This window comes from Mucilaginibacter gossypii, assembly GCF_900100945.1.
Taxonomy (GTDB): domain Bacteria; phylum Bacteroidota; class Bacteroidia; order Sphingobacteriales; family Sphingobacteriaceae; genus Mucilaginibacter; species Mucilaginibacter gossypii.
Genome location: NZ_FNCG01000003.1, coordinates 1 through 115,343 on the forward strand (window position 1 = coordinate 1; position 115,343 = coordinate 115,343).

Annotated in this window: 95 protein-coding genes; 65 read left to right on the plus strand and 30 right to left on the minus strand. The window is 42.7% G+C overall.

Annotated elements, in window-relative coordinates:
• From BLS28_RS06235 to BLS28_RS06280, 10 genes are all read left to right on the plus strand, one after another.
• Positions 1–284, plus strand: a 284-nt coding sequence (locus tag BLS28_RS06235) for an IS1595 family transposase (protein ID WP_143020703.1), incomplete at its 5' end; no start/stop codon positions are given.
• Positions 285–480: 196 nt separating this feature from the next.
• Complete coding sequence (locus tag BLS28_RS06240; RefSeq protein ID WP_091163566.1) at positions 481–1,890, plus strand: glycoside hydrolase family 28 protein; 1,410 nt, start codon at positions 481–483, stop codon at positions 1,888–1,890.
• A complete protein-coding gene (locus BLS28_RS06245; RefSeq protein ID WP_256337359.1) occupies positions 1,868–4,804 on the plus strand; it encodes an exo-beta-1,4-galactosidase in 2,937 nt (978 codons plus the stop codon). Before BLS28_RS06240 ends, BLS28_RS06245 begins: the two co-directional genes overlap by 23 nt.
• A 1-nt stretch (position 4,805) precedes the next feature.
• Positions 4,806–5,573: a rhamnogalacturonan acetylesterase gene (locus BLS28_RS06250; protein ID WP_091163571.1), complete on the plus strand. Its 768-nt coding sequence runs from the start codon at positions 4,806–4,808 to the stop codon at positions 5,571–5,573.
• Positions 5,574–5,587: 14 nt separating this feature from the next.
• Entirely contained in the window at positions 5,588–6,394 is an 807-nt protein-coding gene (locus tag BLS28_RS06255) for a rhamnogalacturonan acetylesterase (RefSeq protein ID WP_091163574.1), read from the plus strand.
• Between the two features lie 26 nt (positions 6,395–6,420).
• Entirely contained in the window at positions 6,421–7,494 is a 1,074-nt protein-coding gene (locus BLS28_RS06260; protein WP_256337360.1) for a glycoside hydrolase family protein, read from the plus strand.
• A 10-nt stretch (positions 7,495–7,504) separates the two neighbouring features.
• Positions 7,505–9,646, plus strand: coding sequence for a hypothetical protein (locus BLS28_RS06265; RefSeq protein ID WP_091163579.1), 2,142 nt, complete (start codon positions 7,505–7,507; stop codon positions 9,644–9,646).
• Between the two features lie 43 nt (positions 9,647–9,689).
• Positions 9,690–10,835 (plus strand): glycoside hydrolase family 88/105 protein, encoded by a 1,146-nt coding sequence (locus BLS28_RS06270; protein WP_091163582.1) that lies wholly within the window; start codon positions 9,690–9,692, stop codon positions 10,833–10,835.
• Complete coding sequence (locus BLS28_RS06275; protein ID WP_091163584.1) at positions 10,835–13,303, plus strand: glycoside hydrolase family 31 protein; 2,469 nt, start codon at positions 10,835–10,837, stop codon at positions 13,301–13,303. Before BLS28_RS06270 ends, BLS28_RS06275 begins: the two co-directional genes overlap by 1 nt.
• Positions 13,304–13,322: 19 nt before the next feature.
• Positions 13,323–14,930: an arylsulfatase gene (locus BLS28_RS06280; RefSeq protein WP_091163587.1), complete on the plus strand. Its 1,608-nt coding sequence runs from the start codon at positions 13,323–13,325 to the stop codon at positions 14,928–14,930.
• Between the two features lie 349 nt (positions 14,931–15,279).
• Here BLS28_RS06280 and BLS28_RS06285 read toward each other — a convergent pair whose 3' ends face one another.
• From BLS28_RS06285 to BLS28_RS06305, 5 genes are all read right to left on the minus strand, one after another.
• On the minus strand, positions 15,280–16,134 hold the full coding sequence (locus BLS28_RS06285) for an SDR family oxidoreductase (protein ID WP_091163589.1): 855 nt from the start codon (positions 16,132–16,134) through the stop codon (positions 15,280–15,282).
• Between the two features lie 209 nt (positions 16,135–16,343).
• Entirely contained in the window at positions 16,344–17,294 is a 951-nt protein-coding gene (locus BLS28_RS06290) for a manganese catalase family protein (protein ID WP_091163592.1), read from the minus strand.
• A 121-nt stretch (positions 17,295–17,415) separates the two neighbouring features.
• Positions 17,416–19,101 (minus strand): glycoside hydrolase family 26 protein, encoded by a 1,686-nt coding sequence (locus BLS28_RS06295; protein ID WP_091163594.1) that lies wholly within the window; start codon positions 19,099–19,101, stop codon positions 17,416–17,418.
• Between the two features lie 6 nt (positions 19,102–19,107).
• Positions 19,108–21,801 (minus strand): glycosyltransferase family 2 protein, encoded by a 2,694-nt coding sequence (locus BLS28_RS06300; RefSeq protein WP_218134366.1) that lies wholly within the window; start codon positions 21,799–21,801, stop codon positions 19,108–19,110.
• A gap of 287 nt (positions 21,802–22,088) precedes the next feature.
• Positions 22,089–23,102: a glycoside hydrolase family 2 TIM barrel-domain containing protein gene (locus BLS28_RS06305; RefSeq protein ID WP_091163599.1), complete on the minus strand. Its 1,014-nt coding sequence runs from the start codon at positions 23,100–23,102 to the stop codon at positions 22,089–22,091.
• A gap of 699 nt (positions 23,103–23,801) precedes the next feature.
• On the opposite strand from BLS28_RS06305, the gene BLS28_RS06310 reads away from it, so the two are divergent.
• Entirely contained in the window at positions 23,802–25,247 is a 1,446-nt protein-coding gene (locus BLS28_RS06310; protein ID WP_091163602.1) for a phytoene desaturase family protein, read from the plus strand.
• Positions 25,248–25,334: 87 nt separating this feature from the next.
• On the opposite strand, the gene BLS28_RS06315 is transcribed toward BLS28_RS06310, so the two are convergent.
• The gene (locus BLS28_RS06315) at positions 25,335–25,919 is read right to left on the minus strand and encodes an RNA polymerase sigma factor (RefSeq protein ID WP_091163605.1); all 585 of its coding nucleotides are present in this window, start codon (positions 25,917–25,919) and stop codon (positions 25,335–25,337) included.
• A gap of 140 nt (positions 25,920–26,059) precedes the next feature.
• Here BLS28_RS06315 and BLS28_RS06320 point away from each other — a divergent pair, with 140 nt between their 5' ends.
• The 3 genes from BLS28_RS06320 (at position 26,060) to BLS28_RS06330 (ending at position 32,321) form a co-directional block, all read left to right on the plus strand.
• Positions 26,060–27,229 carry a FecR family protein gene (locus BLS28_RS06320; RefSeq protein ID WP_091163608.1) on the plus strand — a complete coding sequence of 390 codons (1,170 nt, stop codon included), beginning with the start codon at positions 26,060–26,062 and terminating at the stop codon, positions 27,227–27,229.
• Positions 27,230–27,368: 139 nt separating this feature from the next.
• Complete coding sequence (locus tag BLS28_RS06325; RefSeq protein WP_143020705.1) at positions 27,369–30,791, plus strand: TonB-dependent receptor; 3,423 nt, start codon at positions 27,369–27,371, stop codon at positions 30,789–30,791.
• Between the two features lie 9 nt (positions 30,792–30,800).
• Positions 30,801–32,321 (plus strand): RagB/SusD family nutrient uptake outer membrane protein, encoded by a 1,521-nt coding sequence (locus tag BLS28_RS06330; RefSeq protein ID WP_091163611.1) that lies wholly within the window; start codon positions 30,801–30,803, stop codon positions 32,319–32,321.
• 237 nt (positions 32,322–32,558) lie between these two features.
• Here the strand turns inward: BLS28_RS06330 and BLS28_RS06335 are convergent, their stop codons facing one another.
• The gene (locus tag BLS28_RS06335; protein WP_090525181.1) at positions 32,559–33,011 is read right to left on the minus strand and encodes a pyridoxamine 5'-phosphate oxidase family protein; all 453 of its coding nucleotides are present in this window, start codon (positions 33,009–33,011) and stop codon (positions 32,559–32,561) included.
• 395 nt (positions 33,012–33,406) lie between these two features.
• Between BLS28_RS06335 and hemA the strand changes: the two genes are divergently transcribed.
• Complete coding sequence (gene hemA / locus BLS28_RS06340; RefSeq protein WP_218134367.1) at positions 33,407–34,678, plus strand: glutamyl-tRNA reductase; 1,272 nt, start codon at positions 33,407–33,409, stop codon at positions 34,676–34,678.
• Positions 34,679–34,911: 233 nt separating this feature from the next.
• On the plus strand, positions 34,912–35,604 hold the full coding sequence (locus BLS28_RS06345; protein ID WP_091163614.1) for a hemerythrin domain-containing protein: 693 nt from the start codon (positions 34,912–34,914) through the stop codon (positions 35,602–35,604).
• A 14-nt stretch (positions 35,605–35,618) separates the two neighbouring features.
• Here the strand turns inward: BLS28_RS06345 and BLS28_RS06350 are convergent, their stop codons facing one another.
• From BLS28_RS06350 to BLS28_RS06365, 4 genes are all read right to left on the minus strand, one after another.
• On the minus strand, positions 35,619–37,682 hold the full coding sequence (locus BLS28_RS06350) for a copper-translocating P-type ATPase (protein WP_091163617.1): 2,064 nt from the start codon (positions 37,680–37,682) through the stop codon (positions 35,619–35,621).
• Positions 37,683–37,720: 38 nt separating this feature from the next.
• Entirely contained in the window at positions 37,721–39,913 is a 2,193-nt protein-coding gene (locus BLS28_RS06355) for a multicopper oxidase domain-containing protein (protein ID WP_091163620.1), read from the minus strand.
• A gap of 43 nt (positions 39,914–39,956) precedes the next feature.
• Positions 39,957–40,460 carry a DUF3347 domain-containing protein gene (locus BLS28_RS06360; protein WP_091163622.1) on the minus strand — a complete coding sequence of 168 codons (504 nt, stop codon included), beginning with the start codon at positions 40,458–40,460 and terminating at the stop codon, positions 39,957–39,959.
• Positions 40,461–40,588: 128 nt separating this feature from the next.
• Positions 40,589–40,978 carry an HYC_CC_PP family protein gene (locus BLS28_RS06365; protein ID WP_091163624.1) on the minus strand — a complete coding sequence of 130 codons (390 nt, stop codon included), beginning with the start codon at positions 40,976–40,978 and terminating at the stop codon, positions 40,589–40,591.
• Between the two features lie 539 nt (positions 40,979–41,517).
• Between BLS28_RS06365 and BLS28_RS06370 the strand changes: the two genes are divergently transcribed.
• From BLS28_RS06370 to BLS28_RS06380, 3 genes are read left to right on the plus strand one after another with little or no spacing between them, the layout of a single operon-like run.
• Positions 41,518–41,892: a hypothetical protein gene (locus tag BLS28_RS06370; RefSeq protein ID WP_091163628.1), complete on the plus strand. Its 375-nt coding sequence runs from the start codon at positions 41,518–41,520 to the stop codon at positions 41,890–41,892.
• 30 nt (positions 41,893–41,922) lie between these two features.
• Complete coding sequence (gene pta / locus BLS28_RS06375; RefSeq protein WP_091163631.1) at positions 41,923–44,028, plus strand: phosphate acetyltransferase; 2,106 nt, start codon at positions 41,923–41,925, stop codon at positions 44,026–44,028.
• A gap of 8 nt (positions 44,029–44,036) precedes the next feature.
• Positions 44,037–45,248 carry an acetate/propionate family kinase gene (locus tag BLS28_RS06380; RefSeq protein ID WP_091163634.1) on the plus strand — a complete coding sequence of 404 codons (1,212 nt, stop codon included), beginning with the start codon at positions 44,037–44,039 and terminating at the stop codon, positions 45,246–45,248.
• 49 nt (positions 45,249–45,297) lie between these two features.
• Here the strand turns inward: BLS28_RS06380 and BLS28_RS06385 are convergent, their stop codons facing one another.
• Positions 45,298–46,113: a universal stress protein gene (locus tag BLS28_RS06385; RefSeq protein WP_091163636.1), complete on the minus strand. Its 816-nt coding sequence runs from the start codon at positions 46,111–46,113 to the stop codon at positions 45,298–45,300.
• A gap of 492 nt (positions 46,114–46,605) precedes the next feature.
• Between BLS28_RS06385 and BLS28_RS06390 the strand changes: the two genes are divergently transcribed.
• The 17 genes from BLS28_RS06390 (at position 46,606) to BLS28_RS06470 (ending at position 63,466) form a co-directional block, all read left to right on the plus strand.
• Entirely contained in the window at positions 46,606–47,421 is an 816-nt protein-coding gene (locus BLS28_RS06390) for a DUF2249 domain-containing protein (RefSeq protein WP_091163638.1), read from the plus strand.
• A 2-nt stretch (positions 47,422–47,423) separates the two neighbouring features.
• A complete protein-coding gene (locus BLS28_RS06395; RefSeq protein ID WP_143020707.1) occupies positions 47,424–48,710 on the plus strand; it encodes a hypothetical protein in 1,287 nt (428 codons plus the stop codon).
• Entirely contained in the window at positions 48,703–49,035 is a 333-nt protein-coding gene (locus BLS28_RS06400; protein ID WP_218134368.1) for a metal-sulfur cluster assembly factor, read from the plus strand. Before BLS28_RS06395 ends, BLS28_RS06400 begins: the two co-directional genes overlap by 8 nt.
• On the plus strand, positions 49,035–50,246 hold the full coding sequence (locus BLS28_RS06405; RefSeq protein WP_091163646.1) for a hypothetical protein: 1,212 nt from the start codon (positions 49,035–49,037) through the stop codon (positions 50,244–50,246). The genes BLS28_RS06400 and BLS28_RS06405 overlap by 1 nt, the downstream gene beginning before the upstream one ends.
• A gap of 41 nt (positions 50,247–50,287) precedes the next feature.
• The gene (locus tag BLS28_RS06410; RefSeq protein WP_091163648.1) at positions 50,288–50,563 is read left to right on the plus strand and encodes a response regulator transcription factor; all 276 of its coding nucleotides are present in this window, start codon (positions 50,288–50,290) and stop codon (positions 50,561–50,563) included.
• Between the two features lie 325 nt (positions 50,564–50,888).
• Complete coding sequence (gene ric / locus BLS28_RS06415; protein WP_091163653.1) at positions 50,889–51,851, plus strand: iron-sulfur cluster repair di-iron protein; 963 nt, start codon at positions 50,889–50,891, stop codon at positions 51,849–51,851.
• A 22-nt stretch (positions 51,852–51,873) separates the two neighbouring features.
• Positions 51,874–52,302, plus strand: a complete 429-nt coding sequence (locus tag BLS28_RS06420) for an RrF2 family transcriptional regulator (RefSeq protein ID WP_091163655.1) — start codon at positions 51,874–51,876, stop codon at positions 52,300–52,302.
• A gap of 211 nt (positions 52,303–52,513) precedes the next feature.
• The gene (locus BLS28_RS06425) at positions 52,514–53,029 is read left to right on the plus strand and encodes a c-type cytochrome (RefSeq protein ID WP_218134369.1); all 516 of its coding nucleotides are present in this window, start codon (positions 52,514–52,516) and stop codon (positions 53,027–53,029) included.
• 20 nt (positions 53,030–53,049) lie between these two features.
• On the plus strand, positions 53,050–55,026 hold the full coding sequence (gene nosZ / locus BLS28_RS06430; RefSeq protein WP_091163658.1) for a Sec-dependent nitrous-oxide reductase: 1,977 nt from the start codon (positions 53,050–53,052) through the stop codon (positions 55,024–55,026).
• Positions 55,027–55,079: 53 nt separating this feature from the next.
• Positions 55,080–55,709, plus strand: a complete 630-nt coding sequence (locus BLS28_RS06435) for a hypothetical protein (RefSeq protein WP_176844386.1) — start codon at positions 55,080–55,082, stop codon at positions 55,707–55,709.
• Positions 55,645–56,070: a nitrous oxide reductase accessory protein NosL gene (locus BLS28_RS06440; protein WP_176844387.1), complete on the plus strand. Its 426-nt coding sequence runs from the start codon at positions 55,645–55,647 to the stop codon at positions 56,068–56,070. The genes BLS28_RS06435 and BLS28_RS06440 overlap by 65 nt, the downstream gene beginning before the upstream one ends.
• An 8-nt stretch (positions 56,071–56,078) precedes the next feature.
• A complete protein-coding gene (locus tag BLS28_RS06445) occupies positions 56,079–57,314 on the plus strand; it encodes a nitrous oxide reductase family maturation protein NosD (RefSeq protein WP_091163664.1) in 1,236 nt (411 codons plus the stop codon).
• Positions 57,302–58,021 (plus strand): ABC transporter ATP-binding protein, encoded by a 720-nt coding sequence (locus BLS28_RS06450; RefSeq protein WP_091163667.1) that lies wholly within the window; start codon positions 57,302–57,304, stop codon positions 58,019–58,021. The genes BLS28_RS06445 and BLS28_RS06450 overlap by 13 nt, the downstream gene beginning before the upstream one ends.
• The gene (locus tag BLS28_RS06455) at positions 58,014–58,781 is read left to right on the plus strand and encodes an ABC transporter permease subunit (RefSeq protein WP_090525226.1); all 768 of its coding nucleotides are present in this window, start codon (positions 58,014–58,016) and stop codon (positions 58,779–58,781) included. Before BLS28_RS06450 ends, BLS28_RS06455 begins: the two co-directional genes overlap by 8 nt.
• Position 58,782: 1 nt before the next feature.
• On the plus strand, positions 58,783–59,178 hold the full coding sequence (locus BLS28_RS06460) for a hypothetical protein (RefSeq protein WP_091163670.1): 396 nt from the start codon (positions 58,783–58,785) through the stop codon (positions 59,176–59,178).
• A gap of 38 nt (positions 59,179–59,216) precedes the next feature.
• Complete coding sequence (locus tag BLS28_RS06465) at positions 59,217–61,532, plus strand: TonB-dependent receptor domain-containing protein (RefSeq protein WP_091163673.1); 2,316 nt, start codon at positions 59,217–59,219, stop codon at positions 61,530–61,532.
• 194 nt (positions 61,533–61,726) lie between these two features.
• Positions 61,727–63,466, plus strand: a complete 1,740-nt coding sequence (locus BLS28_RS06470) for a thiamine pyrophosphate-dependent enzyme (protein WP_091163676.1) — start codon at positions 61,727–61,729, stop codon at positions 63,464–63,466.
• Positions 63,467–64,283: 817 nt separating this feature from the next.
• Here BLS28_RS06470 and BLS28_RS06480 read toward each other — a convergent pair.
• Positions 64,284–64,541 (minus strand): hypothetical protein, encoded by a 258-nt coding sequence (locus BLS28_RS06480; protein ID WP_091163681.1) that lies wholly within the window; start codon positions 64,539–64,541, stop codon positions 64,284–64,286.
• Positions 64,542–64,594: 53 nt separating this feature from the next.
• On the opposite strand from BLS28_RS06480, the gene BLS28_RS06485 reads away from it, so the two are divergent.
• The 8 genes from BLS28_RS06485 to BLS28_RS06520 all read left to right on the plus strand — a co-directional run bounded on the left by BLS28_RS06485 (position 64,595) and on the right by BLS28_RS06520 (position 71,037).
• The gene (locus BLS28_RS06485) at positions 64,595–65,125 is read left to right on the plus strand and encodes a hypothetical protein (RefSeq protein ID WP_091163683.1); all 531 of its coding nucleotides are present in this window, start codon (positions 64,595–64,597) and stop codon (positions 65,123–65,125) included.
• Between the two features lie 70 nt (positions 65,126–65,195).
• A complete protein-coding gene (locus BLS28_RS06490; RefSeq protein WP_091163685.1) occupies positions 65,196–66,524 on the plus strand; it encodes an MFS transporter in 1,329 nt (442 codons plus the stop codon).
• Positions 66,525–66,571: 47 nt separating this feature from the next.
• On the plus strand, positions 66,572–66,916 hold the full coding sequence (locus tag BLS28_RS06495) for a hypothetical protein (RefSeq protein WP_091163688.1): 345 nt from the start codon (positions 66,572–66,574) through the stop codon (positions 66,914–66,916).
• 86 nt (positions 66,917–67,002) lie between these two features.
• Entirely contained in the window at positions 67,003–67,527 is a 525-nt protein-coding gene (locus BLS28_RS06500) for a DinB family protein (protein ID WP_091163691.1), read from the plus strand.
• 119 nt (positions 67,528–67,646) lie between these two features.
• A complete protein-coding gene (locus BLS28_RS06505) occupies positions 67,647–67,979 on the plus strand; it encodes a YnfA family protein (protein WP_176844389.1) in 333 nt (110 codons plus the stop codon).
• A gap of 222 nt (positions 67,980–68,201) precedes the next feature.
• Positions 68,202–68,912, plus strand: a complete 711-nt coding sequence (locus BLS28_RS06510) for a tetratricopeptide repeat protein (protein WP_091163695.1) — start codon at positions 68,202–68,204, stop codon at positions 68,910–68,912.
• Positions 68,913–68,972: 60 nt separating this feature from the next.
• Complete coding sequence (locus tag BLS28_RS06515; RefSeq protein WP_091163697.1) at positions 68,973–70,295, plus strand: MFS transporter; 1,323 nt, start codon at positions 68,973–68,975, stop codon at positions 70,293–70,295.
• Between the two features lie 13 nt (positions 70,296–70,308).
• A complete protein-coding gene (locus tag BLS28_RS06520) occupies positions 70,309–71,037 on the plus strand; it encodes a (Fe-S)-binding protein (RefSeq protein WP_091163699.1) in 729 nt (242 codons plus the stop codon).
• A 237-nt stretch (positions 71,038–71,274) separates the two neighbouring features.
• Here the strand turns inward: BLS28_RS06520 and BLS28_RS06525 are convergent, their stop codons facing one another.
• Positions 71,275–71,883, minus strand: a complete 609-nt coding sequence (locus BLS28_RS06525; protein ID WP_091163701.1) for a hypothetical protein — start codon at positions 71,881–71,883, stop codon at positions 71,275–71,277.
• Between the two features lie 503 nt (positions 71,884–72,386).
• On the opposite strand from BLS28_RS06525, the gene mtaB reads away from it, so the two are divergent.
• The 4 genes from mtaB to BLS28_RS06545 are packed head-to-tail and all read left to right on the plus strand — an operon-like array spanning position 72,387 to position 76,142.
• Positions 72,387–73,706 carry a tRNA (N(6)-L-threonylcarbamoyladenosine(37)-C(2))-methylthiotransferase MtaB gene (gene mtaB, locus BLS28_RS06530; RefSeq protein WP_091163703.1) on the plus strand — a complete coding sequence of 440 codons (1,320 nt, stop codon included), beginning with the start codon at positions 72,387–72,389 and terminating at the stop codon, positions 73,704–73,706.
• 28 nt (positions 73,707–73,734) lie between these two features.
• A complete protein-coding gene (locus BLS28_RS06535; RefSeq protein ID WP_091163706.1) occupies positions 73,735–74,904 on the plus strand; it encodes a prolipoprotein diacylglyceryl transferase in 1,170 nt (389 codons plus the stop codon).
• Complete coding sequence (locus BLS28_RS06540) at positions 74,897–75,385, plus strand: GtrA family protein (RefSeq protein WP_091163709.1); 489 nt, start codon at positions 74,897–74,899, stop codon at positions 75,383–75,385. Before BLS28_RS06535 ends, BLS28_RS06540 begins: the two co-directional genes overlap by 8 nt.
• Entirely contained in the window at positions 75,351–76,142 is a 792-nt protein-coding gene (locus tag BLS28_RS06545) for an inositol monophosphatase family protein (protein WP_091163711.1), read from the plus strand. The genes BLS28_RS06540 and BLS28_RS06545 overlap by 35 nt, the downstream gene beginning before the upstream one ends.
• 13 nt (positions 76,143–76,155) lie before the next feature.
• On the opposite strand, the gene BLS28_RS06550 is transcribed toward BLS28_RS06545, so the two are convergent.
• The 3 genes from BLS28_RS06550 to purB form a co-directional block, all read right to left on the minus strand.
• Positions 76,156–77,085: a TFIIB-type zinc ribbon-containing protein gene (locus BLS28_RS06550; RefSeq protein ID WP_091163714.1), complete on the minus strand. Its 930-nt coding sequence runs from the start codon at positions 77,083–77,085 to the stop codon at positions 76,156–76,158.
• A gap of 240 nt (positions 77,086–77,325) precedes the next feature.
• Positions 77,326–77,877, minus strand: a complete 552-nt coding sequence (locus tag BLS28_RS06555) for a NifU family protein (RefSeq protein WP_090525267.1) — start codon at positions 77,875–77,877, stop codon at positions 77,326–77,328.
• Positions 77,878–77,991: 114 nt separating this feature from the next.
• On the minus strand, positions 77,992–79,335 hold the full coding sequence (gene purB / locus BLS28_RS06560; protein ID WP_091163717.1) for an adenylosuccinate lyase: 1,344 nt from the start codon (positions 79,333–79,335) through the stop codon (positions 77,992–77,994).
• Positions 79,336–79,546: 211 nt separating this feature from the next.
• Here purB and BLS28_RS06565 point away from each other — a divergent pair, with 211 nt between their 5' ends.
• From BLS28_RS06565 to BLS28_RS06585, 5 genes are all read left to right on the plus strand, one after another.
• The gene (locus BLS28_RS06565; RefSeq protein WP_091163720.1) at positions 79,547–80,158 is read left to right on the plus strand and encodes a TetR/AcrR family transcriptional regulator; all 612 of its coding nucleotides are present in this window, start codon (positions 79,547–79,549) and stop codon (positions 80,156–80,158) included.
• An 83-nt stretch (positions 80,159–80,241) separates the two neighbouring features.
• Positions 80,242–81,594: a TolC family protein gene (locus tag BLS28_RS06570; RefSeq protein WP_091163723.1), complete on the plus strand. Its 1,353-nt coding sequence runs from the start codon at positions 80,242–80,244 to the stop codon at positions 81,592–81,594.
• A gap of 33 nt (positions 81,595–81,627) precedes the next feature.
• Complete coding sequence (locus BLS28_RS06575; protein WP_091164911.1) at positions 81,628–82,731, plus strand: efflux RND transporter periplasmic adaptor subunit; 1,104 nt, start codon at positions 81,628–81,630, stop codon at positions 82,729–82,731.
• Positions 82,732–82,756: 25 nt separating this feature from the next.
• Entirely contained in the window at positions 82,757–86,179 is a 3,423-nt protein-coding gene (locus tag BLS28_RS06580; RefSeq protein WP_091163726.1) for an efflux RND transporter permease subunit, read from the plus strand.
• Between the two features lie 126 nt (positions 86,180–86,305).
• A complete protein-coding gene (locus BLS28_RS06585; RefSeq protein WP_176844390.1) occupies positions 86,306–86,809 on the plus strand; it encodes a DUF4126 family protein in 504 nt (167 codons plus the stop codon).
• Here the strand turns inward: BLS28_RS06585 and BLS28_RS06590 are convergent.
• Complete coding sequence (locus BLS28_RS06590; protein ID WP_091163731.1) at positions 86,788–87,915, minus strand: mechanosensitive ion channel family protein; 1,128 nt, start codon at positions 87,913–87,915, stop codon at positions 86,788–86,790. The two genes, BLS28_RS06585 and BLS28_RS06590, sit on opposite strands and share 22 nt — an antisense overlap.
• A gap of 178 nt (positions 87,916–88,093) precedes the next feature.
• Between BLS28_RS06590 and BLS28_RS06595 the strand changes: the two genes are divergently transcribed.
• A complete protein-coding gene (locus BLS28_RS06595; protein ID WP_091163733.1) occupies positions 88,094–88,711 on the plus strand; it encodes a TetR/AcrR family transcriptional regulator in 618 nt (205 codons plus the stop codon).
• Between the two features lie 221 nt (positions 88,712–88,932).
• Here BLS28_RS06595 and BLS28_RS06600 read toward each other — a convergent pair whose 3' ends face one another.
• The 3 genes from BLS28_RS06600 to BLS28_RS06610 all read right to left on the minus strand — a co-directional run bounded on the left by BLS28_RS06600 (position 88,933) and on the right by BLS28_RS06610 (position 91,208).
• The gene (locus tag BLS28_RS06600) at positions 88,933–89,346 is read right to left on the minus strand and encodes an OsmC family protein (RefSeq protein WP_091163735.1); all 414 of its coding nucleotides are present in this window, start codon (positions 89,344–89,346) and stop codon (positions 88,933–88,935) included.
• A 125-nt stretch (positions 89,347–89,471) separates the two neighbouring features.
• Positions 89,472–89,891, minus strand: coding sequence for a hypothetical protein (locus BLS28_RS06605; protein ID WP_091163738.1), 420 nt, complete (start codon positions 89,889–89,891; stop codon positions 89,472–89,474).
• Positions 89,892–89,960: 69 nt separating this feature from the next.
• Positions 89,961–91,208: a nucleoside recognition domain-containing protein gene (locus BLS28_RS06610; RefSeq protein ID WP_091163740.1), complete on the minus strand. Its 1,248-nt coding sequence runs from the start codon at positions 91,206–91,208 to the stop codon at positions 89,961–89,963.
• Positions 91,209–91,291: 83 nt separating this feature from the next.
• On the opposite strand from BLS28_RS06610, the gene BLS28_RS06615 reads away from it, so the two are divergent.
• The 6 genes from BLS28_RS06615 (at position 91,292) to BLS28_RS06640 (ending at position 96,496) form a co-directional block, all read left to right on the plus strand.
• Positions 91,292–91,726, plus strand: a complete 435-nt coding sequence (locus tag BLS28_RS06615) for a DinB family protein (protein ID WP_091163743.1) — start codon at positions 91,292–91,294, stop codon at positions 91,724–91,726.
• A gap of 57 nt (positions 91,727–91,783) precedes the next feature.
• Entirely contained in the window at positions 91,784–92,143 is a 360-nt protein-coding gene (locus BLS28_RS06620) for a DUF3052 family protein (protein ID WP_218134370.1), read from the plus strand.
• Between the two features lie 91 nt (positions 92,144–92,234).
• Positions 92,235–92,663, plus strand: a complete 429-nt coding sequence (locus BLS28_RS06625; RefSeq protein WP_091163745.1) for an OsmC family protein — start codon at positions 92,235–92,237, stop codon at positions 92,661–92,663.
• 76 nt (positions 92,664–92,739) lie between these two features.
• Positions 92,740–93,531: a maleylpyruvate isomerase N-terminal domain-containing protein gene (locus BLS28_RS06630; protein ID WP_256337361.1), complete on the plus strand. Its 792-nt coding sequence runs from the start codon at positions 92,740–92,742 to the stop codon at positions 93,529–93,531.
• Between the two features lie 310 nt (positions 93,532–93,841).
• Positions 93,842–95,218: an OmpA family protein gene (locus BLS28_RS06635; protein WP_091163750.1), complete on the plus strand. Its 1,377-nt coding sequence runs from the start codon at positions 93,842–93,844 to the stop codon at positions 95,216–95,218.
• 510 nt (positions 95,219–95,728) lie between these two features.
• On the plus strand, positions 95,729–96,496 hold the full coding sequence (locus tag BLS28_RS06640; RefSeq protein ID WP_091163752.1) for a hypothetical protein: 768 nt from the start codon (positions 95,729–95,731) through the stop codon (positions 96,494–96,496).
• 65 nt (positions 96,497–96,561) lie between these two features.
• Here the strand turns inward: BLS28_RS06640 and BLS28_RS06645 are convergent, their stop codons facing one another.
• The 5 genes from BLS28_RS06645 to BLS28_RS06665 all read right to left on the minus strand — a co-directional run bounded on the left by BLS28_RS06645 (position 96,562) and on the right by BLS28_RS06665 (position 101,655).
• Positions 96,562–97,425 carry an alpha/beta hydrolase gene (locus BLS28_RS06645; RefSeq protein WP_091163754.1) on the minus strand — a complete coding sequence of 288 codons (864 nt, stop codon included), beginning with the start codon at positions 97,423–97,425 and terminating at the stop codon, positions 96,562–96,564.
• Positions 97,426–97,429: 4 nt separating this feature from the next.
• Entirely contained in the window at positions 97,430–99,046 is a 1,617-nt protein-coding gene (locus BLS28_RS06650; protein ID WP_091163757.1) for a carboxylesterase/lipase family protein, read from the minus strand.
• 201 nt (positions 99,047–99,247) lie between these two features.
• A complete protein-coding gene (locus tag BLS28_RS06655; RefSeq protein WP_091163759.1) occupies positions 99,248–100,060 on the minus strand; it encodes an MBL fold metallo-hydrolase in 813 nt (270 codons plus the stop codon).
• A gap of 32 nt (positions 100,061–100,092) precedes the next feature.
• Positions 100,093–101,136, minus strand: a complete 1,044-nt coding sequence (locus BLS28_RS06660) for an EamA family transporter (protein WP_091163761.1) — start codon at positions 101,134–101,136, stop codon at positions 100,093–100,095.
• Between the two features lie 33 nt (positions 101,137–101,169).
• The gene (locus BLS28_RS06665; protein WP_091163764.1) at positions 101,170–101,655 is read right to left on the minus strand and encodes a TQO small subunit DoxD; all 486 of its coding nucleotides are present in this window, start codon (positions 101,653–101,655) and stop codon (positions 101,170–101,172) included.
• A gap of 82 nt (positions 101,656–101,737) precedes the next feature.
• On the opposite strand from BLS28_RS06665, the gene pdxR reads away from it, so the two are divergent.
• The 5 genes from pdxR (at position 101,738) to BLS28_RS06700 (ending at position 110,120) form a co-directional block, all read left to right on the plus strand.
• A complete protein-coding gene (gene pdxR, locus BLS28_RS06670; RefSeq protein WP_091163767.1) occupies positions 101,738–103,231 on the plus strand; it encodes a MocR-like pyridoxine biosynthesis transcription factor PdxR in 1,494 nt (497 codons plus the stop codon).
• A 1,097-nt stretch (positions 103,232–104,328) separates the two neighbouring features.
• Entirely contained in the window at positions 104,329–105,588 is a 1,260-nt protein-coding gene (locus tag BLS28_RS06685; protein ID WP_091163774.1) for a DUF5009 domain-containing protein, read from the plus strand.
• Between the two features lie 752 nt (positions 105,589–106,340).
• Positions 106,341–108,185 carry a glycoside hydrolase family 9 protein gene (locus tag BLS28_RS06690; protein ID WP_091164914.1) on the plus strand — a complete coding sequence of 615 codons (1,845 nt, stop codon included), beginning with the start codon at positions 106,341–106,343 and terminating at the stop codon, positions 108,183–108,185.
• Between the two features lie 18 nt (positions 108,186–108,203).
• The gene (locus tag BLS28_RS06695) at positions 108,204–109,337 is read left to right on the plus strand and encodes a redoxin family protein (protein ID WP_091163777.1); all 1,134 of its coding nucleotides are present in this window, start codon (positions 108,204–108,206) and stop codon (positions 109,335–109,337) included.
• A 24-nt stretch (positions 109,338–109,361) separates the two neighbouring features.
• Positions 109,362–110,120 carry a ThuA domain-containing protein gene (locus tag BLS28_RS06700; protein WP_091163780.1) on the plus strand — a complete coding sequence of 253 codons (759 nt, stop codon included), beginning with the start codon at positions 109,362–109,364 and terminating at the stop codon, positions 110,118–110,120.
• 112 nt (positions 110,121–110,232) lie between these two features.
• Here BLS28_RS06700 and BLS28_RS06705 read toward each other — a convergent pair whose 3' ends face one another.
• The 4 genes from BLS28_RS06705 to BLS28_RS31125 form a co-directional block, all read right to left on the minus strand.
• Complete coding sequence (locus BLS28_RS06705; RefSeq protein ID WP_176844391.1) at positions 110,233–113,154, minus strand: triple tyrosine motif-containing protein; 2,922 nt, start codon at positions 113,152–113,154, stop codon at positions 110,233–110,235.
• Positions 113,155–113,308: 154 nt separating this feature from the next.
• Positions 113,309–113,611: a hypothetical protein gene (locus BLS28_RS06710; protein WP_143020708.1), complete on the minus strand. Its 303-nt coding sequence runs from the start codon at positions 113,609–113,611 to the stop codon at positions 113,309–113,311.
• 240 nt (positions 113,612–113,851) lie between these two features.
• Positions 113,852–114,709, minus strand: coding sequence for an oxidoreductase (locus BLS28_RS06715; RefSeq protein ID WP_091163789.1), 858 nt, complete (start codon positions 114,707–114,709; stop codon positions 113,852–113,854).
• Positions 114,710–114,821: 112 nt separating this feature from the next.
• Complete coding sequence (locus BLS28_RS31125; protein ID WP_218134371.1) at positions 114,822–115,328, minus strand: helix-turn-helix domain-containing protein; 507 nt, start codon at positions 115,326–115,328, stop codon at positions 114,822–114,824.
• Positions 115,329–115,343: the final 15 nt, after the last annotated feature.

Here is a 115,343-nt window from a genome sequence, read left to right on the forward strand (position 1 = left end):
CTATTGTAACGGACGGCTTTGGTGGATATGCCGGTTTAAATAAAATATTCCGTGAACATCAGGTATTAAACAAGGAAAAAGAAGAGTATGCCCGGGGAGAGTATCACACCAATACGATTGAGGGCTTTTGGACATTGTTAAAACGGGGGATATATGGTCAATACCATAAAGTATCGCTCAGACATTTGCAATCATACCTGAATGAGTTCACATTTAAATATAACAATAGAGGCAATAACCAGGTGTTTAACTTTTTAATTAACAAAATGGCTACTGCCTCTTGATGGGCTATTACTCTTGAGAGGGGGCGCGGAGGGAGAGTGGTAGCAGGGGTGTGTTTCTGCAGTAGGTTTATCAAAGCAGAGACACACCCCTCAGCTCCTCTCAAGAGGGGAATCGCACGTTCCCCCGCTTTTTATACCTTAGGTTGACGGCTATGCCTGCTTGGGGGGATAAACCATTTAAAGAATAAGCTTACCTATGAAATTATTACGTTATTCTGTTTTCCTGATAGTTATTGCCGCGAATGCAGTAAACGGGCAAACTAACCTGGACTGGGCAAAAAAGGTTGGGGCCAGGCATGCGCCGCAAAAAACAGTAGTGTGGTATGTTAATGACAATGGTGCGGCTAACGATGGCAACACCGTAAATACAGTAGCGATACAAAAAACTATTGACCAATGCTCGGCAAAAGGAGGTGGTATAGTCTCATTTAAACCCGGTAAATATTTGACAGGTTCCATTTTTTTAAAGAATAATGTTTGCCTCAATATTGATGAGGGAGTAACGTTGTTGGGTAGCCAGGACCTGAAAGATTACCCCGAAATTGATACCCGCGTTGCCGGTATTGAAATGAAATGGCCTGCCGCTTTGATCAACATAGCCGGGCAAGCCAATGTGGCAATTACCGGGAAAGGACTGGTAAACGCACAGGGTAAACCATTTTGGGACCTCTACCGGAAAATGCGGGCCGAATATGACCCTAAAGGTTTACGCTGGATAGTTGACTACGACGCCAAGCGTCCGCGTACGTTGCTGGTTTCCAACTCGGCAGATGTTACCATTAAAAATGTTACGTTGCAACAGGCGGGGTTCTGGACGGTGCAGTTGCTTTACTCAGATCATGTAACTGTTGATGGCATCACCATCCGCAATAACGTTGATGGGCATGGGCCATCGACAGATGGCATAGATATAGATTCGTCCAGCTGGATCCTTGTGCAAAACTGCGATATTGATTGTAACGACGATGATTTTTGCCTTAAAGCCGGCAGGGATTGGGATGGGTTGCGGGTAAATAAACCGACCGAATATGTGGTGATCCGCAAATGTGTATCAAGGGCGGGGGCAGGATTGCTTACCTGCGGCAGCGAAACTTCGGGCGGGATCAGGCATGTGCTTGCCACCGACCTTACAGGTAACGGAACCAGTAATGGGTTAAACATTAAATCTGCAATTACGCGCGGCGGCACGGTTGAGGATATCCACTTTACAAACATAACCATGAATGGCGTAGGCACGGCTTTTCAAATCACTATGAACTGGAACCCAAGCTACAGCTATTCTAAATTACCCGATGGTTACAATGAAGCAACGCTGCCCGATCATTGGAAAAAGATCCTGCATAAAGTGGATCCCGCGGAAAAAGGGATCCCGCACTTTAAGGATGTTTATATTTCAAATATTAAAGTTACCGGCGCTAAAAAGGCCATTAATGCTATTGGGCTTAAAGAATCAACTATGCAAAATTTTCATTTTGATAGAGTTAATATTGAGGCGGGTACTGCAGGTGATGTGCAGTTTGCACAGGCATGGGAGTGGAAAAACTCACAGATCAATACTCAGGATAACACAAAACTTAATTTAAATGATGCCGGCGCAGGTCAATAATAAATACAAGTTTTTAAAGAGAATTCTTGTTTGCGTGGGAGCAGGTTTGGCATTGCTTTTTAGTGCCTGGTCAGTTCCTTCGGCACAAAAGAGAGGTAGTGTTATTTCGCTGGCAGGCCGGTGGCAGTTTCAGATGGATTCGGCCGATAAGGGGATTGAAGAGAAATGGTTCTTGAGACCGCTTACGGATACTATCCATTTGCCAGGCTCCATGATCCAAAACTTAAAAGGAGATGACATCAGCCTTAAAACAAAATGGACAGGAAGTATTTATGACAGTTCATGGTTTTATAACCCGCGTTTAGCTAAGTACCGGGTGCCTGGCAACCTCAAAATACCTTTCTGGCTTACACCGCCGAAACACTATACAGGAGCTGCATGGTATAAAAAAGAAGTAATTATCCCTGCAGATTGGAAAAACAAACACCTTGTGCTTTTTCTCGAACGGGCTCATACCGAAACCAGGTTATGGGTTGATGATACCGAAATTGGGATGCAAAACAGCCTGGTAGCCCCGCATCAATTTGATCTGGGAAACAAACTATCGCCCGGAAAACATCAAATTACACTTTGTATTGATAACCGCGTTAAAGCGATCAACGTAGGACCCGATTCACATAGTATTACTGATCATACACAGGGCAACTGGAATGGCGTGATCGGCAAAATGGAGCTGAGAGCCGGAGACCAGACCTGGCTGGATGAGATCCAGGTATACCCTGATCTGAAACAAAAAACAGCCCATATCAAAATACTGATTAAAACCGAAAGGGGAACTGCTAACGGTAAAATCACAGTTTCGGCCAAAGCATTTAATAGCCCGGTTTTACAGCTAATACCAGTTGTAAGTAAGCCTGTTGATATCAAGGATAGTGTAGCAGAGTTAACGATTGACTTGCCGATGGGCGTAAAAATGCAGACATGGGATGAATTTAATCCGGTTTTATACCGGCTTACAGCAACGCTGCACACTGCGGATGGATCAACAGATACAAGGCAGGTGGATTTTGGCATGCATGAGTTTAAGGCCGATGGAAAAACATTTACCATAAATGGCAAACCCGTTTTTCTGCGTGGTACGGTGAATAACTGTGAGTTCCCGCTTACCGGTTATCCGCCTACTACCGAAGCAGAATGGGACCGGATCTTTAAGATTTGCAGGGAACACGGGCTTAACCACATGCGGTTTCACTCCTGGTGCCCGCCTGAGGCTGCTTTCGATGCAGCTGATAAAGCCGGCTTCTACTTGCATGTGGAAGGGCCGTCATGGGCAAATCATGGCAGTGGTTTGGGTGTGGGGCGGCCTATCGACCAATATATTTATGACGAAACAAACCGCATGGTTAAGTGGTACGGTAATCATCCTTCGTTTTGTATGATGGCTTATGGTAATGAGCCAAGCGGTAAACAGGTAGAATACCTTACTAAATTTGTTGATTACTGGAAAGCTAAAGATCCGCGCAGGCTTTACACAGGAGCGGCGGTAGGCGGTAGTTGGCCGGTAATCCTCAATAACGAATATATGGCCCGTGCGGGTGCGCGTGGTTTGGCCTGGAACCAGCGGCCCGAAAGTTACTCTGATTACAGCAAACAGATAGCTCAGTTTAATGTGCCCTTTGTGGCCCATGAGATGGGGCAATATTGTGCTTTCCCCGATTTTAAGGAAATCAGGAAATATACGGGGATATATAAAGCCAAAAACTTTGAACTTTTTCAGGAAGACCTCCAAGATCATGGAATGGCCGATGAGGCCGAAAAATTCCTGATGGCTTCGGGAAAATTACAGGCTTTATGTTATAAGCACGAAATTGAAAAAGCCATGCGTACACCCGGCTATTCGGGCTTTCAGTTGCTTTCGTTAAATGACTATCCGGGACAGGGTACTGCCCTGGTTGGTGTACTCAATGCCTTTTGGGATAGTAAGGGCTATATTACAGCAAGGCAGTTTGCCCGGTTTTGCAATGCAACAGTGCCGCTTATCCGTACCGAAAAGTTTGTATATCAAAACAACGAAACGCTAAAAGCGCAGGTTGAGCTGTTTAACTATAGCAAGCCTATGACAACCGCGATGAACTGGAAATTAACCGATGCGCAACATAAAGTGATTAGCGAAGGTGTGCTTGATAAAAAAAGCTATGTAATGGGTAACTGCCAGCAGGCAGGAGTGATTAGTGTGGCTTTATCAAAAATAAAATCGCCGGTAAAACTGAACCTTGAAGTAGCCGTGCCTAACACTCAATATGTAAACGACTGGGATTTTTGGGTGTATCCCGCAAACTTGCCTGCTGTGAAAACCGATGTGTATTATACTACTTCGCTGGATGATAAGGCCAAAGAGGTACTCAATAATGGCGGCAAAGTATTTCTGAATGCCTCGGGTAAGGTAATAAAGGGCAAGGAAATTATACAATCATTTACTCCTGTTTTCTGGAATACCTCCTGGTTTAAAATGCGCCCTCCGCATACGCTTGGTTTTGTGTGCGATCCTAAGCATCCTGCGTTTAATGATTTCCCGACATCATCCTATAGTGAAATACAATGGTGGGATATCCTCTCGAATGTGCAGGTAATGCACCTGGAAGATTTTCCGGCAACATTCCGCCCGGTTATTCAGCCTATTGATACCTGGTTCATGAACCGCCGTTTGGCATTGCTCTTTGAAGTCAGGGTGGGTAAGGGGAGCCTGATGGTGAGCAGTGCCGATCTTTCGCCAACAACCGGCGAAGACAGGCCGGCGGCAAAGCAATTATATTACAGCATTTTAAAATATATGTCGTCACCGCAGTTTAAACCTGCTGACAGCATTTCGATGGAAACTGTTGATGATCTTTTCAAAACTGCTTCAAAAGAGGTGTTTGTGTCCTATACCAACGGCGCACCTGACGAACTGAAGCCTAAAAACATAAAAAAGTAATATGAAAGTATTGAAACCAGTTTTAGCTTTATTAATAATGGCCTTTGCCGGCCTGTCTTTTATCAATCAGCAAAAGCCAACCATTTATTTAATTGGCGATTCTACCACGCATAACAACGATAAAGAAACATGGGGCTGGGGAAGCATTATCCCATACTATTTCGATCTGGCAAAGATCAATATTGAAAACCATGCCATGGCTGGTCGCAGCACGCGCACTTTTATAAAGGAAGGCCGCTGGAACAAGGTTGATTCATTATTAAAACCGGGCGATTATGTGATGATGGTATTTGGTCATAATGAAGGCAGTAAGCCCGATACCACAAAAGCCGGTTATCGGGGTGTATTAAAGGGTACAGGTAATGAAACGGTAGAGCTTACCTGGCCTAATGGTACCAAAGAAACAGTACATACCTATGGCTGGTATTTTCACAAATTTATAAGGGATACCAAAGCTAAAGGTGCAACACCTATAGTACTGTCCATGATCCCTCGTAATGAATTTCGTGATGGCAAAGTTATTCGTGCCGATAATGATTATGGTAAATGGGCACAAGAAGTGGCACAGCAGGAAGGTGCCATCTTTATTGATATGAACCATATCACTGCCGATAAATATGATCAATGGGGAGCTGATTCGGTTAAGAAATTTTTCCCCGGAGATCATACCCATACTAACAAGATGGGCGCTACTATAAATGCAGAATCAGTAGTTGATGGCATCCGGGCCAATCCCGTAAACTCTCTGAATAAATACCTTAAAAACTAAAATTTCGGGCTGCTATGAAAAATATGATCCGTACAAATGCCGGCTTAGGCTTATTGCTTGTCCTGGTTATGCTGTTATCTTCTTTTATGTTGATGAAACCTGCCGATAAGCCAACCTTTTACCTGATAGGCGATTCGACTGTAAAAAATGGTAAAGGCAAAGGCGATGGTGGTTTATGGGGATGGGGGAATTACATAGCCCCTTATTTTGATACAACAAAAATAACGGTCGAAAATGACGCGCTTGGGGGCACCAGCAGCCGCACCTTCCAAACTATGGGTTTGTGGGACAAGGTATTGGTTAAAATCAAACCCGGCGACTTTGTGATCATGCAGTTTGGCCATAATGATAGCGGCGCGCTTGATGACACAGCCCGGGCCCGCGGAACTATCAAAGGTATTGGCGGCGAACAGCAGGAAATATACAACCCGATACGGAAAGTAAAAGAGGTGGTACATACCTACGGCTGGTATATGCGCAAATTTATTGCGGATATTAAAGCGAAGGGCGCAACGCCTATTATTTGTTCGCCTATACCCCGTAATGTGTGGAAAGATGGCAAATCTGCAGGCCGCAATAATGAAAACAGCTATGGGCAATGGGCACGTGAGTTGGGCGAACAAACCGGGGCGTTTTTCATCGACCTAAACAAACTGATTGCCGATGATTATGACCAGGAGGGCGAAGCAAAAGTTAAATCAACTTACTTCGGTACTGATGCCACGCATACACTTGAGCCGGGTGCGCAGCTAAATGCCAGCATGGTTATTCAGGGCATCCGATCGTTCAATCAGTTGGCGCTCAATAAATATCTGAAGTAACAGGTTCTGTAATTGATTGTGTCCGGATGATGAAAAGAAGAGATTTTATTGAACAGTTAAGTATGGCTTCGGCAATGGCGTTATTGCCGGGTTTGGCTTTTGGTAATCCAAATGATCATGTTTCGGCATTCGCTAAAAAACTGAAGCCTGTTGGCCGTAAGCTGGAAATGGAGGGTTATTACGTTTGGTGCAATAGCCCGATAGAGGGACCTGATGGCAGGATCCACGTATTTTTTTCAAGATGGATTGCTTCAAAAAAAATGGGCGGATGGATCAACGGATCTGAAATATGCCATGCTGTGGCAGATACGCCGGAAAGCGAGTATAAGTTTTTAGAAACAATCCTCGCCCCGCGTGGTCCGGGTTATTGGGATGCTACTACCTGTCATAACCCGTCGATAAAAGTAGTTGATGGTAAATATTGCCTGTTTTTTATGGGCAACTCCAACGGTAAAACCAATACAAAACGAATAGGCCTGGCTACAGCCGATTCGCTTGACGGCCCCTGGACCCGTCCGGATGAACCACTGTTGCTGCCCGGTCCCGAAGGTGCATGGGACGATCATTGTACTACAAACCCCGCGTTTGTTAAACATCCCAACGGGCAATATTGGCTGTTTTATAAATCATGGAACACCAAAGAATATGAAACATCAACCGACCCATTGGTAAAGGGGAACCGTAAATATGGTTTAGCTATTGCCGATAAGCTGGAAGGCCCTTATATCAAGTATGATGGCAACCCGGTTATAGATTTTTCGGGACGAGGCAATAATGCCCAGTTGGAGGATGCTTTTGTTTGGCTTGACAGGGGACGCTTTAGAATGCTTGCCCGGGACATGGGGGTATTTAATCACCAGTATGGTTTATACATGGAATCAAAAACCGGTAAAAAATGGGGCGAACCGGAGATTGGCTATTTTAACGCCGATTATTACCATATCAATCAACCACCGCCACCGAAATATTTGAATAAATACGGCAGGTTTGAAAGGCCTCAGCTTTTATTTCAAAATGGTAAACCCACTTACATGTTTACTACATCGCAGGGCGGTAAATACATGACAGCATCGCCATTCATATTTAAAATAGAATCATAGCATCCTCAACATGAAGAAAATACTGCCCGTATATTTTGCATTATTTGTTGTTGTTTGGCCGGTTTTATTGAGGGCGCAAAATAAAATTGACCGTAAGGCTTTGGTGCAAAGGCACAATGTCATAAATAGTGGCACGGATACGCTTTCTCCTCTCTCGGTTGGTAATGGTCGATTTGCTTTTACGGTTGATGCTACCGGCTTGCAAACTTTTCCTGAACATTACGATAAGGGCATTCCCTTAGGAACACAATCAGAGTGGGGCTGGCACAGCTTTAAAGATACAGCAGGCTACAAGTTTGATGAAACTTTAAAAACCTATACGCTCAATGGCCGTAACGTAAGTTATTCGATACAATGGAACCAGCCCGGCCGTAACAGGAATGCTGCCAATTGGTTCAGGGAAAATGTACATCGCCTGCAATTGGGTAACCTTGGTTTCCTGTTATTGCATAAGGATGTGAGCGAGGCACAGATAACCGATATTCAAAATATCCGGCAGGAACTTAATTTGTGGACAGGGTGCATCAGCAGCTCATTTACTTTTGACGGCGAACAGGTAAAAGTTGAAACCTATGCGCACCAGGGGCAGGATCTGATAGCTGTGAAAGTACAATCGCCATTGTTAGCGCAGGGGAGACTTAAGGTAAGGCTATGTTTCCCTTTCCCCACCAATCAGTTTGCCGACTATGGCGATAACTGGAAAAATCCGCAAAAACACTATTCGGCAATTGTTGGTTCCGGTGCCAGCGAGGCTACCATCATTCATCGTTTGGATACCAGCCAATATTTTGTTCGCCTCGCCTGGAACGGTGTAGCTTCGGTTAAGCATACTGCTGCCCATCAGTTTGTGTTAACGCCTCTGGATAAAGCCGCTGAACTGACGTTTACCTGTTCGTTTAATCCAAAGAAATCCACTGCGGCTTTACCTGGTTTTGCCCAAACGCAAGCCAACAGCATACAGCAATGGAAAGCCTTTTGGCAAAGCGGAGGTGCGGTCGATTTCAGTGGCAGTACCGATCCCCGCGCAAAGGAACTGGAACGCAGGGTGGTGCTGTCTCAATATCTTACCAAAATACAATGTTCTGGTCATCAGCCCCCGCAGGAAACCGGCTTAACGTATAACAGCTGGTATGGTAAACCGCACCTCGAGATGCACTGGTGGCACGGGATCCATTTTGCACTATGGGGCAGAGAGAAATTGCTCGAAAACAGTTTGGACTGGTACCATCACGTAAAAGCCAATGCCAGGGCTATCGCCAAAAGACAAGGATATGATGGCATCCGCTGGCAAAAAATGACCGATCCCGATGGCAATGAAAGCCCATCATCGGTAGGGGCATTCCTGATCTGGCAGCAACCGCATTTTATTTATTTTGCTGAGCTGGACTACCGCGCGCACCCAAATAAGGAAACCCTCGACAAATATAAAGACCTTGTACTGGCCGATGCAGATTTTATGGCCTCGTTTCCCACTTATGATAAGGAGCATGACCGGTATAATTTAGGCAAAGGAATTATCCTGGCGCAGGAACGTTACAAGCCCGAAGAAACATATAATCCAACCTATGAGTTGCAATACTGGCGCTGGGCTTTAAATACCGCCCAGCAATGGCTCAAACGCCTGGGCTTGCAGCCGGATAAAAAGTATGCCCAAATCCTGGATAAATTGGCCCGGTTACCCCAAAAGGATGGCGTTTACCTCGCTGCTGAAAGCTCGCCCGATGCCTATACTAATCCTAAATTAAAAACAGACCACCCGGCAGTATTGGCTGCTTATGGTATGCTGCCCTATAATGATAAACTGGATACCGTGGTAATGAAGGAAACCTTTAACCTGGTTTGGGATGTATGGGATTGGAAGGATACCTGGGGCTGGGATTTCCCAATGACTGCCATGACAGCAGCCCGTTTAAATATGCCTGATAAAGCTGTCGATGCTTTGTTTATGCCCATAAAAACCAATACTTACTTAGCCAACGGCCACAATTACCAGGACGGGCGATTACGCATGTACCTGCCTGGCAACGGTGGTTTACTGGCCGCTGTAGCCATGATGTGTGCCGGCTGGGATGGCTCAACCACTGTAAATCCCGGTTTCCCAAAAGATGGGAAGTGGAAAGTAAGGTGGGAAGGGCTCAGGAAAATGCCTTAATGTTTAACGTGTCTTTTTAGAATGGATATATAAAATCTACGATATGAATAAATTATTGCTTACAATAAAAACGGTATTAAGCGCATGCGCTGTTATGGGTATGATAGGTAGTGCATTTGCCCAACTGCCTGCAAAAACAGAGGTGTTGGCCGGTATGGCCCTGGCCAATAATTATTTTATGCAGAAATGGCCGGATCCGGGAACGTCTGTTACCGTAAAAAATGTCACCCGTACCAGCAATTTGTGGACGAGGGCTGTTTATTACGAAGGGCTGATGGCGATGTATAAAATCGATCCTCAAAAAAGGTACTATGATTATGCAGTTGATTGGGGCGAAAAACATCAGTGGAGCCCTCGTGGCGCTGTTGATACCCGTAATGCCGACAATCAATGCTGCGGGCAAACCTATATCGATCTTTACCTGGTAGATAAAAAGCCAGAACGCATTGAAAAAATAAAGCAAAGCATCGACCTGATGGTGAACAGCGAAAAAAAGGATGACTGGAACTGGATAGATGCGCTGCAAATGGCTATGCCGGTATATGCCAGGCTCGGTGCGGTGTATAACGACAATAAGTATTATGAAAAGATGTTCGACATCTACAATTACTCAAAAACCGTTCACGGTGGCAAAGGATTGTATAACACGGTCGATCATCTTTGGTGGCGTGATAAAGACTTTGTACCCCCATATAAAGAGCCTAACGGAGCGGATTGCTACTGGTCGCGCGGGAACGGTTGGGTAGTGGCTGCCATGCTGCGCGTGTTAGAAGTTATGTCTAAAAATGCACCTCATCGCAATGAATACTTATCGGTTTATAAAGAAATGATTGAGGCTTTGGTGCCTCTGCAACGTGCTGATGGCTATTGGAATGTGAGCCTGAAGGACTCGACCAATTTTGGCGGTAAGGAACTATCGGGCACGGCTTTGTTTACTTACGGTATGGCCTGGGGGATCAATCATGGGATCCTTAAAAAGAAAACCTATCTGCCAATAGTTTTCAAAGCATGGAATGCCATTGCAAAAGAGTGCCTGCATCCGGATGGCATGCTGGGTTTTGTACAGGGAACAGGCAAAGAGCCAAAAGACGGACAGCCGGTAGGGTACAATAATGTGCCCGATTTTGAAGATTATGGTTTGGGGTGTTTCCTGTTGGCCGGCAGCGAAGTTTATAAACTGAGCAAATAATGAAAAAGGTATCCTTGTTTTTAGCTTTTGTTTTAATCGGGGTGACTGCCTTTGCGCAAACGGGTATTGGCAGCAATAAATCCGGATACAAAAAAGATGGCAACACCTTGTTATTCAGTAACGCCAACGGAGATGTTAAAATTGAGTTGTGCTCAGCATCCATGTTTCGGGTAAGGGCCAGTTGGAGCCGCAAATTTGCACCGGATGAGCACTTAATGCAGGAAAATTATACGTGGCCCGCTGTTGATTATAAAATAACTGATGCTAAATCGGCATACATAATCCAAACGTCGGCCTTGATTATCACGGTAATTAAATCACCGTTTATAATTAATGTCGCAGACAGCAAGGGCGTGATGTTATCATCAGAGTACGTGCCTGATAGTAAACAAAATGGAGGTTTGCATCACATAGGTGATATGGTTATGTGTACTAAAGACTTGCTTCCCGATGAGCATTTCTTTGGCTTTGGTGAGCGCATGGATTTTACCGAACAGCGTAACAAACTGGTAAAGCTGAACGTGGGCCGGGGAAAAAGCAAAAATAATTTGCTTGGCGCTTATAATATCAACGAAGCTAACTACTGCCCGGTGCCATTTTTTATGAGCACTAAGGGCTATGGCATCTATCTGCATAATTCATCAGCTACCGAATGGGATATGGGTAGCAAAACTGATGATGAATACAGCTTTAAAGCGAATGATGGCGAATTGGATTACTACTTTATTTACGGTCCAACGTTCCCGGTTATTTTAAGCAGTTATTTAAGCATCACAGGTAAATCGCCATTGTTGCCGAGGTTTGCCTTCGGTTTGCATATGGGCACTTATAGCGGCGGCACCTGGGGACATGAGGAACTTACTTCGGACAGATATGTAATAGAACTGGCCCGCAAAATGCGCGAGATGGGGATCCCGGTTGATATCCTTTTCCTCGATTCAACCTGGCGCTTGTTTGGTAAAAATGGGGGCAAAGGAGCTACCTCCTTTGAATGGCGCGAAACATTTAAGGATCCCAAAGCCATGTTTGATAGCCTGTATGCCATGAACTTTAAAATGGTGGGCCTGCATATCCGCCCAAGGTTTGATAACGCCAAAAATCTGAACCTGCTTGATGAGGCACAGGCCAAAGGTTTTACCTATCCCGAAAATGGCAAACCAGGCGAGTTTGTGAACTTTTTTGATCAGCGGGCTGCAAACTGGTGGTGGTATAACGGCGTGATGAAAGTAGCCTCAATTGGTGCTAAATTCCTGAAAACAGATGAAGGCAGTGCCTTTGGTTCATTAGCCAATGAAAGTGAAAAAGTTGGGCCTACTGGTAGAGAAGTGGCACAACTTCATAATGTATTTCCCATCGCTTATGCTAAAGCTCCGTATTTAAAATTTCAGGAATATAATGGCATTCGCGGATTAAATCAAACCCGGGAAGGTTATTCAGGGATCCAACGTTATCCCTTCATTTTTGCCGGTGATTGGCCAAGCGAATGGCAATACTTTGCTCCGGTTATAAAAGCCGGGTTAAATATTGGCCTGTCGGGCGTTGGATATTGGGCACATTGCATGGGCGGTTTTGAACACGCGGCCGATCCGGAATTATACATGCGTTGGGTACAGTTTGGTATGTTTAGTCCGGTAGCTATGGTTTTTGGTATGGACCATCCGGGCTATAAAGAACCCTGGAATTATGGGGCTGAGGCTTTGGCTAACTTTAAAAAGTACGACGATCTGCGTTACAGGATGATTCCCTATATCTATAGCAATGCGTACACGCAATATCAAACCGGTATGCCGCTTATGCGCGCTTTGGTGCTGGAATACCAGGACGATCCCAATACCTACAATATAGCCGATCAATACCTGTTTGGTGACAACATGATGGTTTGCCCGGTAACTGTAAAGGGCGCACAAACGCGTACTGTTTATTTACCAAAAGGAATTTGGTTTGACTATTGGACGGGCATAAAATATACCGGAAAGCAATATATCCATATCCTGACCCCTCCAGATCATCTACCCATTTTTGTAAAAGCAGGAGGCATTATCCCAATGCAACTGGCCATGAAATACATGGATGAAAAACCGGTAGATGTGATAACGCTGGACGTGTTTTTGGGCCAGGCATCTGAGTTTAAGTTGTATGAAGATGATGGCATCAGTTTAAAATATAAACAGGGCGACAAGGCGATCACCCAAATTGCTGTGACCAATACTGCCGATGGCTGGCAACTGCAAATTAAAAAGCCCACAGGTAACTTTACCCCGGCGCAGCATACTTATTTGACAAAAATACATTGGGCTTATGATAATGCTCCATCTTCAATAATAGAAAATAATGAAACATTGAAAGCGGCTGATCATGTTGAAGCATTAGACAAAACAGCTGGCTGGTATTATGATAAAATCAATCATTTGCTTTGGATAAAAACATCCAATAGTAACAGGGATGATATTACCCTTAATTTTAAATAGATTGCGATAATCGTCTCCTATGAAAAAGTTCCTTCAAACCATCTTTCTTTTTGCAGTAGCAAGCAATCCAATATTTGCCCAGGATAAGCAACCAGCTAAGCGGCCAAACATCATTATTATTTTGGCCGATGATATGGGCTACTCGGATATAGGCTGTTTCGGCTCCGACACGCAAACGCCCAATCTTGATGCGATGGCGAAAGGTGGTTTGCGCATGACCCAGTTTTACAACGCATCGCGCTGCTGCCCAACCCGCGCGTCGTTACTTACTGGGCTTTATCAGCATCAGGCCGGGGTAGGCGATATGGTAAACCACCGCGATGTACCGGCTTACCAGGGCTACCTGAACCAAAACTGCGTAACCATAGCCGAAGCGCTTAAAGAAGGTGGCTATAATACGCTGATGGCAGGCAAATGGCATGTGGGTACAGACCCCTCGCGCTGGCCGGTTAAACGCGGTTTTGATCATTACTTTGGTTTGATAGACGGTGCAAGCAGCTATTTTACTCCAACCATGCCGTACCGCCCTAATCAAAAGCTTACCATTGCTTTAGATGATAAGGAATATACACCGGGACCAAACTGGTATTCAACCAATGCTTATGCCGATTATGCCCTTAAATTTATTGAGGGTAATAAAGGTACAGGCAAGCCATTCTTTTTGTACATGGCTTTTACCAGTCCGCACTGGCCAATTCAGGCGCTGCCTGAGGATATTGCCAAATACAAAGGCAAGTACCTGAAAGGTTGGGATAAACTCAGGCAGGAACGGCTTGAACGTCAAAAGCAATTAGGTATCATTCGCAAAGATGAAAAGCTTTCGCCAAGGGATAAGAGCGTACCGGAATGGGATAGCCTTACTCCTGAAGAAAAAGAGCAGTTTGATACTAAAATGGCCGTATACGCTGCGATGGTTGACCGGATGGATCAGAATATAGGCCGCATCAGGAAAAAACTTAAAGAGCTGGGCGAGGATAAAAATACGGTGATCATGTTCCTGTCAGACAATGGGGCCAGTAATGAAACTATTGCCGGACCGGGTTTTACCTCCGAGGTACTGGCTGCAAACAGTAAGCCTGCAAGTGATCCAACATCTTTTACATCGTACGGGTCATTAGGTGCCAATGTGAGCGATACGCCTTTTCGCTTGTTTAAGCACTGGGAATATGAGGGCGGCACAGCTACCCCTTTTATAGCTTATTTCCCCGATGTGATTAAGCCGGGGGCAATAGTCAATAAACCTGCCCACATTATCGATCTGATGGCTACCTGCCTTGATCTGGCCGGAGCAACTTATCCCAAAGTTTATCATGGCAATAGCATTACACCCACGGAGGGTATAAGTCTTGTCCCGGTATTTAAAGGCCAGAAGTGGCAAGGACATAACGGGCTGTTTTTTGAACACGAGGGCAATCGTGCTGTAAGGAAGGGCGACTGGAAACTGGTATCGCAACGCCCCGAAAATAAATGGGAACTCTATAATATCAGCACGGACCGCTCCGAGCTAAATGACCTGAGTGTCCAATACCCTCAAAAAGTAGCTGAACTTGAAGCAATGTATAGCGACTGGGCCGCCCGTGCTGGTGTTGTGGAGTTTGATAAGTTAGCAAAAGCGAAACGTGAATAATTAAAAAGTATAGACTGGCTTTAAGTTTGTGTATTCCCGCTTTTACCAATGCCAATGTTTTAGCTCAGTTCCACATAGTACCGTTAATGCCCATCCACAAACCAATGAAATAACGATGGCCCGCCGCCCCTGTTTACACTGCTGCTATCGGTGAGCCGTCTATTTTTTTATTTCGATAAGCAGGATTACAGCCGGTGGTGAGGTAGAGGAACTGCAATTATCAATTTGTTGTTTTCATGGTGATGTTATTATCACAAAAAAAGGTGATTTTCTTTTACTGCGAAGCCGGGCTCTGCCCGGAGGAAGATAACTGACGTTGTGCTTGGGTTTACTTTTAACAGGTGTCGTCTTATCCGTTTACTACTTCGCCGCCGTTTACATGGATTACCTGACCTGTAATAAAGGAAGAGTCGTCTGAAGCCAGGAAAACATAGGCGGGACCAAGCTCAGAAGGCTGTCCGGCACGTTTCATAGCCGTTTCACAGCCAAACTTTTTGATCTTTTCTTCGTCGAAGGTGGATACAATAAGTGGGGTCCAGACCGGTCCGGGCGCTACGGCGTTAACCCGGATCCCTTTTTCTGTCAGGTTGGTAGCCAGTGATCGCGTAAAGGTAGTGATAGCGCCTTTGGTTGATGAGTAATCAATAAGCGAAGGCGAAGAACGATAGGCGGTTACCGAAGTGGTATTGATAATGCAATCGCCTGCATGCATGTGATCTAATGCAGCTTCTGCAAAATAAAAATAGGCAAATATATTGGTGCGGAAGGTAACATCCAGTTGTCCGGGATCAATTGCCCTGACGTCTTTTTGCGGGAATTGCATACCTGCATTGTTCACCAGGATATTGAGTTTACCAAATTCTTGTATGGTTTGTTGTACCGCGTGTTTGCAAAAGGCCGGGTCTTTTACGTCCCCTTTAATAAGCAAGCATTGCTGGCCTGTTAATTCAACCAGGTCCTTTGTGATTTCGGCATCTTCGTCCTCCTCCAGGTAAACGATGGCCACATTAGCACCTTCCTGCGCAAAATGTACGCTTACCGCGCGGCCAATTCCACTATCGCCCCCGGTAATGAGGGCTATTTTTCCTTGCAACTTTCCGGCAGCTTTATAGTTGTCTTTAATGTATTCCGGAGCCGGATGCATCTTTGCTTCAATACCTGGCTGCCTATCCTGCTTTTGCGGTGTTTCTTCTTTGGTTATCATAGATTCTTTTAAAAAAGTGTTGTTGTTGAGTTGACTAACGAAAGCCGGAACACAGACGCTTATTGAAAGTTGTTTAAACTTTCTTAAAAAATCGTTAGCTCTAAAGCTTTCGAAAAGGGGGGGAGTTAGCGGCATTAAAAATGCCTGGGCAACTGTTTAATAAAAGCCGTCATCAGCAGGATGACGGCCGGTAGTTTTTTTTAAGTATTTCAGGCCGTTTTATTATTATCAGGATAAATACTCCATTGCGCCACGCCTTCGGGCTCAGAGTCCTTTACTTCGGTGCTTTTTTCCTGGCTCATTTGCTTATTCAGCTTTTCGGCCTGTTTAAGTTCCCTCGCCTTATCGTCTTCCAGTTGGGTGAGGCCCTGTGTTTCCCTGACGTGCTTTACCGGGTCAGCTATGTAAATAAATTCTTTTTCCAAATCGGGCATTTCGCCTTCGTTCCACGGGCCGTGAACGTCGGCACCATTAGACATATTGAAATACTGCTGGGTAAAGCGTGGATCGGCTGCCAGTACCCCTGGTGGAAAGTTCGGCTGGATATCGTTTAAAGCCGCTTCAAACATCTTGTAATGCGCCACTTCACGGGTCATCAGGAAAGACAGTGTTTCGTGAATGTAAGGATCATTGGTGAATTTCATCAGGTGTTCATAAACCAGCTTGGCGCGTGACTCTGAGGCAAGGTTACTGCGAAGATCGACGGTCAGGTCGCCATTTGAATGGATATAACTTGCACACCATGGTATGCCCTGGCTGTTGCGGGGCGTAACACCGCCGCCTGTAATAACGCCAAACTGTGGATTGGCGAATACTGCCTGGTGAATAATATCTTCTTTGGCAGCTTTACCATTCAAAACCTGCATGATCTCGGAACTGTCGGCAGCATTCTTAAGTTCGCCATTAACGCCTTTGAGGAGCATTTGAATAGTGGCGCCCACGATTTCAAGGTGACTGAATTCCTCTGTGGCGATATCCATCAGCATATCATATTTGTCGGGGTACGGCACCTTGGCACCAAAGGCCTGCGTGAAGTATTGCATGGCTGCGGCCAGTTCGCCGTTCTCTCCGCCAAACTGTTCCAGCAATAAATTGGCAAACCGGGGATCGGGGCGCGATACGCGCGCGTTAAATTGTAGTTCTTTTACATGGTGAAACATAACATTTGATTTTGGTAGATAGTGTTATGATACAACCAAGGGTAGTGTTTTATGTTTTATAATTTAATAAATTTTTTTAATATGAAATAAAAGTGATCTATTTTACCAATCATTAATATGATTACTGTTTCAATAAACTGCAAAATTTGAGCATCGACTGCGGAGTAATGCTCCAGTTAGGTGCTTTAATATCACCCCAGGCTTTGGGGTTGTCATATAAATTAAAGTAGCAAACGCCAAAAACATGAGGGTTCGCATTTATTGTTTCAGCGGCATCGGCAAGCCATTTGTCCTGGAAGCTTTCTGATCCCTTTACACCGAATTCGGTTATGAACAAAGGCTTATCAAGAAATCTCATCCGAAAATATTTTCGGTTAAATATGGTGCTGAAGGCTTCCTGCTTATCCTGATCGGTAATGTTTTTATCCGGCAAACCGTAAATGGCTATACTGATATAATCTACTACATCGCTTCCGGGCCAAAAATCCGCCGAGCCCCGGTCGCCGGCAGGTCCCCAAACCTTTCTGACATTTTTGCCCGGTCCTCCGTCAAACTGCATAAAATATCTGAAGGCATTGATATAAGTAACAGGGTCCTGGCTTTGCCACTTGTACCGGTGGATAGGGATCTCCATTTCATGCATCCATCTGAGATAAACGATGTTTTGTGTGGCAGAAATTATATTAAATAATTTTTTAATCTGTTTGTTATAACGGCCGTTTAATATACTTTCCATAACAGCAGTATCCGGTATTCCGCTGGTGTCACGCCATGGCTCCATAGTTACAATAACTTCATGGTGACGGTTAATGACCTCCGAAAATTTTTTTTCAAAATCGCCTCTTTCAACTTCGCCCCAATCTGTAAAAAGATGTTCTACACTAATTCTTGGTTGATTGAGCAGTTTTTTATTTGGGTCAAATACCCCAATCTTGAGCGAGGCCCTTACCGGCTTTTTAGCGGCACTATCCGCGTAGTTGTCGGCACTGTATACGGTATTCCGGTATTTTATAAAATAGTCTTTTTGTTCGTTTAGCCAACTGTATTTAAAAGGTGTTTTTCCGGTATTATTGTCTATGATCAATACCGGTTTGTCTATAAACCTTAAGCGATGAAGCTTATGTTTTAACATATCAGAAACCGTACTGTCTTTTGGATAAAAGTGGGTGGTATTTTCTGATTGGCTTCCAAGTGTTATACTTACATAATCAACGGTCTTATTTCCGGGCCAGTATTCGGTATCGCCGGGATAACCAGACGGACCCCATATGATTTGTGCCTTTGGGGCAATCATTTTAAATTTTTTTGAAAAATAATTAAATGAAGTAATATAGTCTTTAGGCGATTTATATTGCCATGGAAATACGCTGGCCGGTACTTCCATGTCAGGATTCCAGCGGATAAAAACCTGATGGTGACTTTTTGCCGCCAAAACAGCCAGTTCATGAATCTGCTTATCAAAACTACCATTGAGCACTTCAGTTAAAACGTTGTTTTTATAATCTACACCTTTAAGCCAGGTTTCCACGGTGATTAGTACATCATTGTTAGCCAAAGCTGTATCCACATTGCCCCGGCTTGACCTTATAGCCGTATTTTTAAACACTGCCGTGTAACAAATAATAGGTTTGGCCGGTAAGGTATCACTTAAATTCCTGCGGTTAAATATGCCAACCACTTGTTCGTTGCTGCGGTAGTAGTTGTTTGTAAAATAATCACTGCGGAAAATTTTAATGCCCCAAAAGGATATAACGAGGATTATACCTAAACTGATCGCTAAATAAATCTTTACGGACTTTTTTTTCATTGACGATTAATTTTGAAAAGGGGTATTTAATGTTGCGTAGTCAACAGTTACATTATCGCCATCGGTTGCAACAAGGTACAGCCTGTATCTGTCGTCATTTTTGGGGATTGTAACGTATACATCCGGACTGCTTCCTACCTTTTTCATGCCGGTTGCATTGCCCCAATTATCTGTTTTGACAAGATACCATTCAAATTTCAATCCGGTTTTTAAATAGGCAGCGATGTTCCAGTGGCCGTAGGAAAATACCAGGGCGTTATAGCGCAGGGATGCCCCCGGAGTAGTTGTTAATGCAGGTTTCAGTATTTTAATATCGGGCAAATTATAGATAGGTGTATTGCCATTCCAGTTCTTGCTTATTTTATAAAGGTAACGTTTATTTCTGCCCCATACGTCTTTTAAACCGTCAAACGTGACAGCAGTGCCGCTTTGTTGATCCTGCCAGTTAGCGTAAAAAATTCCGCCGGAATGCTGTACACCTTCGAGTGCGCCGGGATCAGTGCAACTGAAAAAATAAGGTATTTTAAAATCAAGGCTAACATATTTCAATGACTGTTTATTATCAACAATTACTCCGAAAGCATCAATTGCCGGTATTTGCTCCTTTAATATTTGCATAGCAGGGTTGAGTGTGGGTGAGGATAAAAGGTCGATGGTTAATGGCCTTGTTGGGTCTTCATGTTTAATTTCATTTACCAAACGTTTTAACAAATTGATATAATGCTGTTGGGCCTGGTACAACTGTGGCCCATGATAAAATTGGGATAGTTGCTGGTAGGTACTATTGCCTAAGTTCCAGGCACTGATGTTAGGGTTTGATTTATTTTTATTTATGGTGTTAAGGATGATATTGAATTGCTCGTGCAGGTAGGTGGTGTCATTAATGAAGCTTGATGGGGCAGGCACCCAGAAGCTATAATTAATTTTTAAGCCCTTTTGTGCGGCTGCTTCAAAAATTGAGTGGTCGTAAATATTAGGTCCATATATTTTTATTGTATTTATCCCCGCTTTTCGAATGTCTTCAAAATCATTAACTATCATTTTTTTGGTTAGCGGAGCTATGTTCTTGTACCAGTAGTTTCCTTTAGAGTAGATTACGCCTTTTACTGAAGAAAAGAATGGAGGGTTTACTGATAAACGTTTTTGACCGGTGACTGGATCTTGTTCAATAATATTTATCGAAGTATCTGAAGACGCTCGCGAAGTGCTATTGTAAAGTCGCGATTGCCTGATCAATTGCGATAACCCGGTGGTGTCTGATGAAGAGATGAACTCTGCAAAAGACTTTTTGCTATTATCATTGTTAGCATCGAAACCACGCGCAACATTAAAGTTTGCATCTTCATCCGATTCCTGAGAAGCATATATGCAGATGCCAACCACTAATATGCTAAGTATCAGGCTAACTTTCCTTACACCGAAATATATCTTTCTTCTTAACAGCCAAAAAAATATTTTAACATGCTGTATTTTTGAAACGACCGTAAATAATGTGGCATGTTTATCCAGGTAGGCCTGAAACTTGAGTTCTGAACTTGCGATAAGCATAAATATCATGAACATACAATTCAGGCCAACGATGCCGGACATAAAAAGTGTATAGGGATTCCAGTCGTTGTAAAGGCCGTAAATAATAGCTGCGATGGATACAGCCAACACTACAATATTGGGTAAGTTGTTTTTTAAATTTTTTTCATCTTTGATATCCTTGGGGGTTGCTATGTAAGGAACGTTCTTCCTGATAATAGTATAGACAAAACCTAATATAAAAACCCACCATGTACCTATGAGCAGTAATCCTCCCACCACATGAAACCCCCGCTCATTATCCTCCATTACCCATTGCTGAACAAAATGCCTGATCAGAACTACTGAAGTTATAAAAGGAACACTGATAACTAAAAACTCAGAAAAGTCCATCCTTAACGGAAAAGCATCTGTGAACAGGGATATAACCGGAATTGAGAAATTAATAAGAAATACAAAACCAGATAAGTAAAATAGAGGTAAAAGACCGTAATGAAGTTTCTGCCGCCAGTTGAATTTTCTGAAAAGTTTAACGTAGGAAGTCACAAGAAGCTCAAAAACACCCCGCGACCATTTCAATTGTTGCTTATAATAAGCTGACAAAGTAGCCGGAACCAGGCCCCGGGTCAGTACAGCGGGTACATAAACGGATTTCCAATTGCGTGCATGGAGCTGCATTGCCGTATGCATATCTTCAGCCAGCCCGGCCGCATGTCCGCCAATGGATTCCAAAGCTGTTCGCCTGAAAGTACAATTGGCGCCTATAGCCTGCACAGTGCCATAACTGTTCATGCACATCATCATCGGGCCGTAAAACTGATAGGTTTGTTGTGCCGCGCCTTTAGCTATCCATCCAATGTCATGATTGTAATAGGCCTGCACAATTTGCACATAACCAATTTCCGGGTTATCAAAATGAGCTATTATCGGATCCAGAAATTCGGGTACGGGTATATGGTCGGGATCAAGAATTACACATAGTTCGCCTGATGACTGGGCTAATGCGTTATTAATATTGCCAGCTTTGGCGTTGATTTTTTTAGTTCTTGTTATGTGATGAACGCCCAGTTCTTTACAAACTGATTTCAGGTAAGGGTCATCGGCCTCGTCACACAAAAAGGTTTCATGAGGATAATGTATAGCCTGAATTGCAGTAAGTGTTTCAACAATCATTTCATATGGTTCACCGGCGCAAAACGTGGTAAATATGTCTACCGTATATTGTTTCGTTATGGGTAAAGCAGGCGGAACGCTTATTGACCAATAATGATACCACTCATATATTACCTTAAAAAAGGTATAAACAAAGGTTGATATTAATAGCCAATATAGTGGCCGATAACCAATAACTGATTGTCTGAGCAGGCTATGTATAAAAAAAAACATACAAAGCAAACCGATGATAATCATCAGCCTTAAATAAAATAATTGCCGTTTGGAAGGTGGTTTTATAGTATTGTTCATGGATTCTTTAATACATAAAAGGGAGTGTTTGAGGTAGCAAAAGAGCCCTTTTGATCATATACATAAACCAATAAGCGGTAAGGGCCTTCTGTGGCGGGTACTTTAAACTTCAAGTCCGGCCCGCTTTGCCCGATTATTAAATTTTTAATCTCTTTTGGTTTCTTTTGGTTAAAAGCGCCATTGGGTTTGAACCAATCCTCCGCAAATATTTCCCATTTAAATGTTAAGCCGGTGGTGTCCGGATCTTCGATATACACTTTGCTGTTTATTGTTATGCCAGGCTTAAATAAGATATTGTCCCTGGCTCCTTTTCCATCTACCAACATGTATTTCAAGACAGGGGCCTTCTTAGGCGCTTTTTGCCCCGTCCAGATATAATGCATCACCTGAACGGCCTCGGTTTCAGCGCCATTTTCATCAAACATACTGAACCAGGTTGGGGTTAGTTCCTGTTTTTGCCCCCAATAAAATACCATCGACCCCAGAAACCTGGAATTATTAACCGGCATATACTTTTCATAGGTTGAAAGATATTGCTCTGCCTTTTTTGTACTGGTATTTTCAATATAAGCCCCCCATGCATTTTGACTGTCGGCGGTCCAGGGACCTTCAATTCCCCATTCTGTTATTAAGAACGGGCCATCCCAAAACCAATTGAATTTCTGAAGATCTTCATTTAAAGTTTGGATCGAACCAAAAATATTGAACGAGATGAAGTCAATCTTGGTCCGTAGCTTAATATTGACAATGTTTTTCTTTTGAAAGGACATAATGGTTGTAGTAACCGGGTGCTGCGGATCGTCCTGGTGGATCATGTTGACTACAGCATTAAATATGGTATAAAACTGATTGTATTTCGGCTTGTAAGGGAATGCAAGCTCATTGCCCACACACCAGCTCAGAAGCGCGGGGTGATGCTTAAATCTATTAACAATCCCGGCAATCTTGCTCACATGGGCACTGGCCTTCGAGGTTTTATAAAAGTCATCTATACTTTCGCTTGGAGGCATTGGCAACCCTGCTATTACAGCTAAATGATGTGCCTGCGCCGAATCCAAAATACTTCCTAAATTTAAGGTATCCCAAACCCTTATCGTATTGCCTCCTGCCTCGTTTAATCGTTTTAAATTGGTAAAACCGGAAGCTCCTTTTATGAAAAAAGGCTCACCATTACGGTACAGTGAATATTTGCCATTCTCATTTTTGATGTAAACTCCATCTTTATTGACATTACGAGGCTGTGATCGATTACAAGATAAAGAGAAGAGACAAAGTATCAGACAGCTAATAATTAATCGTAAAAGAGGACATCTCATAAATAGTAATTCGGTTCATTTAAAAAAGCAAACGATATTTTTGTAGTTATATATAAAACTCTTAGTTTTTGAATAAAAAGAAATTCCGACTGCAGGTTTTGGTTCATGTTGCGAATATTCAAAAAATCATGTAAATATTGACTGTATACGGAAAGTATAATTAATTGTTTATATGTAGACCAGGAATTAACAGGAGGAGGCCATGGGTTAGCAGATACACCTTACCGCCGGCATGATTGGGGGCCATTTGCAGGATAAATTACCCGAATTTATCGAACGTAAAGGTAAGACGGCAAGAAATGATGTGTATATTGTGCCTGATAGCTTAAATCGTCAGTGCGCGTTTTACCAACGGCAAATTAGGCGCGGGCAAATACAAAAATACAGATACCTGTGAAACCGGAAAAACATGATTATGATGCAATAATAGTAGGCTCGGGGCCAAATGGCCTTGCTGCGGCGATATTGTTGCAACAAAACGGACTTTCGGTATTACTGCTTGAAGGAAAAAGTACTATTGGCGGCGGTTTACGTACTGAAGAACTAACCCTGCCTGGTTATAAGCATGATGTTTGCTCAGCTATTCATCCGCTGGCAGTTGGTTCGCCATTTTTTGAAACACTGCCACTGCATGAGCATGGCCTTGAATATATTTATCCCACAATATCTGCAGCGCATCCCTTTGATAATGGAACGGCTGCGGTACTTAAAAAATCCGTTGTTGAAACTGCCAATCTGTTAAGTGCCGACAAGGATACCTACATTAAACTGATGGCGCCCCTGGTAACTTCGTGGCCCGGTTTGGCGCCTGATGTTTTAGGTCCGCTTACTTTTCCCAAACATCCTGTCGACCTGGCTGCTTTTGGGCTGGCTGCTTTAACTTCAGTAAACTATTTGGCCAAGCGCTTCAAAACTGAGGAAGCCAAAGGGCTTTTAGCCGGGATGGCTGCTCATGGCATTCTACCATTAACAAATCTTACCACATCGGCAATTGCTTTAGTGTTGATGGTTAACGGGCATCTAAAAGGCTGGCCGGTGCCTAAAGGTGGCTCGGTAAAAATAGCGGAGGCATTGGCGTCATACTTTACATCTATAGGGGGCAGGATAGAAACCAATACCTACATCAATAATTTTGATCAGCTGCCATCGGCAAAGACAATTTTGTTTGATGTTACGCCAAAACAACTGTTGCAAATTGCCGGACATAAATTTTCATCATTGTATAAATGGCAACTGGAACGTTATCGTTACGGAATGGGTGTTTTTAAAGTTGACTGGGCTCTTGATGATGTTATTCCGTTTAAAGCAGGAGAGGCCCGACAAGCAGGAACGGTACATATTGGGGGTACGCTGAAGGAAATTGCTGCGTGTGAACAGCAAATCTGGGACGGTTTGCACCCCGAAAAACCATTTGTACTGCTGGCCCAGCAAAGCCTTTTTGACAATACCCGTGCACCCCAGGGCAAGCATACCGCCTGGGCATATTGCCACGTTCCCAACGGATCAAACAAAAACATGACCGATTTTATCGAAAAACAAGTGGAGCGTTTTGCCCCTGGTTTCCGCGAACGCATCATAGGCAGGCATACTTTTAACACAGAGCAACTGGAAAACTATAATCCCAATTATATCGGAGGTGATATTAACGGCGGGGTAATTGACATTGGCCAGTTGTTTACCCGGCCGGTATTGCGCCGCTCACCATACCGCACATCGGCAAAGGGGATTTATATCTGTTCTTCATCCACACCGCCGGGAGGAGGGGTACATGGTATGTGCGGCTACCATTCCGCCAAACGCGCTTTAAAAGATGTATTTAACATCAGCATTCAATCATAATTATTAATCAAAGCTGAGGAGTCGCAGCAGCTCTTCATACCTAAAATGATGTTAGGCTTCGCAAAGCCGTGCGCCACCTCCCCGGTATTATTTAAACAACAAATAATACAGGCAAAGCATCGTTGAAACTTGCTTGAAACAGCCCCTTAGGTGTTTCAACGCCACGGTTATCTGGTTTTCAACCGTTCGTTTGGATATTCCTAAGCGGGCGGCAATTTCCTGGTTACTTAGGTTTTCCATGCGGCTCATATAAAATATTTCCTGGCAGCGTCTGGGCAACTTCTCCAGGTAATAACTCAGTTCCTGTAACAACTCCTGATTTTTGATCCGGAAATCACCCTGGTTGTAGTCGGGGAAAAGGCCTGCTTCCAGATTATCTAACTCCACAATTACCGGGCGTTTTACCGCGCGCATGCGATTATAAACCTGGTAGCGGATGGCCGAGAGCAGAAAATTGGGAACAGATTCTATGTCCAGTTGACGCCGGCGATCCCAGATATTCAGGAAAACATCATGTACTGCTTCTTCACTATTTTGACGGTCTTTCAGGTACCGGAAGGCAGTCTTATATAATCTTACCCAATAACGGTCAAAAAGTACGGCGAACGCGTGCTCATCGTTATTACGTACGGCAAGCCACAGGTCCTGATCACTAATATGAGAATTGTACATACAATTGGTTGGATAAAATTAGGAAAAGCCGATCAAAATTATTTAACCTTTAAGCCTGGGCGTGAAAAAAAAATAAAAATGTATGTGTGTGCCGGTATAAAATTTACACTAACACCATATAAACCTGCAATTGCAACCTGATGATAACTAAGAACGAGTTCCTTGCGCTGTATGAAAAATACATGAGCGGCCAATGCACCGATGCTGAAAAACAGCTATTGGATGCATATTGCGATGAAATGCAGTTAGCCGACGAGGTTTGGGATGATGAAGAGGTAAGTGAAGCAGATGTACATGCGCGGATTTGGAAAAAATTAACTGAAAGCAGACAAAAGGCTATTGTCATAAAACCTCTTAAACAAACGAGCTACAAATGGCTATGGGCGGCTGCTTCATTAGTTGCTATAGCTGTATTGGCTGGCTTGCTGTTTATGCCTGTTAAAAAGGATAATATCACAGGTACAATAGTTAAGAATACTATAACAACCATACTCCCTGGGAGCAACAAAGCATATCTCACTTTGGCCAATGGCAATAAAATATTACTTGATGACGCCAAAAATGGGCAGCTGGCGGCAGGGGCTGGTGTAAAAGTAAGCAAAGCAGCCAACGGTTTAGTGGTTTATAAATTTGACAGAAAGCCAAACGAACAAGGGCAGGCAGGCATCCCACAAATCAATACCATCACCACGCCGCGTGGCGGCCAATACCAGGTAGTATTGGAAGACGGCACCAAGGTGCAGCTTAATGCAGCATCGTCAATCAAATTCCCGGAGTATTTTACCGGGGCCAACCGGGAAATTGAATTAAACGGTGAAGCCTATTTTGAGGTAGCAAGGGATAAAGCTCATCCATTTATAGTTAAGGCCAACGGTACGCAGGTGCAGGTATTTGGTACCCATTTTAATATTAATGCTTATAGCGATAATCAGGATATAACAACTACTCTGCTTGAAGGCTCGGTTAAGATGAGCAAAGGCTCGGCAGCAGTAATGCTTTTGCCTGGCCAACAGGGAACTGTAAACCAAAATGGTTCATCAATAAAAGTACAAAAGGCCGATGTTGAAGCTAATATGGCCTGGATTAACGGCTTTTTTATATTTCATGATCAAAGCATTATAAATATCATGAAGCAGATAAGCCGCTGGTATGATGTAGATGTTGAATATCAGGATGCCCAGGTTCAGGAAAATGAATTTGGCGGTACCATCTCAAAATATAAAGACATTAAAGAATTGCTTGATAATATCAAGCTTACCGGTAGTATTCACTATAAAATTGAAGGAAGGAGGGTTATCATTATGAAGTAACCTAATACTTCCATAATGCTATCCCAAAAAGAAAGTAACCAGGAGCGTTCGCACCGCCCCTGGCTCAATGCTACGGATAGCAATCAGGTCAGTTAACGATCATTTTTTCTCACAACCAGTTATTTAACCTAACATTCAAATGTACAAAAATTCTACTGCATTAAAGCGCGGGCAGATACCCCGTGCCGTATCCAAATTATTTCTGATCATGAAATTGTCGTTCTTCTTGTGTCTGGTTTCGATACTTCAGGTAAGTGCCTCAACCACGTTTGCGCAAAGGATAAGTCTTAGTAAAAATAACGCTTCGCTTGTTGAAACGCTTAAAGACATCCACAGGCAAAGCGGATATAGTGTGCTCTACAATTCCAAAATGCTAAAAAAAGCACTTCCTGTAAACGTCGACCTTAAAGATGCGGGATTGGAAGAAGCTTTGCAGCAATGTTTCCGTGATCAGCCTTTTAGTTATGTAATTAACAATACCACCATTGTAGTTACCCCCAAACCCGCCGAAAAGAAACCGGTACAGGTTATAACGATTACCGGTACGGTAAAAGATCAGAAAGGCGTGTCTTTACCGGGTGTTACATTAAAGGTTAAAGGTACCAACACGGGTGTACAAACCAATATTGATGGCAATTATACTGTTACTGTGAATGACAATAGCGCAGTGTTGGTATTCAGCTTTGTGGGTTTTGTTACCCAGGAGGTATCTGTAGGCAATCAAACCAAAATTGATGTAACGCTTAAAGAGCAAACATCGGCACTAAACGAAATTGTAGTGGTTGGTTACGGTACACAAAAGAAAGCAAACCTTACAGGTGCTGTATCATCGGTATCCGGCGAGACATTGAATAAACGTCCTGTTGTTAACACTGCGTCTATGCTTGAAGGTCTTGCACCAGGCGTGCAGATTAACACAGGCTCAGGCGAGCCTGGAAATGAGGCTGTATCTATCCGGATCCGCGGTAACAGCACATTCAGTGGCGCCGGTTCTGATCCGTTGGTATTGATTGATGGTGTTCCCGGTAACTTTAGCGATCTTAACCCAACCGATGTCGACAATGTATCTGTTTTGAAAGACGCTGCATCTGCGTCAATATACGGTTCAAGGGCCGCCAACGGCGTGGTGCTTGTAACCACCAAGCAAGGTAAGGCCGGACAAATGTCTGTTAATTACGATGGTAACTTAGGATACAACAGTCCTACCAAAATGTTTAAACTGGTGACCAATTCTGCCCAATATATGGAGATGTTTAACCAGGCACGCATCAACAGCGGCACAACAGATCCTAACTCACTTTATCCGCAGGACCAGATCGATCTGTATCGTAACGCTACAGATAGGGCACGCTATCCTAATACCGATTGGCTGAGCCTGATATTCAGGACTGCTGTAACACAAAACCATAACCTGACATTTAACGGTGGCAGTGAAAAAACTACTTATAACGTGTCATTGGGATATGTTAACCAGGACGGTATTGAAAGGGGCTTTGATTATAAGCGATATAGCGCACGGATCAATCTGACTTCAAAGATCAATGATCATATAAAATTCGGCACTAATGTATTGTTAAAATCAGGCACCAGGGGTGCTGTAGCCGGTAACCCTTCATCACCAAGTCAGTGGGATGGTTCATCTATGGACCTTTTCCTTTCGGCCATGTCGCAGGCACCTACTTATGGTCCATATTTAGCTGATGGTAGCGGGCGGTACACCTACAAAGCTTATGACTTTGAGTATAACAATAAAAACCCGATAGCTGTACTTGATCAAAACTTCAGAAGGATCACCAATGATTACGCTGTAAACGCTCAGGGCTGGTTTGAGGTGCAGTTTACTAAAGATATTTCCTGGTATACTAAAGGTGCTGTGAACTTTAACATGGATAAGTACAAGGACTTTAAAGCCACGTTGGATGAGTATAATTTCCGCACTAATCAACTGGCAACATCTCTTGACCTGGGTAAAGGTTTAACAGATCAGGACGAGCAAACCGTATATACCAACCTGTTCAGTTACCTGAACTATGCACACAATTTTCATGGGCATAATATTAAAGCACAATTTGGTTATAGTATTGAGCAAAGTAAATATCAGTACTTATCAGGTTACCGTAAAAACTTTGCCGATCTGGACCTGCAGGAGTTAAACGCAGGTGGTTCTGATATTCAAAACGCAAATGGAACCAGTAACCAATGGGCCTTAATGTCTTATTTCGGTCGTGTAAATTACGACTATAAAGGGCGTTACCTTTTAGAGGGCAATATTCGTGATGACGGAAGTTCAAAATTCGCCGGTAAAAACAAATGGGGGGTATTCCCATCGTTTTCAGCCGGCTGGAGGGTTACTGAAGAGCCTTTTGTAAAAGCCATGAATTTAACCTGGCTGGATAATTTCAAATTAAGAGGTTCATGGGGACAACTGGGTAATCAAAATATAGTAATGAACGGCTATGGTGCCAACTATCCATATCAGGCTTTATTAAACTTTACCGGCAATTATTCTTTTGATAATTCGACACTGTTAACTGGCGTAGCTCAGCAAAACCTCAACAATCCGGCCATTAAATGGGAAACCACTACTATGACCGATATTGGTTTGGATGTTACCATTTTCAAAAACTTTAATTTAACCGCCGATTGGTATAATAAAACAACATCTGATATTTTGAGGCAGGCACAGGTTACCGCAGCTGTGGGCTTAAGTGCACCTACCATTAATGACGGATCGGTAAATAACAGGGGTATTGAGCTTGGTATATCGTACAATAATGTAATAACTGATGGCGCTTTAAAGGGCTTAGCCTTTAATGTAGGCGCAAACGTTGATCATAACCGTAACAAACTGGTGAAATTTGGTCAAACGGAAATTGGAGATTATACCATCAACCAAAACGGGCAGCCGTGGAACTCATTCTACATGCTGCAGGTTATCGGGATCTTCCAGTCGGCAACAGAGGTAGCTAATTCCCCCAAACAGTTTTCTGATTCTACCTTACCGGGCGACTTAAAATATAAAGACGTAAACGGCGATGGTAAAATTGATCAAAATGACCGTACAATAATCGGTGGTGTTTATCCAAAATTAAACTACTCATTTAACTTATCGGCCAGCTTTAAAGGCTTTGACTTATCAGCCATGATGCAAGGCGTTTACGGTGTTAAATCTTATGTATCAGGTTGGGGCACAATACCATTTGTACAGGGATCTTCACCAACTACCGATTGGTTGAACGCCTGGACTCCTGAACATCCTTCAGCCACTATGCCGCGTCTTTATTTCGGGCAAAGTGCACCGGATAAAATAGGCCGCAGGTCATCATATTTCCTGCAGGATGCATCGTATTTGAGGCTTAAAAACCTGGTGTTTGGTTATACCCTGCCGTCACAGCTTACTAAAAAAGTAGGTATCAATAGGTTAAGGGTTTATTTCGCGGGCGATAACCTGTTAACCATAACCAATTTTAAAGGCCTTGATCCTGAGCGTTATGGCAGCGGAGACCAGGTGCAGTACCCGCAAAATAAAATCTACTCTTTTGGTTTGAACGTTTCCTTTTAATTAGCCCACATGAAAAATCGAATTATAATAACCATCATATTAATTACATCGCTGTTTTTAGGCGCATGTAAAAAGGCTCTTGATCTAAACCCCAATGATCAGATAGCCACTTCAACTTTCTATAAAACGAAAGCAGACTTTGACGCGGCTTTGGCAGCGGTTTACGCTTCCCTTCAGCCAGAAGAATTTTCCTATGGCATGGGCTTCAGGGATGGCTTTACTGATAACGGCTACAATCAGTTTAATTCGGGTGCTGCCAAGGATTTTGTGCAAGGCAACTTTAACCCCACTACAGGTGGTTATGAAACTGCCATTTATAACGATAGTTATATAGGTATTACAAGGGTAAACCTGTTTTTGCAAAATTTAGGTACTTATAAAGGTTCAGATATATCTGATAGCCAGCGTAAGGTGTATGAAGGCGAAGTAAGGTTTATCCGGGCTTTTCTATACTTCCAGTTATATAGCATATATGGTGATGTACCATTGGTTGTGGAACCGCTTAACCTCAGCAATCAAAAGCAACCTAAAGTACCTGCGGCGCAGGTGCTTGCCCAGATCATTGCCGACCTGGATTATGGTATTGCCAATTTGAACGCTGCAGCTTATTATGCTAACGGCGGCCACGCTGCAGCTTCATCTGCAAAGGCATTAAAGGCAAGGGTTTTGTTATTTGCAGCATTTGGCAGCACTGGTACGCCTGATGCCGCCATGCTTACACAGGTTAAAAACCTATGTCTTGATTTGATGGCACAATATAAACTGAGTACCAACTTTGAGGATGTTTTCAGGGATGCAACTCAGAAAAATAATACCGAGATCATGTTTTCGGTTAACTTCCTTGCGCCAAACAACACAGCTCCGTGGGACATGTATTACGGCGACTGGGATGCCTGTGCGCCTATGCAAAATATGGTAGATGCCTACGAGTGTACTGATGGACAACCATATGGCACTTCGCCATTGACCGATACCAAAAATCAATTCAAAAACCGCGATCCGAGGCTGGCCGAAACAGTATACGCCGATTCGGTTTATTTTGGCCCTGGCAAAGTTCACCATCCTTCAAACCTGAGGCCTACAGGCTACGGAATTATCAAATTCCTTGAACCCAATAATATCCCTTACGGCTTTTCAACCCTTAGCCAGCAGGATGCGGTTATACTGCGTTTAGGTGAGGTGATGCTGATGTATGCAGAAGCTCAAAATGAAATTGCCGGCCCTGATGCAACAGTTTATAAAGCTATGGCCGATTTGCGCGCAAGGGTAAATATGCCGGCTTACCCGGCCGGGTATACCAAAGATCAGATGCGTGAACGCATCAGGCACGAACGCCGTGTTGAGCTTGCTTTCGAAGGCTTGCGTCACTATGATCTGTTAAGATGGCATATTGCCAGCCCGGTACTTAACGCGGTAAAAACCAGCCTTATCAATTATCATTTTGAGGATAAGTTTTACCATTGGCCGCTGCCTCAAACAGAAATTGACAAGAGCGGAGGCGTACTTATACAAAATCCGGATTACAAATAACAACCGGATCTTAAAAACCAGAGGCGGCCTGTCAATGAAGCGCATGCCAAAATCTGGACAACAGTCTTAATTAATCATGTGATGAGCCCAGTATTTATCGGGCTCATTCCTTTAGTTTGAGTTTGACCCATTCCAAAAGCTTTTAACTGTATAATTCCGTACTTTATATAAAAGCTAAAAACAGAATGCACAAGGCCCAAAGTTTAATGTGTTGATTATTAATATTATTTATGCAGCTCAATGATGTTCAAACCTGCCGGTGACCTTGTCTATCCTGATCTTATAGACGATCAGGTCGATCTTGTCGCCAATATCATACTCATTTGCGGTTATACCATGGGAGGGATGGTCTGTAGCATGTTCCACCAGTGGCATAACCCGGTGGATCAGTAACTGCATTGTCTGCTCTTGTTCCGCTATGTCTGTAATTTCTTCAAATGTACCCCAGGCTATGACACTTTTCCAGCTAAAGATGTTTTTTATATCATCAACTTCAAAACAAACTTTAGGGTTTTTTCGCATCATTTCAATTTTCTTTCCCGGACCGGAATGCGCATAGATTACGCCGTTCTTGTATACATAGTTAACGGGTACGATATACGTGGTGCCCTGGGCATGACACCCTAAACGGCCGATTACCTGCCGGCTAAGCAACGCTTCAATTTCCGGTTGTTCCAATTTTCCTAACATAACGGCGAATATTAATTGACCAAAGCTAAGCTCATCACTGTTTAAACAAAATGCTGCCGGTCAGTTAAGGGCATGATCGCCGTCACATTTGTGTCAGTATCCCTCGAGCTGTTGATGTTGTGATACATGCTATGCATCCCGATCTGCCGGCTGTTGTACATCATCGCAATCACAGGTAAATATCCCTGTGATTGTTTTTTATGTTGCTTTATTAATCAATTGAACCGGTTTCGGGTGTACAATCAATTGTATAAGTGACGGCCGTCACTATTTTAACCTGCCGAACATCGCAACTTTACCTCATAAAAATAATGTTATGAAAGTAGTTGAGGTAAGCTATGCCCCCAGTAAACGAACGGTCATTTCCCTGTTATACAATTTAAAGTTTTAAAAGCGTGAATAATAAGAGCAGCATAACTGGGATCGAAAATTTTTACGCGGTCGGAATTAATTATAAAAAATCGGACGCCCGGCTTAGAGGCCGTTTTGCAATTTCAAACGAGCAATATGAAGCCATATTGAAAGAGGCCGGTAATTATGGCGTTAGCTCATTATTTATCTTGTCGACATGTAACCGTACCGAAATCTACGGAGTAACCAATACGCCAAATGAACTGGTTAACCTGTTATGCAGTGTTACCAATGGCGAAATAAAAGAATTTAAGGGTCACTGCTATAAAAAGGAAGGCCTTGGCGCGGTTGAACATATGTTTAACGTTGCAGCTGGTTTAGATTCGCAGATACTTGGAGACTATGAAATTATCGGGCAGTTTAAACAGGCTGTAAGGTTTGCGAAGGACCGTGGTTTTATCAATACCTTTTTGGAAAAGCTATATAACACTGTTTTGCAAGCTTCAAAGCAGATCAAAAATCAAACGGGCCTCAGCAAAGGAACTACTTCCGTATCATTTGCAGCTCTGCAATCCATTAAGCAATATCATGCTGATGCCACAAATATTTTGATTGTAGGGGCAGGTAAAATGGGGCAGCGTGCATGTAAAAACATTAAAGATTACCTGGGACAAAAGGTTCGTATTACTTTGGTTAACAGGACTGTTGATAAGGCAGAGCGGCTTGCCGAAGAAATGGATATTAGTTATGGCCATATAGCAGATTTGCCAATACTCATTTCCCATGCAGATGTTATCATCGTTGCCACCGCTTCCGCTACACCTGTAATTCTTAAATCCGATCTTGAACATTGCAGTGAAAAACTGATTATAGATTTGGCAATACCCAACAATGTTGAACCCGCAGCATCAGAATTACCGCACATTAAACTGGTTAATATTGACGAACTCTCGCTTGTTAACAGTGAAACTATTCAGAAAAGGCAAAGTCAGGTTATTGCCGCGCGAGAGATCAACAACCATTTCATCAACAGGTTTGTTGAATGGTGCGAACTGCGAAAAAGCTGCATAGTGGTGAATGCCATTAAAAAACAGTTAACCTCCATTTGTTTAAGCCAATCCAAATCCGCCGGCTGTGTTGCGGGCTTTGTGTCTTCTACGGATGAGCAAAGAATACAGCAAATATTAAACGGAACAGCAGGAAAAATGAAAGGCGTTAACAAAGCCGGCTGCCATTACCTGGAGGCTTTAAATGAATTTATGTCGCCCCCAGGTTTACCAACCAACATATTAAATCCTGAGCGAACGTTAATATAAATAACAATAGACAGCCAAGGCAGATGTTTGAGGTATCGGATAAACAGAAGTAATATCAATTTTGCCTGAATATAACCGGGGCATGAAAGGGATTATTAAATAGCGAATAAGAAAAAGAGGATTTCCAGCGTTCAAAATATCATAGTACCTTTATTACTAAACATATTTTGCAGTATTGCCTGATACAGTACGATTTTTGTTAGTCATTGATCATCATCTTATCTGACTTCGCTATGGAAACCGCAAATCAACACCGCAGGGATTTTATTAAGACAGCCGCCATTGGGTCACTAACCGGGCTGACATTGTTATCAGCTTGTAATGACAACGATGATGAGGAGGATCAAAAAGTATCGCCACCCGAGGATCTTATGCAGGAGCACGGTTTACTGAACCGGGTGCTGCTCATTTATGACCATTGCAAAGGCCTCCTAATAGATAAGCAGGGTTTCCCGATGGAAGCATTGTTAAACTCAGCTGGCATTATTCGCACCTTTGTTGAGGATTACCATGAAAAGCAGGAAGAAAACTACCTGTTCCCACGTTTTCAAAAGGCCAACCAGTTAACTGATCTTGTACAAACGTTGCTGGCGCAGCATAAGGCTGGGCGTACTATCACGGATGAGCTCATGCAATTAACTAAGTCTCAAAACCTGACCGATACGGAAAAACAGCAGCTTATTACCTTGTTGAATAATTTCAACAGGATGTACCGCCCGCATGAAGCGCGCGAGGATACCATTTTATTCCCCGCCTTCCGCAAGATCGTATCCCATCATGAATATGACGCGCTGGGTGAGGAATTTGAAAATAACGAACATAAACTGTTTGGCAAAAACGGGTTTGAAGGGATGGTTGAGAAAGTGGCCGGTATTGAAAAGTCTTTAGGCATTTATGAGCTGGCCCGGTTCACGCCAGGCACCTAACTGCAAATTGCCAACTATTTTTTGTTACCTATCGATAACAGGCTGGCATTAATGGCCACCACTACCGTGCTCACTGTCATGAGTACCGCGCCAATTGCCGGGCTTACCATAATACCCTGGTTGTACAGAACGCCTGCTGCCAGTGGCAGGGTTATCACATTGTAACCAGTTGCCCAGGCCAGGTTCTGTGTCATTTTACGGTAGGTGGCTTTACCAAACAGGATCAGGTTAACGATGTCTTTAGGATTGCTGTTTACCAGCACAATGCCGGCGGTTTCGGCAGCAACGTCGCTGCCCGAGCCAACAGCAATGCCAACGTCGGCCTGGGCAAGTGCGGGGGCGTCGTTTACACCATCACCTGTCATTGCTACAAACTCGCCCTGTTGCTGTAATTCTTTGATCTTTTCCAGTTTTTCATGCGGCAGTACTTCGGCAAAAAAGCCATCCATTTTCAGCTGTGTGCTAACACTTTCGGCAACCTGCTTATTATCGCCCGTCAGGAGTATCGACTTAATGCCGTTTTCGTGGAGGGTTGCTATCGCTCCCTTTGATTCCTCTCTGATGGCATCGGCAAGGGCAACAAACCCGGCAAGTTTTTCACCGATCAATACAAATACCACAGTTTCGTTACTGGCCACCTTGAAATTTACCGGAAGGCTGATGCTATTTTCTTTCAGATAACCGGGACTGACCACTTTGATGTGCTTTTGCTCTGCAACCGCTTCAACGCCTTTACCTGTGATGGCTTTAAATTGTGCGGCTTCTGGAAGGGTTAGTTTTCTTTTTTTAACTTCACTTAAAATGCCTGTGGCTATCGGATGTTCTGAATTGCTTTCCAATGCCCCCGCCAGCTTAAGTAATTCATTTTCGCTTTTCAGCACTCCTTCGGTAAACACCATCCTGGATACCTCAAATTTTCCTTTAGTTAAGGTGCCGGTTTTATCAAAAACTATAGACGTGATCTTTCGTGCATTTTCAAAAGCAGTCCTGTTTTTGATCAGCAGGCCATGTTGCGCCGATAAGGATGTTGATTTAGCTACCACGAGGGGAACAGCCAGGCCAAGCGCATGCGGGCAACAGATCACAATAACGGTCACCATCCGCTCCATGGCAAAGGCCAGGTCGTGCCCCAGGCTAATCCATACCACGAACGTAGTTATACCGGCTAAGAGCGCAATGATAGTTAGCCAACGGGCCGCTTTATCTGCTAACAACTGCGTGTTTGATTTAGCGTTTTGCGCATCGCGGACAAGATCGATGACTTTGAACAAATAGGAATCTTTACCGCTATGTGTAACACGAACTTTTAATGAACCGTTACCGTTCACCGATCCGGCAATCACTTGCTGGCCTTTTGTTTTTTGCACCGGGGCAGATTCCCCTGTCAGCATGGACTCATTCAGGTAACTCTCGCCATCTTCCACCATACCGTCGGCGGGTACCTTTTCGCCTGGTTTAATTAAGATCAGGTCATTTTCTTTCAGGCTTTCCGTTTTTACGTCCTCTGTAACGTCTCCTTTAAGCACGTGCGCGGCTGAAGGCATGAGCTGGACCAGCAATTCGAGCTCGCGCGAGGCACCTGCTATCGATTTCATTTCGATCCAGTGTCCCAACAGCATAATGAGAATAAGCGTGTCCAGTTCCCAGAAGAAATCCATGCCCTTAAGCCCGAATACGGTAGCCGCACTGTACAGGTAAGCAACGGATATGGCAAAACCAATCAGGGTCATCATACCAGGGTTTTTCGCCTTTAGTTCCGAAAGCCACCCGGTCAGAAACGGCCGGCCGCCATAAAGAAAAACTGCCGTCGACAGCGCAAAAAGTATATACCGGTCGCCCGGGAAACCAATTTGCAGGTGCAGCCAGTGCTGGATCATTGGCGACAGGGCCAATATGGGTAGGGTGAATGCCAGCACCACGTAAAAACGCTTACGGAAATCAGCGATCATGGCTCCGTGATCATACCCGGCGTGGCCCATGTCTCCATGCCCCATACCATTCCTTTCCTGATGTTGTGGATGATCGTGACCTTTCATTTCAGGCATTTCGTGCTGGTGTTCATGATGCTGATGTTCCATAGTCGTTTGTATTAATTAGCTTTACTTACTGATAACTACTAATAGGTTAATGTTAATCCGGCGCCTAAGCCCATATCGCTGTCATAGTGGCTGGAGAAAGAAAAATTCTTATTAACGATATAGCGCAATCCGGTACTATATTCTTTATCGGTATTGCCTGTAATAGAAAACCGGAGCCTGCTGGTCAATGCAATATCCTCCCGGCCAAGTTGAAACCTGAGTTTGCCATTGCCATCAATACGGGCATCGGCCACAAACAGTAATGGCAAAGTGTAGGCCAAACCTGCAACTACCGTATGCCGGTTGTTTTTATTGCTGAGCTGACCGAACAGGTTTTTTTCCTGTTCGTTTGTTTTTTTATAATGATAATCAAATCCTGCATAAGCATACAGCCATTGCATACGGCCAAAGTACCTTCCAAACATGGTTTCACTCTCATATCCCTTGGTATTGTTTATTCCAAGGTGCCACATGGTAGAAAATTTCCAGCGGGTATTTGCTAAAGCCGCGTTGCCATCGCTGCCGTTTGTTTCCAGCCCCAGTTTGGCCGATGCATAATATTTACGATCGTCGGCAGCTACTTTCTTAAAGCCAGCTGCGGGGTCGGGCACTTCGGGGTTAGGCGGCGAGTTTTCGTAACTGAAGATCCGCCCCATACCGCTCATCATATGGTATAGGATATGACAATGGAAAAACCAGTCGCCACTTTCGCTGGCACGGAATTCGATGGTGTCCCTTTCCATCGGCATAATATCCAGGGTGTTCTTCAGCGGCGAGTATTCTCCCTGTCCGTTTAATACCCTGAAATAATGCCCGTGAAGGTGCATAGGATGACGCATCATGGTATTGTTATAGAGAATGATACGAACATTTTCTCCCCGCTTAATCAGGATCTTGTCAGATTCCGAAACGGTTTTGTTGTTGATCGTCCAGATATAGCGGTTCATGTTACCGGTTAATTCAAAATTGAACACTTTGGTAGGGCCGGTTGGAAGCGTTGTCGGTTGAAGGGCTTTCAGCATACCATAGTTCAGGGTAACCGGCGGCTTGCCTTTGTCAAGTTCGGGATACATCACGGTGTTCATGTCCATTACCTGGGTAGTCATCTTCATTCCTTCCATTTCCTTCATGTTACCGTGCATATCCATCATATCATTCATCATTTTCATGCCGTCAAAATATTTCAGCTTAGGCAGCTTTTTAGCGGCGTGTTTAGCACCGCTGCCCAGCCAAAGCGACGTATATTTGGTACGATCTTCGGGTGTCGCCAGGAACTCATAACTGCCATCAGCGGGAATAGTAACCATCAGGTCATAAGTCTCGGCAACGCCTACGATCATCCGGTCCACCTCAACCGGCTGAACATCTTCGCCGTCATTGGCAAAAACTTTCAGTTTGCCGCCCGCCCAGCCAAGCCAGAAATAGGTAGAAGAACTTCCGTTAATTACCCGCAGTTTCACCTTGTCGCCGGCTTTAAATTCGGGAGCTTGGTTTTCGGCCTTGCCATTGCTGAAAAAACGGTCGTAGTAAACATCGCTTACATCCATGGCAGTCATGCGTTTCCATTCATTGGCCAGCTTTGTTTTGAAATGTCCGGTTTGTATCGCCTGCAAATAATTCTGGGTACTGCCTTTACGGATGGCGTACCAGTCTGTGGCATTATGGAGGCGGCGCTGTACCTGTTCCGGGTTTTCATCGGTCCAGTCGCTTAGCAGCAGGGTATATTCCTTTAAAGGGGATGCCTGTTTTTTATGAATGATAAATGCCCCGTACAGCCCGCTTTGTTCCTGCGTCATCGTATGGGAGTGGTACCAGTAGGTTCCGTGCTGCACCAGCGGAAATTTGAACAGGTGCGTTTCACCAGCCTTGATGGGCGTGGTAGTTAGATAGGAAACACCATCATACCGGTTGGGCAGGATCAGCCCGTGCCAGTGGATAGAGGTTTCCATCATCATTTCATTGTGCACATAGATCTCGGCAGTATCGCCTTCGATAAATTCCAGTTCGGGTGCAGGGATACTGCCATTTATAGCCATAGCCGGCCGCTGTTTGCCGGTATAGTTAACGGTGGTATCATTGATATATAAGTGGTAAATCTCCCGGTTACCTGTTTTGGTGAAAAACGGAAGATGCTTGCTCTGACCGGCAGACTCCATTTTCATCCCCGAATGTTGGGCAATGGAACTGACAACAGGCAGCAAAAAAAGGAACAATAAAATAAACTTCTTCATAGTATTAAAATATAAGGCCGGAGTATATACCCCGGCCCTTTAATTACTTAGCTGCAGGTAAAGTTTCTTTTACAGCGCCACAGGTTAACATTTGATTGCCGTAGTAGGGATTTTGAATAGCGGCAGTTTCACTTAACCAATATGATTTTTTCATCGGACAATAGTCGCGGTAAACAGGGGCATTGTTCAGTTTGATTGCCTGTACGGTGGCGAACATGTTTTCTGAAAGGCTGGCAAAATGTTCACGCTGATGCGTGATATCATCGCTTTCCGAAATATGGCGGGCATCGAACTGCAACTTATCCGCATATTTTGTCCAGGTAGTTTTATCGGCTGCTGAAAGCTTGTCGACCGGAAATGAACTGATTGCAGCCAGCAACATTTTGGCTTTGGCATTGGTTGCAGACGCGTCGCCGCTGATCAGGGCGTTTTTTACGCCATAATAGGCCGAAAGTACATCCGCTTTGGATGAAGTGTTTTGTGCTTTAACCTGGTTAAAAGCAAATAGCATGATGATGGCGAAAACGAAAATTTGAATCTTTTTCATGATATAGAAATGATTAAGTAATGAATATCATTTCCCGCCGTAGCAGGAAACTATGAATTAAAGAAGTTTTAGGGTTGCAGGATAGCCATAAGAAAGCTACCAGGCTTCGGATTGAAGCAAAAGGAAAATCAAATGCGGAAGGTGCAGTTGCGTAAAAAAACAGGTAGGGTAGTGACAAGCGGCGGTGACTGGCCAACCGGATGACTAATTTTCAGCGGCAGGTAATTGTAAGGCACTAACCCGAAAAGCGGTATAACCAACAATGCGGGGCTTGTGCCCAGGCCAATCTGGCTGTACGTAAGTGAGCTGCTCTTTTCCGATTTCAGTTGCTGGTGTTTATCTGTACAGCATTTTTTTGCAGCCTTGCCATGGTAGTTCATACCGCAAGTATTGCATTTTTTGCCCTGCTCATCATGCCACAACGCAACCTTGACCAGTCTGCCCATGCAGTACTGATAATGCAATGTTGCACCCGAAGAAACCCCGAGGTACAGCACAGCTAAAAAAGTTACGAACATTTTCTTGATCACGGTACAAATATCAGCAAATTAGTAAAGTGTTGTTTATAGAATTTCCTTTTCTTTTTATGTTTTTTTTGGATAGATTATCTTTCAAACATAGGATAATTCATCCTTGCAATAAATGACTATTGTTGTTTTTTTTGTGCTGATTGTCAGTTGTTTGCTATTTAAAATGCCGTTGCTTTGGCTAACAAACAACCGTGAAAAAACTAATCACTGCTATTTTGTCTATTAAAGCTACATTATTTGGAATAGTGCACCTGCATTTGCGCAAACAAAAGCGTGCATCGCGGGGGTAAATCTCATCACGCGAAAGACAATTAAGCATCTGCCCGATGCAGTTTTTCTGATGCAGGGTGTTTGCTGGTGTGGTAAGGTCTGTTTATCCATATAGTTGTTGTTTTTAGCCAGGGATGTATCCCCACTATCCTGCTCAGGCCGTAGTTAAATATGACGGAGATCATTTTTGTTTTTGATCGTTTACCGTTATAAGATTTTATCCGGCAACGATATTTGTACTATAAAATATTCAAACGATGGAAGCACTTATTGAAGACACCGAACTGGAATTTGAACTTCAGGAAATTTACCTCACCGGTAAACAATGGCTGGCAGACCTTGCCTTCCTGGATAATGAGCACGCCTTTTTAACAAAACTGCTGGCTGGCGAAAAAAACGCGGCCAGGCATATTGAAGAAGGGCTGCACTCGGCTATGCTTGAGCAACATGACCTGCATAAAGATATTCTTCATTTTATAAACAAAATAGAACAGTTGATCGTTGTTCCGGGAGCTGTGATCGGGTTATCGCTGATAGATGACTTTATCAGTTTACAGATCAGGGTAGGGGGTGCTTTATTGACAATGAAGGACCTTAAATTAGCATTGACGGGCATAAGGCGGGCTGCTTAGTTCCACAAGAAAAATTAATTTATAAAGGTTTTGACAAAAAGTATTTATATCACTTCGGCCGAACCCTATAGCGGCAAATCAGTTATTGTATTGGGTTTGGTGGCTATGCTGCTTGGCCGGGCACAAAAGATAGGTTATTTGAAACCCATTATACCTTTCGGCCCGGAAGAGCAGCCAGATACCCATATTGAAACGGTTTTGGCACATTTTCAACTACCGCAAACTTATCGGGATACCTATGTATTTACCCGGCAGGGGGCTATGCAGCAGATCAAAGATCAGCACCAGGGCGACATGATCGACGCGATTATCGCACGGTTTAAGGCCTTAGAAGCGACGTGTGATTTTACTGTAGTTGAAGGGAGTGATTTTGAAGGGCAGGGAACGGCATTTGAGTTTGAAACTAACCGGCTCATCGCCAAAAATCTGAACTCCCCCGTCTTACTCCTTGTATCGGGCGTGGGGAAAACCACTGCCGAAATCGTTCAGGATGCGCTGAATTTCAGGCAGGCTTACCAGGTGCAGGATATTCAGGTATTAGCGGTTGTTGTCAACAGGGTACAGGCCGATCAGGCTGCAGATGTACAACAATTGCTGCGTGCGCAATTGTCCGAAAATATACTTATCGCCGTTGTACCCGCTGATCCGGGCCTGGAAAACCCAACTGTTCGCGATATTTTTGAAAAGTTGGACGGCAGGTTGCTGTTTGGTAGTGAACACCTCGGAAACCAGGTTGATAACTTTGTGACCGGCGCCATGCAGGTGCCCAATTTTTTGAATTATCTGAAGGAGAATGTTTTGATCGTTACACCTGGCGACAGGGGGGATATTGTCATCAGCTCGTTGCAAGCCAATCAATCTGCCAGTTATCCCCGCGTGGCCGGCATTATACTTACGGCAGGTGCAATTCCGGAAGAACCGGTGATGAGGTTGATTGAAGGATTGCAGAACGTTGTCCCTATCCTCGCTGTCGGCTCAGGCACTTTTGAAACAACCAATCAGGTGGCAGCTGTTAAAGCCCGTATTACAGCGGATAATACTAAAAAAATACGGCTTGCTATAGAAACATTTAACCGTTATATAGATATCGCCGCCCTTGATAAAATGCTGGTAACATATCATTCCAATGTGATGACGCCGCACATGTTTCAATACCAGCTCACTCAATGGGCTAAGCGGGAACGCAAAACAATTGTACTGCCCGAAGGGAATGACGACCGCATCCTGCAGGCGAGCGCAAGGCTGATTGCCCAGCAGTTGGTTAACATTATCCTGCTTGGCGATCCTGCAGAAATAGCCGCTTCGGTGAAACGGTTGGGCATTGACCTTGATCTCAATAAGGTAACCGTTATACCCCCGGCCAGTTCGCCTCATTACGAAGATTATGTTCAAACACTGTATGAGCTGCGTAAAAGTAAAAACGTAACCCTCGAAATGGCGAGGGACCTCATGACGGATGTATCTTATTTTGGAACGATGATGGTTTATAAAGGGCACGCCGACGGAATGGTTTCCGGGGCTGTTCATACTACTCAGCATACTATACGCCCAGCCCTGCAGTTTATTAAAACAAAGCCCGGCATCTCTACGGTGTCATCTGTTTTTTTTATGTGCCTGGCCGACCGTGTTTCTGTATTTGGCGATTGTGCGGTAAATCCCGACCCTACTGCCGAAGAACTGGCCGAGATAGCTATCTCGTCGGCAGATAACAGCCTGCGTTTTGGCATTGAACCGCGTGTTGCAATGCTTTCATATTCATCGGGCACATCAGGTTCAGGGGCCGATGTGGAAAAGGTTAGGCGAGCTACCCAATTGGTGCGTGACAGACGGCCCGATATTAAAGTAGAAGGTCCTATACAATATGATGCCGCTGTAGATCCGGTAGTTGGCAGCCAGAAAATGCCCGGTTCAGAAGTTGCCGGCAAAGCAAGCGTATTGATCTTCCCTGATCTGAATACCGGGAATAACACTTATAAAGCGGTACAGCGGGAAACGGGAGCACTGGCCATTGGGCCGATGCTGCAGGGGTTGAATAAACCGGTTAATGACCTTAGCCGCGGTTGCACTGTTGATGATGTTTTTAATACCGTTATTATCACTGCTATACAAAGTCAGGATAGCCCGGCCTCATTATAATTTTACATATGGAAATATTTGTTATCAATTCGGGCAGCAGCTCTATCAAATACCAGTTATTTTCTCAGGATTCAAGCAGCCCGCTTTGCAGTGGCCTGGTTGAACGCATCGGTCAGCCAGATGCGCTGATCACTCATAAATACAGGCAGCATGACGAGGAAAAAGTGTTGTACATTCAACAACAGGTACCCGATCACGAAGCCGGCATGCAGGCTGTGGGCGAACTGCTCACCAGGGATGGTATCGCGGTGATCCGCGATTCGGGACAAGTGGGCGCGGTTGGTCATCGTGTAGTTCATGGCGGCGAAAAACTTACCGGTACCACAGTCATTACGCCCGGGGTAAAAGACAAGATCAAAGCACTGTACCCACTGGCGCCTTTGCATAATCCGGGGCATATAAAGGGTATCGAAGTGTCAGAAAAGATTTTCCCCCAGGCTGTACAGATTGCGGTATTTGATACCGCGTTTCATACATCGCTACCCGAAAAAGCTTTTAGGTATGCTATACCCGACTCTTTTTATAAAAACCACGGCATTCGTGTTTATGGCTTTCATGGCATAAGTCATCAGTACGTTAGTGGTGAAGCAATGAAATATCTTAATCATACAGATGCAAAACTCATTACCATTCACCTTGGTAATGGCTGCAGCATGGCCGCTGTTAACGGCGGAAAGAGCGTGGATACAAGTATGGGGCTTACCCCGCTTGATGGGTTGATCATGGGAACAAGAAGCGGAAGCATTGATGCCTCGGTATTATTATACCTTTCAGAACAAGAAAATTACAGTACAGAACAACTTACTACGTTGTTAAACAAACAAAGCGGCATGCAAGGGCTTACCGGTCATAACGATATGCGGGATATCAGCGCGCTTTATAATAATGGGAATGACCGGGCGGAGCTTGCTTATGAGATGTATGCCTACCGGATTAAAAAATTTATTGGCGCTTATGCCGCTGCAATGAACGGGCTTGATGCAATTGTGTTTACGGCTGGGGTTGGTGAAAATGATGCCCTGGCCCGCGACCTCGTTTGCCGAAATATGGATTTTTTAGGCATTAAGCTGGATAACGCAAAAAATTCAGAAAAAGGCAATGGGATTCGTGATCTTAGTTCACCGGCTTCCCGTGCCAGAATATTGGTGGTGCCCACCAACGAAGAATTGGAAATTGCCCGGCAGTGCAGGCAATTGCTCGGTGAAACCACCGGGCGGTAAACTGATCCCCAGGCAAATATTTTATAATTCTGGGGATCATTACTTAATTTCATGAACTCATAGGAACAGCAAGTAACGGTATGTTCAGCCCGGTAGCCATTTGGCGGGTTTTACTTCGGTGAAGGAGTGAAGACCAGAAGCCGTGCTTTTTGGGGATCATGATCAACAACTCGGCGCCACAAGTAATAAGCTCTTTTTTTAATTCGGCAACGATTTTATTTGAATTAGTTTCTCTATAAACACAATCAATACCAGCTGCCTGGAAATTATGCGGTACTGTGCCCTGAACAGGTTTTATTTCAGCTGCTTCTTTATTAACATAAAAAATCTCCACCGGCGATTCGAAAGCAATAACTTCATTCCGAATCATGGAAAGTAACTGTACGGGCTGGTCATTAGCCACATCACATGCCAGCATGATTTTCCTTAGCCCTTTGAACCGGGCGCCAATGGGGACGACCAGCACAGGGAAAGCCAAATTTTTGATGGCAGTTGTAGTTGTATTGCCTAAAACCCATTGATCCTGACTTTCCGGGGCCATGCCAAGCACTACCAGCGAAGCATTGTGCTTTTTTACCAGGTTTTGTAATTCATCTGTAACCGGCGTATAACTGGTTTCATAACTGACAGTGATGTCGTGAATCAGTGCAGTTATTGCTGCTTGTTGTGCAAGCCGGTCTTGATTTTTTGCCTCCAGGTCGCTTACAATTGAAGCTGGCAGGAGCGTATTCGATTCGTGCAGGGACAAGCTGAAGGCATTAAAAAGCAGGAGCCTGTAGTTGAAATGTTTGGCCAAAGCGGCGGCATAGGTTACCGCGTTTTCAGCAGCCGGCGAATAGTCTGTTGCAGCAATTATAGTTTTCATATGGGTGACTGGTTGTTTTGTTAATATTCATAAAACCATTAAATACGGGCTCGTAAAAGTAGAAGACCCTTTGTACCATAAATAGCTCAGTTAAACAGCGCGACCTGTTCTGCTTTTTTATCGGTGGTTTCTTAAAAAACAAAGATCAAGAATGGCTTTAAACTTCAACATGACGTTGATCAGCTTAAAAAATGATCACAATTACTAACAAGTGCAGGGAAACCAGAAGGAAATCAGGGAGAAGATCAACTGCCATAGCATCGGACCATTTTGAAAAGTTTATTTTAGGAGATAGGGGCTTTTTAAAAATAGCGTAGGTAATGTGGGCAGAGAGAGAACAGGAAACCAATTGTTGGCAGCCATTTGATCGATGGGTGAACGACGTAAAAAAATATCGTAGCCGGGTAAACGTAATCTTTGCGTCACCTTTCTGAATAATAAAAGATAATTTTATCTTTTATTATTTACATTTGTCCATCAACTCATAAAAAAATGGAACCGTCAGAAATACACATTGTATTGAATGCTAATAGCCTAATCAGTGATCTGCTGAAGTATAACGAAGAGCTGATAATCCAAAAACTTACCGAACTCAATAAAAATTTTAACCGGCTGAAAAATCCTGTGCTCAGAAAGGTTTTAGCCAAACGGGTATCCGTTGCTCAGGCTTGCAGGATAGCTGGCTGCTCGTTGAATGAATTTTTTGACGTCCTTAGACCGCTTGGATTTAAAGCGGCGCACGAAGCTGTTGAAGTTGACAGGTTACCGCTTCCCCTTGCCGCTTCTTTTACTAAAATTATTGATCTTGATGTCAGACCGATTTTGGCGGCAGGAAATGACCCTTTAAAAATCATCCTTACAGCGGCGGCCGGGCTTAAAAATGGCGAGGTGCTTAAAGTGATCAATACTTTTGAACCTGTGCCGTTAATCAGTCTTCTGGAAAATAAGGGATACCGTTCGTTTATGGACATCGCGGGACCGGAACTTGTGAATACTTATTTCCTAAAGAATGAGGCCGAACCTGATGAGCTTATAATGAATATATCGGAATTATCGGTTGAAGCAGATGGGCTCACGGAACTTATGAAAGCCTACCAATTGCACATTATGGACGTCAGGCCTTTCCAAATGCCCAAGCCTATGACTATGATCCTGGACAAGCTGGAAACGCTGAAAACCACTGAAGCCTTGTATGTCTGGCATCGAAAAGTCCCCGTTCATCTGCTCCCGGTATTAAAAGAAAGAGGTTTTGACTTTCGCATCATGGAAACAGCGGAAGCAGTTATCCTGTTTATCTATAGGCCATGAATATGATCACTAAACAGCATCCCGAATTATACCCTATTGTAAGGGCTCACTACCTGGCTTCAGCGGTTTGTTTTGTGCTTATCGGTGTCTTGTTTTTCTTTGCGTCGGCAGATTTTGCCGGGCACTATTTTCAGCCGAAATTATTAGCCATTACCCATCTTGCCGCGTTGGGCTGGGTTACTATGGTTATTTTCGGTGCAGCGTATCAACTTGTACCGGTCATACTTGAAACAGGGTTGTCAGGCTATCGTTTGCCCTGGCTATCATTCGTCGCTTTTTTGAGCGGGCTTGTCCTGTTGGTTTGTTCTTTCTGGCGTTTTGAACCAGGTTTATGTATGCAGGGAGGGGCACTGCTGCTGCTAACCGGCATGCTTGGCTTTACCATTGTCATTTTTCTAACAGGAAAAAGATTAAAGAACAAAAAGGAGAACATTCATCAGGAAATGATCAATACTTCCTGTATCTGGTTGCTGGCCACCGGTATTCTTGGGGTTCTGCTGGTATTCAACCTCCGTTACGCCTTTCTGCCGCAGGATCACCTTCAGTTTTTAAGGCTCCATGCGCATATGGGAATGGGAGGCTGGTTTTTATTGTTAGTGATAGGGGTAAGCAGTAAATTGGTGCCGATGTTCCTGGTGTCCCGCAAACAGAATTTGCAGCTGCTTGATTGGGTTTATTATCTGCTGAATGGCGGCCTGCTTGCATTTGTGATTGATACATACCTGGAAGGTATCAATAACCGGACCTATCTCATCGCACTGCTTCCAGCTGCAGCGTTTATCATATATTTCATTTATTTAATCCAATGTTACCGGTCACGAATGAAAAGAAAGTTGGATTTGCCTATGATGTACACCGTGTTGTCTTTTATATTGCTGCTGGCTGCATTGCTGATACAGCCGCTTATTATTAACGCGCATGTTCAAAATACCACACAAGGCATTGCACTTACTAAACTATACGGATTATTGGTGCTAATGGGCTGGCTTTCTTTACTGATCCTGGGGCAGGCGTTTAAAACTTTGCCTTTTCTGGTTTGGCTAAAAATTTATGGACCAGGCACTGGCAAAGAACCTACACCTTTACCTTCGGATCTATACAGTCAAAAATTACTGATCATCCAGGGTATTGCCTTTACCGGTTTTATATTATCCATGATTACTATGGCGTTATCCGGCCTGGCTACGCCTGCGCGTATTGCCTCAGGTTGCCTGCTGTTAACGGCGCTTTGCTATCTTTTAAATTTAACCAGGGTCCTTACCCACAAAAAAACAACCGGCCATGCATAGCTTTGACATTACCGATCCTGATACTTACATAGAAATGGAAGCATGGGAGCGCTTACGATCCATTATTGACCCTGAACTTCATGTCAATATCATTGATTTGGGACTTGTTTATACTATCAGGGCAAATAGCGCATTGAGGATGCTGGTGGTGGTAATGACCTTATCGTCACCCAGTTGCCCGGTGGGTGAAGCCATTTTGCAGGGGGTGGCCAATTGCCTCGAAGCCAGATTTGCGGACTACAAGACAGATGTGCAACTCACCTGGGAGCCAGTATGGGGTTTTGATAATATTACCGAAGAAGGCAAAAAACAATTGTGGGGATAATGGACTGGATAAGTAAAGGCAGGTATCATTATTGGGCAGGAGGCAGCTTTGTGGTGCTTGCTGTTTTTGGCGTGTTGCTCAGGCTGATGCATGTTACCTTTGTGCCTCATTTAAACTATATTTTTTTACTGCATGCTCACTCGCATTTCGCTTTTGCCGGGTGGGCTTTTCTTGGATTGGCCATGCTATTGGCCGGACGGGTTTCGCCTGTTCAAAGACGCCGGAAGTTCCTGTATGCCCTTAATGCAACACTAGTAAGTGCATATGGCATGCTGGTTAGTTTCTCCTTTCAGGGCTACAAAACAGTCTCTATTATTTTTTCGACGTTTTTTATTTTAAGTACTTATTATTTTACCCTGCAGTTCCTGAAAAGTTTAAAGGAAACCCGGCAACTTTCAAAGGGCGCGCGCCAATTGGCCCTTGGCGCTTTGTTTTTTCTCTGCTTTTCCTCACTTGGCCCCTTAGCCCTGGGGCCGCTTATGGTTATGGGATTAAAAGGCACGGCAGTGTACCAGGATGCAATTTATGTTTACCTGCATTTTCAGTTGAATGGCTGGATGCAGTTGGCGGCCATTGCGTTGGTTGAAATCACCTATTTTAATATGTGCCCAACCAATCCGCAGCGTTGGGTATATCAACTATTAATTTGGTCGAACCTGCCGCTGTATTTAATTTTTACCTTGTGGAGCAACCCTGCCGGTTGGGTTTTTCTGATAGCCGGAATTGCGGCTGCGGGTAATCTTACTGCGTGGTTTATGATATGCCGGGGTCGGAAAACGAGGCTGCTGAAACTGCCTTTGCTGTTAAAAGTTGCATTTTTGGCCATCACCTTAAAAACCGTTTTTCAAACCCTGGTATGTATTCCCGTCATTGGCAGATGGGCTTTCAGTGACCGTAATATCATCATTGGCTATATTCATTTGCTAACATTGGGCATCGTGACACCAATCATACTCGATCAGTTTAAGCAAGCCGGCTTTTTCGGCGCCGGAAAAAAATTGCAGATCATAAACGGAAGTTATATAGTGTTGACTTTCGCATATCTCGTGATATTATTTGTTGAACCCGCCTTAAAACTTGTCGGAATAATAGTTCAGGATGTTGAGCCCCAATTATTGTTGCTATCCATACTGTTGCTGCTATGCGGGGTCGGCTATTTTGGGCTGCTAATTTTAGGTAGTTCAAAAAAAAGCGAGGCAGGTAGCGTGTAAAATCAGATTCAAATATTTATTTTTGGATTAACACGCCGGATATGAAAAACAAAGTTCTCCTAATCGAAGACAACCAGGACATTCGGGAAAACGCAGCAGAGCTGCTGGAGCTTTACGGTTTCGAAGTGCTGGTTGCCGACTGCGGCGAGGCAGGATTGTACCTGACTGATTTACACCCGGACTTGATTATTTCGGATGTAGTTATGCCGGGTATTAGCGGATACGATGTGTTCAATCAGCTTCAAGAGGATTCCCTTAAAAAAACATCCCCTTTATCTTTACTACCGCACTTTCCGAAAAGAGGGACCAGGACATAGCAAAAGTGATGGGAATACAAAACTATCTCATTAAACCATATGACGAAGCTGAGCTTATCAACTGTATCCGGAAGTGCCTGGACATAATCTGATTTCCCTTCGGTTGAACGCCCGGTAATTTGCCTCAAATATCGGGTTAACGTGCCATGACTATTTTTTACTGAAATTACGGCAATGCTTTTCAAAGTTTCAGCCGGAGCTAATGAGCGCGGTCACTTTTACGCTTTAAAAATTGATTGTTATCACATTTACAAAAAAAGAACAGCCTAAAATATACAAGAACAATAATAAAGGATAAATTTGTCTTCTATTAAATTAATAACAAATGGAAACACAAATTTTGGATGTAACGGTCATTGAACCAAAACTAAAACATCCCACTATTTTTAAGAGATTCGATGAGCTGACCGGCGGTGAGGAATTGATCATTCACAATGATCATGACCCCAAACCGCTTTATTATCAGTTGCTGGCAGAGCGCGGACAGATCTTTAACTGGGAATATCTGACGAGCGGCCCGGAGGTTTGGAGGGTTCTGATTGGTAAAAAGAACCCGCATAACCAGGAAGAGACAATTGGTGAGATTGTTGCTAAAGACTATAGGAAGGCGATGGTTTTCAAAAAACTCGGCATTGATTTCTGCTGCGGCGGCAAAAAAACATTAACAGAAGCCTGCGTGAAAAAAGGGCTTGCCGTTGAAGAAGTGAAGCTCGCACTGCAGTCGGCGGATAGCGGAGAATATGTAAATGCTCATAATTTTCAGGACTGGGCTCTTGATTTTTTAAGTGACTACGTAGTAAATGTCCATCATAAATATGTGCGTGACGATATCCCCTTTATTGGTGAACTTGCAACAAAAGTGGCGCGTGTACACGGGGACAAACACCCCGAATTGATTGGGGTGGCTAACGTATTCGCTACGGTGGCACAGGAACTGAGCATGCACATGATTAAAGAGGAGCGCATCCTTTTTCCTTATATCAGGGATATGGTGACAGCCCGGGAATTAGGTACCGCTGTGTTGCCGGCACCGTTTGGCGGGGTTATGAATCCCATTCAAATGATGGAGATGGAGCATGAAGGAGCGGGAGAAGAACTCGAAGAGATCAGGCAAATGACAAATAACTATGCGCTTCCAGAAGATGCCTGTACCTCGTATCGCATCCTTTTCCAAAAGTTGCAGGAGTTTGAAAATGACCTGCACACACATATACACCTCGAGAACAATATTTTGTTTCCAAAGTCGGTTCAACTCGAACAGCAGTTAAAAGATAATTCTCAATTATAAGTTTTAAGTTGAAAGGATAGTAGTGTTATTATCTAAATCATGTGAATATGCCATCAGGGCGGCAGTATATGTTGGTTATAAGACCTTGAACAAAGAAAAGACCGGCATCTCAGAGGTCGCTGAAGCGATAGGTGCACCTGTACATTTCACTGCCAGGATCCTGCAGGGGTTATCCCGAAAGCGCGTCATTTCCTCCAGCAAAGGTCCGCACGGAGGTTTTTATATTGAAAACTCCGCCAAGGTTTACCTGATTGATATTATCCGGGCTATTGAAGGGGACGGGCTATTCAATGCCTGCATACTTGGACTTAAAAACTGTTCCGACACGAAGCCTTGTTCGGTGCACGACGAAATTAAGACGGTACGGACACAACTGCTCCTCGAATTTAACAAAAAATCCCTTCGAGACCTGGTAAGCGATTACCAGCAAAATAAGTACGTTTTAAAATAAGCAAATTTTTATTCAACAAACAGGAGGGGACAAGTTTAAAACAATAAAAGATAAAAATATCTTTATTTATAAAGAGTGGCTTTGAGGCGGAATCTATAAGTATATTATATATCATATAAAATGCTATTTAAATGAGATATATCACTAAAAAAACATGATTTAAATCATGAAATAGTCAAAATTAATAAAGCAATTTCGAAGTATTATAAATATGAAAATAATGAAAATTTCAACCAGCTTTATCCGGGCCGCCTTTATAGGAGGTATGGCTCTTTTGGCCGCTTGCGGCCCTTCCAATGGGGGTGATAAACAGGCGACGGAATCTGCTCCGGCTGCCAATGCCGAAAATAGTTCGGCCGCATCTTCAGCAGACGTTGACCCAGCCGCCAAAAGTGAAAGCAAGGGCGTAGGTAAATTCACAAGCGTGGAGATCGGCGCAATCGACAATGCAATGGCCGACAAAGGCAAAGGAGTTTTTACTGCCAAGTGCTCCGCCTGTCACCAGATCACAGATCAGAAGGTAGTTGGGCCCGGCCTGAAAGGGGTAACCAAACGCCGTACGCCGGAATGGATCATGAACCAAATCACCAATCCGGTAGAAATGGAACAAAAAGACCCCGTGGGTAAAGCGCTTTTAGCAAAATATCTGACTCAGATGAGTTTTCAGAATGTAAGTGACGATGAAACCCGACAGATACTTGAGTATTTGAGAAAAAACGATCAATAACCTCTTTATATGTTTAAACCATGAAACGAATTTCACAAACTACCCTGTTGTTAGCGGGACTGGGGGCGATTGCCATCGCCAGCGGTTGTAAAGCAGGTAAAACGGGGCAGGCGGCCACCGATGAAGATGCTGCCAAAAAAGTATACGTAGCGCCCGGCAAGCATGATGAATTGTACATGTTCGCTTCCGGTGGCTTCAGCGGCCAGATTGCAGCGTATGGTATTCCTTCCGGCAGGTTGCTTAAAGTGATACCTGTGTTTTCCCAGAACCCGGAAAATGGTTATGGCTACTCAGAAGAGACCAAACCAATGCTCAACACCTCGCACGGATTTGTGCCCTGGGACGACACGCACCATCCTGAACTTTCCAAAACCAATGGCGAAGATGATGGCCGCTGGCTTTTCATCAACGGCAATAATACGCCACGCATTGCCCGTCTCAACCTGGCAACTTTCAAAACGGAAGAAATTCTGGAGTTACCAAACGTTGCCGGTAACCACGCATCTCCATTTTGTACAGAAAATACCGAGTATATAGTAGGTAACACTCGTTTTAGCGTACCGCTTGATGGAGATAAGGATGTATCGATAGGTGATTTCAAAAAGAAGTTCAAAGGTGCCGCGACTTTTATCAAAGTAGATAAGAACACAGGCCGCATGAACATTGCCTTTCAATTGATTGTTCCTGGCTTTAATTATGACCTGGCACATGCCGGCAAAGGCCCCTCACATGATTGGATCTTCTTTACCTGTTATAATACGGAGCAAGCCAATACCTTGCTTGAAGTTAATGCCAGTCAACGCGACAAGGACTTTATCATGGCGGTGAACTGGAAAAAAGCAGAAGAGTTGGTGGCCCAGGGCAAGGGGCGTAAAGTGCCTGCTAAATACGCGCATAACCTCTATAACGAGCGCACCCACTCAGCTACTTCAGCCATGGAAAACGACGTGACCATGCTGGATGTAAAAGATTATCCGGGACTAATCTATTATATTCCCTGCCCAAAATCACCCCACGGTGTTGACGTGGAACCCAACGGCGAATACTTTGTAGCCAGCGGTAAACTGGCCGCGGTGATTCCTGTATTTTCGTTTAAGAAGATGCTTGGTGCTATTGACCAAAAACAATTTGAAGGGGATTTTGACGGTATTCCGGTATTGAAATATAATACTGTATTGGAAGGTGAAGTGCAAAAACCGGGTTTAGGTCCGCTGCATACCGAATTTGACGGTAAAGGTTATGCTTATACGTCCATGTTCGTGTCTTCAGAGATTGTAAAATGGAAAGTGGACACACGTGAGATCATCGATCGTATTCCAACTTATTATTCTATCGGCCACCTTTCTGTACCGGGCGGCGATTCCAGGCATCCATACGGTAAATATGTGATTGCATTGAACAAGATCACCAAAGACCGTTATCTGCCCACCGGTCCTGAGTTAACGCAATCTGCCCAGTTGATTGACATTACCGGCAACAAGATGAAACTATTGCTTGACTTCCCGACCATTGGTGAGCCGCACTATGCGCAGACCATACCGGCGGAGAAAATAGAGAAAAATTCTGTGAAGTTTTTTAAACTGGAAGAGAATGATAATCCATACGCTGCTAAATCAGAGAAAGAAGCCCGCGTAGTAAGAAAAGGCAACCGGGTGGATGTATACATGACTGCTATCCGGTCTCACCTGGCCCCGGACAATATAGAAGGCATAAATCAGGGTGATGATGTGTATGTGCATGTGACCAACCTGGAGCAGGACTGGGACGTTCCGCACGGCTTTGCCATCAAAGGTTCCAATAACTCAGAATTGTTGATCATGCCGGGCGAGACCGCCACACTGAAATGGGCACCTGACCGGACTGGTATTTTCCCATTCTATTGTACCGACTTCTGCTCTGCATTGCACCAGGAGATGTCTGGTTACTTTAGGGTATCGCCTAAAGGCTCAAACGTACCACTTACTTTCCACCTGGGAGAAAACCTGGCGGCAAGGTAATAGATCTTTTATTCAACGGGAGGGCCCTGTGTCCTCCCATTAATACCAATAATATGAAAACCGGTTCAAGAATAGCAATAGCTGCAGCCATGGTGCTGCTGCTAACAGCGTATTTTCTTCCTTTATGGGAGATTACCTTGTCCGCACCACAATACCCCGAGGGCCTGAGTATGGATATATGGCTGAATGGTATCACAGGAAACGTGCTGCAGATCAATGGGCTTAACCATTATATCGGCATGCAGCATATCGACCCGCAGAACTTTGCCGAATTTAAGATTGCCCCCTATGTGTTCGGGTTACTCATCCTGATCGGGTCGGTTGCTTCAGTAAAAGGCAGCAGAAAACTGCTGATTGGCTTGCTGGCGCTGATGATCGTTTTTGCCGCCACCGGATTTATTGATTTTTACCTATGGGAATACAACTATGGGCACAATCTTGATCCTCATGCAGCCATTAAAGTTGAAGGCATGTATTATCAACCTCCGCTGGTTGGGTATAAACAACTTCTGAACTTCCTGGCAGGGTCTTTTCCGGCTACGGGGGGGATGCTGATCGGCCTGGCCGGAATAATTACCGCTGCTACATTATACATCGAAATAAGAAATGGTAAAAGAAATGAAAAAGAGAGGAATGATCGTGCTGCTGGCGCTTTGGATCACCGCCTGCAGTCAAAAGCCTGAGGCCCTGCAATATGGAAAAGATGCCTGCGTACACTGTATGATGACAATTATGGACCGTAAATTCGGTGCAGAGATCGTAACTTCCAAAGGCAAGGTTTATAAGTTCGATTCTGCAGAGTGTATGCTGGGTTACATCAGCGAAAAACGTGGGCAGTTTGGCGATGCGGATACTTACCTTGTCGTAAACTACAAGTCAGGCGGTACACTTATGGATGCCCGCAAATGCACCTATATACATGACCAAAAGATCAGTTCTCCGATGGGCGGTAACCTCGCGGCCCTTGCTTCCGAACAAGAGGCGAAAATCTTTCTTGGCAACGGAAACGGGAAACTGCTGACCTGGAATGAACTTGTTAAATAAAAGATCGCATGAAAAGGATCTCGCTCATTTGTCTTTTTGCCGTGGCGGTAACTGTTGCTTCGCATGCACGTACACTTGTAGTGGCCGTGGATACTGCCCTGCCTGATTTAAAGGCAGCTGTTGCTGAGGCTGCCGATGGTGATACGATCAAGGTGAAGAAGGGGTATTATTATTCGTACAATACACTTATCACCAAAAGACTGACCATCATTGGCGATGGGTATCCTGTGCTGGACGCAAATTATAAAGAAGAGGTAGTGACTATCCTGACGAATGGTGTTACGTTCAGCGGCTTTGTGCTCAAAAACTCTAAAACCGGTTCGATGCGCGACTATGCCGGTATCCGCCTGCATAAGGTACACAATGTTACGATCAGTAATAACAGGTTAATCAATAACTTTTTTGGGATTTACCTGTCCGATTGCGATCATGTGTCTGTTATTGGTAATACAACCAGTGGCACTGGTACCGAGCTTACGGCCGGTAACGGCATTCATGCCTGGCAATGTCATGATGTTATCATTATGAATAATTATTCTACCCGCCACCGCGACGGTATCTACTTTGAATTTGTGAAAAAGAGCAGGATCATCAGTAATACCAGTGAACGGAACTTTAGGTATGGGCTGCACTTCATGTTTTCGGACGATGATCTGTATCAAAAAAACACTTTTCGCAATAACGGATCAGGTGTCGCGGTGATGTATTCCAAACGGATACGAATGTTTGATAATTTGTTTATTGAAAACTGGGGAAGCTCCATTTATGGTTTGCTGCTGAAAGATATTACCCGGTCTCAAATTGTTGGCAACCGTTTCGTTAGGAATACGACGGGTATTTACATGGAGGGTTGCAACCTCATGACGGCTAACAATAATACCTTTATCAATAACGGTTGGGCTATGCGTATACTGGCTAATTGTGAAAACGGCACGTTTGAGCGGAATAATTTCGAGTCGAACTCTTTTGATGTGACAACCAACGGGTTACTCAACCTTAATAAATTTGATCAGAACTACTGGGACAAGTATGAAGGTTATGATTTGAATAAAGATGGCACCGGTGATGTACCCTACCGGCCGGTTAGCCTCTATGCGCAGATAATGGAGCAAATTCCGCAAAGCGTGATGTTGATGCGGAGTTTTATGGTCAATCTTTTAGACAAGGTTGAACGGGCTATCCCATCTCTTACCCCTGAATCTGTTAAAGATATAAACCCTAAAATGAAACCATGGACACGTTAATTGAACTAAGCCACATTAAAAAGACATTCGGCAAATTGCAGGTGCTAAAAGATATTAGTTGTCATTTTGAAAGCGGCAACATTGTGTCTGTTTTGGGGCCGAACGCCTCCGGAAAAACAACCATGATCAAAAGTATACTCGGTATGGTTATACCCGACGAAGGCGACATCCGGTTTTGCGGAGCCAGAGTCAACAAGACTTTTGATTATAAAAAATATATCGGCTATATGCCGCAGATCGGGCGTTACCCGGATAATATGAAGATTGGCCAGTTGTTTGACATGATGCTTGATATTCGTAACTGCAATAAAATACCTGATACAGACCTGATTGAGGCTTACCGGCTCAAAAGTATGTACCATAAGCCTATGAGGACACTTTCCGGAGGTACCAGGCAGAAAGTGAGCGCCGCCCTTGCTTTTATGTTTAATCCTGACGTACTGATACTCGACGAACCCACAGCTGGTCTTGATCCCTTTGCCACCGAGATTTTAAAACAAAAGATCCTCGCCGAAAAAGCAAATAACAGGCTTGTGATCATCACCTCGCATATCCTTTCAGAGTCGGAGGAGTTAGCTGATACCGTGATGTACCTTTATGAAGGCAAGATCAAATTTTATGAGCCGCTGGCTGCGCTGCAAATGGAGACAGGTGAGCAGAAACTGGGTAAAATATTGACCCGATTATTAACTGAAGAACATGTTTAAGATAGCCAAATATATTATTCTCGACATCATACGCAGTAAGGTACTCATTGCCTACACGTTGTTGCTCGCTACCATTTGTACGGTCATCTTCCTGTCAGACAGCGATGTGATTAAAGGACTGGTAAGTATTACAACAATTGTGATGATCATTGTGCCGCTGGTCAGTATTATCTATGCAACCACCTATTATTTCAACGCCGCGGAGTTTACCGAATTGCTTGTTTCCCAGCCTATCAAACGCAGGGATATTTTATTGGGAGAATACCTCGGCATCAGTAGCTCTATCCTCGGCGCTTTTGTGCTCGGAGTTTGCCTGCCGGTTGCTTTGTTTGCACTCTCAGCTACGGGCATCACCCTAATGGTTGCCGGAGGTTTGGTAACCTTAAGTTTTACTTCGCTCGCTTTCTGGGCTTCCACTAAAACCAGGGATAAATCAAAGGGGATTGGGCTTGCGCTAATGATTTGGTTCTATGCGGCCATTATTTATGATGCCCTGGTGCTGTTGTTCCTGTTCACCTTTAGCGATTATCCGTTGGAAAAAGCCATGATTGTGCTCACGGCTTTAAATCCCGTAGACCTGGCAAGGATCATGATCTTGTTAAAACTGGATATTTCTGCTCTGATGGGTTACACCGGCGCGCTTTACCGACAGTTTTTCGGAAGCGGTACAGGCATTGCCTTCAGTGTTTCGATGCTATTTATCTGGTCTGTTTTACCCGTACTACTGGCGCTTAAAATTTTCTCCAAAAAAGATCTGTAAGATGTTTCGCCGTTTCACCGCCATATTACTCCTATTCTCGGTACTGGTTATGAACCTGAACTCGCTATGGCTTTATGCGGGGTTCCGGCTCAACCAGGATTATATTGCGGCAAAACTTTGCGCCAATAAGTCAAGGCCCATGCTACACTGCAACGGCAGGTGTTTCCTGAGCAAACAGCTTAAAAAGGCTAATAGTGAAGAGAAAAGCAACGAAAACCGAACCGTTAAAGAAATTATTTTTGAGGCTTATTATCACGGCGTTAATCAATTTACTGTACACATCAAACTGCTGGCCATTTTTACCTCCCTGGTAAGCTTCGCCCTGCTGCTTCGCCCGCTCGGAGCTATCTTTCGGCCGCCCGCTGCATCTTCAGTTCACCGCTACATGCTCTCCTGAGCAAATTCAATTTTGGTTTAACAAGAAGATGTTTAAAAATGAAATACTTTATCGTGTTCTGCTTTGCTATTGCCTTTACTTTACAGGCATCAGCGCAAAAAATACGGGGTGTTGTTGTCGATGCCCAAACCCAGGCACCCGTTGTCGGTGCCAGTATCCGTGTCAAAGGAAGCAAGCTGGGTACCTCAACTGATTTATCAGGCAAATTTATATTGGCGCATAAAAATAAAACTGATTCCCTAATGGTTAGCTGTACCGGTTATGGTACTTGCTGTATCAGGTGCGATAGCTCGCTCACAGTTCAACTAAAACCGGTGATTGCCGGCCTGGAGGAAGTGGTGGTAACTGCGGGCCGCCAGGAGCAGCCCCGCAAGGATATACCGGCTGCAATCAGCAAGATAAGTTCAAATACCATCCGCGAAGCGCATGCAACCGCTCCTTATCAATTGTTGAATAAAGTTGCGGGGGTATATATGGTGAACCTCGGTAATGAGCAGCATACCATGGCTATCCGCCAACCGATTACTTACAACGCGCTTTATCTTTACATGGAAGATGGTATCCCGATCCGACCGACGGGCATATTCAATCATAACGCTTTGTACGAGATCAATACCGATGGTATCCGGGATATTGAGGTGATTAAGGGGCCAGCTTCGTCTTTATATGGCAGTAACTCAATAGGTGCGGCTGTTAACTTCAATACGGCAAAAGAGTCCGTAACCCCGGCAGGGCAAATCAATGTACAGGGAGATAAATACCATTACCTGCGGGCTGGTATTCAGGGAGGGCTCACGGCAGGAAAGGTTGGGTTTTATATGGCAGGATATGCCACACACCAGGAAAAAGGCTGGCAGGATTATACTGATTTTGATAAGTATTCGCTTTCTGCTAAAGTTAGCTATCCGCTGGGGGCCGACAGTAAGCTAACAGTATACGGTACCTATAATTATCTTAACACACAAACACCCGGAAACCTTGACAGTGCACGTTTCTATAACCGATCTTACAGTAGTAATCAGCGTTTTGCCTACCGCAGGGTGAACGCATTCCGGGCCAGCAGTCGTCTTGATCATAATTGGAATGATGATAATCACACCTTTCTAACGCTTTTTTACAGAAACAATTCCACCGGGCAATTACCCAGCTATTACATTTCTGATGTCCGCAACAATAAGGGCCAATACTTAAAGTCAACAGGTCAAATAAATGAGCTGAGTTTTTACAGCTTTGGCTTGCTTGCCCAGCATACGGTAAAGTTAAATTTTATGCACTCACAATTGATCGCAGGCATTTACCTGGATAATAGCCCAAGTTCGTTTTATGCTAACTTCCTGAATATTAAAAAAGATATTGCTGCTCAATATTATACCGGTTATATCAACACTGATTCGCTGATTGATAATTATAAGATTCACCTGTTTAATGCCGCATCCTATGTACAGTATATGGCAGAGCCGGTTAAGCGGATAAAAATTACTGCCGGACTGCGTTATGACCTGCTCGTTTACAATTTTGACAACCAGCTTCCTCCTTTAAAAACCAAGTACAAACAACAGGAGCATAATCGATATGATGTGTTGGCGCCCAAGCTTGGCGTAACTTATGACCTGCAGAAGGGGCGCGGCGTTTATGCCAATTTCAGTATGGGCTTTCAGCCGCCTGAAACTAATACCCTTTACAATTCCAGGCAATTAACACCGCTTAAACAGGCCACTTATAACAATTATGAACTGGGCGGCTGGACATCATTATTCTCTCAAAAGATCAGGTTTGAGCTAACTGCTTATTACTTGCAAGGGAAAGATGAGATCATCAGCTTGCTCCAGGCAGACAATACTACACAATATGCCAACGCTGCTGCTACTACCCACAAAGGCTTAGAGTATAACCTCCTGGTTGGCTCCGTAAAAAGCCTTGCCTTTCGCATCGGTGGAACGTTTGCGTCCCATACCTTTAATAAATATAGTGAAATTAGTGCCGGAAAATCCATCGGCTATGACGGTCATCAAATGACCAATGCGCCAAAATGGATTGCTAATTCGGAGATTACCTGGAAGCCCGCTTTTATCGCTGGCTTCAGAACCGGTGTTGAATGGCAACATTTGGGTAAATATTTTACAAATGCAGCTAATACCAAAACCTACAGTGGTTATGATCTTTTTAATTTACGCACTGCCTATCGCATCAGCAGCGGCAGCGCGAAGGGGCTGGAAGTTTGGTTTAATGTAATGAACCTGACCAATAAGCTATATGCAACTACTGTTACTGGAAATAGCTATGGGGATACTTATACGGCGGCCCCTCCGCGCACCTTTTCATTAGGTATCAGTCATTCTGTTTCAAAACTATGATCATGAAAAAAACATCCGTTGCGAATCCGGTTAGATTGCGATATATCATTCATTATCGTGAAATCACGGTATATCAAAAAGCTTAAAAAAATATGTTAATTACAAATATTTGACTGTTAATTGCTTAACAAATGGCACGTGTTTGGTGTTATGGATAGTAAATTACCACATCACTAACGCTAAACAACCCAAACATGTCAAAAAAAGTAGCCGAGCAACTTGTAGAAATGCTGATACAGGCCGGCATCAAACGTATTTACGCCATTACCGGCGATAGTTTAAACGAACTTAATGATGCCGTACGCAGAACGCCCGAATTAAAATGGATCCACGTACGCAATGAAGAAGCAGGCGCTTTTGCAGCTTCGGCCGATGCGCAACTGAGCGGGCTTGCCTGTTGTGCAGGAAGCAGTGGTCCCGGGCATGTGCACCTGGTGAATGGCCTTTATGATGCTCACCGGTCAGGAGCACCTGTTTTAGCCATAGCATCTACCTGTGCTACTAAAGAGTTTGGCAGTAACTACTTCCAGGAAACCAATGTTATCAAGCTTTTTGATGACTGCAGTTACTATAACCAGGTGGCTGCCAACAACAAGCAAGTACCCCGTATGGCACAGGCGGCTATCCAAACCGCTATTCAGCGCAAAGGGGTTGGCGTATTGGGTTTACCGGGCGATGTGGCAGGGGAGGATGCTGTTGAAATCGATTCGTCGGTAAATAACTTTTTTTGCAAAGCCAACATTACCCCGGTATGGGAAGAATTGGTGCAGCTGGCCGACCTGATTAACCGATACCCCAAAGTTTGCATTTTTGGCGGGATAGGCTGTGCCGGTGCTCATGATGAAGTGGTTGAACTGGCGGCACTGATCAAAGCGCCGGTTGGTTATTCGTTCCGTGGTAAAATGTTTTTGGAGCATGATAACCCCTACGAGGTAGGCATGACCGGCCTGCTTGGCTTGCCTGCTGCCTATCATAGTATGCACGAAAGTGATCTGGTTATCCTGCTTGGCACCGATTTTCCTTACACACCCTTTTATCCCCAGGACAAAAAGATAGTGCAGATTGACATCAAGCCTGAAAATCTTGGTCGCCGGGCAAAATTAACGATGGGGCTTTATGGTGATATAAAATCTACAATTAAAGCATTGATCCCTTTAATTAAAGAAAAAACCGACAACAGCTTTTTAGATGCGCAATTGCATGTACATGCTAAAGTAAAAGAGCAACAGCAAGCCTATATTAAGGATTTTGGTGAACATGATGCTATTCATCCCGAAGCTTTAGCCGCTATTGTAGACGAATATGCTTCTGTTGATGCCATTTTTACCTGCGATACCGGGATGTGTAATGTTTGGAGTGCCAGGCATATCAGCGCTAATGGGAGGCGTTCGATGATCGGGTCGTTTGTTCATGGATCTATGGCTAATGCTATGCCGCATGCTATCGGCGCGGCGCTGGCCTGTCCCGACAGGCAGGTTGTGGCCATGTGTGGTGATGGCGGCATTTCCATGTTGTTAGGCGATTTAGCCACTATTAAACAATATGATCTGCCTATAAAGATCATTGTATTTAATAACAGGAGCCTTGGCATGGTAAAGCTGGAAATGGAAGTAATGGGCCTGCCCGATTTTGAAGTGGACATGCACAATCCTGATTTTACCATGGTCGCGGAGTCAATGGGCATAAAGGGGATCACCATAAACGACCCGCAGGACCTTGAGCAGGGCATAGCCGAAGCTTTTGCACACACAGGACCAGTTTTAGTAAATGTTTATACCGACGGAACTGCCCTTGCCATGCCGCCGCATATCGAACTTAAAATGGTTAAAGGAATGGCCGTCTCCATGACCAAAATGATGCTTGGCGGTAAATTTGATGAGGTTTTGGCTACCGTAAAAGGTAACTACAAGCATCTGCCCGAAATATTTGATTAATGGTGGCAATACGTATAACCGGGAGATGTATGCTGTTTATATCTTCCGGTTTTTATATCGATGACTTGATAGGAAAGCCTTTTTGACAATACCCGTCATAAGGTTAGCTACAAAAAGCAATTGCGCAGTCAGCAATACGGTTGTTGCAATAGTAATTATAGTGTTAATGTTGACTGCTTCCCGGATCTGGCCATCGGTATAGTATTTATGCGGACCGCGGATGGATAGCTGTGCGGAAAAATAAGAAATTATAATTAACGCAATCAATGTAACCAGCACGTGTCCCCATTTTAACCAAACTACAGGCAATATCGGTTCGGTTATTATATAAATAACCCATAAGATAAAAAATATTAGGCCTATTAAGCGGCATAAATGAACCGCTGATACTACGAAATAAGTATCATGAAGATTGATATCTATTGTTGCGGCAGTCGTAAAAAATGAAAGTATAATTGATAACAATGCCACAATCGCGAATATGTGCTGGGGACGGGTTTTGATGTTGAAGAAAGGATAAGGTTTCAAGGCGGTATATATGAATAAAAAGTGTTGACTTACAATTTCAAATGCGCAACAATGTTATTGTCCCTGATCTGTATAAAATTAATATGCTCATCAGCCGGATCGTAATCGATACTTAAAACAAGGTTATCTATTTTGTAATGGTCTACCAGGAAGGGTTTATCCAGTATCGGCGAATCTCCGTGTTTGGTTTGTGTTGGCTCACCTGCTTTTTTGAAGACCTCTTCACGGGTATCGTCAAATGAAATCTCAAATGGGGGCGCATATTGCAGATCCGGGTTAGGGTAAATATTCAGATGGGAGAATATTGCCGGCCGGGTTCTAAAACGATCAGTTCATCTTCGTCAATAACAGCATCCTCATTGGTGAACCCCAAATCGATACCCAATATTTCAGATCGCATGTAATCACTTTTTAAAATATTGTATGAGCTAAGATCAGTAAATGTATCCGCTAAAAATGCCTGGAAATTATCATCATAAAGATAGGAGCCGAATTGGTTTGTAAAATGGAGATAGGTGAACATTTGGCCGTTTCTTATTTGATTCATCAAAATTACAACAAATCAAAATAAAGCTACATTATGTTTTTTACTTTCGTTACATGATGATAATGCAGTTTGCTCCAGGTTTGTTTTTGAGGGAAGAAAATGATGATATCTTGATTGTTTCTTATGAAAACCCAATGTTATCCTTCGAAAAAACGATCCATTTAAATTCAAAAGCAATCATCCATAATGATCATCTAAAGACCAATATAGTTGATATTCGTTCAGATAGTCTGGTTTTTATAACAATTGATCAAGGTTCGCCCAGGGGAATTAACACCTGTTCTGAAATCTATGTTAAAAATGCAGAAGAAATCTGTTTGCTTTGCAGTTTTCGGGCGTTTGAACAAGTAAATGACCTTCGTAAAACAGGATGTTATAAGCTTACTGAATATATTGCAAACCGGTTAAAGGATAAATATGGCATCGAATGGGAATACAAAATATCGGTAGATACCCCTGAAAAAAAGAAACAGTTTAACATGAGCGTTTTCGTTATAATCCTCACGCTTATAGTAATTTTTGTTTTAATATACTACAGGCTAAAGTATGATATGAACCATCCTAAAATAAATTCCAGTCGTTGATGATATAAAGCAATTTATTTTTCTTCAGTAAATCGGGCTTCCTCTAAATTTCCCTACTTTTAAGCCCGTAATGGAAGCAAAAAATAACAAGAAAACCATTTGGGCCTGGTGCATGTTTGACTGGGCCAATCAGTCATATAATATCGTTATCACCTCTACTATTTTCCCGGCGTATTTTGTAGAGGTTACCAAGTTTAACTCGAAGAATACCCAGATGGTAACTTTTTTGGGGCACAGGTATGTTAATACGGTTTTATCAAACTATATTCTCGGTTTATCTTACCTTATAGTTGCGGCTATTTTGCCAATCCTTACTTCCATAGCCGATTACCGGGGCAATAAAAAATCATACCTGCAATTGTTTACCTGGTTGGGTAGCCTGGCCTGTGCGGGTTTGTTTTTCTTTAAGCCCGGCACAGGGTTGGAAATCCCGATGCTTTGCTTTGGTCTTGCTTCTATAGGTTATTGCGGTGGTTTTGTGTTTTATAATTCTTATCTCCCTCAAATAGCCACGCCCGATAAGCAGGATGCTGTGAGCGCCAAAGGGTTTATTTATGGTTATGTAGGCAGTATTGTAGTGCAGGTATTATGCTTTATCGTAGTGCTTGAACCTAATTGGTTTGGCATTACCGACGACTGGCTGCCTGCCCGGATCTCGTTCCTGATGGTTTTTGTATGGTGGATAGGTTTTTCCATTATCCCGTTCCGCATGTTGCCGAAAGGGCAGCCCAATGCGGGCAAGCATAGTTATAACGTGCTTACCGGCGGCTTTAAAGAACTGGCAAAGGTTTTTGGCAAAGTGCGCAAAATGCCGCTGCTCAAACGCTTCCTGGTGTCGTTTTTCCTTTACTCGGTTGGTGTACAAACCATTATGCTGGCTGCGGCTAACTTTGCTGCCAAAGAATTGCACATGCCCGATGCTGCCCTGATCTCTATTGTGCTCATCATCCAGGTGGTTGCCGTGCCCGGTGCATTGATCGCCTCCAAATCGTCGGAGAAATTCGGTAATGTACGCACGCTGGTAGGTTTGGTGGCTATCTGGTCGGCCATTTGTTTGTATGCTTACTTTATCACCAATTCTACCCAGTTTTATGTTGCCGCGGTGATCATTGGCATTGTAATGGGAGGGGTACAATCCTTGTCGCGCTCAACCTATTCCAAATATTTGCCCGAAAACATCCCGGATACGGCTTCATATTTCAGTTTTTATGACGTTACCGAAAAGCTGTCGATTGTGGTAGGCCTGTTTTGTTTTGGCTTTGTGGAAGCTGTGACTAATGAGATGCGCGACTCGACACTTGCCCTTGACGGCTTTTTTGTGTTGGGGCTTATTATGCTCATCGTGCTGATGTTTAAAGAAAATAAACTTAGCAAACAGCGGGTTGAAGTGGAGGCTTAAACAATTTGGCGGCAGGCTTGTACTATCAATAAATAAAATCATAAGCCATGATCCACACAGTTAACCACAACGTTACCGGCGATAACGGCACACAAAGAAATATCATTATTGAGCCGGTACTGCATCAATCAACAAATCATGAATTAAATGCCACCGGCTTGTACAAACTTTATAAAGGTGGGGCCGATGGGGAAGCTACGCTTTTTGAAATTCAGGAGATAGCTCCCGAAATTGGTGAAAGCAAGCCGCTGCTGGATGATAACAAAAATCCGGAATATTTAGGACAGATCCGCTTTGAGGGTGATGTTACTTCTAAATGGCATTATTCGGAAGGCACTTTATCGAATAATGAGCAGCAACAGGTGGTAGAGTTTATCCAAAACACAAATTAGTTAGTTTTTCTTTTTTCCTGCTGACATAGGGCTGTCACCATGGTTTGGTTACTTTGTATTGTAATCAAAAACAAAACATCAAAGCAATGGAAACTAACACAAATCAGCAATCAACAGAAACCGCAGCAGCATCTGTTTATACACCCGATCAACTTTTACAAAGCTGGCTTGGCCAGCGCCGGGTAACCCGCAGGGTTATAGACGCTTTTCCGGAGGATGCCTTATTTAATTATTCGATAGGTGGTATGCGCCCCTTTGCCGATATGGTTAAAGAGTTTATTAGTATGGGCGGGCCTTGTGTAAGAGGCGTTGTAACAGATAACTGGACACCAATTGCAGGTTTGGATCACCATACAGGTAAAATAGCAGCAACTACAAAGGCAGAACTGCTGCAACTTTGGGATGAGGCCACTGAAGAGATTGAAACCTATTGGCCGCAGATTACGCCCGAGCGTTTCCAGGAAACAGTACTGGCATTTGGCCAATATGAAGGATTGGTCAATTATATTTTACAGTACGTTATTGATAACGAGATCCATCACCGCGGCCAGGGCTATGTTTACCTTCGCACTTTGGGTATTGAACCACCCGCGTTTTATGACAGGAGCTAAGCCCGTTTTATAAAAAATAATCAAGGCTTCCCGAAAGGGAGGCCTTTTTTTATGATTGTCCCGGGCCAATGTTTGCGTTTTTATATCTTTAGCGAAGTGGTTCCTTTCAAATTTTAATAATGGCAATTATTCGTTCATTTGCCCTTTTTTTGCTGGCCGGTTTATTTGAGATAGGCGGCGGCTATTTGGTTTGGCTTTGGTTAAAAGAAGGTAAACCGCTTTGGTTTGGTATAGCGGGCGGGGTGATCCTGGCGCTTTATGGTATCGTAGCAACGTGGCAAACCGCCAATTTCGGCAGGGTGTATGCGGCTTATGGCGGTATTTTTATTGTACTGGCATTGATCTGGGCCTGGAAGGTGGATGGATTTAAGCCCGACCGTTATGATATTATCGGCGCTTTGATTGCATTGACAGGTGCTTGTATCATTGTTTATGCACCGCGCGGGCATTAAATCGGCCGTTAGCTGCCCATGGGTAAGATAACGACCGTTTTTATTTTTTTGAGGTAAAGTCTTTTAACTTATTTACTGATATTAGCAGCAACAAATCTAAGCCCATCATGAATAGCAGAAATTTCATTATTGCTGTATTTTTTGTTTTAAGTACAATAAAGGCATTTTGTCAGGCCCCCGTCCGGAGAATTTTTAAACGGCCTGAAACAAATCAATACAGATATGCCGGCCGCCAAACTGAATTTCCTGGCTGCGGTAGCAAAATACCCTGCGTTTCACGGCTCGTATCATTTTTTGGGAGTTATCTATTTAAATGATCATAAGCCCGATTCAGCCATCTGGTATTTAAAAAAAGCAGTTGAATTAAATACCAGAAATGTTAACCATACCGCAGAGTACAGCTATTCGCGCTTAATCGCAGCTTATATCAGTAAACAGGACTATGAAAATGCTTTTGCCTCCGCTTGGGACGCTTATAAACTATTCCCTAATTCGCAGGAACTGCAGTCAGGTTTAAAGGATGCCTGTCTTTGGGCATATTACACTAAAAATAATGAATTTGATCCTCAATATTCGTCTATTGACCCACGCGATGAATACGTTGTAAATAACGTGGATGAAGAGTATTTGATTGTAAGAAACTTGCGGGTAAATGATCGTAACTTACAGGTAGCAGGGCAAAGCCTTGCCAACAAAAAAGGATCGGCCTATGACGTTTTAACCTGTTCGGTAGAAGGTACTAATAATACGAGGAAAATTGATTTTAAAATAAACTGGGATATGGGTAAGTATTTCGGTGGTATAAATGGGCCAACTGCCGAAGTATCCGGCAACAAGCAAAAATCGATACCTGAAAGGGCAGGGGCTATGCTGGTTGCCGATAACAAAACAGATTTACCCGCGGCTATTAAAAAGATGCTTGGCGAAAGATAGGTGTTGTATTTAATTGGTGTTTTTTGCAGTTTCTAAAATTTGCATACATTTAGTGAGCAAATGGAAAATAAAAACAACAAAAAAACCATACGCGCCTGGGCTTTCTTTGATTGGGCCAACTCGGCGTATAACCTTGTCATCACTTCAACAATTTTTCCTGCATACTATGTAGCTATAACTACCAATCATGCCAATGGCGATAGGGTTAACTTTTTCGGGAAAAGCTTTGTAAATACTGCACTTTCCGATTATGCCTTATCTGCCGCCTACCTGGTAATGGTGTTGCTGCTACCCATATTATCGTCCATTGCCGATTATAAAGGCAATAAAAAGATCTTCATGCTGTTTTTTACGCTGCTGGGTTCGGCGGCTTGTTGCGCTTTGTTCAACTTTGATAAAGACCACCTGGAGATGGGTATCATTTGCTTTGCGCTGGCGGCTATCGGTTATAGCGGCGGTTTTGTGTTTTATAACTCATACCTGCCCGAAATTGCCACAGTTGATATGCAGGATAAGGTGAGCGCCAAAGGTTTTACTTATGGTTATATCGGCAGTGTGTTGTTGCAGCTTATCTGCTTTTTGTTTGTATTAAAGGGCGAATGGTTTGGCATAGTCGATAAAACCTTTGCTCCGCGCTTATCATTTTTGCTGGTAGGTTTATGGTGGATAGGCTTTGCCATGATCCCGTTTAGTGTATTACCTAAGGGCAGCCCCAACGCAGTAAGTCATAGCCATAATATCATAAAAGGTGGTTTTATTGAGCTGGGCCATGTTTGGAAAAAGGTTAAGGGGATGCCACTGCTAAAAAGGTTTTTGCCCTCGTTCTTTTTCTATTCCATGGGGGTACAAACCATTATGCTGGTGGCAACCGGTTTTGCTGCCAAAGAGCTTAAAATGGAAACTCCGCAGCTCATCACTATCATTTTAATTATTCAATTGGTTGCTATTTTGGGTGCTACGCTTATGTCGCGCCTGTCGGGTAAATACGGTAACGTAAGGGTTTTAATTAGTGTGGTGATCCTGTGGATCGCGGTTTGTATAGCTGCTTACTTTACCTATACACAAACACAGTTTTACATCATAGCAGTGGTGGTTGGTTTGGTGATGGGCGGTATCCAGTCCATGTCGCGCTCAACGTATTCAAAATATCTGCCCGAAAATATCCCCGATACGGCATCTTTCTTCAGTTTTTATGATGTTACCGAAAAACTGGCCATAGTAGGCGGGGTATTTAGCTTTGGTTTTTTTGAAGAAATAACCGGTAGTCCGCGAAATTCGGTTTTGGTATTGGGTGTATTTTTCATTGTTGGCTTAGTTTTGTTGTTTTCTTTGCTGAGGGCTGAACGAAACGTCAATAAAAATTTGGATTTTAGCGCCCGTTAACTAATTTGTGCCGATGAAGGTTGAATTGTTTATACCGTGTTTCATAGATCAGTTGTTTCCGGCAACTGCTTTTAATACTGTAAAATTGTTGGAGAAAGCAGGCTGCAAGGTTAGTTATAACCCGGCACAAACCTGCTGCGGTCAGCCGGCTTTTAATGCTGGTTTTTGGGATGATGCCAAAGAGGTGGGAAGCAAGTTTTTAAGCGATTTTTCGGAAGACAGTGTTATTGTTTCGCCTTCGGCCTCATGCACCGGAATGGTGAAGAATTACTATAACGATCTGTTTACCAATACGGCTGTTCACAATAAATGCAGGGCTGTTCAAGGGAATATCTACGAGCTATCAGACTTTTTGGTGAATATCCTGGAGTTTGATTATTTCGGCGCCGAACTTGATGGCAAGGCCGTTTATCATGATAGCTGTGCCGGTCTGCGCGAGTGCAAAATAAAGGATGAGCCGCGCCAACTGCTCTCTAAAGTACTCGGCCTCGAATTGTTAGACCTCAAGGATGGCGAGACCTGCTGCGGTTTCGGCGGTACATTTGCCGTTAAGTTTGATGGCATTTCAACCGCCATGGCGCAGCAAAAAGTAAATAACGCCCTTGATGCCGGTGCCGAGTACATTATCTCAACAGATACTTCATGCTTAATGCATATGCAGGGGTATATTGATAAAAATAATTTACCTATTCAAACCCTGCACATTGCCGATGTTTTGGCTTTGGGCTGGGGGAATGTGTAGTTAGGTTTTTTATCAATCGTATTTAGACATCGTTTAAAATTGACGAATATCGTTTACAGATAGATAATGCTTCATTGCCGTTGGTTTTAACCAACGGGATAATGAGTAGCGATAAGAGGGCTTCAGCCCAAATCCGCTAATACAATTGGGCTAAAGCCAAGACTTCTTAGCTTTTTTACCGTCGGTTAAAACCAACGGCAATAAATATTTTTTGATAGTGTCCCAAAAGATACTATTTTACTTCTGCTCAATATCTAGGATAGATCCTTCTCTCGCCATCTCTACAAGAAATGGTTTGGCAATACCTTGCTGGGCGTTATCATAGGCGGTATCACCCTTTGCCGCGATATCATCAAGGCCCTCTTCACGGTCCGATTCATATTTGTTTAAGGCCAGGTAAACAGAATCGCCGGAAACCTTATTTACCCTGTAAAGGGTATAGTGTTCGTTTTTAAGTTTGATATGAAATATATCGTTCTTTTGTGGCGATAAAACCCATTGGTTTACTTTTTTTGCTTTCTGCTTTTCGCTGATATAAAAAAATATCGAACCGATAACGATAAGGAAACAGCCTGCAAATGTCCACACAGGTATTGTAGTTTGAGATTTTATATTATCATAGCTTAATTTAAGCGAGGCGGACATTTCCTTAAGCTTCAAAACCTGCCTGCAATTTAGGCATTGGGATACGCCTGTTTTACCTATCGGGAAAAACGGGATCCAGAAAATATGTGCCCAGCGTTGAAATACATTCATTTGTATACTGTTGCCGGTATTGCAGTTTGGGCAGGTGTCGCTTGTTATTTCAGCTTTTAATAGTTTCGCTTTGATGCCGTATATGATCATGGTATGGGTGGTTTAGGGTTTACGTTTATCCGCACTGAAAATAGGCAAATTACCAGGATTATGAAAATACCGAGCTTATAAAGAGGCTCTTGTTTATAGAAAAACTAAAGCAACGATGGTGGCACTGTTTTGTTAGTGGGTATTGGCAAGACGCTATGCAGGTTCAAAAAAACTCAAAAAAACGCTAAAAAAGGCCGAAAATAGAAGTACGTTCTTAAGCGATGAGATTATATTCCTTAAAGTTTTAGTAGTTGATAATCAAATATTTATTGGTGTTTCAGGTAAAATATTAAAGCTTTGATTATCAATATGTTTTATAAAAATCATGTTTTGCGTTTCACTCTCAAAAAATGGAACATTTTAAAAACGCGGCGAAAGCCAAACCAATTTTATTTGGGGAATGGCGATTTTGGGACACCCATAATTTTACAATTACTTTTTACCTTGAAGTGAAATTGCTGAAATAGGCATTTCTTTAAAAAACATTATCTTTGCCGATTAAAATGAACAAGAAAGTCGCTTTTTACACTTTAGGCTGCAAGCTGAATTATTCAGAGACCTCATCCATTGGTCGGCTATTTAACCAGGCCGGTTATGATACGGTAAATTTTACCGAAACACCGGATGTTTTTGTGATCAATACCTGCTCGGTAACTGACAATGCCGATAAAAAGTGTAAGAAGATTGTTAAAGAGGCGCTTAAAATTTCACCTAATGCCTACGTAACCATAGTAGGATGCTACGCGCAGCTAAAACCGCAGGAAATTGCCGAAATCCCCGGCGTAGATATGGTACTTGGCGCTGCCGAAAAATTTCAGATTGTTGACCACATTACCGACCTAACTAAAAGACCCAAGGCATTGGTGCTTAATCAGCCCGTGTCTGAAGCTAATGAGTTTGTACCCGCATATTCTTTTGGCGACCGTACCCGCACTTTTCTGAAAGTGCAGGATGGCTGCGATTACTCCTGTACGTTTTGTACCATTCCACTGGCCCGCGGCGCAAGCAGGAGTGATACCATTGAAAATGTTGTAGCGCAGGCAAAGCAAATAGCTGAGTCGGGCGTAAAAGAAATTGTGCTTACCGGTGTAAACCTTGGCGATTTCGGGATCCGGAACGGTAAACGCGAAGACAAGTTTTTTGATTTGGTTAAGGCCCTTGATGAGGTAGAAGGTATCGACCGTTTCAGGATCTCATCTATAGAACCTAACCTGCTTACCGACGAGATCATCGCTTTTGTGGCTGCTTCAAAACGTTTCGTACCGCATTTTCATATCCCGCTGCAATCAGGTTCGGATAAGATTTTGGGGTTGATGCGCCGCCGGTACAAGCGCGACCTCTATGTTAACCGTGTTGCCAAAATAAAAGAGCTGATGCCCGATTGCTGCATTGGCGTGGATGTTATTGTTGGTTTCCCCGGCGAAACAAGGGAGGATTTTATCGATACCTATAACTTCCTCAACGAACTTAATATATCGTACCTGCACGTATTTACTTATTCGGAAAGGGAAAATACTTTGGCCGCTCAGATGACGGGCGCGGTACCCGGCTCGGCACGTGGCGAGAGGAGTAAAATGCTACATATCCTGTCGGATAAAAAGCGCCGTGCTTTTTATGAAAGCCAACTCGGTAAAAACCAGGAAGTTTTGTTTGAGGGTGATATCAAAGATAGCTTTATGCACGGTTTTACCCGTAACTATGTGAAAGTACGTACCAAGTATGATCCTGTACTGGTTAACGAATTGAAAACGGTAAATCTAACAAATATTTCACCTGATGGTGATGTTGAAATAACAGAAGGCGAAGAAATATTTGTGCATTAAATTCTATATTCGCCTTAAAATATAACCTATGTTTCCAACGCTTACATCGTTACTGAAATACCTTTTTGGTTTTAATCTTCCTTTGCCTATACAAACCTTCGGCTTTTTTGTGGCGATAGCTTTTGTTGGCGCTTACTGGGCATTTGGCCAGGAGTTTAAACGTAAAGAAGCGTTGGGCGTAATCCATACTTTTAAAAAACGGGTTACCATTGGGTTGCCGGCTTCAAATGCCGAGCTTGCGGGAAATGGTGTTTTTGGCTTCATATTAGGCTATAAAATTGTGGACAGTATTCTCAATTACCAGGCTCTCATTGATAGTCCGCAGGATTTTCTGATATCCTTAAGAGGCAACTGGATAGGCGGTATACTCGGTGCAGCAGCGTTTGCTTACTGGGCTTGGTATGAAGCACAAAAACAAAAGCTCGACAAGGCGATAACTAAAGATGTTGATGTGCACCCCAATGAATTGATGGGCAGTATATTATTGTGGGCAGCAGTGTTTGGCTTTGCGGGCGCTAAGCTGTTCAACGCATTAGAAAACTGGGGCGACTTTATGAAAGACCCGGTTGGCATGCTTATAGGTTTTAGCGGGTTAACATTTTATGGTGGTTTGATCTGTGGTGGTGCAGCTGTATTGTATGTTGCTAACAAAAATGGTATTAAACCTTTGAATATGCTTGATATTGGTGGCCCTGGTGTGATGTTGGCTTACGCGTTGGGCCGCATTGGCTGCCAAATGAGCGGCGACGGCGATTGGGGTATAGTTAACCTGGCACCTAAACCACACTGGTTAAGCTGGGCTCCCAATTGGATGTGGAGCTTTAAGTTTCCGCACAACGTAAATGACGAAGGTGTGCAGATGGTTGACTGCGTAGGGAAATTTTGCCATGAGTTACCGTACCCGGTTTATCCAACCTCGTTTTATGAGTCTGTAATTTGTTTATTACTGTTCTTTGTTTTATGGAAAATAAGGCACAATTTTAAAGCTCCCGGCGTTTTGTTTGGTGTATATATGATATTAGCCGGCGTTGAGCGTTTCATTATCGAACTCATCAGGGTTAATACCAAATATGTTGTTGCAGGTGTTTCATTCACCCAGGCCGAGATGATTTCGGTGATTATGATTTTAGGTGGTATTACACTTATTGTAACAGGATTAAACAAAGAAAAGAAAGCACCGGGCACAACAAATGGCTGATAACAAATCAAAAGGCAAATTAATTAATAACCAGGTATTCAGATTTGTACTTTCGGCCGGGGCTGGTTTTTTGGTAGATGTTTCAGCATTTTATCTTTTTTACCATAACCTGCTCACTCAACATACTTATCATATTTTCGGGCTTACAGTTCGTAACTATACGGTTTCGTTGGCATTATCATTTTTTATGGGGGTATTGGTTAATTTTTTAATCACCCGCTATATGGTATTCAACGAATCAAAATCGGCACCGCGCAAGCAGTTTTTCCGTTTTGTGACAGTAGCTATCATCGGTTTCTTTGCCAATCTATCGGTTGTAAAAATACTCATCCAGGCTTGCAGCTTTAACCCAACAGTAGCGCGGATTTCAGCAGCGCTGAGCTTGTTCTTCGCGAGCTTTTTTATCCATAAAGTTTTTTCATTTAGCCTATCATTAAAACGTAACCATGCAAACAGCGAACATCATACACCAGGTAATTGAAGTTTCAAAACAGGCAGGTGACTTCATCAGGCAGGAGCGTAAAGCATTTGACCCGGATAGGATAGAATATAAAGGCCTTAACGATATGGTTTCCTACGTTGATAAAACCGCCGAAGAAGCTATTGTAAAGGGCCTGAGCAAAATTTTGCCTGAAGCCGGTTTCATTACCGAAGAAAAAACAACCACTAAAATAGGCGAACGCTACAACTGGATCATCGATCCGCTGGATGGTACTACCAATTTTATTCATGGTTTACCCGCTTTTTCAGTAAGTATTGCTTTGAAAGAATACGATGAACTGATAGCCGGTGTGATATATGAAATAAACCTTGACGAATGCTTTTACGCCTGGAAAGATGCTCCCGCATACCTGAACGGTAAAGAGATCAGCGTAAGCAATAACAGCACAGTCGGTACCAGCTTACTGGCAACAGGGTTCCCATATTACGATTTTACCAAGCAGGCAGCCTATATCGAATTATTTACCGAACTGATGCGCAGCAGTCATGGCTTGCGTCGTTTAGGTTCTGCAGCCGTTGACTTGGCTTACACCGCTTGTGGTCGTTTTGATGCTTTTTACGAGTATAACCTTAATGCCTGGGATGTTGCCGCCGGTATTGTAATTGTAAAACAAGCCGGGGGCGAAGTAGTGAACTTTAAAGGCGGCTCGGAAGTGCTGGATACCCGTGAATTATTGGCTACCAATGGGAAGATCACGGGGGAGATGCTGGAGGCGATACAGAAGTATTTCAGGTAATACTTTTACACCTTTATTCCTTAGCATATCCCAAAAGCAATCCTTTATAAAGTTGCAATTGCCTCTTAAGCGCATCTTGCTGATCTTTTGGTAATATTATTTGATCGTGGCCTTTGTTACCGTTAAAACGAACAATGACCTTATCTGCTGTTACAAGTTTTAATAATATTAAGATTTTGTCGTCGTAAATCGTCTCCTCGCTGTATTCGTTTATCCAATGCTGTAAAGAGTCTGTTGCAAAATCGGGTTTGTACCGGAGACGTTTACCATTTATAACAAATGTCAAACTTTGTAATCCTAAAGGTTTTTTATTTATATGTTGACAACCAAAATAAATGTTGCAGCCTGTTATGTCATAACAATTTATATAGGCGTATAAACCGGTGACTGGCTTACCGACTATTGAATTTTTATCTCTGAAATACGTTGCCTGAACCGCAGACTCTCTTGTGATATTGCTTGAATCTTTAATTAACTTTTTAAAGAGTTTCTTATCCACATTGATTGCGGCTAATTTTTTGAGACTCGCTTGCGCTGTTTCTGACAGTTCAACAGGCTGGGGTTGTGTGTTTAACATTGAGGTGTCAATAGCTATGCTACCACTATAAGTAGTCTTCTGCTCCGATCCAATGATTTTAGCTATGACTATTACCACCATGATGGCGACCGAAGCTATCAGAGCGATACTACATCCAAGATTTGTATTTTGCTTATCGGTAGGAAAATCATCTGACTGGAGTGTTTCATTGGCATCACCATTTTCCACGTTTTCCAGTTGGTGTTGTACTCCTTCCGTTGTAACTTCTGTAGACGATATTGTATGATCTGTCTGCGGTTTTGAGTGATAAATTGTTCCGCAATAGTCGCATTTAATTGTTTGATTTGCGCTTGCAGTTAATATTGCACCGCAATTCTTACAATTTAGTAATTCATTAACTTCCATAGTTTAGAAAGTTGGAGTAAATAAAGTATCATCAACTGAAATTAGAATGTGGAGGTTTGAAATATCAATCAAATTTGGCATTGTGATAAAGTTTAACGATTGGGTGGCTAAAATAGAAACTTATAGACAGATAACCTCATTTAATTATAAACAGGATTAGGGGTAAAAAATCAAAAGCCTCTCATTTTCATGAAAGGCTTTTGGGTAAATGATGGGGCTCGAACCCCAAAATCTTTATTATTATAATGCTTCAGAAACCACTTCAGTAACTTCCGGTACCATACGTTTAAGCAAGTTTTCGATACCGGCTTTAAGGGTTACGGTTGATGACGGGCAGCCGCTGCATGAACCGCGAAGTTCAACAGTTACTACGCCTTCGTTAAATGAGCGGTAAGAGATAGCGCCGCCGTCCTGCTCAACAGCCGGGCGAACGTAATCATGCAGGATCTGCTGAATTTTAACTTCGGTCTCTGTACCTTCAAAATTTCCGGCTTCTGCTTCTTCCTCCAACTGGATCTTCAATTCAGATTCGATAGCACCTTTAACAAACTCTTTCATTATCGGTTCAACATCTGCCCATTCGCTGCCTTCAGTTTTGGTAATAGTCACAAAATTACTGGCAAAGAAAACGCCATTTACAAACGAAAACTTATATAGTTCTTTTGCAAAAGGTGAATGTTCGGCACTTTCCTTGGTAGGGAAGTCAACACTGCCGTTAATAAGCAGTTTGTTAACTATGAATTTCATAGTTGCCGGGTTAGGCGTTAATTCGGTATATACGTTGATGTTCATCGTTTCGTGTTTTAAAATCTTAATTAACAAATTTAGTTACCTTTTTCATTAAAAGCTACCACTTACTTTGTTATGACATGCGGATGATTTTTTTGCACACAGGCAAATATCCAATCAAATGCCAGTATAATTCAACGGCGTTATCTTTTTAATCTCGTCCTTAATAGCATCACTTACATTTAACGTATCAACAAACTCTGCTATTGTGTTAGCATTGATCTGCTGATTGGTACGGGTAAGGTCTTTCAGGGCTTCGTAAGGATTAGGATAAGCTTCGCGCCTTAATATGGTTTGAATAGCTTCTGCAACAACCGGCCAGTTAGCTTCCAAATCGGCATTGATGGCGTCGGTGTTTAATAACAGTTTGTTTAATCCCCTAACGGTTGATTTAATGGCTATCAATGTATGTGCAAAAGGCACACCGATATTCCTAAATACGGTAGAGTCAGTAAGGTCGCGCTGTAATCTTGATATTGGTAATTTAGCCGCAAGGTGTTCAAATAAAGCATTCGCGATACCCAGGTTGCCTTCCGAGTTTTCAAAGTCGATAGGGTTAACCTTATGCGGCATGGCCGATGAGCCCACTTCGCCGGCTTTGATTTTTTGCTTGAAATAGTTCATGGATATGTAAGTCCACATATCGCGGTCAAGATCGATCAGGATATTGTTTACGCGTTTCAAAGCATCGCATTGAGCCGCAAAATTATCGTAATGCTCAATCTGGGTAGTAAACTGCGAGCGCTTTAACCCTAAGGTGTTATTTACGAAATTATTGCCGAATGCTTTCCAGTCGATAGCAGGGTAGGCGATATTATGCGCGTTAAAGTTACCGGTAGCGCCGCCAAACTTAGCTGAGTTTGGAATAGGTTTAAGCAGTTCAAGCTGCGCTTCCAAACGCTCAACAAAAACCAGGATCTCTTTACCCAAACGGGTTGGCGAAGCCGGCTGACCATGGGTATGCGCTAACAGAGGAATATTTTCCCAATCGGCAGCGAAGGTTTTCAGGATACTAACCAGATCATTAATAGCAGGGTAGTAGCTGTTATTTAATGCCAGTTTAAAAGTGTACGGGATGGCAGTGTTATTGATATCCTGTGAGGTAAGGCCAAAGTGAATAAACTCTTTGTATGGTTCCAGACCTAATTTATCAAACTCCTTTTTAATGAAATATTCAACCGCTTTTACATCGTGATTTGTCGTTTTTTCAATCACTTTGATACTCTCAGCGTCATCTTCCGAAAAAATCCTGTAAATGTCGCGTAACTTTTCTGATAGATTTTTATCAAATGACTGTAACTGAGGTAGTGGATATTCGGCAAGTGCTATGAAATATTCTATTTCAACAAATACCCGGTACTTGATAAGGGCATATTCTGAAAAGTATGCGGCAAGTTCGGCGGTGGTGTTTCTATAACGGCCATCAATAGGCGAGATCGCTGAAAGTGAAGTAAGCGTCATATATTAAAAAGAGAGTGGGTGATAATTTTTTGCAAAGGTAATCATTTTTGAGGTGCCAATAGCAGATTAAAAGCTTCGCAATTAAACCACAGAATAATAAGCATTAATTAAATGGATTTTAAAAATGAACAGGTATTTGTAATAAGAAAGTAAAAATGAATGGAAACTTTTTATTCAAAAAATGTTTCCTTAGTTTTGACCCGGAAAGTCAATGAGTCAAACAGAAAGAATTATAAAAGGCGCCGAAGACCTGTTTTTAACTGCAGGGATTAAAAGTATCACCATGGATGATATTGCCAGGCACCTTGGTATGTCAAAAAAAACGATCTACCAGTTTTTTAAGGATAAAAACGAACTGGTAGTAGCCCTTACAAAACAGAAGTTGAAAGAAGATGAGGATCAAATGAACGATATCATCAGCAAATCAAATAATGTAATTGAAGAGATGATTAACATGACCAAGTGTTCGGAAGAGATCTTTTCGAGGATCAACCCGATTGTTATTCATGATCTGCAAAAGTATCATCCCGAAGCCTGGAACGATTTTCAAAAGTTTAAGGCCGAAATATTGATCCAGAAAATGGAAGAGCTGTTGATCAAAGGGATGGAACAGGGTTATATCCGTAAAGATATTGATGTAAGGATAATAGCACGGATGCGGGTAAACCAGGTTGAACTGGGCTTCAACACCTCCATATTCCCGGTATCTGAGTTTAGTCCGTGGAAGGTGCAGGTTCAGTTTTTAGATCATTTTAATTACGGCATCTGTACACTTGAAGGGTATAAACTGCTTAACGAGTATAAGAATATTAATAATGAATAACATGCTGACACACAGTTGTCATTAACTGCATGAAATTTGTATCAGTTTAAATGAAATCAAATCACTCAACCACAACATATATAATGAAGTATTTATTTTTTACGGCAACTGTGTTTTGCGCTATAGCCTTTAAAGGATACGGGCAGGAGGCAACGCCAAATGGACAAACCTTTAACTTTACGGTTCAGGATTGTGTTAATTATGCATATGAGCATCAGGATTCGGTAGTAAATGCCAAACTTGATATTAAGAGCGCCGAATATAAAGTTAGGGAAACAACCGGTATCGGCTTGCCACAGGTAAGCGGAACGGCATCTTTTCAAGACTACTTGAAAATCCCGACTACTTTACTGCCAGGAGAAATTTTCGGACAGCCCGCCGGTACCTTTATTCCCGTTCAGTTTGGCGTTAAATACCAATCAAGTTTTGGGGTCAATGCCGACCAGATCTTGTTTGACGGTAGCTACCTTGTTGGCTTAAAGGCGTCAAAAACTTATAAGGAGCTTTCTATACGTAGTCATATCCGTTCAAAAATTGAGGCAAATGTTAATGTCACAAAGGCTTATTACCAGGTTTTGGTAAGCAACGAGCAGTTAAGGTTGTTAAATGCCAATATTGCTCAGCTTAAACAACAGATGGATGAAACGGTACAGCAAAATAAACAGGGCTTTGTAGAAAAAATTGACGTAGATCGGATTGCTGTTCAGTACAATAATTTGGTTACAAGCCGTGAAAATACTATCCGTTTACTGGCATTGAATTATCAGGTGCTTAAATTTCAGATGGGTATGCCGATAGAATATGCACTTAGCCTGAAAGATAAACTTGAAGATATTAAGCTTGAAGACAATACCGCTGATCTTGCGGCCGATACCTCGTTTTATCATAACCGAATTGAATATAATTTGGCCGAGACAGCTGTAGATCTTAAACAACTGGACCTGAAACGTCAAAAATCGCTTTCTCTGCCTACGCTTAAAGCTAATGCGGCTTATACTTCATCATACCAGAACAATAATTTTAGTAACCTTTATAAAATGAGTTTTCCATCAAGTTATGTGGGGTTATCTTTAAACATACCAATATTTAGTGGCCTTCAGCGGGTTAATCAGATAAAACAGTACAAAATTGCTGTATTGAAATCACAAAATGATTTGGAGAACGCCAAAAACGGATTAAAACTGCAGGCTAACCAGGCTCATATTACTTATGTAAATGGTTTGCAGTCGCTTAATAACCAAAAGCGTAATCAAACGCTTGCGCAGGAAGTGTTACATGTATCAAAGGTGAAATATCAGCAGGGAGTTGGCTCAAGCATTGAAGTTACCCAAGCACAAACATCACTTGAAGATGCAGATAATAAATATATACAAGGCCTTTATGACGCATTGGTTAGTAAAGTTGACCTTGATAAAGCTTACGGACGAATTAAATAACAACAACACTAAACTCACTATATAACAATGAAAATGAAAAAATTTATATACATACCGTTCCTGGTTTTACTGGCTGCCTGCTCAAGTAAACCCAAAGATAAGAAAGCCGAGCTGGCGGATCTGAAAAAGCAGCAATCAGATCTCAATTCAAAAATTGAGAAGTTGCAGTCTGAAATGGGCACTACTGATTCGGCCAAGAGCACTGATGTAAGCGTTACTGAAATAAAGAATGGTAATTTTACTAATTATGTTCAGGTGCAGGGTAAGATTGATGCACAGGATAACGTTACCGCTTATCCGCAGGCATCAGCTGTTATTACGGCTATTTACGTAAAACCAGGTCAGCATGTAAGTAAGGGCCAGGTATTAGCACAATTGGATAATAGTGTTATGCAGCAAAATATAGCGCAAAGTGAAGCTCAGGTGAGCTTGAACCAACAGTTGTTTGATCGTCAGAAAAACCTTTGGGATCAAAAAATTGGCACCGAAGTACAATATCTACAGGCTCAAACCACCTTACAAAGCAGTCAGAAAGCTTTGGCTTCATTAAAAAAGCAATCAGCTTTGTATCGTATCATATCGCCCATTAATGGCACTGTAGATCAAATGGACCTGAAACTTGGTCAGGGTGCAGCACCGGGTCAAACCGGCATCCGTATTGTCAATGCCGATGTTTTAAAAGTTAAGGCCGATGTTCCTGAATCATACGCAAGCAGCGTAAACACCGGTAACGATGTTAAAATATTGATCCCGGATGCTAAGGATTCATTAGTTACCAAGGTGACTTTTGCAGCTAAAGCTATCGACCCTACATCTCGCAGTTTTGGCGTGGAGATCAAATTGCCTCAACGCAGCACACTTCGCCCTAATATGACCGCTATTTTAAAAATTGCTGATTATTCAAAAACAAATACGATAGCTGTACCAGTTAAAGCTATACAGAAATCAGAGAACGGCGACCATGTCTTTGTAAATCAGAATGGTATTGCCAAACAGGTAAATGTAAAATCGGGTGTTACTTATGGTGGCCAAACAGAGATATTATCAGGCTTAAAAGCCGGCGACCAGCTGGTTGTTGAAGGGGCAACTGAAATAGAGGATGGCGATAAGATTAAAATTGTTCAGTCGGCCAATTAGTTATTAACCAATTGATCTGTTCATTATGAAAGATGTAAAAAAAGAATTTGGCCCTTCAAGCTGGGCCATAGATAACAAAACGGCCATTTATGTGCTCATGTTCCTGATCACCGCACTTGGCCTGATAAGTTATAACCGCTTGCCTAAGGAAAACTTTCCGGATATAGCACAATCAAAGGTGTTTATAACAACAACCTTTGCTGGTCAGTCTCCACAAAATATTGAGAACCTGGTGACCCGCCAGATTGAAAAGCAATTGAAGTCGTTAAAGGGCTTAAAAAAGGTGACGTCAAACTCGGTACAGAATGTTTCCATTATCACGGCCGAATTTCAGGCGAACGTTGATATTAAGGATGCAAAAATCGATGTGAAGGATGCTATAGATAAGGCAAAAAAGGATCTTCCCCAAAATGATAATAATTATACCGATCCTGCTGTATCTGATATCAATGTTGCCGACCTGCCCATTTTATATATCAATATTTCAGGTAATTATGATCTGAAAAAGCTAAAGGAATATGCCGATATATTAAAAGATGAAATTGAAAGCTACAAAGAGATCTCAAAAGTTGATGAAGTAGGTGCTTTAACACCAGAAATTCAGATAAATGTTGATATGAATAAGATGGCTGCGGCGCAGCTGAGCCTACCGGATATCAGCAATGCTGTTGGTTACGAGAATATATTATCATCGACCGGTACGGTTAAAACTGATGGTGTTCGCAGGACTATTGATATTAAGCAAGACTTTAAAAATGCCGATGAGGTTGCGGCAATGGTGATCCGTAACCCCAAGGGACAGGCTGTTTACCTGAGAGATATTGCCGAAGTAAAAGATTCGTTCTTGGAGCAGGAAAGTTATGCAAGGTTAAAAACTAACGATAACCCTAACTTTAAAAATGTAATTACCCTTAACGTAAGTAAAAGGGCTGGTGAAAACCTGATTGAGGCATCGGATAAGATCAACGAATTGATCAAATTAAAGCAGAAAACAGTTTTCCCTAAAGGATTGGATATTGTTGTAACCGGTGATCAGTCAGACAAAACGCGTACAACGCTTAATGACCTGATCAATACAATCGTTATTGGCTTCCTGTTGGTTACCGTTATCCTGATGTTTTTCATGGGCACAACCAACGCTATTTTTGTTGCGCTATCTGTGCCTTTATCGTGTTTTATCGCCTTTTTGGTGATGCCGGCAATTGGGTTCACGCTCAATATGATCGTGTTATTCTCGTTCCTGCTGGCGTTGGGTATTGTGGTGGATGACGCCATTGTGGTTATTGAAAACACCCATCGTATTTTTGCTAACGGAAAAGTACCTATTAAGGAAGCTGCAAAAATGGCCGCAGGCGAAGTGTTCCTACCTGTATTTTCAGGCACTATGACTACTTTGGCCCCGTTTATACCATTGGCTTTCTGGAATAGTTTGATAGGGCATTTCATGTTCTTTCTGCCTATTACCCTGATCATTACCCTGCTGGCCTCGCTGGTAGTAGCATATATCTTTAATCCGGTATTTGCGGTTGACTTTATGAGGCCTCATCATGACGGAGAGCATGACAACCCTAAATTTGACAGGCCGACAAAAAGGGCGATGATATTTTTAGCTATAGCAGCAGTTATCGGTTACCTGATAAACGTAGGTGTTGGTAACCTGATGGTGCTGATCATGGTGTTATACCTGCTCAACCACTTTTTCCTGTTGCGGGTTATTGACAGGTTTCAGAAAAATGCCTGGCCTAAATTTCAAAACTGGTATGCAAAATGGCTTGAGCGTGCGGTACACAGGCCGGTTACCGTTTTGCTTGGCACCATAGGCTTATTCATTTTTGCTATTTTCCTGATGGCTGTACGCGGCAAAACACCTGAGTTTTTCCCATCCGGCGACCCTAACTTTGCTTATGTATATATTACCCTGCCTATAGGTACCGACCAGGCTTATACAAACCAGGTTACCCAACAGATAGAAAAACGTGTTGCCCAGGTTGTTGAACCTGATAAGGATATCGTATCGTCTGTAATATCAAACGTAACTAAAGGTGTAACAGATCCTACTGATGAAGATCAGGGCGATTATGAAAATAAAGGCAAGGTTACCGTTGCTTTTGTTGAGTTCGGCAAGCGTAATGGTAAGGATACCAAAAAAGTATTGGCAAATATCCGCGCAGCGGTACAGGGTATTCCAGGTGCAAAGATAGCCGTAGCCCAGGAAAACAGCGGCCCGCCGGTACAAAAGGATATCAGTATTGAAATTGCCGGCGATAACCTTGATTCCCTTGTTGCTACGGGTAACAGGCTTAAAAGCTATCTTGCCAAACAAAATATAGCTGGTATTGAAAACCTTATTGCGGATGTACAAAGCGATAAACCAGAAATTGTGTTTGATGTAGATCGCGAGCGTGCTAACCGCGAGGGCGTATCTTCTCAACAAATAAATCAAAATCTATTTACCGCCATTTATGGCTGGAAGGCGGCTGATTTCCGCAATACCCGTGAAGATGATTACAAAATTATGGTGAGGACACTGCCAAGCCAGCGAAGTAATATTGATGAGATTAAAAACCTCAAGATAACATACCGTGATTTGGCAATGGGGGGAGCAATTCGCCAGGTACCTATTTCTGCTTTTACTGATGTGCGTTACACAACTACTTACAGTAACATAAAACGCAAGCAACAACGCAGGGTATTAACGCTTGGTTCAAATGTTATTAAGCCATATAATCCTAACGAGGTTAACGCTAATATTTTAAAAGCGATAAATAACTTTAAAAAACCTGATAATGTGATCATACGCCAGGGCGGCGGTCAGGAAGACCAAATGGAAGCCATGACATTCCTGCTTTCTGCCCTTGGTGTGTCATTCGGGCTTATCCTGGTTATTTTAATGATCCAGTTTAACTCTATTGGCAAAACGCTTATTATTATCAGCGAGATCCTCTTTAGTATTATTGGTGTATTGCTGGGCGTTAGTGTGTTCGGCATGACCATGTCTATCGTAATGACGGGGATTGGTATCATTGCACTCGCCGGTGTGGTTGTTCGTAACGGGATCTTATTGGTTGAGTTCACCGATATGTTGCTTGAACAGGGCGTGAGTATTCATGATGCTGTAGTTGAAGCCGGTCATACCCGTATGACACCGGTATTATTGACAGCAACTGCAGCTATTTTGGGTCTGATACCTTTGGCAGTTGGTTTCAATATCGATTTCGTTGGCTTGTTTACCCATTTTGAACCGCATATCCACTTTGGTGGCGATAACGTTGCTTTCTGGGGGCCGCTGGCCTGGACAATGATCTTCGGTTTAGGTTTCGCCACCATTATTACATTGATCCTTGTACCATGTTTATACCTGATCCGTTATAATCTGAAAGCAAGGTTGTTCGGCAAAAAATCGGTTGAAGCTAAACATGTTGAAGTATTAGAAACAGAAGCTGTTTAAAATAAAGAGCCATTAATAACACAAACAGCGGCAGTCTAAAGATTGCGGCTGTTTTGTTTTTTGACAGTTTTTAAATAAAACATAATGATGTATTTATGGTTCTCTATGCAAACGTTTATCACAGCCATGAAACTTAAAATAACAAAACCGCTTTGGCCGGTAATAGGCCTTGGTACGTTAGCCGGTATGCGTACCTTATCTGCCCCTGTTGTAACTACGCATGTATTAAGTCATCATCCATCAAAGCAACTGGAAACATCACCGTTAAGGTTCATGCAATCAACAACGGTGGCTGCTGTTTTAAAGATCGTATCCGTTACTGAACTCATTGCGGATAAATTGCCCTCCACTCCAAACCGTATAGAGCCCGCAGGGGTAGCGGCAAGGTGTTTATCCGGCGCCCTGGCCGGCGCCAGTATTTATAAAGCGGTGGGGGGCAAAGCATTAACCGGAGCCTTGATAGGAGGGGTGGCGGCAATATCTGCAACCTATGCCAGTTACTTTTTACGCAAAAATACGGTTAAGGCAAATCATATCGCCGACCCGATAATTGGCGCAATTGAAGATGCTTTGGTAATAGGATCGGGCTTTGGCTTAAGCAAGCTAACCTATGCCCCGGTTGCAGGCTGAACATATTTTTCAAGCTCACCCAGGTTGCTGATCTCATTGCGCGAACGGGGCAGGCTGTCGGGATAATTCTTTTGAATAAAGCTTATCAGGTTTTCGCGGATATAGCAGCGGAGGTCAAATGCATCTGATGAGGTTCGGGAACTCATTAACACCCTGATCTCTATGGTATGTTCTTTAACGTCAGTTACCTGCACTACTTTAACCCGCTTGTCCCAGAGGTTCGATTTAACTATCAGGCGTTCAAATTCTTCACGTATAGCATCAATAGGGGCGGTATGGTCCATGTATAAAAATACGGTGCCCAAAATGTCGGCAGATGTCCTTGTCCAGTTCTGAAAGGGTTTTTGAATAAAGTAATTGATGGGGAGGATCAGCCTACGTTCGTCCCAGATTTTTAAAACCACATAAGTAAGCGTGATCTCCTCCACGCGTCCCCATTCTCCCTCTACAACCAAAACATCATCAATACGAATAGGCTGAGTAAACGCTATCTGGAAGCCGGCCAGCAAATTACCTAATGAGCTCTGTGCTGCAAAACCAACTATAATACCACCTATACCAACACCGGTAAGTAAACCGGTACCTATTTTACGCATGCTTTCAAAACTGAGCAATATAATGGCAATCGTCAAAAAGATAATAGTCACCACAATGATCTTACGTATAAACTGGATCTGGGTACGTATTTTACGTTCCTTCAGGTTATCCACTTTATTAAGGTCGTAAGTGTGATAGATATAATCTTCCAGGATCCTTACCGAACGTACAAGCAGGCCCGCGAAAGATATGGTAAGTAAAATCTCAAAAGTTTTGTCAAGAGGTTTGTAATAAACCGGATTCATTCGCATTAATGGCGAAAGAATATTGAATAGAAACAGTGGGATGAAATAAGCCACAGCCGGCCCAAGGTTAACCAATATCGATCTTAAGATTGAGTAGGATGTATCTGCTTTTTTTGCATAAAATTTAAACGGCCGGGTTATTATGAATTTTATACTCAGGCCAACAAGTATGGCTACCAGCGCGATGATCAGGTTCCAGACAAATGATGGTATGCGCTGTGAAAATGTGAGCAGGTCGGGGGATAAGCTGTTTTCAATATTCATAGCAAGGCAAATGTTTTCTACAGTAAAATAGTTGGAATGTAAAATTGTTTTAGCAAACGGCGCCGTACCGGGTGTTGTTACACATGTTTAATGAATTTTTGATAGTTTTGTTAAAAAAGTCAGGAAATCGATTGTCTTAACTTTTTGTTTACCTGTTTAAATAAAACTTAACGAGCACATGGCAGCAGTGAATGACCAGCAGGATATTAAAAGAGAAAAAATTTTAGAGGCCTCGCACCAGCGCTTTTTACATTACGGTTATTCAAAAACTACCATGAACGAAATAGCCGGCGACCTCTCCATGTCAAAGGCCCTGCTTTATTATTATTTTCCGGATAAAAGCCAGTTATACATTGCTGTAATGCGTAAACTTGCCACTGATTATCTTAAAACACTTGAAAACAGGCTAAATACATTTACCAATTTAAAAGAAGCTTTTACCTTCCAGGTAAATACCCATCACGAGTTTATAGTAAACAATTATAACTTTTTTGATTTTTTCAGGCTTAACGAACAAAACCTCCCCGAAACCATTTGGCAAATAGTTAGCGAAGTTCACAGTGCCGAGCTAAACCTGTTAAGCAATGCTATTAAATCGGAAGTTGAAAAAGGAGCCATTAAGCCTGTAGAAAATCCTGACGAAGTTGTTGATGTATTGATGGACGCTTTGCACGGCATCAGGGTGGGGGCGATATCTCAAAAGAAAACCAACTTTCCGCGCAAGGAACACCTGGAAGAAATTCATCATAAAAAACTACTCCTGCTTGATATTTTTATCAAAGGATTGATGTACTAAAGTCATCTTAAAGTATAAATACTCCACACTGTCAGTTAGCCGTCAAATGAATTGGCTGTTAAATAGTATGGCTATTATTTATAGGTACATTTGTACTTACAAATAATTTAATAGCCAGGTAATTACCTCCCTGTTTAGTTATTTATAAAATACTTCTTTTTTAAGAGGTGATTGTTTTAGAGTGATTTAGCCTGCATAGCTTTTTGCCGTGCGGGCTTTTTTTATGGGTTGATATTTGTACGGATAGCAATATTGCCGGTCAATATTTTATGTACCGGACATGCATTTGCTATTTTCAATAACCGATCTCTTTGTTCGTCATTTACTTCACCTTTAAAGCTAATTTTAGTTTCAATGCGTGTACCACTTAAAGTCTTAAACATTTCAACATTGGCTTTAATTTCTTCTATAGGCCACATTTTACGGTTAATGTACATGCGTAGGGTGATCACAGTGCAGCTTGCGAGGCTCGCCAGTAACAAACTAAACGGGTTCATGCCTGTATTGCTGCCTTCAGCCTCAAGGGGTTCATCGGTTATAAGGCCATGCCCACCACTGTTAACTACTGTTTGATATTGAGTGAGTCCTATAAGTGCAATAGCTGTTTCTATCAACTCAATTCCGGTTTCTTCCATAAGGCGTTTAAATAGAGTATTGTTATTAATAAATTAAGCTTAGTCCTAAGGCATGAGTTCTAAGTATAGAAAAGCAAAAAAACAGATTGGCGACTTCCGACTCAATACTATCGACTTAATTTTCTTTATTCGGGTGTTTCATTAATATCAACCAGGTTCCAGTTCTTTTTCAGAAATTTGGGGCCGCCATTATATTTCAGTATCACTTCAAAATTGGTACGGTTTGTTTCACCCTGGCTATCTGTTGAAAGAACATACGATTTGATAATAAAAACAGAGTCGGCCTTTTTGCCAAATTGATATCTGTCGTCAGGAAAAGAGGTATTTCCCGAACGTATGGTTGGGATTACAAATTCCTTCGCAATTTTATAAGCATCATCGGCATTAGGCATTTTGCTAAATGAAAGCACCTCCGTAACATCACCGGATATGGCAAACTTTACCATAATAAAAATAAATACTACACCAGCGATGATAATGGCGTAGACGCCTTTCATAGCGCGCTTTTTTTTTAGCTGCTTTTCTTTAAGATAAGTTTGAGTCATTAGTTTATAAAGGGTGCGATAAAATTAGCAATTAATTTGATGAATAAACACCCCTTTGTTAAGCGGTAATTATGGCTGATGGCCGAAGAACAAATAAGCAATAAAAATAGCCGCAATAACGCCGGCCAAATCGGCAATAAGTCCTGCCGGAATAGCATAACGCGATTTTTTAATACCCACCGAACCAAAGTATAAAGCAACGATGTAAAAAGTAGTATCGGCCGAACCGTTAAAGATCCCGGCAAGCCGCCCCGCAAATTTATCGACACCAAAATTTTGCATTACCGTTATCATCATACCTTTTGAGCCCGAACCGCTAAGTGGTTTTAAGTAAGCCACGGGCATAGCATCTACAAAGCGTGTATCCAAATTAAACTGAACACAAACCCAGCGTAAGCCTTCATTCATATAATCCAACGCGCCGCAATTCCTGAACACGCTGATCCCAACCAGCATAGCTACCAGATAGGGAATTATCTTTACTGAGGTTTCAAAGCCGCCTTTAGCGCCCTCTACAAAAACTTCAAATACGTTTACCTTTTTTATAAGGCCGCCCACGATAAATATTACCGGTATGGTAAACAACATCACATTGCTTATAACTGATGATACCGTACTGATCTGCTCTTTGGTTAGCTGCGTGGTAAAGTACCATACCACCAATGTAATGAAAGCGGTAACGCCGCCAAGCCAGCCAATAATAACCCTGTCAAAAAGATTGATTTTTTGCTTAATAGCCACCGCTATTAAGCCAACTACCGTGGCTACATAGGTAGCAATGATACAAGGTAAAAATACTTCGGCCGGATCTTTTGAATTAAGGATGGCCCTTTGTGCGATGATGGTAACGGGTAATAACTGCAAGCCGGATGTATGCAGCACCAGGAACATGATCTGGGCATTTGAAGCTATTTCTTTATCTGGATTCAGTTCCTGCAGGCTACCCATCGCTTTTAAGCCAAGCGGTGTAGCTGCGTTATCAAGGCCCATTAAATTGGCCGAAAAGTTCATCATCATCTGGCCCGTAGCGGGGTGATCTTTAGGTACATCGGGAAACAATCGGCTAAAGAAAGGTCTTACTATCCGTGATAAAAAATTAATAGCTCCAGCTTTTTCGCCAATGTTCAGAATGCCGAGCCAGAATGCCATAGAGCCAATCAGCGGCAAAGCGATATCCATTACCGACGATTTTGACGAATTAAATAATCCTTCAACCAATAATTTGAAAGCTTCTGTATCGCCAAAAAAAACTAATTTTATGAGTGAAACTACAAATGCAATTACAAAAAAAGCTATCCAGATATAGTTAAGCGCCATAGTAATGTTTAAGGCTTTGAAGTTAGTGCTTTTGCTGTTTAATATGAAATACTGATACTTTTATACTACCGATAAACCAATAAATGAACGAGGTAACCAACAAACTCACCGGAATAATAGAGAACCTAAGGCGGCTTAAGAGCTGTGATATTGACTGGACTTATAACGCATCCCCTGTTAAGTGGTCAAAAAAAGAAGTGGTTGGCCATTTGATTGACAGTGCTCAAATTAACCTGCAGCGTTTTGTGCGTTGCACCTATGAAGAAAACTTCAGGCTTACCTACCAACAGGTAGAATGGGTTGCTGCCGCACGTTACCAGGATGCTGACATTAACGAATTGATTGAACTTTGGGCCTTGCTGAACCTGCAGATTGTACGGGTTTTAGAGAATTACCCTGCCGACAGATGGAGCGCCCGTTGTGATAACAGTAAAACGGAGCCAAAGCTGCAAACTGTTGAATGGCTTGCCGCAGACTATGTTGATCATATGCTCCATCACCTTAAAAATATTTTGTAATGGCACGTTATTCAGCTACGCCCCTGGCAAAAAAGCTCGGCATAAAAGCAAGGGGGGATGCTGTTACTTGTTAACGCACCTGATCATTACCTTGATCTGTTTAGCGACATGCCTCCTGATGTTTATTTTACAGATGATATTTCATTTGAAATTGATGTGATCCATTTCTTTAGCAAAAGTGCGGATGAATACCGGGTTAAACTGCCTGTACTGATAAAGCAAATAAAGCAGGATGGCATGATCTGGATATCCTGGCCCAAAAAGGCTTCGAAAGTAGTTACTGATATTACGGAAGATTTGATCAGGAGCTTTGCTTTGCAAATAGGCTTGGTTGACATCAAGGTTTGCGCGGTTGATAAAGTGTGGTCGGGTTTAAAGCTGGTGATACATGTTAAAAACAGGAAATATGTGGCATAGGTCATTTTTGATTAAAACCAGGTAAACAAACGGCACTGCGTTTTAGCATAAGCGCTTAATTGTATAACTTAGCACAATAATACCTGAAAATATGGCTCAGATTGAATTAAAACGTGTACATGGCGATTTCGGCTTCGAGGCTGTTGATGCCAACGGGCACACCGTAAAAATGGACAGCAGTCCGGAAAGTGGCGGCCAGGATTTTGGCATCCGCCCAATGCAGATGCTTTTAATGGGCCTTGCTGGTTGTTCGGCAATTGACGTAATCAGTATCCTGAAAAAACAACGCCAGGAAATAACCGATTATAAAATGGTGGTTAACGGCGAACGTGAAGCAGGTAAAGAACCTTCATTATGGGAAGATGTGGATATTGAATTTCATATTTACGGCAATGTTGATGAAGATAAAGCTGTGCGTGCTGCCGAACTTTCTATTAACAAATACTGCTCGGTTGCTGCAACACTTGCAAAAGCCGGTGCCGAAATTAAATGGAAGGTGATTGTTCACCCTACTCAATAACATAGTTATTACTCATTGAAAATACCAGATGGCGGAATAGGAAGTCCCTATTAAAACAGTTCACCTGTTCCCCCTTTTGGATCAAAAGCTGACAGACCTGCTTAGGTCTTTATCAGCGGACGACTGGAACAGGCCTACATTAGCAAAACTTTGGGCAGTAAAGGATATAGCCGCTCATTTGCTTGATGGTAACATACGCGTCATTTCTTCGTCTCATCAATTTGCAGGCGATCCTCCTTCAAATCCCATCAATAACTATAGTGATTTAGTTGATTTTTTGAATGGATTAAACGCCACCTGGGTAAACGCTATGAAGCGTGTAAGCCCGCAGTTGCTTATCGACCTTTTAGAAACTACAGGCAAACAATACAGCAAAGTAATGGCTGCCGCTGATTTGTTTGCACCTGCACCATTTTCAGTAGCCTGGGCAGGTGAAGATGAATCCGTTAACTGGTTTCATATAGCCCGCGAATACACCGAAAAGTTTCATCACCAGCAACAGATCCGCGAAGCGGTTGGTAAACAAGGCATCCTAACTGCTGAATTGTTTTATCCTTGTATCGATACTTTTATGTGCGGGCTTCCGCATACATATCGTACGGTTAAAGCAAACACCAGTACGCTAATTCAAATCACTGTAACTGGCGAAGCTGGCGGTAACTGGTACCTGCTTAAAATGGCTGAGGGCTGGACACTCATCAAAAATGCCGGATCTGTGCCGGATACTACAGTAACTTTATTGCCTGATATTGCCTGGAAGGTTTTCACCAAAGGTATCGATCCACAAACAGCATTGGAGGTGTCTAACATCAGCGGCAATATTAACCTGGGCGAAAACTTGTTTAATATGGTTGCCGTGATGGCTTAACAACTATTTTGTTTAATTACTCTTTAACTGTACAAAACTGTATTCTTTTTAACTCATTAACCAATTTGTACAAAAAGTTAAGAATTTGGTTGTGATTGCCTGTTTAATGCAATCTTAGTGGTGATATAAAAACCAAAGCATTTGACTTAGTGAGTCAGCATTTTATATCAAATTTCATATGCTTTTTTTGTTTGATTAGCCTGCCTTTTGGCAATGGGCTCTCTGGTTAATCCAATATTGATGGCATCAATATTGGATTAACCAGTGTACGTTTTACTTGAATGTTAAACGTATAATTAAATATATAAATATGAAAACAAATTTAAAAAAAGCCTCATTACTTCTTACAGGAGTTATGATTGGCAGTAAATTATTCGCTCAGTCAACAGATACCTCAGCTACAGCAAAAGATTACGTGAGGCCCTTTTCGGGTGGTGGTGAATTACGTACCTGGTCGATAGGTGTACATGGTGGTTTGTTAACCCCTTTTACCATATTTGGACGCAACAACAGGCAGGATTTTACCAGCCCAACCGAACAGTTTGGCTACGGCGGGTACATTAAAAAACAAATATTGCCATCCTTGGGCTTACAGGCCGACTTCCTTCGTGGTAAATTAACTTCATCAAACAGTCAGCCTAACGCAGCAGGTACTTCTCCCTATGATTCATACTCTACTAAATTAAACTGGTCGGCAGCTTTAAGTGCTAATATTACGTTGGCTAACATCAATTGGCGCCATGAAAAGCCATTTATTCAGCCTTATTTAACCGCAGGCGTTGGTAATTTGAACTACACACCAAGGATTACCCCGGTTGGCGGGCAACAGGAAAACTTTAAGAAAACCGATAATGGCCATATCAACGAATTGTTTATCCCCATTGGCTTAGGTTTGAAATTTGACCTTGCCCCGGGCATAAACCTTGATTTAGGTTACCAGGTTAACTTTGTACAGGCCGATAACCTTGACGGATACAAGTATGGGGCGGGTGATGACAGGTTTTCATACGCACATATTGGTTTAGAATTTGCCCTTGGCAATAAGAAAAAACACCAGATGGCCACCCATAATCCCGTATCATCAATGCGTACAGAGTACCAATGGGAAAACCAGCGTACCCGTGCCGAATTACAACAACAGATTGATGCTGAAAAAGCGAAAAACGCACAGCTGGCCAGCGACCTTGCAACAACCAATGCCAATCTTGCCAAGTTAACTACCGACAGCGACGGTGACGGTGTTGTGGACGTAAACGATAAATGCCCTAACACACCGGCCGGCCAAAAAGTTGATGGCTCAGGTTGTCCTTTGGCTAAACCGGTAGTTTATGTTACTGAAGAAGATAAAAAAGTGGTTAAAGACGCTATCAAAAATCTTGAGTTTGATTTGGGTAAAGCTACCATTCGTGCACATTCATATCCAAGTTTGGATAGGGTAGCACAGTTATTGGTTGATAAAAACTTTAGCCTAAAACTTGCTGGCCATACTGACAACACAGGTTCGGCTGATTTAAACATGCGTTTATCAAAAGATCGTGCTGAATCGGTTAAATCATACCTCGCAAGCAAAGGTGCAAATCCATCGCGTATTGAAGCAACCGGCTATGGTCAAACACAGCCAATAGCTACAAACAAAACAGCTGCAGGCCGTCAGGCTAACCGCAGGGTTGAATTTACCTTGTATTAACAAAGGTTGTTAAACCTTATATAAATAAAAAGCTGCTCAATTGAGTGGCTTTTTTGCTTTTATATTTAGCAACCAAACCAGGTGATTGTTTAATAGGCAGGATTTTAATCAGTTCGCCAATACCATCATCCTGTCTAATTTCCTGTAGCAGGAGCGGGTAACGGTGGTGCCTACCAGGAAATCGTCAACAGTGATCAAGTGTTTAGCATGAGCGGTCATTTTTATTGCAAATTGATCTGTTTTTATTTATCCGTGACATCAATAAGCAACGTTATTTAATATCAGTGTAAATTAAAACAAAGCCATTTTAAAGATTACCTAACATAACCGTTTATTGCAACAGGTGGTGAATAATATCCACTTTTAAGCTAAAGGTTAAAGTTTATACACCGCCAGCAACTCATGAGCGTATCAAACTGACTTTTTTATGACTTTTTTAATTACAAATTAAGAAACAGCTCTTGTTATCACTTGTTCAAATCATACATCTCATTATTATATAAATTGGCTATGAAAGCAATCCTGGTAGTTCACAATCTCAAAAAAGAAAGCAATTATGCACTTACTTACGCCGGTAATTTAGGTGATAAATTAAAAACCAAAGTAATTGTTATGAACACGGTACCCGAGCCGATGAGTGTTCAGCAATCAGATACTACCACCCAGGATATATTTGATGATGAGGATTTTAGTTTTAAAGATCAAAATAAAGGTATCGAAAAGATAGTTTTCCTTAACTATCTGGATACTTTGGGGATGTCGCTCCACGCAATTATAGCTAAATATGATATAGGTTTAATTATCAAAGGGGTTGGCGGAACTGCAAAAGAAATTAATGAACAGCTTATGCCTGTTTTAAATCATTCATGCTGCCCCTTACTGGCCGTTCCGGAAGGTGCCTCATTCAATATTACGAATATGGGATACCTTGCCGATCTTCGTTATGCCAAAAAGGATATTGTAAATTTTTTAAGTAAAATGAGTGAAGCTATGGGTGTAAAGGCCTCGCTTTTTAATATAACTGAATCGGGATTACCGCATATGTATAATGATTATGCTGATGCTGTGTTCAATCAAATGTTCGTGGGTTCAAGGCTGAACCTGGTGAATATCAAGGAGCGGGATATCATGAAAACCGTTGATGTACTGGCCAATATAATGGGGGTTGATTTTTTTGTATTGAGCAACCGCAGCTCGCAATTAAATGGGTTATGGGATTGGGAGAATATGGAGAATGAAGAACATGCCCACCTACCGGCGCTTATCTTTCCATGCTGAAAATAGCGTAAATATAAAGGGAAGATACTGTGATCGATCTTCCCTTATATATTCAATTTGGCCGTTTATAAAACGTAAACACCATTTGCTTTCAGAACTTTGCTGAAAAACAACAAATGCCCTGGCAAGGCGTTTTGCCAAAACTCCCAGGTATGGCCTCCTGGTTGTTCGGAATAATCATGTGGAGTATGGTTATAAACTAATCTGCGGTGTAATTCACGGTTGGGCTCAAGCAAAAAGTCATCAACTCCTATATTAATAACCAATGGCAGCCCGTTTTTACGGATCTGATCTGCCATGTTCACAACCGAATATTGCAGGTAAGTATCCGGCGTCATAGGCCCCCAAATTTTATCAAGCATTTTGGTAAGCATCTCAAACCTATCGGGGGGGAGCTTCCAGGTGGTCATGTTTGGGTCAAGTGCTCCGCTCATACTCCCTGCTGCTGCAAAAAGTTCCGGATGCCTGGTTGAAAGATACAACGCGCCAAATCCTCCCATAGATAGGCCGGTGATAAGTCTGCCTTTTTTATCGTTAACCGTGCGGTATTTGCTATCGATAAAAGGAATCACTTCCTTAATAATATAAGTTTCAAACTTGCTGTTAGGATCAATAGGGCTATCAACATAATAACTAAAGATTTCACCTTCAGGCATTACGATAATGATGTTGTATTGATCAGCAAGGTCTTTTACCAATGATTTATCCGGCGTTTTTAGCAGCCAGTCGTCAAAATGGCCATACCCCCCGTGCAGCAGGTACAATACCGGAAAATTGGCTTTGCTTTTTTCATATGCTTTAGGAAATGCAATAGCCGCTTTATAAGTTTTGTTCATTGCCACGCTTGGGATTTGTACTGTGTCGACTTTGGCTGCAAAAACCCATATGCTGCTAAACAGCAGGGCAAATATTAAAGCTACTCTTCTCATTTACTTATGGTTTTGGTACTGCGGCTACTATTTTTAATAATTCATCATCCGGGTGATTTTTAACTGTGCATTGGTTATCCAGTATCATAGTTGCACCATTTTCGGCAGTGTATGCAGGCCATTTGGGTAATGACGATGTATTGGGGTTGCCGGTTTTGGCAAAATTTATCCATGCGCTACTTATTTTATCGGCAAGGGCATATGCTTCCTTACCGCCGCCGGTCATTTCCTGGCAGCGTGCGATGTTGTTAAACTGGAAAGCTATATCCATACAGTGCATGGCTTTATACATACCTCCATTTACGGGCGATTGCCAGGTAAACAGGTACATATACACCGGGGCCGCGCCACTAACAGCCTTTTCATTTGCCTGTTTAATGGCTAATGAGCGGAAGTTAAATTCAATGTCGGTAAATTCTGATGGTTTTGAAATTGTTGGATACGCTTTTTGCGCCGCGGCGATGTAAGCATCGGTTTTATCGCCATATTTTTTTTGAAGACTGGTTTTTAATTCATCCATAGTTTGGCTTTTAGGGCCGGGGATAAATGGAGCGAATTCGTTTTTGGTTGTACCTACCAGCAGCGGAACATTTTTCGACAGTTCTTTAGCTGCCGGATCTGATGGTTGGTAAGGAAGAAAATCGCCGTCTAAAGCGGGGCCCCAGCCGTTCATGGTTTTGCCCTCCTTTTTCAACTCGGCCGAGACCTTGCTCATGGCTTTTTTACCCGCTTCGTTCAGTACACCATAAGGCAGTTTTTGAAGAGAATCAACCTGCGAAGGCTGCAGGTGAAGTTCTTCCAATAATGCAGCGGCAACTTTTTGGGTAACCGGTTTTTCGTTAAAATTGGTGATGTAGCTGCCGCTTTCAACAATGGCATTTTTAAATAAACCTTTTACTGATGGCGCGTTCATCAAACAGGTAACCTTACCGCCACCACCCGACTGCCCAAAGATGGTCACATTATCAGGATCGCCGCCAAACTGGGTTATATTTTGTTTTACCCATTCCAGAGCCAATTTCAAATCAAGCAGGCCCGCGTTTGCAGAGCCCTTATATTTATCACCATAGGCTGAAAGATCAAGAAAGCCCAAAATGTTTAACCGGTGATTTACCGATACCAGTACCACATCTCCCTTTTTAGCCAGGTTTTCACCGTCATATGACGGAAGTTCAATTGATGAACCGGCTGTAAAGCCGCCACCATGCAGCCAAACCATTACTGGGCGTTTTTTGCCATCGTTCAGTTTCTGTGTCCATACATTGAGCGACTGGCAGTGTTCATTTGAATAACCCAGATCATGCTGAAAGGCAAATTCAAATTCGTCGTTAACAGTTGTAGTTGGATCGGTAGGACAAACCGGACCGTAAGTTTTTGAACTGCGTACATCTGTCCATGGCGCAGGTTTTTCGGGCGCCATAAAGCGGTCGGCTTTGGCGTAGGGGATACCTTTAAATGTAAAAATGCCATTGTGAAGATAGCCTTTTACTTTTCCGCTTTCGGTTGATGTTACAGCTACATCGTTCCCGGCAACAACTGGTTCGTTGCTGCTTTGGCAAAACGCCGTTACAGGTAAAAAGCAAATGAGTAAAAGCAGCATGAGGGTACTGTTTTTTTTCATAATTGTATTTGGTTAAATTGGTTTACACTTCGCGACCCGAAACTGGCTTCCGGAATTGAAAGATAGTTAATTACCGATTAATTGGAGAGGATGTTTATCCAATGGCAATAGCTATTGTGTAAATATAACACAATGAATTAACCAAATACAATTATATCATACTTTTTACTTTAAAAAATTTCAGCTAAAAACGTAGTTAGTTTAATGTAACCATAATCCATAGCTATCTTTATACCGCTGCATAGAAGTTTCAAATATTTCCATTGCATTACCCTCAATATCCTGGTTTTCAAATGCTCCATATACAGTATCAAAATTAAGCATGGATGCTTTTTGATATGCTTTGACAAATTCTTCCTTGGCGAGTAATATAATATTAGGATAGCTGTACATAATAGCCATATGCCGTTTGCTTCTGGCTATATTAAAGGTATCACCACAAAGCATAGTTCCATTGGGTGTAAAGCCTGCAATGTGCAACACGCAGCTGCCCGCAAAATGACCGCCGATATGTACTACGCTTATGCCGTCCCAAAGTTGTGTGGTGTTACCACCCCATAAGTAGATATACGGAGAATTAAAAGGTACCCATTCGGTGTCATGTTGGTGGATATAGATTGGGCAGCCAAATTCGGCGGCCCATTCATTCATATTACTATAATAATGCGGATGTGAAAACGCGATAGCTTTTAATCCGCCTTTAGCCCGGATAAATTCAATTGTAGCATCATCCAGGTACGGAATACAATCCCACAAAATGTTACCTCCCGGAGAGATAAGGAGCAGGGCCCTTTGGGCAATTGCAAAATCTGGTTGTATTTTGAGTGCATACAGATGTTCACTTAACTGTGTTATTTTGATGGTGCGGTTCTTAAGTTCGGCTGGCGTATTCCATTGCTGTCCACTCTCCGGAACGTATTGTCGATCATCGGTACAAATTGGACAAAATTGGGGTGTTGCCGGCCCGGCTAAAAGCTGGGTGCCGCATGTGCTGCATATGATGGTTTTATTCATCGTTTTATAAAGTGTTATTTAGGGAGATGATTTTAGATCCGGTAAGCTATTTTAGCCAATGCTTTGATCTGTTCCAAATCGGAAGCAGGGTTGAGGTGGTTGCAGTTACCTGCTTGTTCAACTGTTTCTGTCACAGTTTTTTTAAACGTAAGCTTCCCATACTTTGAAAGATTTACAAGCAATACGCTGAGCAAGATCACAATTAACCCCAAAAACTGCATTAACGAAATACTTTCATGTGCAAAGCAAACCCCAAGTAATACGGCGATAACCGGATTTACATACGAATGGGTGCTCACCTGCGTTGCAGGCCTTACCTGTAGCAGCCATACATAAGCGCTGAATGCCCCAATTGATCCGAATATGATAAGGTAAACGATAGCCATCCATGACTGAGCCGGAACAGTAGCGAGATTAAATCCGTTAAACTTCTGGTGAATAATAGCAGCCGGTACAAAAGTCAAACCGGCAATGATCATTTGCCAGGATGTATTTACCCTTGCTGGTGCTGTACCGCCTCTCTTTTTTGAATATAATGACCCTGACGACCAGGCAACAGGGCCTGCCAGTAACAATAGTAATCCTGTTAATTTTGCATGGTCCATAGTACCGGTAACCGATTTCAGGAAAGCTTCGCCAAAAAGGAGCAAGATTCCTGCAAAGCCGATGATGAGGCCGAATATGGTCGATTTATTTTTTAGGTTTACCCGCCAGTTAGCTTTATCTAATATGATGAACCATATCGGGTTCACAGAAACCATAATGGCAACCATGGCACTGGGGATATTGCGCTCGACCCAGATCACTATACCTGTAGCTATGAATAGGGTAAGCAGCCCGCAGATACCGGAGGTGATGATATCGCGCTTAACAAATATGTTGTCGCCCCTAATGTAGCACCAGCCAAGTAATAAAATACCCGCGCTGAAAAAACGCAATGCACCCATCAACATAGGAGGGAAGCCCTGAATAGCCATTTGTATAAAGAAATAGGTTGAACCCCATACTATATAAACGGTAGCAAAGGCTATGATCACTAAAAGGTGTGATGCTTTTGTATTTGCTGTAGTTGCCATGATTATTTTATTGGTTAAAGATGTTTGCTGATTTTAATTGGTTTGCAATGATTGGTAAGCCGTAAGCTTTTTGTTCACAATACGTGAGGCGAACCATTTATCTAAGCTCCATGAATATTGGGACATCCCGGCCAGCAGAAAGCTTGCGGCGCTCAAAGTAAACACTGAATAACCTAAAGGCGATTCGACGCCGAAGGAAATTGCCATCGCGATAGCAAAACATAAACTAAGGATACCGCTGCCGATAGCTGCCATGCGGGTAAATAAGCCAAGGATGAGTAATAAGCCAAAACCGCCTTCGCCAATGGTTGCAATAGTTGCCAGCGGATTTATGATGCCATCGGGTAGGAAACTCATTACCTGTTTGGCATAGGCAATAAAATGTTTCCAGTCGCCCCAGCCAACGTGTGCGTGACCGTTTGGGCCAAATAAGCCGAGGCGGTCGGCTACTTCCCACAGGTAGCTTAGTCCAACGGCTAACCTTAGGTATATGGATGATATTTTTTGATTGAGTTGCATAAGTTTTATTTTTTGATGATCAAAAATACCATGCTTTTGGACTATACTTGTAGTCCAGAAAGTAGTTTAAAGATAGTCCAGAATGATGCTCATCGAAAGTTTATTAAGTGTAGATAAAAGCAGCCAGGTGCCCGTGTATTTGCAAATTAGCAACGGCATTATCAATTATATCAGGCAGGGGACCTTAAAACCAGGCTCTGCACTTCCTGCCAGTCGTGTGTTGGCAGCATCGTTAAACGTACATCGTAAAACAGTAGTAGCTGCTTATGACGAACTTTATGCTCAAAGCTGGGTTGATGTTATAGCGCGTAAGGGGATTTACATAGCTAAAAACCTGCCCGATGTTGCACCCCGGCCTATCGAAAAAGCTGTTCTGAAACATAGCCTGGCAAATAAAACATCGTTCAACGTTGATGACAACAGGATCAACCCTCAGCGCATGTTTGTGGAAATGCCTGATGGCAATATTACATTTACCGAAGGGTTTCCCGATACCCGCATTGCGCCTGTCGACCTGATGGTGCGCGAATACAGACGGATGGCAGGTTATCATTTTACGCATAAATACCTGATGTACGGGCTGGAGCAGGGTTCCGAAAATTTAAGGAACGAACTTGCCCGTTTTTTGGGTGAAACCCGTGGCTTGCATGTAACACCTAACGATATTTTAATAACCAAAGGCGTTCAAATGGCACTTTACCTGTGCGCACAGGTATTGATTAATAAAAATGATATTGTAATTGTAGGTAACCCAGGCTACAGTGGTGCAAATGAGGTGTTTGAGCAAGCGGGCGCCAGGTTGGAATTTGTCCCTGTAGATGAACATGGTATTGATATTAATTCCGTTGAGACTATTTGTAAAGCACAAAAGGTACGTATGCTGTACGTGGTGCCGCATCATCATCAGCCTACTACAGTAACGCTGAGTTCGGAGAGGCGTATGCGTTTACTCGAACTGGCAGCAAAATACCAGTTTGCCATTATTGAAGATGATTACGACTTTGACTTTCATTATACTAGCGGCCCTATTTTACCGCTGGCCAGTGCCGATTATTATGGCAATGTAATATATGTGGGTTCATTTTGCAAAACCATCGCGCCGGGCATTCGCATTGGCTTTATGGTTGCCCCGGCTAATTTTTTATTACAGGCCACCCGCTTACGCAGGCTGATTGACCGCCAGGGGGAGCACCTGTTAGAAGAAGCTATGGCAAGTTTATTAAAGAACGGTGACATTAGCAGGCACCTGAAAAAAGCCAATAAGCTGTATCACGAACGGCGGGATATTCTTTGCAAATTACTGCAGGAGCAATTGGGCGATTATATTTCCTTTAAAATACCATGTGGCGGTTTTGCCATATGGGTTAAATACCTTCATGATCTGGACACTGCCGTTGTTTCAGAAAAAGCTAATGAACTGGGGCTGTCTATAGGTGCGGGACATGATTATTATTATGATAAAACATTTAAACACAGTTTTGTACGGATAGGGTTTGCCTCATTAAACCAAAAAGAAATGCATGAAGCAGTAAATATCTGGAAAAAGGCCATTCTTAAATGCCTTCCAAAAGTTTAAAAGTTTGGCATAGGGGATTAAACGCCATAATAGGATGAATTTGTTAATATCATGTCATGCTTTGGCAGTTACTGTCATGCTTTTAAGTTAGAGATTTTCTGCCAAAATTTGCGTTTGTCATGCCTGTGACAAATTGTCGGTTAATTTTTTTAAAAATGCTAAGACCTCTAATATGTAAAAATCACGGAATAGTTTTTTTACAAAAAAAAGTTTGGCGATGAGTTTTTATAGCCGCAAAGCAGGCTAGGAAATTAATGAGCGAAATAATTTTCTCTAAAAATAAATTTGTGCTTGTTTGCCCGCTTTTTTTTAAATAATTCGGCAAAAAACAATTTTTCGGCTTTTTTTGCCTCGGTTTAAGCCCATTTTTTTTCGTTAAGCGCAAAACTCTGCGTTAAATTTAATAAACACCAGTTTTTGAAGGTAGTTTCAAAGAAAAAATCCATTTTGAAAATGACGTTTTTAGGCTTAAAGTATTGATTTATAGGGCGTGTTTTTTAATGGCATGTTTTTAGCCTAACTGGTGGCAGGAATGATACAATTGTTCTTGCATCCCTGCCACAGCATGCCTGTAGGAACGATTGTATTTCCTCAAAACATTGTTAGTTCAGTAATTAAAACATTAAAAAAATTAAAGTTATGTTAACCGTATTAGAAGTTGCCCTTTTCTTAGCTGTTATTATCGTTCCATTAATCCCTGCAAGAAAAACTGCAAAATAATTGGACATTAAAACCAGTTAATGAATGGGCGGCCTTTGGTTGCCCATTTTCGTTTTTATACCATTTGTGACCGGTCGTACTCAATGCTAACCAATCCGCTCCCTTTTTTTCCGTCGCTTCCGAAACCTCCTTCTTTCCCACTTCGCTGAATTTTTTATTTATATACAATGTTACCTATGGTAGTAGTGATGTAGTGCTGTAATAAAAGCATCTGATCATGCTATCGGATAGATTTGTGCATTAATGATCCATTGGATTTATAGCAGTGCCTTATAAACGAGATTGGCATTTGGTATGTACGGCGATAATATTTTATTTATCGCGAGCCATAATTCACTATTTTCCGTAAAAATTAAAAGAAAAGCCCTAAATAAAGTATGCAGCAATTACCCAAACGCCTGTTATCAATAGATGTATTGCGTGCGATTACTATGCTCCTGATGATATTTGTTAACGATGCGGGCGGTGTACAGCATATTCCCGAATGGATAGACCACGCCAAAGGTCTTGAAGACAGGATGGGTTTTGCTGATACTATTTTCCCGGCGTTTTTGTTCATTGTGGGCTTGTCGTTACCATTTGCTATTAATAACAGGATCAAAAAGAGTGATAGTACCAGACAGGTATTATTTTATATCCTGATACGCAGTGCGGCGCTGCTCATTATGGGTTTTTACCATGTAAACCTTGAAGAATATAATTCGTCGGCGGCATTAATTCCGAAGGCTGCATGGGCACTGGTTATTACTATAGCATTCTTCCTGATCTGGCTTGACTATCCGGAATCTATGGCAAAGACTAAAAGATATGCCTTGCAGATATTGGGAATTGCTATGCTGATTGGCATGGCGATGATTTATAAAGGTGGCGAAGATGGCGAGGTACGGGGTATGGAGCCTTCATGGTGGGGAATATTGGGTTTGATAGGATGGGCATATTTGGTTTGTGCTTTTATATTTTTCGCAGTTAAAGGCAAATTGAACAACCTTATCGTAGCATGGATAACGCTTGCCGCCATTAACATTTTGGCGCACACCATATTAAAGGTAAACGTGTTGCACGACGAAACGATGGTAACCATTGCAGGAAAAGATGTTACGGGCAGTTTCCTCGGTAATGCTATTATCTTTTTAAAACCGTTTTGGATAATCAACGATGCATCGACCATGACTTTAACCATGGGAGGCGTGGTGATATCAGGTATTTATGCCAAATTGGTTGAACAAGGGAAAACACAACGCATTTGGGCCACACTAACTGTCGTCGGTATCTTGTTCCTGGTAGCGGGTTTTGCTTTAAGGCCTTATACTGAAGGTATTTCCAAGATCCGTTCAACACCCGCCTGGGTATTCATTTGTTCCGGAATTACCACGTTAGCTTTTTTGATGCTGATATACGTGGTAGACGTTAAAGGAAAAATAAATGCTTTTAACTGGATCAAACCGGCAGGTACCAGCACACTAACCTGCTACCTGATCCCGTATTTTCAGGTGTTTACACTGGAACTGTTCCAAATTAACTATCCCGGCGTTATCAATAACGGATTTCCGGGACTATTGCGCTCTTTTCTGACGGCTGTGATCATCGTTTTATTTGTTGGATTACTTGAAAAGAAAAGATTGCGCTTAAAAATTTAATTATTATACATACCTAAAATGTCATGGCAACAATTTCATCATTATTGTAACCTTGGCGGTGAAATATGCTGGAAGATGTTGGTGGAAAAATGAGCGCTTACTCGATGCGGCTATCAGACACTTGGATTAAAAGAACCTTAAAAGCATCTTCAAAAGAGGCCCCCCGGAAATCAAGCGGCCTCTTTTAGGTTTAGGTTGATTATAATAAAAGCTACTAATTATAATTGCGTTCTTTGGCATAATCGGCAGTCAATGCACCTGCATTGGCGTCAGGCGAAACCTCGCAAACACGTTGCAGCTATACTAATGATGTAGGGATGTCCGTACTTACACGGCCGGGAATAGCCTGTTTAACAATTTTAACTTTACGGCAGTCCGGTAGAATATATTTCATGTTGGATTTATATAAGAGATGAAATTTTATATTCTGCAATTATCAGCCAAACTTTACTCAATTGCTATTTTGAAGCCACTACAATACCACTACTATTATGTTATCGATAAAGTGCTACGTGGTCATTAGCCCAAAGTCGTAGTTTCTAAGCACAGAATTTTAAAAACGACTTTTCACACCCCACTTAGCACTTGCCGGGTAATCGGCTAAGGTAACTTTGTAACAAATTGAGGTGTTTAATCACGGTAGAGCTAATGTAGTGGCACAAAAATATCCGGCCGAAACTTAATCTTTTAGCTTTGACCAATATTGCAAAACCATCATGCTTAAACCGCAGGGCAATTTCTTAACTTTATATATGAGTCTGAAAAAACACATCAATGTCCTGTTTAAGGCCACTGCCTTGTTTTGGTTCGGTTTGCCGTTTTTTGTACAGGCACAAAATATCAAAGTGGTAACCAATCACGTTGGTTATGAAGATAACAAGGCAAAACATGCCGTTATAGTTGCCGACAGCCGTCTTACATTTACATCATTTAACCTCATTGATGCAGATAAGGGTAAAGCTGTATTTTCGGGAAAGATCTCTTACAGCGGCCCGGTTGGCAAATGGAAAAATTTTGAGTTTTGGACGCTTGATTTTAGCAGTCTTACCGTGCCGGGGACTTATAAAATTCAATTCGCTTCACCTAAAGGAATAATTTCATCATACCCTTTTACCATTGGCAAAAATGTGCTTGAAAAAGCCACTATATCCGATGTAGTATATTATTTTAAAGGGCAGCGCAGTTCGGGCCTGCTGGATAAGGCCGATCATCATCTGGTATTACCGGACACAACGGATACTATTGACGCGCACGGCGGTTGGTATGATGCCACCGGCGATTACGGCAAGCATTTGTCGCATTTATCATTTTCCAATTATTTTAACCCGCAGCAGATCTGTTTAACAGCCTTTAGCCTGTTTAAAACATATGAGCTGCTAAACGCCCGCTCAGGGACTGATTTTCGGCAGGTTAACCGCAGGATTTTGGATGAAGCCATGTATGGCGCTGATTATTTAGTGCGGATGCAGGTTAAAAACGGTTCATTTTATCGCTCTGTGTCATCGCCTGGCCCCGGCAAATTGCCAAAGGACAGAGTAATCCAGGCAGACGAGGGTAATTATCGGATTAAACAAACCAAAGACCAATCATTTACCAAAACCACCTCAGGCAAAAACTGGCGTACTTACCAGGCCAGTTACCGATCGGGCGGGGGGATTGCTATTGCGGCGCTGGCTATAGCTTCGGCTTATCAAACATCGGGTGAGTTTAGTAATGCGGATTACCTGAAAGCTGCCGAAAATGCATTTGCTTTTCTGGAAAAGGAAAATCCACAAATGGACTATGATAAAAAAGAGAATATCCTTGATGACTATTGTGCGCTGAGTGCCGCTACCGAATTATACAAAGCAACTCACAAAGATATATATAAAGCTGCTGCCGAAATGCGTGCTAACAACTTGCTTAACCGCATAAGCTTGTGGAAAAAGTACCAAAATTTTTGGCGCGCCGATGATAAGGACAGGCCTTTTTTTCATCCATCAGATGGCGGCTTGCCTGTGATAAGTCTGCTGTATTACTATCCTTATGCGTCCACAGATTTGCAGGCAAAGATCAAAACAGCAGTAAAAAAGTCAATGGAATTTGAATTGGCTATTACCCACGAAGTAAACAATCCCTTTGGTTACAGCCGCGAACTGGTGCAGGATACATTGGGCAATCGGCACAGCGCTTTCTTTTTTCCACATGGCAGCGATGCTTCGCCCTGGTGGCAGGGCGAAAACGCGAGATTAGGTTCTGTGGCCACCGCTGCACGAATGGCTGCCAGTCTGTTTAAAGATGATAAGACTTTCCATGACCAGCTCTCCGGCTTTGCGATAGATCAGCTGAACTGGATCCTGGGCCTGAACCCCTTTGATGCCAGTATGCTACAGGGTACAGGGCATAATAATCCGGCTTATGGCTTTTTTGGCACGTTTGAATATACCAACGCACCTGGCGGTATTGTAAATGGTATTACTTCAGGGTTTGATAATGAGGATGATATTGATTTCAATATCCCTTATGCAGTATCAGGTAAAGATTCTGACTGGCGCTGGGCCGAGCAATGGCTTCCGCATACAGCCTGGTACCTGCTGGCAGTATCAACGAGTGATTAATTGTAAACCATATCTATTATGAAGGAGTTTAAGATCAGTTTGTGTTTCATCTTCGGGCTGCTATTGGTTTTGCCGATGTTTTCTTTTGCCTTCGATGAACATAAAACACTGGCGATAGGAGCGCAGGCGCCCGATTTTAGTCTGCCAGGTATTGATGGCAAAACATACACTTTACAATCGTTCAGAGATGCTAAAGTGTTGGTTGTGGTTTTTATGTGCAACCATTGCCCCACCTCGCAGGCCTATGAAAGCAGGGTGATCAAACTGACCACCGACTATGCGACAAAGGGAGTCGGTGTGGTAGCAATCAATCCCAATAATCCTTCCTCGTTGCGCTATGACGAATTGGGCTACAGTGATTTAGGTGATTCATTTGAAGAAATGAAGATACGGGCGAAAGATAAAGGTTTTAATTTCCCGTACCTGTATGATGGCGAAACCGAAGTAGCTTCCAATAAATATGGCCCGGTTGCTACCCCTCATATTTTTGTTTTTGATAAAGACAGGAAGCTGCGTTACAATGGCCGGATAGATGATATGGAAAACCCAGCCAAAACACCTAAATCTTTGGATGCTCTGAACGCTATTGATGCGATACTTGGAGGCAAAGAAATAGCAGTACCGGTTACCAAAACCTTTGGCTGCTCGGTTAAATGGGCCGAAAAAAAGGATTGGATAGATAAGGCGCAAATTCAATGGGCAAAGGAGCCGGTAAAACTTGATACCATTAACGCCAGCGGAATTGCAACAGTGGTGAAAAATCATTCGGACAGGTTAAGGCTTATCAACCTGTGGGCTACCTGGTGCGGTCCCTGCGTTGCGGAGTTTGACGATCTGGTTACCCTAAACAGGCTTTACCGCGACAGGAGCCTGGAATTTGTAAGCATTAGTGCTGATGACCCGGCTAATAAAGATAAAGCTTTGAAGTTTTTACAACGCAAGCAGTCATCAGGTATCAACTACATTTACACAGGCGATGACAAATATAAGATGATAGAGGCAGTAGACCCTAAATGGGATGGAGCTTTACCTTATACCATGCTGATTGACCCGGATGGGAAGGTTGTATACAGCCACCAGGGCGCTATTGACCTGGAGGAAGTTAAGAAAGCGATTTGGAATAACCCGACGATGGGCAGGATCTATAAATAAATCATCAACGCAAAAATCATCGATATGAAAAAAATAGCCCTGATCTTCAATTTTTGCTTGTTAACCGTTATCAGCGCGTGGGCACAAAAGGCCCCGCGTTTTAAAGTGATAGCCCTGTATGAAAGCGGGGGGCATCATATTGAGTATTCAAAAGTGGCAAAAGTATGGCTGGATAAGCTGGCTGCTGACAGTAATTTTTCTGTCGATTATATTCAAAGTACTGATAGAATTAATGATGCTTTTTTATCTAATTATCAGTTATTTATCCAGCTGGACTACCCGCCGTATGCCTGGAAGGAAAAAGCCGTAAAAGCCTTTGAAAAATACATTGATGAAGGCAAGGGAGGCTGGATAGGCTTTCATCACGCAACCCTACTGGGCGAGTTTGATGGTTACGCGATGTGGAACTGGTTCTGGAATTTTATGGGGGGGATCCGCTATAAAAACTACATAGCTACATTTGCCAAAGGTACTGTCAATATTGAAGATCAAAGCCATCCGGTAATGAAGGGTGTATCACCACCTTTCCTGGTTCAGAAGGAAGAGTGGTACACTTATGACCAAGATCCAAGGCCTAATGTACATGTGCTGGCCTCGGTAGATGAATCAACTTATGAACCCAAAGATGGCATTACCATGGGTGACCATCCTGTGGTATGGATTAACCCCGAAAAAAAAGCCCGTAACATTTACATCTTTATGGGACACTCGCCTGTGCTTTTTGATAGTAAGGATTATACCAGGCTTTTCAGCAATGCTATATTCTGGGCCGCCGGAAAATAAATACGAAGTAGCCGGGATTGAGTAAAAGCATTTTTAAAACAAGAAATGCCTATGGATGGCAGCACTTTGATGTTTAATAATGGCTGGAAAGCAGTAAAAACTGGAAGCAGTTTTACCCGGATTGTTTAGTAACCTCCATCAAAAAATCATACAGATTGGTTTCGGTAGCTAATTGCAGTTTTTTGCGTACGCGGTAACGGCTGATCTCCACGCCTTTCAGCGAGATGTTAAGCAGCTGCGCTATCTCCTTTGATGACAGGTTTAACCGCAGGTAAGCACACAGTTTCAAATCGGTTGAGCTTAAACCGGGGAACTTGGCTTTCATGGTGGCTAAAAAGTTATTATGCACCTGGTCAAAATACATGGAAAAGTTGTCCCAGTCATCGTCACTTTTCCCGGTATCGCTCAATAATTTAAACACGCTCCTGAATTGGTGCGATCCATCAGGAATGTTAAGTTTTTTTATTAATACCATCAGCTCGTCCTTTATATTGAGCAATAGTTTACTGCGGTTAACCATTTGCATTGTTAGCGTGGCCAGTTCTTTGTTCTTGTAATTTAGCTCGGCTTCAAGCTTTTCGTTTTTTAAGGCAATGATCTCTTTATCATTTCTGTCAAGTTCAAGGCTATGGAGGTAGCTTAACCTTTTTTGCTCCTCTTCATGGCGTTGCTGATGCAAGGCGAAACGTTTTTGCTGCGCCTTTATACCGATATACACAGTGCAGGCAATGATCAGGAAATAAGCCGGGTAGGCCCAAATAGTTTGATACCATGCCGACTCAACAATAAAACTATAACTGACGGGAGCAGACGCTGTGCCTAAATTATTACGGGCCTTTACCGAAAATGTGTATTTGCCATAAGGAAGGTTGGTATAGTCCTTCTCGGTTTTAATCGACCATTGCGACCAATCTTTATCAAAACCTATTAATTTATAGCTAAACTCCTCGTTGCTTTTTTGTGCAAACAGGGTAGAGGTATATTCAAAATGAAAGGAATTCCAGTGGTTGGACAGCGAGGCAATAAGTTGCGTGTTTTGTGCTGATGCGATCCGGTTGTTTTTAACAAAATATCCACCGAAAATCAGGCTATCTTTTTCGGCTATGGCTTTTACCGTAGTAAGTAATACATTGAGTTTGTTCTCCGATGAAACGTATTGGCGATAATTTAAATGGAAAACACCATTGTTTGAGCCGATAAAGATGTTCTCCATATCGTGCGGATAAATATACTCTGCCCCCTTTACTGTTTGCCCGGCCAATTCAGGGAAATAGATCACCTTGTACGGTAACTTACCAGATCGTTTACCAAAATCAATTACGCCAACGCGTTGGTTACTGATAAACCAGATATTACCTTTGCCATCTTCGGTAAGAAACTCAATTTTTGAATTGCCAAATATCGGCTTGTAAAATGCAGATCGTGTGAAGTCTCCTTCAGTTGTATTGTATTCATAAACACCTTTTTCGGTAGCAGCTATTACTTTGTTTTTAATAAAATATACATGATTATTCAGCGCAGATGGCAAACCACTTTTTTCGGTATATTGCGTATAACTAACTATCTTTTTTCTATCAGCGGATAGCTGCACTTTAAAAATACCCCTGTAGGGGTGCGTTGCCCACACAAAATTGCTCTTATCTACCGCGAGGTTTCCTAATGATTCATAAATACCATTTATTTTTCCTTCAAAGCTAAATCCGGCACCATTGTATTTTAAGAGTTGAAAGCCGGTATAAGTCCCCGCTATCACATCCTGCGAAGCAGGGAAAGCTTTCATCATCCACGCCCCCGGGCCGGGAGTAATCAGTTTAGCCTGGTTATCGTCTACCTGTAAAACACCATCCTGATGACCGGCCAATAAATGCCCGTTAATTTGCGTTAGGCTTAAAACCTGTCCTTTAGTGTTTGGCACTTCTGTAAAAGCACCTGTGGCCGTGCTGATATCTTTTTGCTGCGAGCCTATCGATACGGTATATAAGCCGTTTGATGTTCCGATATACAACTTGTTGTTAAAAATGCTTACCGAGTTACTTTTTACCAGGTTTTCGCGATTAGGATAAATATTTTTAACAGACGTGTTATAATTAATAAAATCGAGCCCATTTTCCAGTCCAAGCCATAAATTATGATCTTTATCTAACAATATACCATGGACATTATTATTTTGTAACCCCTGGTTATTGGAGAACTGGTCTATTGGCTTGCCTTTACCATCAATAATAATCAGCCCTTTTGCTGATGTGCCGATGGCGTATCTGTCGATGCCAATTTTTTGAATGAAGTTTATAAGATCAGTAAGCAGGATTCCATCAATAGCCGTGTTTTTTTTAACCAGCGACGAGCCAGCAATGATAAAGAGGCCATTTTTGCGGGTACTTACCAGTAAGGTATCTTTATTAAACTCAGTGATGCCAGTGACACTCAGCGCCGTTGTGGGTTGTTGAACGAAGGCTTGCCAGTGCGAATCTTTAAAAATAACCAGTCCGATAGCTTTATCATAAGCAAACAATTTACCGCCGGCCCGGTTTAGCAGCATCCAGCCACCGGGCGCATCAAATGTGTGCATGGTGTTGTTTTTCAGCTCAAAGATGCACTCAATGGTTCTGAAAAATACCTCATTATTATGGATAACAATATCCCAGATATCGGCAAACTGCCTTGCTTTTTTGGGCAGGCGTTGTTTAAGCGAATGATATTTGAGGATTCCCGACTCATTTGGAAAAAAATAACCAACTTCATCCTGCCCTCCAACATAAATACGGCCCATGCGATCAATAGCCACAGACTTTATAGGGCTTTTATTAGGCAGCGGATAGGTTTTCCAATAACTACCGTCGAACGTAAGCAGACCCTCATCGTTGGCAAAATAAAGAATTCCGTTCTTGTCCTGTTTAATGTCCCAGATCTCAGTTCCGGCGTTATAATCATTATGAGTGTAGTTTTTGATAGCAGGAGTACCAAGCGTAGTTTGAGCGGAAGATGTCCATATAAAAGCACGGAGAACGAGAATAAATAAGATGTTTTTTTTCATTAACGGTTTTCCTGGCGAGGGCTTAAACCCCATTAATAATAGGCAACCCGGCAAAAGGCCGGCCTGATTAAGAGCTGTAATTTAATCAACATTTTACATATACCGGGAGTAAAATGTACCCCAAAATTGTAAAATGGCTTCAGTCAGAAATGTTTTAAATCAGCAATGGATTGCTGTAGTGGTATTGTAGTGGGGTGCTGGACAATAATAGCTGATACTGTTTAAGGAACTCTTTATTGGTTTTTTTGGTATCGCTGATATAATCTATGGTAACATTACTGTCTATTGCAAGCTTGTTAAGCCATATTTTAGCAGTGGTATCAAATGAGGCATGGCCGCCACCAATTTCCGCGAGGGCAATTGCCTTAAAACGAGGTTTGGTATTTTGCTGGGCTGTTACGTTGCCGTAATGCATAAGCAGGAAACACAGGAAAATTAAGAAAATATTTTTTTTCAATTTGATTGAGACAGAACGATCGGGCAGCATGAGCTGGAATAATTAGTAAGATTTAGATCGCCGCAATGATAAATTAAACTTTTTAATCGAAGCTTAAGATGATAAAAAGTAGTGGTGAAGTAGTGTGGATCCGCTTGTTTAACAAACAATGGGTTATAATATGGTGATTGGCTAATAAAAATGCCTGATAACGAATAACGCTTTCAGGCATTTTATTGAATAGTATTTATGGTATAACAATTATTTGGACTGTTTTACATAGTCATGGTCCGTACCCACAACTACATCGTACCATTCTTCAATTTCCTTTTCAAAGGCGGCTGTTTTTTCACGGAAACGTTGCAGCGTATCACTTCCCAACGGTAAGTGTACCGGAGGTTTTTCTGAAGCAGCAAGCTTGATAAAAGCTTGTGCTAATTTTTCCGGGTCACCAGGCTGTTTATAATTTGCTTCGGTAGCAAAAGTCCGCATGTTACCCACGGTATCCTGGTAATCAGCAATTTCATTTGATGTGCGGGTCAGCGAGCTTTCATCAAGGAAATTGGTGCGGAAAAAGCCCGGAGCAACAACAGTTGCATGAATGCCAAGCGGAGCAAGCTCAAGCGCCATGGCTTCGGTAAGCCCTTCAACGGCAAACTTGGTTGAGCCATAAACACCCCAGCCAAAATAGGCCGATAAACCACCTACAGATGATATATTGATCACATGGCCTGAGTGTTCTTTACGCATATAGGGTAAAATGGCACGGGTTACGTTCAGTAAGCCAAATACGTTGGTTTCGTAATTCCTTTTTACTTCTTCGGCAGTGGCTTCTTCAACTGCTGATAGCAATCCAAAACCTGCATTGTTTACCAGTACATCAATCCTGCCAAAGTGTTCAACAGCTTTTTCAGCCGCTTCTTTTGCCTGCTCTTCATTGGTAATATCCAAGGGCACAACAAATAGGTTGGGATTGTTGTCAAATTGTGCAGCCAGTGTTTCAGGGTTTTTACGAACAGTAGCTACTAATTTGTCGCCAGATGCTAAAACAGCTTTTGATATTTCTAAACCAAAACCTCTTGAGGCTCCGGTTATAAACCATACTTTTTGAGTTTTCATTTTATGTTGCTTTTAATTTGTTTTTGTTTACAGTACAAAGTTGGCAACAAAAGCAGGGAGGCTCTATACCAAAAACAAAGCGGTTATTATGAAAATCAAAGAAACGGCGAATTTATGCGGTGGCCTGGTATGATCTCCTGAATTCGGCAGGGGTAATACCAGTGTTTTTCTTAAAAAAGAAGCTAAAGTTAGGCTGCTCGGCAAAGCCAATGCTGTATGCAATATCCTGCAAGGTCCAATCGGTTTGTACCAGTAATGCTTTGGTCTCTTCGAGCAGGCGGTTGCGGATATGAGTGCTTACATTTTGCCCGGTGTATTTTTTTAATACCGCGTTTAAGTGGTTCGGATGTACCGAAAGATTGGCGGCAAACTCCTTGGCAGTTTTCATTTTTATGGGCGATGTATAGTTAATGCCCGATGTTTCCTTCTCCAGCAAATGAAAAAATTGGTGGATGTAATGGTATTCGTCGGATACACTATCAGGTTTGGGAAAATGAGCTACCCGCATGCTTTCAACCATTAATAATTGAATGTAAGCCTGCAGCGCATCATCTTTTAAATGATTGTTGGATAACTCTTCAATAGTCATTCGTTCAAACAAGCTGTTAAGTACAGGCATGTCTGCATTATTTAA

Bases quoted from the DNA above. Each gene is read 5' to 3' on its own strand.
- BLS28_RS06240 (WP_091163566.1), top strand. From the start codon at position 481: ATGAAATTATTACGTTATTCTGTTTTCCTGATAGTTATTGCCGCGAAT.
- BLS28_RS06245 (WP_256337359.1), top strand. From the start codon at position 1,868: ATGATGCCGGCGCAGGTCAATAATAAATACAAGTTTTTAAAGAGAATT.
- BLS28_RS06250 (WP_091163571.1), top strand. From the start codon at position 4,806: ATGAAAGTATTGAAACCAGTTTTAGCTTTATTAATAATGGCCTTTGCC.
- BLS28_RS06255 (WP_091163574.1), top strand. From the start codon at position 5,588: ATGAAAAATATGATCCGTACAAATGCCGGCTTAGGCTTATTGCTTGTC.
- BLS28_RS06260 (WP_256337360.1), top strand. From the start codon at position 6,421: ATGATGAAAAGAAGAGATTTTATTGAACAGTTAAGTATGGCTTCGGCA.
- BLS28_RS06265 (WP_091163579.1), top strand. From the start codon at position 7,505: ATGAAGAAAATACTGCCCGTATATTTTGCATTATTTGTTGTTGTTTGG.
- BLS28_RS06270 (WP_091163582.1), top strand. From the start codon at position 9,690: ATGAATAAATTATTGCTTACAATAAAAACGGTATTAAGCGCATGCGCT.
- BLS28_RS06275 (WP_091163584.1), top strand. From the start codon at position 10,835: ATGAAAAAGGTATCCTTGTTTTTAGCTTTTGTTTTAATCGGGGTGACT.
- BLS28_RS06280 (WP_091163587.1), top strand. From the start codon at position 13,323: ATGAAAAAGTTCCTTCAAACCATCTTTCTTTTTGCAGTAGCAAGCAAT.
- BLS28_RS06285 (WP_091163589.1), bottom strand. From the start codon at position 16,134: ATGATAACCAAAGAAGAAACACCGCAAAAGCAGGATAGGCAGCCAGGT.
- BLS28_RS06290 (WP_091163592.1), bottom strand. From the start codon at position 17,294: ATGTTTCACCATGTAAAAGAACTACAATTTAACGCGCGCGTATCGCGC.
- BLS28_RS06295 (WP_091163594.1), bottom strand. From the start codon at position 19,101: ATGAAAAAAAAGTCCGTAAAGATTTATTTAGCGATCAGTTTAGGTATA.
- BLS28_RS06300 (WP_218134366.1), bottom strand. From the start codon at position 21,801: ATGATTGTTGAAACACTTACTGCAATTCAGGCTATACATTATCCTCAT.
- BLS28_RS06305 (WP_091163599.1), bottom strand. From the start codon at position 23,102: ATGCCTCCAAGCGAAAGTATAGATGACTTTTATAAAACCTCGAAGGCC.
- BLS28_RS06315 (WP_091163605.1), bottom strand. From the start codon at position 25,919: ATGTACAATTCTCATATTAGTGATCAGGACCTGTGGCTTGCCGTACGT.
- BLS28_RS06320 (WP_091163608.1), top strand. From the start codon at position 26,060: ATGATAACTAAGAACGAGTTCCTTGCGCTGTATGAAAAATACATGAGC.
- BLS28_RS06325 (WP_143020705.1), top strand. From the start codon at position 27,369: ATGTACAAAAATTCTACTGCATTAAAGCGCGGGCAGATACCCCGTGCC.
- BLS28_RS06330 (WP_091163611.1), top strand. From the start codon at position 30,801: ATGAAAAATCGAATTATAATAACCATCATATTAATTACATCGCTGTTT.
- BLS28_RS06335 (WP_090525181.1), bottom strand. From the start codon at position 33,011: ATGTTAGGAAAATTGGAACAACCGGAAATTGAAGCGTTGCTTAGCCGG.
- BLS28_RS06345 (WP_091163614.1), top strand. From the start codon at position 34,912: ATGGAAACCGCAAATCAACACCGCAGGGATTTTATTAAGACAGCCGCC.
- BLS28_RS06350 (WP_091163617.1), bottom strand. From the start codon at position 37,682: ATGGAACATCAGCATCATGAACACCAGCACGAAATGCCTGAAATGAAA.
- BLS28_RS06355 (WP_091163620.1), bottom strand. From the start codon at position 39,913: ATGAAGAAGTTTATTTTATTGTTCCTTTTTTTGCTGCCTGTTGTCAGT.
- BLS28_RS06360 (WP_091163622.1), bottom strand. From the start codon at position 40,460: ATGAAAAAGATTCAAATTTTCGTTTTCGCCATCATCATGCTATTTGCT.
- BLS28_RS06365 (WP_091163624.1), bottom strand. From the start codon at position 40,978: ATGTTCGTAACTTTTTTAGCTGTGCTGTACCTCGGGGTTTCTTCGGGT.
- BLS28_RS06370 (WP_091163628.1), top strand. From the start codon at position 41,518: ATGGAAGCACTTATTGAAGACACCGAACTGGAATTTGAACTTCAGGAA.
- BLS28_RS06380 (WP_091163634.1), top strand. From the start codon at position 44,037: ATGGAAATATTTGTTATCAATTCGGGCAGCAGCTCTATCAAATACCAG.
- BLS28_RS06385 (WP_091163636.1), bottom strand. From the start codon at position 46,113: ATGAAAACTATAATTGCTGCAACAGACTATTCGCCGGCTGCTGAAAAC.
- BLS28_RS06390 (WP_091163638.1), top strand. From the start codon at position 46,606: ATGGAACCGTCAGAAATACACATTGTATTGAATGCTAATAGCCTAATC.
- BLS28_RS06395 (WP_143020707.1), top strand. From the start codon at position 47,424: ATGATCACTAAACAGCATCCCGAATTATACCCTATTGTAAGGGCTCAC.
- BLS28_RS06400 (WP_218134368.1), top strand. From the start codon at position 48,703: ATGCATAGCTTTGACATTACCGATCCTGATACTTACATAGAAATGGAA.
- BLS28_RS06405 (WP_091163646.1), top strand. From the start codon at position 49,035: ATGGACTGGATAAGTAAAGGCAGGTATCATTATTGGGCAGGAGGCAGC.
- BLS28_RS06410 (WP_091163648.1), top strand. From the start codon at position 50,288: ATGAAAAACAAAGTTCTCCTAATCGAAGACAACCAGGACATTCGGGAA.
- ric (WP_091163653.1), top strand. From the start codon at position 50,889: ATGGAAACACAAATTTTGGATGTAACGGTCATTGAACCAAAACTAAAA.
- BLS28_RS06425 (WP_218134369.1), top strand. From the start codon at position 52,514: ATGAAAATAATGAAAATTTCAACCAGCTTTATCCGGGCCGCCTTTATA.
- nosZ (WP_091163658.1), top strand. From the start codon at position 53,050: ATGAAACGAATTTCACAAACTACCCTGTTGTTAGCGGGACTGGGGGCG.
- BLS28_RS06435 (WP_176844386.1), top strand. From the start codon at position 55,080: ATGAAAACCGGTTCAAGAATAGCAATAGCTGCAGCCATGGTGCTGCTG.
- BLS28_RS06440 (WP_176844387.1), top strand. From the start codon at position 55,645: ATGAAAAAGAGAGGAATGATCGTGCTGCTGGCGCTTTGGATCACCGCC.
- BLS28_RS06445 (WP_091163664.1), top strand. From the start codon at position 56,079: ATGAAAAGGATCTCGCTCATTTGTCTTTTTGCCGTGGCGGTAACTGTT.
- BLS28_RS06450 (WP_091163667.1), top strand. From the start codon at position 57,302: ATGGACACGTTAATTGAACTAAGCCACATTAAAAAGACATTCGGCAAA.
- BLS28_RS06455 (WP_090525226.1), top strand. From the start codon at position 58,014: ATGTTTAAGATAGCCAAATATATTATTCTCGACATCATACGCAGTAAG.
- BLS28_RS06460 (WP_091163670.1), top strand. From the start codon at position 58,783: ATGTTTCGCCGTTTCACCGCCATATTACTCCTATTCTCGGTACTGGTT.
- BLS28_RS06465 (WP_091163673.1), top strand. From the start codon at position 59,217: ATGAAATACTTTATCGTGTTCTGCTTTGCTATTGCCTTTACTTTACAG.
- BLS28_RS06470 (WP_091163676.1), top strand. From the start codon at position 61,727: ATGTCAAAAAAAGTAGCCGAGCAACTTGTAGAAATGCTGATACAGGCC.
- BLS28_RS06480 (WP_091163681.1), bottom strand. From the start codon at position 64,541: ATGAATCAAATAAGAAACGGCCAAATGTTCACCTATCTCCATTTTACA.
- BLS28_RS06485 (WP_091163683.1), top strand. From the start codon at position 64,595: ATGATGATAATGCAGTTTGCTCCAGGTTTGTTTTTGAGGGAAGAAAAT.
- BLS28_RS06490 (WP_091163685.1), top strand. From the start codon at position 65,196: ATGGAAGCAAAAAATAACAAGAAAACCATTTGGGCCTGGTGCATGTTT.
- BLS28_RS06495 (WP_091163688.1), top strand. From the start codon at position 66,572: ATGATCCACACAGTTAACCACAACGTTACCGGCGATAACGGCACACAA.
- BLS28_RS06500 (WP_091163691.1), top strand. From the start codon at position 67,003: ATGGAAACTAACACAAATCAGCAATCAACAGAAACCGCAGCAGCATCT.
- BLS28_RS06505 (WP_176844389.1), top strand. From the start codon at position 67,647: ATGGCAATTATTCGTTCATTTGCCCTTTTTTTGCTGGCCGGTTTATTT.
- BLS28_RS06510 (WP_091163695.1), top strand. From the start codon at position 68,202: ATGCCGGCCGCCAAACTGAATTTCCTGGCTGCGGTAGCAAAATACCCT.
- BLS28_RS06515 (WP_091163697.1), top strand. From the start codon at position 68,973: ATGGAAAATAAAAACAACAAAAAAACCATACGCGCCTGGGCTTTCTTT.
- BLS28_RS06520 (WP_091163699.1), top strand. From the start codon at position 70,309: ATGAAGGTTGAATTGTTTATACCGTGTTTCATAGATCAGTTGTTTCCG.
- BLS28_RS06525 (WP_091163701.1), bottom strand. From the start codon at position 71,883: ATGATCATATACGGCATCAAAGCGAAACTATTAAAAGCTGAAATAACA.
- mtaB (WP_091163703.1), top strand. From the start codon at position 72,387: ATGAACAAGAAAGTCGCTTTTTACACTTTAGGCTGCAAGCTGAATTAT.
- BLS28_RS06535 (WP_091163706.1), top strand. From the start codon at position 73,735: ATGTTTCCAACGCTTACATCGTTACTGAAATACCTTTTTGGTTTTAAT.
- BLS28_RS06540 (WP_091163709.1), top strand. From the start codon at position 74,897: ATGGCTGATAACAAATCAAAAGGCAAATTAATTAATAACCAGGTATTC.
- BLS28_RS06545 (WP_091163711.1), top strand. From the start codon at position 75,351: ATGCAAACAGCGAACATCATACACCAGGTAATTGAAGTTTCAAAACAG.
- BLS28_RS06550 (WP_091163714.1), bottom strand. From the start codon at position 77,085: ATGGAAGTTAATGAATTACTAAATTGTAAGAATTGCGGTGCAATATTA.
- BLS28_RS06555 (WP_090525267.1), bottom strand. From the start codon at position 77,877: ATGAACATCAACGTATATACCGAATTAACGCCTAACCCGGCAACTATG.
- purB (WP_091163717.1), bottom strand. From the start codon at position 79,335: ATGACGCTTACTTCACTTTCAGCGATCTCGCCTATTGATGGCCGTTAT.
- BLS28_RS06565 (WP_091163720.1), top strand. From the start codon at position 79,547: ATGAGTCAAACAGAAAGAATTATAAAAGGCGCCGAAGACCTGTTTTTA.
- BLS28_RS06570 (WP_091163723.1), top strand. From the start codon at position 80,242: ATGAAGTATTTATTTTTTACGGCAACTGTGTTTTGCGCTATAGCCTTT.
- BLS28_RS06575 (WP_091164911.1), top strand. From the start codon at position 81,628: ATGAAAAAATTTATATACATACCGTTCCTGGTTTTACTGGCTGCCTGC.
- BLS28_RS06580 (WP_091163726.1), top strand. From the start codon at position 82,757: ATGAAAGATGTAAAAAAAGAATTTGGCCCTTCAAGCTGGGCCATAGAT.
- BLS28_RS06585 (WP_176844390.1), top strand. From the start codon at position 86,306: ATGAAACTTAAAATAACAAAACCGCTTTGGCCGGTAATAGGCCTTGGT.
- BLS28_RS06590 (WP_091163731.1), bottom strand. From the start codon at position 87,915: ATGAATATTGAAAACAGCTTATCCCCCGACCTGCTCACATTTTCACAG.
- BLS28_RS06595 (WP_091163733.1), top strand. From the start codon at position 88,094: ATGGCAGCAGTGAATGACCAGCAGGATATTAAAAGAGAAAAAATTTTA.
- BLS28_RS06600 (WP_091163735.1), bottom strand. From the start codon at position 89,346: ATGGAAGAAACCGGAATTGAGTTGATAGAAACAGCTATTGCACTTATA.
- BLS28_RS06605 (WP_091163738.1), bottom strand. From the start codon at position 89,891: ATGACTCAAACTTATCTTAAAGAAAAGCAGCTAAAAAAAAAGCGCGCT.
- BLS28_RS06610 (WP_091163740.1), bottom strand. From the start codon at position 91,208: ATGGCGCTTAACTATATCTGGATAGCTTTTTTTGTAATTGCATTTGTA.
- BLS28_RS06615 (WP_091163743.1), top strand. From the start codon at position 91,292: ATGAACGAGGTAACCAACAAACTCACCGGAATAATAGAGAACCTAAGG.
- BLS28_RS06620 (WP_218134370.1), top strand. From the start codon at position 91,784: ATGCTGTTACTTGTTAACGCACCTGATCATTACCTTGATCTGTTTAGC.
- BLS28_RS06625 (WP_091163745.1), top strand. From the start codon at position 92,235: ATGGCTCAGATTGAATTAAAACGTGTACATGGCGATTTCGGCTTCGAG.
- BLS28_RS06635 (WP_091163750.1), top strand. From the start codon at position 93,842: ATGAAAACAAATTTAAAAAAAGCCTCATTACTTCTTACAGGAGTTATG.
- BLS28_RS06640 (WP_091163752.1), top strand. From the start codon at position 95,729: ATGAAAGCAATCCTGGTAGTTCACAATCTCAAAAAAGAAAGCAATTAT.
- BLS28_RS06645 (WP_091163754.1), bottom strand. From the start codon at position 97,425: ATGAGAAGAGTAGCTTTAATATTTGCCCTGCTGTTTAGCAGCATATGG.
- BLS28_RS06650 (WP_091163757.1), bottom strand. From the start codon at position 99,046: ATGAAAAAAAACAGTACCCTCATGCTGCTTTTACTCATTTGCTTTTTA.
- BLS28_RS06655 (WP_091163759.1), bottom strand. From the start codon at position 100,060: ATGAATAAAACCATCATATGCAGCACATGCGGCACCCAGCTTTTAGCC.
- BLS28_RS06660 (WP_091163761.1), bottom strand. From the start codon at position 101,136: ATGGCAACTACAGCAAATACAAAAGCATCACACCTTTTAGTGATCATA.
- BLS28_RS06665 (WP_091163764.1), bottom strand. From the start codon at position 101,655: ATGCAACTCAATCAAAAAATATCATCCATATACCTAAGGTTAGCCGTT.
- pdxR (WP_091163767.1), top strand. From the start codon at position 101,738: ATGATGCTCATCGAAAGTTTATTAAGTGTAGATAAAAGCAGCCAGGTG.
- BLS28_RS06685 (WP_091163774.1), top strand. From the start codon at position 104,329: ATGCAGCAATTACCCAAACGCCTGTTATCAATAGATGTATTGCGTGCG.
- BLS28_RS06690 (WP_091164914.1), top strand. From the start codon at position 106,341: ATGAGTCTGAAAAAACACATCAATGTCCTGTTTAAGGCCACTGCCTTG.
- BLS28_RS06695 (WP_091163777.1), top strand. From the start codon at position 108,204: ATGAAGGAGTTTAAGATCAGTTTGTGTTTCATCTTCGGGCTGCTATTG.
- BLS28_RS06700 (WP_091163780.1), top strand. From the start codon at position 109,362: ATGAAAAAAATAGCCCTGATCTTCAATTTTTGCTTGTTAACCGTTATC.
- BLS28_RS06705 (WP_176844391.1), bottom strand. From the start codon at position 113,154: ATGAAAAAAAACATCTTATTTATTCTCGTTCTCCGTGCTTTTATATGG.
- BLS28_RS06715 (WP_091163789.1), bottom strand. From the start codon at position 114,709: ATGAAAACTCAAAAAGTATGGTTTATAACCGGAGCCTCAAGAGGTTTT.
- BLS28_RS31125 (WP_218134371.1), bottom strand. From the start codon at position 115,328: ATGCCTGTACTTAACAGCTTGTTTGAACGAATGACTATTGAAGAGTTA.